Origin of the sequence: Dactylosporangium sucinum, from assembly GCF_014647515.1 — a bacterium.
Lineage (GTDB): Bacteria > Actinomycetota > Actinomycetes > Mycobacteriales > Micromonosporaceae > Dactylosporangium > Dactylosporangium sucinum.
The window spans coordinates 1-113,927 of sequence record NZ_BMPI01000014.1 but is presented as its reverse complement, the minus strand read 5'-3'; the positions used below and the strand labels follow the sequence as shown (position 1 = coordinate 113,927).

104 protein-coding genes and 4 pseudogenes (1 of these 108 running past the window's edge) are annotated in these 113,927 nt (G+C 73.3%); 50 read left to right on the top strand and 58 right to left on the bottom strand.

Features of this window, described 5'->3' with window-relative positions:
- From IEZ31_RS16595 to IEZ31_RS16585, 3 genes are all read right to left on the bottom strand, one after another.
- Positions 1–887, bottom strand: the 5' portion of a protein-coding gene (locus IEZ31_RS16595) for an AAA family ATPase (protein WP_190250757.1). It extends 184 nt beyond the left edge of the window; the window shows 887 of its 1,071 coding nt (coding positions 1–887); its start codon is at positions 885–887; its stop codon lies beyond the left edge, outside the window.
- 200 nt (positions 888–1,087) lie between these two features.
- Positions 1,088–1,648: a DinB family protein gene (locus IEZ31_RS16590; RefSeq protein ID WP_229835235.1), complete on the bottom strand. Its 561-nt coding sequence runs from the start codon at positions 1,646–1,648 to the stop codon at positions 1,088–1,090.
- Positions 1,645–2,082 carry a hemerythrin domain-containing protein gene (locus IEZ31_RS16585; RefSeq protein ID WP_190250755.1) on the bottom strand — a complete coding sequence of 146 codons (438 nt, stop codon included), beginning with the start codon at positions 2,080–2,082 and terminating at the stop codon, positions 1,645–1,647. The genes IEZ31_RS16590 and IEZ31_RS16585 overlap by 4 nt, the downstream gene beginning before the upstream one ends.
- Before the next feature lie 105 nt (positions 2,083–2,187).
- On the opposite strand from IEZ31_RS16585, the gene IEZ31_RS16580 reads away from it, so the two are divergent.
- Entirely contained in the window at positions 2,188–3,123 is a 936-nt protein-coding gene (locus IEZ31_RS16580) for a tetratricopeptide repeat protein (protein ID WP_190250754.1), read from the top strand.
- A 91-nt stretch (positions 3,124–3,214) separates the two neighbouring features.
- On the opposite strand, the gene IEZ31_RS16575 is transcribed toward IEZ31_RS16580, so the two are convergent.
- Positions 3,215–4,168 carry a hypothetical protein gene (locus IEZ31_RS16575; RefSeq protein WP_190250753.1) on the bottom strand — a complete coding sequence of 318 codons (954 nt, stop codon included), beginning with the start codon at positions 4,166–4,168 and terminating at the stop codon, positions 3,215–3,217.
- A 56-nt stretch (positions 4,169–4,224) separates the two neighbouring features.
- Here IEZ31_RS16575 and IEZ31_RS16570 point away from each other — a divergent pair, with 56 nt between their 5' ends.
- From IEZ31_RS16570 to IEZ31_RS16555, 4 genes are all read left to right on the top strand, one after another.
- Positions 4,225–5,076, top strand: a complete 852-nt coding sequence (locus tag IEZ31_RS16570; protein ID WP_229835233.1) for a class I SAM-dependent methyltransferase — start codon at positions 4,225–4,227, stop codon at positions 5,074–5,076.
- A 71-nt stretch (positions 5,077–5,147) separates the two neighbouring features.
- A complete protein-coding gene (locus IEZ31_RS16565) occupies positions 5,148–5,438 on the top strand; it encodes a peptidoglycan-binding protein (protein ID WP_190250752.1) in 291 nt (96 codons plus the stop codon).
- Positions 5,435–5,731: a hypothetical protein gene (locus IEZ31_RS16560; protein WP_190250751.1), complete on the top strand. Its 297-nt coding sequence runs from the start codon at positions 5,435–5,437 to the stop codon at positions 5,729–5,731. The genes IEZ31_RS16565 and IEZ31_RS16560 overlap by 4 nt, the downstream gene beginning before the upstream one ends.
- Before the next feature lie 157 nt (positions 5,732–5,888).
- A complete protein-coding gene (locus tag IEZ31_RS16555; protein ID WP_190250750.1) occupies positions 5,889–8,456 on the top strand; it encodes a transglycosylase domain-containing protein in 2,568 nt (855 codons plus the stop codon).
- 75 nt (positions 8,457–8,531) lie between these two features.
- Here IEZ31_RS16555 and IEZ31_RS16550 read toward each other — a convergent pair whose 3' ends face one another.
- On the bottom strand, positions 8,532–8,870 hold the full coding sequence (locus tag IEZ31_RS16550) for an Imm51 family immunity protein (RefSeq protein ID WP_190250749.1): 339 nt from the start codon (positions 8,868–8,870) through the stop codon (positions 8,532–8,534).
- Between the two features lie 156 nt (positions 8,871–9,026).
- Between IEZ31_RS16550 and IEZ31_RS16545 the strand changes: the two genes are divergently transcribed.
- From IEZ31_RS16545 to IEZ31_RS16535, 3 genes are all read left to right on the top strand, one after another.
- Entirely contained in the window at positions 9,027–10,229 is a 1,203-nt protein-coding gene (locus IEZ31_RS16545; protein WP_190250748.1) for an Nramp family divalent metal transporter, read from the top strand.
- Positions 10,226–10,537 carry a hypothetical protein gene (locus IEZ31_RS16540; protein ID WP_190250747.1) on the top strand — a complete coding sequence of 104 codons (312 nt, stop codon included), beginning with the start codon at positions 10,226–10,228 and terminating at the stop codon, positions 10,535–10,537. The genes IEZ31_RS16545 and IEZ31_RS16540 overlap by 4 nt, the downstream gene beginning before the upstream one ends.
- A gap of 223 nt (positions 10,538–10,760) precedes the next feature.
- Positions 10,761–13,877 carry a caspase, EACC1-associated type gene (locus tag IEZ31_RS16535; protein WP_190250746.1) on the top strand — a complete coding sequence of 1,039 codons (3,117 nt, stop codon included), beginning with the start codon at positions 10,761–10,763 and terminating at the stop codon, positions 13,875–13,877.
- On the opposite strand, the gene IEZ31_RS16530 is transcribed toward IEZ31_RS16535, so the two are convergent.
- On the bottom strand, positions 13,832–14,431 hold the full coding sequence (locus tag IEZ31_RS16530; RefSeq protein ID WP_229835232.1) for a GntR family transcriptional regulator: 600 nt from the start codon (positions 14,429–14,431) through the stop codon (positions 13,832–13,834). The genes IEZ31_RS16535 and IEZ31_RS16530 overlap by 46 nt on opposite strands.
- A gap of 83 nt (positions 14,432–14,514) precedes the next feature.
- Between IEZ31_RS16530 and IEZ31_RS16520 the strand changes: the two genes are divergently transcribed.
- From IEZ31_RS16520 to IEZ31_RS16500, 6 genes and pseudogenes are all read left to right on the top strand, one after another.
- A complete protein-coding gene (locus tag IEZ31_RS16520; RefSeq protein ID WP_190250743.1) occupies positions 14,515–15,198 on the top strand; it encodes an N-acetylmannosamine-6-phosphate 2-epimerase in 684 nt (227 codons plus the stop codon).
- Entirely contained in the window at positions 15,198–16,103 is a 906-nt protein-coding gene (locus IEZ31_RS16515) for an ROK family protein (RefSeq protein ID WP_190250742.1), read from the top strand. The genes IEZ31_RS16520 and IEZ31_RS16515 overlap by 1 nt, the downstream gene beginning before the upstream one ends.
- A gap of 355 nt (positions 16,104–16,458) precedes the next feature.
- Complete coding sequence (locus IEZ31_RS16510) at positions 16,459–17,211, top strand: GNAT family N-acetyltransferase (protein WP_190250741.1); 753 nt, start codon at positions 16,459–16,461, stop codon at positions 17,209–17,211.
- 109 nt (positions 17,212–17,320) lie between these two features.
- Positions 17,321–17,635, top strand: a pseudogene (locus IEZ31_RS59375) (transposase); the annotation flags it as partial.
- Positions 17,581–18,060, top strand: coding sequence for a transposase (locus IEZ31_RS16505; RefSeq protein ID WP_373294619.1), 480 nt, complete (start codon positions 17,581–17,583; stop codon positions 18,058–18,060). The pseudogene IEZ31_RS59375 and the gene IEZ31_RS16505, both read left to right, overlap by 55 nt.
- Positions 18,061–18,114: 54 nt before the next feature.
- The gene (locus IEZ31_RS16500; protein WP_190250740.1) at positions 18,115–18,267 is read left to right on the top strand and encodes a hypothetical protein; all 153 of its coding nucleotides are present in this window, start codon (positions 18,115–18,117) and stop codon (positions 18,265–18,267) included.
- A gap of 23 nt (positions 18,268–18,290) precedes the next feature.
- Here the strand turns inward: IEZ31_RS16500 and IEZ31_RS16495 are convergent, their stop codons facing one another.
- From IEZ31_RS16495 to IEZ31_RS16480, 4 genes are read right to left on the bottom strand one after another with little or no spacing between them, the layout of a single operon-like run.
- Positions 18,291–21,521, bottom strand: coding sequence for a caspase, EACC1-associated type (locus IEZ31_RS16495; protein ID WP_190250739.1), 3,231 nt, complete (start codon positions 21,519–21,521; stop codon positions 18,291–18,293).
- 35 nt (positions 21,522–21,556) lie between these two features.
- Positions 21,557–22,816 (bottom strand): MFS transporter, encoded by a 1,260-nt coding sequence (locus IEZ31_RS16490; protein ID WP_190250738.1) that lies wholly within the window; start codon positions 22,814–22,816, stop codon positions 21,557–21,559.
- Position 22,817: 1 nt separating this feature from the next.
- Complete coding sequence (locus IEZ31_RS16485) at positions 22,818–23,432, bottom strand: helix-turn-helix domain-containing protein (protein WP_190250737.1); 615 nt, start codon at positions 23,430–23,432, stop codon at positions 22,818–22,820.
- Between the two features lie 58 nt (positions 23,433–23,490).
- The gene (locus IEZ31_RS16480; protein WP_190250736.1) at positions 23,491–24,492 is read right to left on the bottom strand and encodes a LacI family DNA-binding transcriptional regulator; all 1,002 of its coding nucleotides are present in this window, start codon (positions 24,490–24,492) and stop codon (positions 23,491–23,493) included.
- Positions 24,493–24,698: 206 nt separating this feature from the next.
- Here IEZ31_RS16480 and IEZ31_RS16475 point away from each other — a divergent pair, with 206 nt between their 5' ends.
- Positions 24,699–26,615 (top strand): ricin-type beta-trefoil lectin domain protein, encoded by a 1,917-nt coding sequence (locus IEZ31_RS16475; RefSeq protein WP_190250735.1) that lies wholly within the window; start codon positions 24,699–24,701, stop codon positions 26,613–26,615.
- Between the two features lie 124 nt (positions 26,616–26,739).
- Positions 26,740–28,353, top strand: coding sequence for a KAP family P-loop NTPase fold protein (locus IEZ31_RS16470; protein ID WP_190250734.1), 1,614 nt, complete (start codon positions 26,740–26,742; stop codon positions 28,351–28,353).
- 6 nt (positions 28,354–28,359) lie between these two features.
- Here IEZ31_RS16470 and IEZ31_RS16465 read toward each other — a convergent pair whose 3' ends face one another.
- The 4 genes from IEZ31_RS16465 to IEZ31_RS16450 all read right to left on the bottom strand — a co-directional run bounded on the left by IEZ31_RS16465 (position 28,360) and on the right by IEZ31_RS16450 (position 31,754).
- Positions 28,360–29,460: a sensor histidine kinase gene (locus tag IEZ31_RS16465; protein ID WP_190250733.1), complete on the bottom strand. Its 1,101-nt coding sequence runs from the start codon at positions 29,458–29,460 to the stop codon at positions 28,360–28,362.
- Between the two features lie 17 nt (positions 29,461–29,477).
- The gene (locus tag IEZ31_RS16460; RefSeq protein ID WP_190250732.1) at positions 29,478–30,200 is read right to left on the bottom strand and encodes an ABC transporter permease; all 723 of its coding nucleotides are present in this window, start codon (positions 30,198–30,200) and stop codon (positions 29,478–29,480) included.
- The gene (locus IEZ31_RS16455; RefSeq protein WP_229835223.1) at positions 30,197–31,090 is read right to left on the bottom strand and encodes an ABC transporter ATP-binding protein; all 894 of its coding nucleotides are present in this window, start codon (positions 31,088–31,090) and stop codon (positions 30,197–30,199) included. The genes IEZ31_RS16460 and IEZ31_RS16455 overlap by 4 nt, the downstream gene beginning before the upstream one ends.
- 70 nt (positions 31,091–31,160) lie before the next feature.
- Positions 31,161–31,754: a TetR family transcriptional regulator gene (locus tag IEZ31_RS16450; RefSeq protein ID WP_229835210.1), complete on the bottom strand. Its 594-nt coding sequence runs from the start codon at positions 31,752–31,754 to the stop codon at positions 31,161–31,163.
- Positions 31,755–31,831: 77 nt separating this feature from the next.
- Here IEZ31_RS16450 and IEZ31_RS16445 point away from each other — a divergent pair, with 77 nt between their 5' ends.
- From IEZ31_RS16445 to IEZ31_RS16430, 4 genes are all read left to right on the top strand, one after another.
- Entirely contained in the window at positions 31,832–32,926 is a 1,095-nt protein-coding gene (locus tag IEZ31_RS16445) for an FAD-dependent monooxygenase (protein WP_190250729.1), read from the top strand.
- Between the two features lie 298 nt (positions 32,927–33,224).
- A complete protein-coding gene (selD, locus tag IEZ31_RS16440) occupies positions 33,225–34,217 on the top strand; it encodes a selenide, water dikinase SelD (RefSeq protein WP_190250728.1) in 993 nt (330 codons plus the stop codon).
- Between the two features lie 97 nt (positions 34,218–34,314).
- The gene (locus IEZ31_RS16435) at positions 34,315–34,722 is read left to right on the top strand and encodes a DUF2752 domain-containing protein (RefSeq protein ID WP_190250727.1); all 408 of its coding nucleotides are present in this window, start codon (positions 34,315–34,317) and stop codon (positions 34,720–34,722) included.
- Positions 34,723–34,759: 37 nt separating this feature from the next.
- Entirely contained in the window at positions 34,760–35,176 is a 417-nt protein-coding gene (locus IEZ31_RS16430) for an RDD family protein (RefSeq protein WP_190250726.1), read from the top strand.
- 6 nt (positions 35,177–35,182) lie between these two features.
- Here the strand turns inward: IEZ31_RS16430 and nrfD are convergent, their stop codons facing one another.
- The 3 genes and pseudogenes from nrfD to fdh all read right to left on the bottom strand — a co-directional run.
- Positions 35,183–36,055 carry an NrfD/PsrC family molybdoenzyme membrane anchor subunit gene (gene nrfD / locus IEZ31_RS16425; RefSeq protein WP_190250725.1) on the bottom strand — a complete coding sequence of 291 codons (873 nt, stop codon included), beginning with the start codon at positions 36,053–36,055 and terminating at the stop codon, positions 35,183–35,185.
- Positions 36,052–36,825, bottom strand: coding sequence for a 4Fe-4S dicluster domain-containing protein (locus IEZ31_RS16420; RefSeq protein WP_190250724.1), 774 nt, complete (start codon positions 36,823–36,825; stop codon positions 36,052–36,054). The genes nrfD and IEZ31_RS16420 overlap by 4 nt, the downstream gene beginning before the upstream one ends.
- A gap of 2 nt (positions 36,826–36,827) precedes the next feature.
- Positions 36,828–40,001 (bottom strand): annotated as a pseudogene (gene fdh / locus IEZ31_RS16415) (formate dehydrogenase); the annotation flags it as partial.
- Here fdh and IEZ31_RS16405 point away from each other — a divergent pair.
- Positions 40,000–40,185, top strand: coding sequence for a metallophosphoesterase family protein (locus tag IEZ31_RS16405; protein WP_190250722.1), 186 nt, complete (start codon positions 40,000–40,002; stop codon positions 40,183–40,185). The pseudogene fdh and the gene IEZ31_RS16405 sit on opposite strands and share 2 nt — an antisense overlap.
- A 114-nt stretch (positions 40,186–40,299) precedes the next feature.
- Here the strand turns inward: IEZ31_RS16405 and IEZ31_RS16400 are convergent, their stop codons facing one another.
- Complete coding sequence (locus IEZ31_RS16400; protein ID WP_229835207.1) at positions 40,300–41,148, bottom strand: polysaccharide deacetylase family protein; 849 nt, start codon at positions 41,146–41,148, stop codon at positions 40,300–40,302.
- Positions 41,149–41,246: 98 nt separating this feature from the next.
- Here IEZ31_RS16400 and IEZ31_RS16395 point away from each other — a divergent pair, with 98 nt between their 5' ends.
- Together IEZ31_RS16395 and IEZ31_RS16390 are read left to right on the top strand one after the other, a co-directional pair.
- The gene (locus IEZ31_RS16395; protein WP_229835201.1) at positions 41,247–41,708 is read left to right on the top strand and encodes a helix-turn-helix transcriptional regulator; all 462 of its coding nucleotides are present in this window, start codon (positions 41,247–41,249) and stop codon (positions 41,706–41,708) included.
- Entirely contained in the window at positions 41,705–42,133 is a 429-nt protein-coding gene (locus IEZ31_RS16390) for a VOC family protein (RefSeq protein ID WP_190250721.1), read from the top strand. The genes IEZ31_RS16395 and IEZ31_RS16390 overlap by 4 nt, the downstream gene beginning before the upstream one ends.
- On the opposite strand, the gene IEZ31_RS16385 is transcribed toward IEZ31_RS16390, so the two are convergent.
- On the bottom strand, positions 42,134–42,913 hold the full coding sequence (locus IEZ31_RS16385; protein WP_229835199.1) for a dioxygenase family protein: 780 nt from the start codon (positions 42,911–42,913) through the stop codon (positions 42,134–42,136).
- Positions 42,914–42,968: 55 nt separating this feature from the next.
- Positions 42,969–43,817: a helix-turn-helix domain-containing protein gene (locus IEZ31_RS16380; RefSeq protein ID WP_229835197.1), complete on the bottom strand. Its 849-nt coding sequence runs from the start codon at positions 43,815–43,817 to the stop codon at positions 42,969–42,971.
- A 169-nt stretch (positions 43,818–43,986) separates the two neighbouring features.
- On the opposite strand from IEZ31_RS16380, the gene IEZ31_RS16375 reads away from it, so the two are divergent.
- Entirely contained in the window at positions 43,987–44,463 is a 477-nt protein-coding gene (locus tag IEZ31_RS16375; RefSeq protein WP_229835195.1) for a Rieske (2Fe-2S) protein, read from the top strand.
- 75 nt (positions 44,464–44,538) lie between these two features.
- Here IEZ31_RS16375 and IEZ31_RS16370 read toward each other — a convergent pair whose 3' ends face one another.
- Complete coding sequence (locus IEZ31_RS16370) at positions 44,539–45,147, bottom strand: GrpB family protein (protein WP_190250719.1); 609 nt, start codon at positions 45,145–45,147, stop codon at positions 44,539–44,541.
- Positions 45,144–46,094, bottom strand: a complete 951-nt coding sequence (gene ligD, locus IEZ31_RS16365) for a non-homologous end-joining DNA ligase (RefSeq protein WP_190250718.1) — start codon at positions 46,092–46,094, stop codon at positions 45,144–45,146. The genes IEZ31_RS16370 and ligD overlap by 4 nt, the downstream gene beginning before the upstream one ends.
- Positions 46,095–46,113: 19 nt before the next feature.
- On the opposite strand from ligD, the gene IEZ31_RS16360 reads away from it, so the two are divergent.
- Positions 46,114–46,455: a hypothetical protein gene (locus IEZ31_RS16360; protein WP_190250717.1), complete on the top strand. Its 342-nt coding sequence runs from the start codon at positions 46,114–46,116 to the stop codon at positions 46,453–46,455.
- Here the strand turns inward: IEZ31_RS16360 and IEZ31_RS16355 are convergent.
- Positions 46,436–47,026, bottom strand: a complete 591-nt coding sequence (locus IEZ31_RS16355; protein WP_190250716.1) for a phosphatase PAP2 family protein — start codon at positions 47,024–47,026, stop codon at positions 46,436–46,438. The two genes, IEZ31_RS16360 and IEZ31_RS16355, sit on opposite strands and share 20 nt — an antisense overlap.
- Complete coding sequence (locus tag IEZ31_RS16350) at positions 47,023–47,181, bottom strand: hypothetical protein (RefSeq protein WP_190250715.1); 159 nt, start codon at positions 47,179–47,181, stop codon at positions 47,023–47,025. Before IEZ31_RS16350 ends, IEZ31_RS16355 begins: the two co-directional genes overlap by 4 nt.
- Positions 47,182–47,219: 38 nt before the next feature.
- On the opposite strand from IEZ31_RS16350, the gene IEZ31_RS16345 reads away from it, so the two are divergent.
- On the top strand, positions 47,220–47,798 hold the full coding sequence (locus IEZ31_RS16345; RefSeq protein WP_190250714.1) for a TetR/AcrR family transcriptional regulator: 579 nt from the start codon (positions 47,220–47,222) through the stop codon (positions 47,796–47,798).
- A gap of 362 nt (positions 47,799–48,160) precedes the next feature.
- On the opposite strand, the gene IEZ31_RS16335 is transcribed toward IEZ31_RS16345, so the two are convergent.
- The gene (locus IEZ31_RS16335) at positions 48,161–49,078 is read right to left on the bottom strand and encodes an NAD(P)/FAD-dependent oxidoreductase (protein ID WP_190250712.1); all 918 of its coding nucleotides are present in this window, start codon (positions 49,076–49,078) and stop codon (positions 48,161–48,163) included.
- Positions 49,079–49,136: 58 nt separating this feature from the next.
- On the opposite strand from IEZ31_RS16335, the gene IEZ31_RS16330 reads away from it, so the two are divergent.
- Positions 49,137–49,688 carry a helix-turn-helix domain-containing protein gene (locus IEZ31_RS16330; protein WP_229835192.1) on the top strand — a complete coding sequence of 184 codons (552 nt, stop codon included), beginning with the start codon at positions 49,137–49,139 and terminating at the stop codon, positions 49,686–49,688.
- A 3-nt stretch (positions 49,689–49,691) separates the two neighbouring features.
- Here the strand turns inward: IEZ31_RS16330 and IEZ31_RS16325 are convergent, their stop codons facing one another.
- Both IEZ31_RS16325 and IEZ31_RS56630 read right to left on the bottom strand, forming a co-directional pair.
- On the bottom strand, positions 49,692–50,735 hold the full coding sequence (locus tag IEZ31_RS16325) for a TetR/AcrR family transcriptional regulator (protein ID WP_190250710.1): 1,044 nt from the start codon (positions 50,733–50,735) through the stop codon (positions 49,692–49,694).
- Between the two features lie 19 nt (positions 50,736–50,754).
- Positions 50,755–51,285: pseudogene (locus IEZ31_RS56630) on the bottom strand (M20/M25/M40 family metallo-hydrolase); the annotation flags it as partial.
- Between IEZ31_RS56630 and IEZ31_RS16320 the strand changes: the two are divergent.
- The 3 genes and pseudogenes from IEZ31_RS16320 to IEZ31_RS16310 form a co-directional block, all read left to right on the top strand.
- Positions 51,190–51,720, top strand: a pseudogene (locus IEZ31_RS16320) (aldo/keto reductase); the annotation flags it as partial. The pseudogenes IEZ31_RS56630 and IEZ31_RS16320 sit on opposite strands and share 96 nt — an antisense overlap.
- 9 nt (positions 51,721–51,729) lie before the next feature.
- On the top strand, positions 51,730–53,250 hold the full coding sequence (locus IEZ31_RS16315) for an MDR family MFS transporter (protein WP_190250709.1): 1,521 nt from the start codon (positions 51,730–51,732) through the stop codon (positions 53,248–53,250).
- Complete coding sequence (locus IEZ31_RS16310) at positions 53,247–53,912, top strand: DUF4232 domain-containing protein (protein ID WP_190250708.1); 666 nt, start codon at positions 53,247–53,249, stop codon at positions 53,910–53,912. The genes IEZ31_RS16315 and IEZ31_RS16310 overlap by 4 nt, the downstream gene beginning before the upstream one ends.
- Here IEZ31_RS16310 and IEZ31_RS16305 read toward each other — a convergent pair.
- From IEZ31_RS16305 to IEZ31_RS16285, 5 genes are all read right to left on the bottom strand, one after another.
- On the bottom strand, positions 53,890–54,636 hold the full coding sequence (locus IEZ31_RS16305; RefSeq protein WP_190250707.1) for an amino acid ABC transporter ATP-binding protein: 747 nt from the start codon (positions 54,634–54,636) through the stop codon (positions 53,890–53,892). The two genes, IEZ31_RS16310 and IEZ31_RS16305, sit on opposite strands and share 23 nt — an antisense overlap.
- Positions 54,633–55,481 carry an amino acid ABC transporter permease gene (locus IEZ31_RS16300; protein ID WP_190250706.1) on the bottom strand — a complete coding sequence of 283 codons (849 nt, stop codon included), beginning with the start codon at positions 55,479–55,481 and terminating at the stop codon, positions 54,633–54,635. The genes IEZ31_RS16305 and IEZ31_RS16300 overlap by 4 nt, the downstream gene beginning before the upstream one ends.
- On the bottom strand, positions 55,478–56,356 hold the full coding sequence (locus tag IEZ31_RS16295; RefSeq protein ID WP_190250705.1) for an ABC transporter substrate-binding protein: 879 nt from the start codon (positions 56,354–56,356) through the stop codon (positions 55,478–55,480). Before IEZ31_RS16295 ends, IEZ31_RS16300 begins: the two co-directional genes overlap by 4 nt.
- A 140-nt stretch (positions 56,357–56,496) precedes the next feature.
- Positions 56,497–58,332 carry a glycosyltransferase family 39 protein gene (locus IEZ31_RS16290; RefSeq protein WP_190250704.1) on the bottom strand — a complete coding sequence of 612 codons (1,836 nt, stop codon included), beginning with the start codon at positions 58,330–58,332 and terminating at the stop codon, positions 56,497–56,499.
- A gap of 66 nt (positions 58,333–58,398) precedes the next feature.
- The gene (locus IEZ31_RS16285; protein ID WP_190250703.1) at positions 58,399–59,121 is read right to left on the bottom strand and encodes an SDR family oxidoreductase; all 723 of its coding nucleotides are present in this window, start codon (positions 59,119–59,121) and stop codon (positions 58,399–58,401) included.
- A gap of 264 nt (positions 59,122–59,385) precedes the next feature.
- Between IEZ31_RS16285 and erm the strand changes: the two genes are divergently transcribed.
- A complete protein-coding gene (gene erm / locus IEZ31_RS16280) occupies positions 59,386–60,171 on the top strand; it encodes a 23S ribosomal RNA methyltransferase Erm (protein WP_190250702.1) in 786 nt (261 codons plus the stop codon).
- Here erm and IEZ31_RS16275 read toward each other — a convergent pair.
- Entirely contained in the window at positions 60,137–60,433 is a 297-nt protein-coding gene (locus tag IEZ31_RS16275) for a hypothetical protein (protein WP_190250701.1), read from the bottom strand. The two genes, erm and IEZ31_RS16275, sit on opposite strands and share 35 nt — an antisense overlap.
- Positions 60,434–60,554: 121 nt before the next feature.
- Here IEZ31_RS16275 and IEZ31_RS16270 point away from each other — a divergent pair, with 121 nt between their 5' ends.
- From IEZ31_RS16270 to IEZ31_RS16260, 3 genes are read left to right on the top strand one after another with little or no spacing between them, the layout of a single operon-like run.
- A complete protein-coding gene (locus IEZ31_RS16270; protein WP_190250700.1) occupies positions 60,555–60,986 on the top strand; it encodes a hypothetical protein in 432 nt (143 codons plus the stop codon).
- Entirely contained in the window at positions 60,983–61,819 is an 837-nt protein-coding gene (locus IEZ31_RS16265) for an AAA family ATPase (RefSeq protein WP_190250699.1), read from the top strand. The genes IEZ31_RS16270 and IEZ31_RS16265 overlap by 4 nt, the downstream gene beginning before the upstream one ends.
- Before the next feature lie 17 nt (positions 61,820–61,836).
- The gene (locus IEZ31_RS16260) at positions 61,837–62,373 is read left to right on the top strand and encodes a hypothetical protein (RefSeq protein ID WP_190250698.1); all 537 of its coding nucleotides are present in this window, start codon (positions 61,837–61,839) and stop codon (positions 62,371–62,373) included.
- Positions 62,374–62,486: 113 nt separating this feature from the next.
- On the opposite strand, the gene IEZ31_RS16255 is transcribed toward IEZ31_RS16260, so the two are convergent.
- The 4 genes from IEZ31_RS16255 to IEZ31_RS16240 are packed head-to-tail and all read right to left on the bottom strand — an operon-like array spanning position 62,487 to position 68,575.
- Complete coding sequence (locus IEZ31_RS16255) at positions 62,487–64,103, bottom strand: hypothetical protein (RefSeq protein WP_190250697.1); 1,617 nt, start codon at positions 64,101–64,103, stop codon at positions 62,487–62,489.
- Between the two features lie 49 nt (positions 64,104–64,152).
- Positions 64,153–66,114: an ABC transporter ATP-binding protein gene (locus tag IEZ31_RS16250; RefSeq protein WP_190250696.1), complete on the bottom strand. Its 1,962-nt coding sequence runs from the start codon at positions 66,112–66,114 to the stop codon at positions 64,153–64,155.
- Positions 66,111–67,847 carry an ABC transporter ATP-binding protein gene (locus tag IEZ31_RS16245; protein ID WP_190250695.1) on the bottom strand — a complete coding sequence of 579 codons (1,737 nt, stop codon included), beginning with the start codon at positions 67,845–67,847 and terminating at the stop codon, positions 66,111–66,113. Before IEZ31_RS16245 ends, IEZ31_RS16250 begins: the two co-directional genes overlap by 4 nt.
- Positions 67,848–67,849: 2 nt before the next feature.
- A complete protein-coding gene (locus IEZ31_RS16240) occupies positions 67,850–68,575 on the bottom strand; it encodes a TetR/AcrR family transcriptional regulator (protein ID WP_190250845.1) in 726 nt (241 codons plus the stop codon).
- 199 nt (positions 68,576–68,774) lie between these two features.
- Here IEZ31_RS16240 and IEZ31_RS16235 point away from each other — a divergent pair, with 199 nt between their 5' ends.
- Together IEZ31_RS16235 and IEZ31_RS16230 are read left to right on the top strand one after the other, a co-directional pair.
- Complete coding sequence (locus tag IEZ31_RS16235) at positions 68,775–70,415, top strand: hypothetical protein (protein ID WP_190250694.1); 1,641 nt, start codon at positions 68,775–68,777, stop codon at positions 70,413–70,415.
- Positions 70,416–70,500: 85 nt separating this feature from the next.
- The gene (locus IEZ31_RS16230; RefSeq protein ID WP_190250693.1) at positions 70,501–71,688 is read left to right on the top strand and encodes a GAF domain-containing sensor histidine kinase; all 1,188 of its coding nucleotides are present in this window, start codon (positions 70,501–70,503) and stop codon (positions 71,686–71,688) included.
- A gap of 209 nt (positions 71,689–71,897) precedes the next feature.
- Here the strand turns inward: IEZ31_RS16230 and IEZ31_RS16225 are convergent, their stop codons facing one another.
- The 4 genes from IEZ31_RS16225 to IEZ31_RS16210 all read right to left on the bottom strand — a co-directional run bounded on the left by IEZ31_RS16225 (position 71,898) and on the right by IEZ31_RS16210 (position 77,891).
- A complete protein-coding gene (locus tag IEZ31_RS16225; protein WP_190250692.1) occupies positions 71,898–74,378 on the bottom strand; it encodes a DNA gyrase/topoisomerase IV subunit A in 2,481 nt (826 codons plus the stop codon).
- 23 nt (positions 74,379–74,401) lie between these two features.
- Positions 74,402–76,459 (bottom strand): DNA gyrase/topoisomerase IV subunit B, encoded by a 2,058-nt coding sequence (locus IEZ31_RS16220; protein ID WP_229835185.1) that lies wholly within the window; start codon positions 76,457–76,459, stop codon positions 74,402–74,404.
- A gap of 222 nt (positions 76,460–76,681) precedes the next feature.
- Positions 76,682–77,341: a hypothetical protein gene (locus tag IEZ31_RS16215; protein WP_190250690.1), complete on the bottom strand. Its 660-nt coding sequence runs from the start codon at positions 77,339–77,341 to the stop codon at positions 76,682–76,684.
- Positions 77,342–77,351: 10 nt separating this feature from the next.
- Entirely contained in the window at positions 77,352–77,891 is a 540-nt protein-coding gene (locus IEZ31_RS16210; RefSeq protein WP_190250689.1) for a hypothetical protein, read from the bottom strand.
- A gap of 94 nt (positions 77,892–77,985) precedes the next feature.
- On the opposite strand from IEZ31_RS16210, the gene IEZ31_RS16205 reads away from it, so the two are divergent.
- From IEZ31_RS16205 to IEZ31_RS16195, 3 genes are all read left to right on the top strand, one after another.
- The gene (locus IEZ31_RS16205) at positions 77,986–78,882 is read left to right on the top strand and encodes a sulfite exporter TauE/SafE family protein (RefSeq protein ID WP_190250688.1); all 897 of its coding nucleotides are present in this window, start codon (positions 77,986–77,988) and stop codon (positions 78,880–78,882) included.
- 183 nt (positions 78,883–79,065) lie between these two features.
- Positions 79,066–80,697, top strand: coding sequence for a glucose-6-phosphate isomerase (pgi, locus tag IEZ31_RS16200; RefSeq protein ID WP_190250687.1), 1,632 nt, complete (start codon positions 79,066–79,068; stop codon positions 80,695–80,697).
- Between the two features lie 51 nt (positions 80,698–80,748).
- Positions 80,749–81,225: a hypothetical protein gene (locus IEZ31_RS16195; protein ID WP_190250686.1), complete on the top strand. Its 477-nt coding sequence runs from the start codon at positions 80,749–80,751 to the stop codon at positions 81,223–81,225.
- Positions 81,226–81,227: 2 nt separating this feature from the next.
- Here IEZ31_RS16195 and IEZ31_RS16190 read toward each other — a convergent pair whose 3' ends face one another.
- The 7 genes from IEZ31_RS16190 to IEZ31_RS16160 all read right to left on the bottom strand — a co-directional run bounded on the left by IEZ31_RS16190 (position 81,228) and on the right by IEZ31_RS16160 (position 89,557).
- Complete coding sequence (locus IEZ31_RS16190; protein ID WP_190250685.1) at positions 81,228–81,920, bottom strand: hypothetical protein; 693 nt, start codon at positions 81,918–81,920, stop codon at positions 81,228–81,230.
- A 60-nt stretch (positions 81,921–81,980) separates the two neighbouring features.
- Positions 81,981–83,135: a lytic polysaccharide monooxygenase gene (locus tag IEZ31_RS16185; RefSeq protein WP_190250684.1), complete on the bottom strand. Its 1,155-nt coding sequence runs from the start codon at positions 83,133–83,135 to the stop codon at positions 81,981–81,983.
- 403 nt (positions 83,136–83,538) lie between these two features.
- Entirely contained in the window at positions 83,539–83,712 is a 174-nt protein-coding gene (locus IEZ31_RS56625; protein WP_229835176.1) for an SDR family NAD(P)-dependent oxidoreductase, read from the bottom strand.
- An 848-nt stretch (positions 83,713–84,560) separates the two neighbouring features.
- Positions 84,561–86,546: an amino acid transporter gene (locus tag IEZ31_RS16175; protein ID WP_190250683.1), complete on the bottom strand. Its 1,986-nt coding sequence runs from the start codon at positions 86,544–86,546 to the stop codon at positions 84,561–84,563.
- A 10-nt stretch (positions 86,547–86,556) separates the two neighbouring features.
- Complete coding sequence (locus IEZ31_RS16170; protein ID WP_190250844.1) at positions 86,557–87,612, bottom strand: magnesium and cobalt transport protein CorA; 1,056 nt, start codon at positions 87,610–87,612, stop codon at positions 86,557–86,559.
- Positions 87,613–87,727: 115 nt separating this feature from the next.
- The gene (locus tag IEZ31_RS16165; protein ID WP_190250682.1) at positions 87,728–88,120 is read right to left on the bottom strand and encodes a hypothetical protein; all 393 of its coding nucleotides are present in this window, start codon (positions 88,118–88,120) and stop codon (positions 87,728–87,730) included.
- Positions 88,121–88,129: 9 nt separating this feature from the next.
- Positions 88,130–89,557 carry an MFS transporter gene (locus IEZ31_RS16160; RefSeq protein ID WP_229835157.1) on the bottom strand — a complete coding sequence of 476 codons (1,428 nt, stop codon included), beginning with the start codon at positions 89,555–89,557 and terminating at the stop codon, positions 88,130–88,132.
- 260 nt (positions 89,558–89,817) lie between these two features.
- Here IEZ31_RS16160 and IEZ31_RS16155 point away from each other — a divergent pair, with 260 nt between their 5' ends.
- Complete coding sequence (locus IEZ31_RS16155; protein ID WP_190250680.1) at positions 89,818–90,573, top strand: esterase/lipase family protein; 756 nt, start codon at positions 89,818–89,820, stop codon at positions 90,571–90,573.
- Here the strand turns inward: IEZ31_RS16155 and IEZ31_RS16150 are convergent.
- From IEZ31_RS16150 to IEZ31_RS16135, 4 genes are all read right to left on the bottom strand, one after another.
- Positions 90,570–91,382: an ABC transporter permease gene (locus IEZ31_RS16150; protein ID WP_229835156.1), complete on the bottom strand. Its 813-nt coding sequence runs from the start codon at positions 91,380–91,382 to the stop codon at positions 90,570–90,572. The genes IEZ31_RS16155 and IEZ31_RS16150 overlap by 4 nt on opposite strands.
- Positions 91,382–92,326, bottom strand: coding sequence for an ABC transporter ATP-binding protein (locus IEZ31_RS16145; RefSeq protein WP_190250678.1), 945 nt, complete (start codon positions 92,324–92,326; stop codon positions 91,382–91,384). The genes IEZ31_RS16150 and IEZ31_RS16145 overlap by 1 nt, the downstream gene beginning before the upstream one ends.
- On the bottom strand, positions 92,323–93,357 hold the full coding sequence (locus IEZ31_RS16140) for a LolA-like protein (RefSeq protein WP_190250677.1): 1,035 nt from the start codon (positions 93,355–93,357) through the stop codon (positions 92,323–92,325). Before IEZ31_RS16140 ends, IEZ31_RS16145 begins: the two co-directional genes overlap by 4 nt.
- A 332-nt stretch (positions 93,358–93,689) precedes the next feature.
- Positions 93,690–97,319: a SpoIIE family protein phosphatase gene (locus IEZ31_RS16135; protein ID WP_190250676.1), complete on the bottom strand. Its 3,630-nt coding sequence runs from the start codon at positions 97,317–97,319 to the stop codon at positions 93,690–93,692.
- Positions 97,320–97,518: 199 nt separating this feature from the next.
- Between IEZ31_RS16135 and IEZ31_RS16130 the strand changes: the two genes are divergently transcribed.
- Together IEZ31_RS16130 and IEZ31_RS16125 are read left to right on the top strand one after the other, a co-directional pair.
- Positions 97,519–99,129, top strand: coding sequence for an AMP-binding protein (locus IEZ31_RS16130; RefSeq protein WP_190250675.1), 1,611 nt, complete (start codon positions 97,519–97,521; stop codon positions 99,127–99,129).
- 115 nt (positions 99,130–99,244) lie between these two features.
- A complete protein-coding gene (locus IEZ31_RS16125; protein WP_190250674.1) occupies positions 99,245–99,931 on the top strand; it encodes a GntR family transcriptional regulator in 687 nt (228 codons plus the stop codon).
- A 94-nt stretch (positions 99,932–100,025) separates the two neighbouring features.
- Here IEZ31_RS16125 and IEZ31_RS16120 read toward each other — a convergent pair whose 3' ends face one another.
- Positions 100,026–100,829 (bottom strand): DUF2127 domain-containing protein, encoded by an 804-nt coding sequence (locus IEZ31_RS16120; RefSeq protein WP_190250673.1) that lies wholly within the window; start codon positions 100,827–100,829, stop codon positions 100,026–100,028.
- Between the two features lie 38 nt (positions 100,830–100,867).
- A complete protein-coding gene (locus IEZ31_RS16115) occupies positions 100,868–101,656 on the bottom strand; it encodes a phosphatase PAP2 family protein (protein WP_229835154.1) in 789 nt (262 codons plus the stop codon).
- Between the two features lie 123 nt (positions 101,657–101,779).
- On the opposite strand from IEZ31_RS16115, the gene IEZ31_RS16110 reads away from it, so the two are divergent.
- Entirely contained in the window at positions 101,780–102,574 is a 795-nt protein-coding gene (locus tag IEZ31_RS16110; protein ID WP_190250672.1) for a maleylpyruvate isomerase family mycothiol-dependent enzyme, read from the top strand.
- Between the two features lie 117 nt (positions 102,575–102,691).
- On the opposite strand, the gene IEZ31_RS16105 is transcribed toward IEZ31_RS16110, so the two are convergent.
- On the bottom strand, positions 102,692–102,955 hold the full coding sequence (locus tag IEZ31_RS16105; RefSeq protein WP_190250671.1) for a hypothetical protein: 264 nt from the start codon (positions 102,953–102,955) through the stop codon (positions 102,692–102,694).
- Between the two features lie 83 nt (positions 102,956–103,038).
- On the opposite strand from IEZ31_RS16105, the gene IEZ31_RS16100 reads away from it, so the two are divergent.
- Positions 103,039–103,473 carry a DUF309 domain-containing protein gene (locus IEZ31_RS16100; RefSeq protein ID WP_190250670.1) on the top strand — a complete coding sequence of 145 codons (435 nt, stop codon included), beginning with the start codon at positions 103,039–103,041 and terminating at the stop codon, positions 103,471–103,473.
- Here IEZ31_RS16100 and paaK read toward each other — a convergent pair.
- The gene (paaK, locus tag IEZ31_RS16095) at positions 103,470–104,762 is read right to left on the bottom strand and encodes a phenylacetate--CoA ligase PaaK (protein ID WP_190250669.1); all 1,293 of its coding nucleotides are present in this window, start codon (positions 104,760–104,762) and stop codon (positions 103,470–103,472) included. The genes IEZ31_RS16100 and paaK overlap by 4 nt on opposite strands.
- A gap of 117 nt (positions 104,763–104,879) precedes the next feature.
- Between paaK and IEZ31_RS16090 the strand changes: the two genes are divergently transcribed.
- Positions 104,880–105,122, top strand: a complete 243-nt coding sequence (locus IEZ31_RS16090) for a hypothetical protein (protein ID WP_190250668.1) — start codon at positions 104,880–104,882, stop codon at positions 105,120–105,122.
- A 33-nt stretch (positions 105,123–105,155) separates the two neighbouring features.
- The gene (locus IEZ31_RS16085) at positions 105,156–105,386 is read left to right on the top strand and encodes a TetR/AcrR family transcriptional regulator (RefSeq protein ID WP_229835145.1); all 231 of its coding nucleotides are present in this window, start codon (positions 105,156–105,158) and stop codon (positions 105,384–105,386) included.
- A gap of 21 nt (positions 105,387–105,407) precedes the next feature.
- Here IEZ31_RS16085 and IEZ31_RS16080 read toward each other — a convergent pair whose 3' ends face one another.
- On the bottom strand, positions 105,408–105,743 hold the full coding sequence (locus tag IEZ31_RS16080) for an STAS domain-containing protein (RefSeq protein ID WP_190250667.1): 336 nt from the start codon (positions 105,741–105,743) through the stop codon (positions 105,408–105,410).
- A 127-nt stretch (positions 105,744–105,870) separates the two neighbouring features.
- On the opposite strand from IEZ31_RS16080, the gene IEZ31_RS16075 reads away from it, so the two are divergent.
- Positions 105,871–106,314, top strand: coding sequence for a response regulator (locus tag IEZ31_RS16075; RefSeq protein ID WP_190250666.1), 444 nt, complete (start codon positions 105,871–105,873; stop codon positions 106,312–106,314).
- A gap of 52 nt (positions 106,315–106,366) precedes the next feature.
- Here IEZ31_RS16075 and IEZ31_RS16070 read toward each other — a convergent pair whose 3' ends face one another.
- A complete protein-coding gene (locus tag IEZ31_RS16070; protein ID WP_229835143.1) occupies positions 106,367–107,767 on the bottom strand; it encodes a GH1 family beta-glucosidase in 1,401 nt (466 codons plus the stop codon).
- 375 nt (positions 107,768–108,142) lie between these two features.
- On the opposite strand from IEZ31_RS16070, the gene IEZ31_RS16065 reads away from it, so the two are divergent.
- From IEZ31_RS16065 to IEZ31_RS16055, 3 genes are all read left to right on the top strand, one after another.
- Positions 108,143–111,559: a galactose-binding domain-containing protein gene (locus IEZ31_RS16065; protein WP_380020209.1), complete on the top strand. Its 3,417-nt coding sequence runs from the start codon at positions 108,143–108,145 to the stop codon at positions 111,557–111,559.
- Between the two features lie 83 nt (positions 111,560–111,642).
- Positions 111,643–112,677 (top strand): LacI family DNA-binding transcriptional regulator, encoded by a 1,035-nt coding sequence (locus tag IEZ31_RS16060; protein ID WP_190250841.1) that lies wholly within the window; start codon positions 111,643–111,645, stop codon positions 112,675–112,677.
- A gap of 134 nt (positions 112,678–112,811) precedes the next feature.
- Positions 112,812–113,588 (top strand): aminoglycoside phosphotransferase family protein, encoded by a 777-nt coding sequence (locus IEZ31_RS16055; protein WP_229835134.1) that lies wholly within the window; start codon positions 112,812–112,814, stop codon positions 113,586–113,588.
- The last annotated feature ends 339 nt before the right edge of the window (positions 113,589–113,927 follow it).

The following is a 113,927-nucleotide window of genomic DNA, read 5'->3' as shown; positions in this document are numbered from 1 at the left end:
AACAGGTACAGGTCGGCGGTCTCCTGCTCGGCGGCCTCGCGCAGCCACTCGGGGGAGGCGCCGAAGAGCCGCTCGCTCCACAGCCGCACCGGCAGCAGGCCCGTGTCGCAGAACAGCACCCGGCTGGCCCGGCGCGCCAGCCGGTCCTCGGTGGTGCGCTGCAGGTGCGCGACCCGCGTCACCGCCGAGGCGGCCAGGTCGGGCCCGCCCGCGGTCCGGGCGGCCTCGGGGACCCACACCGTCGCGTAGTGCTCGGCGAGCCGCTTGGCGAGGGTCGTCTTGCCGGTGCACTCGGCGCCGACGATGCGCACGCGGCGCGCGTACCAGGCCCGCACCGGCGGCGGCAGGTACCGCTCCCAGCCCCACGGGTCGGCCCGCACCCGCGTGCCCGACACCGGGACCGCCTGCCGGTCGACGGTGACGAGCCGGGCGCCGAGCCGCTGCACGAAGCCGGGCTCGTAGGCCTCGCCGGCGACCAGGTAGTCGGGCCGCACGTGGGCGAGGATCCGCTCGGTCCACGGCGCGCCGTCCTCGATCGCGGCGACGGACACGCCCGGGAACAGCTCGGCGAGCCACTCCTGGCGGACCGCGAGCGGCACCGGGTCGTCGGCGCCGGCCCGCACGAAGACCCACACGTTCGCGGCGTGCGCCCGGGCGATCTCGATGAGGTACCGGTGGCCGTCGTGCACCGGCAGGAACCGCCCGAGGACCACGGCAGCGGCGTCCCCGCCGCCGGGCGGCGGCCCGAACTGCTCCGGGGAGAAGGCGGCCAGCCGGGACTCCTTGGCCTGGGCCGCGGCGGCGTCGAGCTCCTCGGCCGTGGGCGGGTCGTCATAATAGACGAAGCTCGACCCGTACCACGCCGTCGGCGGCTGCGCGATCGTCATCCCGGCAGGATAAGCCCGCCCTGCCACCCCGACCGGCGCTCCGCGACAAGATCGAGATGGCGTGGGCCCTGTCCGGCGCCGAGCGGTCCCGCCGGCGCGACGAGCTGCCGGACGAGCGCGGCCGGCCGTAGGGCCGGCCCAACCACGGCGGCCGGGCCGGGCTGCGGCTCCGACGCCGGCTGTGCGGCAGGCCCTGGCCGTCAGGAGCGCTCGGCGATCGCGCGCAGGCGGTCGACGTACGCGCGCCACCAGGCCTCGTCGACGTCGGGCAGGTTGGGGATCGCGGTGAGCAGCCCGCGTTGCCCGTCGGCCTGCTCGCGCAGGATGTCGAGGTGGCCGGCGTGGCGGGCGGTCTCGGCGGTCATGTGGACGAGCAGCCGGTGCAGCGTCGTCTCCGGCTCGCGCCACCACGGCACGTGGGCCGGGGCGTCCAGCTCCCGGCCGGCGATGCCCTCGTCCGCCCACGCGACGACCCGGCGGTACCGCTGGATGATCGCCTCGGGCGTCTCCTCCTCGGTCGCCCACATGTCGGCGTTGGGCTCGGCCGGCGCGGCGTCGTCCCACCACGGCTCGGGCCAGGTGCGGCCGAGGCCGGCCCCGAAGTACTCGACCTCGATCCCGGCCAGGTGCTTGACGATCCCGAGCAGGTTGGTGCCGGTGGGCGTGCGGGGCAGGCGCAGCTCGCGCTCCGGCAGCCCGTCGACCTTCCACAGCACCGCGTTGCGCTGCTCCCGCAGGTACTCGTGCAGCGTCTCCTTCACGTCCACTCCTTCGGCTCGAAGACGGCGGGGAACCATTCCGCGGGTTCGAGCGCTCCGCCCAGCGCCTCGCGGAGGGCCCGCTCCTCGAACGCGAAGTGCGACGCCATGATGGCGGCCAGCCCGTCGAGCTCGCGGGCCGCCGCGTCCGGGTCGGCGGCCGCCTCGACCCGGGCCAGGAGCATCGCGATGAGCTCGTGGTCCTCCATGAGCTTGCCGACGGCGGGCGCCAGGTCGGGCCGCACGCGCACCAGCTCGGCGAACAGCCCCTCGTCCTCGGCGCGGTGGTGGCTGGTCAGCGCCGCGCAGAAGGCCAGGCAGTGGGCGAGCAGCGGCCGCCCGCCGCGCAGCTCGTCGACCCGGTCCAGCAGCGATCGGTGCACCTCGGCAAGCTGCGCCCGCAGCGCGAGCGCGCGATCACCGTCCCCGTGGTTCATGCACCCATGATCGCATCCCGGCCGGGCGCGACCCGTGGACGCGGCCGGCACCGCGCCGGAACCGGGGTTGCGGGGCGCCGCCCGGATCCCCTTCAATGACCGTCTATGGGTCTGCTCGCGGTGGTCCGCGCACACCGGATCGGGGTCCGCGCCAAGAGGTACGCCGGCAGCGGCGACCTCGAAGCGGCGCAACGGGAGCTGGAGCGGGCGATCGCCGTCGCCGGTGACGACAACGCCCAGGCCATCGCGCTGCGGAGCAACCTGGTCGACGTCCGGCGGCGGCTCGGTGACATCGACGGCGCCCGGGAGCTCGGCGAGCACGTCGCCGAGCTCGCCGGGCGCGTCCTCGGCGAGGAGCACCCGCTCACCCTCATGGCCGTGAACAACCTGGCCCTCACCTGCCAGGCGGCCGGCGACCTCGAGGCGGCCCGGTCGCTGCACGAGCGGGAGCTCGACGCCTGCCGCCGGCTGCGCGGGCCGGAGCACCCCGAGACGCTCACCTCGATGAGCAACCTCGCGATCTGCCTGTACCACCTGGGCGACCTCGACGCCGCCACGGACCTCCTCGAACGGGTCGTGGCGGCGTCCCCGGCGGTCCGGGGCGCCGACGACCCGGCGACCGTCGTGGCCACCGACTCGCTCGGCGCCATGGTCGCCGCGCAGGGCGACCTCGACCGGGCGGCCCGGCTGCACCTGGAGGCGTACGAGACGGCCCGCCGCACCCTCGGCACGACCCACCCGATCACGCTCGACGCCGCCGTCAACCTTGCCACCACCCAGGGCGCGCAGGGCGACCTCGATGGCGCCTACGCCCGCCTGGCCGAGCTGCTCGACACCTCCCGCCGCACCCGCGGCCCGGCCCACCCGGACACCCTCCGCGTCCAGGAGTGCCTGGTCGAGGTGCTCCGGCGGCGCGGCGACCTCGGCGCCGCCCGCGACATGAGCGCCGAGCTGGTCGCCGCGTCGGCCGAGAGCCTCGGCTCCGACCACCCGTCGACCCGCGACCGCGCGGCCACGCACGGCACCCTCGGCGACGGCTGAGCATCCGCGTTCCGACGCCTTCCCGCGGACGGGCGCGCTTGCGCGACACGGTCACCCCGCGGCCACGCGGGCCTACCCGCACCGACCGGCGTCAGCCGAGGGCGCGGGCGGCGGCGGCGCGGTCGGGCGGCAGGCCCTCGCCGCCGGCGGCGCGACCGGCCAGCACCGCTCGGTACCACGGGTTCGGCATCAGCGGCGCGAGCTCGACGAACGCGTCGAGGTCGGCGATCGAGCCGGTCGACCGGGCCCGGTACGCGGCCGCGGCCGCCCGCACGGTCACCTCGGCCGGCGGCGCGAGTGCCTCGCCCCGCCCGGCGAACCCGGCCGCGGCGGCGAAGTCGCCCTCCTCGGCGGCCAGGTCGGCCAGGTCGAGCAGCACCGACCAGTTGCCCGGGTCCAGCCCGACCGCGCGCTCGAACGCCGCGGCGGCCGCGCGCCGGTCGCCGCGGGCGCGGTGGGTGCTGCCCCGGACCACCTCGGTGAGCGCCACGCGCCCGGCGGCGTCGGCCCGGTCGCACAGGGCGAGCGACGCGTCGGTCATCCCGCACGCGCGCAACAGGATCGCCATGCGGGCCATCGCCTCCGGCAGCGGATCGCGCGCCGTCACCGCGTCGATCGCGGTGAACCAGGGCGCCAGCCGCTCGCGCATGTCGTCGCTGTCGAGGTCGTGGCCGAAGTCGAGCAGGCACATCGTGGCATCGGCGAGGGCCGGGGCGCCCACGGTACCGAGGAATCGTCCGCTGCCGAACCAGGGTGCGCCCGCCCAGGACACCTGCGGGCTCTGCCCGGTCAGGGTGCCCATCGCGAGCGCGGCGCGGTCCATGTCGCCGTCGACGAAGCGCAGGTAGGCGTCGGCGAGCACGGTCGGCAGCGTGTCCGGCCGGGCCACGAGCCGGGCGACCTCGTCCGGGTGCTGGTCGCGCAGCTCGGCGATCTCCGCGTACGGCTCCGGGTCGTGCGGGGCCTGCGCGACGGCGGCGGCGAGGTGCCGCAGCGCCTCGGCCGGCGACCCGCCACAGTGCGCCATCACCTTCGCCAGCGACATATGTACATGATCGCGCAACCGTGCGGCCGGCAACAGTACGCGTTAGCGTGTTAACCGTGAGCCGAACCGCCGTGCTGGTCTGCCAGGGCCGCGCCGCGGCCGACGGGCGCCTCGCCCCCGGCCGCTTCGCCGATCCTACCGCGATGACCCTGCTCGACCCGGCCGACCGCGAGCCGGTCCGCCGGGTGCGCGACGAGGCCCCGCCGGGCGCGTGGAAGGAACGCGTCGACTACGAGACCGTGCGGGCGAGCGCCGAGCTGATCGTCCCGCGGACCGTCGCGATCGACGACGCCGTCCGCGCGCACCCGGCCCCGCAGCTGGTCATCCTCGGCGCCGGGCTGGACGGCCGGGCCTGGCGCATGCCGGAGCTGGCCGGCACCGCGGTCTTCGAGGTCGACCGGCCCGGCACCCAGCGCGAGAAGCGCGAGCGTGCCGCCGCACTGGAGGGCCCGCCGCCGGTGTACGTCCCGGTCGACTTCGGCCGCGACCGGTTGCGCGAGGCGCTGCCGGCCGCGGGTCACCGCCCCGGCACCCCCACGACCTGGGTCTGGGAGGGCGTCGTCGCGTACCTCACCGAGGCGCAGGTGCGCTCCACCCTCGCCGACGTGGCCGACCGGTCGGCGCCGGGCAGCCGGCTGATCGTGAACTACCAGGTGCCGGCGGTGTCGACCGGCCTGGGCCGGGCCGTGGCCCGGCTCATGGCGGCGTCGACCGGCCGCCGCAGCGTCTGGGCCCGCGAGCCGTGGCGCTCGACCTGGACCCCGGCGTCGATGGCCGCCCTGCTCACCGGGCACGGCTTCACCGTGGCCGCCGACGAGGACCACCTGACCGCGGCCCGCGCCCTCGGCACGCCGACCCGCCACGCCCGCTCCCTGCGCCACGGCCGCGTCGCGGTCGCCGACCGGTAGGGGCCGATCTCAGGGTCGGTTCCCAGGTTTCCCCCGACGCCGCCCGCGGCGTCGCCGCCCACACTGGGGGCATGACCGTCCACCGCATCTTCCGCGTCGTCGGGGCCGCCCTGGCGGGCGCCGTCAACGCCACCGACGAGGCCGTCCCGCCCGCCGACCCGCGCGAGGTGCGCGCACTGCTGGCCGAGGTGGGGCTGCTGCGCCCGGGGGCGTTCGACGCCCAGGTGAGCCAGGCGCTGCGCCGCTTCCAGGCCCGGGCCGGCCTGCCGGTCGACGGCGTGGCCGGGCCGCGCACCGTGCACGCGCTGACCCGCTACGCCCGCGAGGCCCGCCACCTGCGCTCGCTCGGCGTGGCGGCGTGACCGGGGACACCGGCCCGGTGAGCCCCGGCCCCGGGGCGCTGCTGGCCGTGCTCGCCGACGCCCGCGCGATGCTGGCCCGCCCGGGCAACGACTTCTCCTGGTCCTCCTTCGCCGACGCGCAGACGGCCCTGGCGGAGCTCGACGCGTTCGCCGCCGCCGTCCGCTCCGGCGTCGCGACCCCGGCGGGCCTGCCGGTCCTGTTCGCCCCGACCGGCCCGATCCAGGAGGTCGCCTTGTCCAGCGGCTGGGGCGACGAGTTCCTGGAGCTGGCCGGCCGTTTCGACGCCGCCTGACCGCGTCCGGTTTCGTGATCGCCGGTCCAGGCAATCACGGTCATGCGTTCGTTCGGCGCCCTGACTGCGCCGGCGGCGCACCGGCGGCCCGGCGCCGGGCCGAAGTCGCAGGTCGGGGACGTAAACCTGGCAGGGTCCCCACGTTGTTGTTAGGTTGATGAGCATCGACGATCCGAGAAGGCCCGTCGCGGGCCGCGCGCAGGTGCCTGGTCCACGACCAGGGGCCGGCGAGTCGTTTGAGCAGGGCGGTCCCGTCAGTGCGCGCCCGCCGGGCGGGCCGGTCGCGGCGCGGGCGTCGGTGCCGGTCTCGCCGCCGCCGGGCGCGGCCGGGCGGGCCAGTGTCGGGCCGCCGCCCGGTGCGGCCGGCCGGGCGAGCGTCGCGGCGGCCGACGATCCGCCCGCCGGCGGCAGTCCCACGGCCAAGGCGAAGCGGCGCCGCCGGCGCAACATCGTCATCGCCTCGATCGCGGCCTTCATCATGATCGCGGGCCTCGGGCTCGTCGCCGGGACGTACTACTTCGACACCGTCGCGCTGCCCGAGGACATCAGCATGGAGCAGTCGACGACGATCTACTACGCCGACGGCACCACGCCCATGGCCCGCATCGGCGACAAGAACCGCACGGTCGTCACCATCGACCAGATCCCCGACCACGTGCAGAAGGCGGTCGTCGCCGCCGAGGACAACACGTTCTACACCAACGACGGCGTCGACTACAAAGGCGTCCTGCGCGCGGCCTGGAACAACATCACCGGCGGTGACCGGCAGGGCGCGTCGACGATCAGCCAGCAGTATGCGCGGCAGTGGGCCGAGCTCGAAGGCGTCACCTACGCCCGCAAGCTGCGCGAGGCGGTCATCGCGCTCAAGCTGAACCAGCAGTACGAGAAACCCAAGATCCTCGAGATGTACCTCAACATCGTGTACTTCGGCCGCGGCGCCTACGGTATCCAGGCCGCCGCGCAGGCGTACTTCAGCAAGTCCGCGAAGGACCTGACGCCGGCCGAGGGCGTGGTCCTGGCCGGGATGATCAAGAGTCCCGACGGCACCGGCAAGGGCAGCCCGTTCGACCCGACCGTCGACGCGAAGCAGGCGCACGAGCGGTTCGACTACATCAAGCGCCAGATGATCGACCTGAAGTTCGTCTCCGCCGCCGACGCCGAGACGGTGCTCGCCTACCCGCAGAAGGTCAACACCGCCGCCGAGACGCGCCAGCAGGCGGCCTCGACCACCGGCAGCATGGACAAGCCCGAGGGGCTCATCGTGCACCACGTGCTCGGCGAGGTCGCGGCGCTCACCGACCCGAGGACGGGCAACCTGCTGTACGAGGGCGAGGACCCCGACGGCAAGAAGAACTTCGACAAGATCCGCAACGGCGGCCTGAAGATCGTGACGACCGTCGACCAGCGGATCCAGCAGATCGCGGTGCGCGAGGCCAGCCGCAACAAAGAGTCGAACATGAACGACCAGCCGCCCAACCTGCAGGCCGCGCTCGTCGCGGTCGAACCGGGCACGGGCGCCGTCAAGGCGTACTACGGCGGCGACAACGGCAGCGGCAACGACTACGCCGGCTACTACCGCGACCCGGTGCTCGGCAACGGCGACCCGTCGTGCTGCTTCGGTCACCCGCCGGGCTCGACGTTCAAGGTGTACACGCTGGCCGCCGGCCTCATTGAGGACTACAAGACCGACTCGTACTGGAACGGCGAGTCACCGCAGGAGTTCCCGAAGAGCGGCCGCGGCAAGGACAACCCGGTGCGCAACGCCGGCGAGGGCACCTCGCCCGACTGCAAGTCCGGCTCGGGCAAGTGGTGCACGCTCGAAGAGGTCACGGTGAAGTCGCTCAACGTGCCGTTCTTCGCGCTCTCCGAGCTGATCGGCCGGGACAAGGTGATCGACGTCGCGCGCGCGGCCGGCATCACCGAGATGTGGGCGACCGTCGACGGCAAGCCGAAGCGGGTCGACCTGACGAAGATCGACGGCGCGGCGGCCGCGAAGGACTTCTTCTCCAACGAGGTGGCGTTCGGGCAGTATCCGGTGACGGTCCTCGACCACGCCGGCGGCATCGCCACGTTCGCCGCCCGCGGCGCGGCCGCGAAGACCCACTTCCTCAAGGAGGTGTGGACGGGCGGGAAGAAGACGTACGCCGAGGTCATCAAGCCGGTCCGCATCCCCGGCTTCACGGTCGAGATGTCCGACGACCTCAACGCGGTCCTGCAGGGCGTTCCCGAGCACTACAAGCTGTCGATGTCGGGCAAGCGGCCGGTGGCCGGCAAGACCGGCACGTGGCAGCTGCGGGACAGCAAGGACAACGCGCACGCGTGGATGGTGGGCTACAGCGCGTACGATCCGGGCAAGAAGTCCGTCGGCCTGGCCGCCGCCGTCTGGGTCGGCAACCGGGGGGACGAGGAGAAGATCGTCAAGAAGGGCGGCACGCCCATCATCGGCGGCAACCTGCCCGGCCCGATCTGGCGCGACTTCCTGGACGCCGCCCTGACCGCGGTGAAGATGCCGATCGTCAGCTTCCCGCCCCGGCGCGGCACGGGCAACAAGGACGTCGGCACGGGCGTCTCGCCGCAGGGCAGCGCCCCGCCGACGGTGAACCCGTCGACCGACGCGAGCCAGCCGGGCCAGCCCGGCCCGAGCCGCAGCCCGGAGAAGCCCGGCCCGAGCAAGAGCCCGGCGAACAGCCCGAGCCCGAAACCATCGCAGAGCCGCAAGAACTGACACCACGTCGAGCGGGGACGCGGCGCCCACGACGGCCGCCGCGCCCCCCCGCCGCGATCCGGTCGTGCCGGCGCGTCAGTCGTCGAAGTCGAAGCCCTCCGCCTCGGCCGAGCGGACCAGGTCGCGCATCCGGGCGGCGTCGTTGGCGACGGCGGCGATGGCGGTGCCGAGCTCCTCGAGCGCGGCCCTGTCGGCGCCGTACGCGCAGAACATCCCGGCCTCGGGGTCGTACCCGAACCGCCCGTCGAGGCCCGGCTTGTCGTGGGCGACCAGGTAGCGGGCGACGCCCTCCCAGAAGTACCCGCCGGGCTCGTGCCCCAGCTCCTCGACGACGCCGTCGACGTCGGTCGTGCCCGCGGTGAGCAGCAGCGAGTACTTACCGGGGTCGGTCTCGATCAGCTTCAGTGGACGCATCGCCGTAGCGTACGACGGCCCGGCCGGTCCCCGCGCCCGCGTCCTCCGCACATTCAGGTGAGGTCGGGTGCCCGGCCTCCCGCCACGCTTGGTGCCGTGACGGCGATCATCCGCTCCCGGCCGGCGCCGGCGGGACGAGCCCGACCGAGATCCCGCATGGCGCCGCTGATGGGGCCGGCGATCGTCGCGTCCATCGCGTACGTCGACCCCGGCAACGTCGCCACGAACCTCGCCGCCGGCGCCACCTCCGGCTACCTGCTCGTCTGGGTCGTCGTCGCCGCCAGCGCCGTCGCCATGCTCGTGCAGTTCCAGGCCGCGAAGCTCGGCACCGCGACCGGGCGGAGCCTGCCTGAGCTGTGCCGCGAGCGCTTCCCCCGCTGGGGCAACCGGCTGCTGTGGCTGCAGGCCGAGCTGGTGGTGCTGGCGACCGACCTGGCCGAGTTCGTCGGCGCCGCGATCGGCCTGCAGCTGCTGTTCGGCATGCCGGTCGCGCTGTCGGCCCTCCTCACCGCCGGGCTGTCGCTGCTGCTGCTGGAGCTGCGCCGCCGCGGCCGCACCCGCCGGTTCGAGCTGGCCACCGCCGCCGCCCTGGTGCTCATCGGCGCCGGGATCGGTTACGACCTGGTCGCGGTCGGCCACCAGTCGGCCGCCGGTATGGCCGGCGGCCTGGTGCCCCGGCTCGGCGGTACCGAGTCGATCCTCATCGCCCTCGGGATCGTCGGGGCCACCGTCATGCCGCACGCCATCTACCTGCACTCGTCCCTCGCGCAGCAGCCGGGCCGCTCCGCCGCCGTCGCCCGCCGCCGGCCCGGCCTCGTGCGCAGCGCGCTGCGGCTGGACTGCGGGCTCGCCCTCGGTACCGCCGCCCTCATCAACGTCGCGATGATCGCCCTCGGCGCGGGCCTCGGCTCGCTCACCGGCGGCACGTGGACCGGCGACCTGCACGCCGCGCACGCCGAGCTGGCCGCGCGCGTGGGCGGTGCGGCGGCCCTCGCCTTCGCCGTCGCCCTGCTGACGTCGGGCGTGTCCTCGTCCGGGATCGGCACCCTCGCCGGCGACGTGATCATGCAGGGCTTCCTGGGGCGCGGGATCCCGGTGTACGGCCGCCGCCTGCTGACCATGGCCCCCGCCGTGCTCGCCCTGCTCCTCGGCGCGCCGCTGAGCACCCTCCTCGTCGTCAGCCAGATCGTGATCTCGCTCGGCATCCCCGTGGCGCTGTTCCTGCTGGTCCACTTCTGCCGCGACGGCGCCCTCATGGGACGCCTGGTCAACGCGGTCGCGACCACACGGATCGCGATGGGCGCCAGCCTCGTCGTGGCGGTCGTCGGCCTGTCCCTGCCACTGCTGTTCCTGGCATGAGCGACGTCCGCTCCGCGCGGCGCAAGCTCGGCGGGTTCGCCGCCGCCGCGGTGGTCGCGGCCGGGGCCGGCGCGCCGCCCGTGACCACCCTGTCGCTGCTGTTCGCCTGCGCCGCCATCCCCGTCGCCGTCGGCCTCCGGGGCGGCCGCACCCAGCTGCGAGCCCTGCTCCCGCCGGTCCGAACGGCCCGCCGCGGCCGGACCCGGGAGGTCGCCGGGCGGCCCGAAAACGCGTTGCCGGGCCCGCTTCCCGGGCCTACGTTGGCGGACACCGGCAACGACGAGCGGAACGAAGGAGGGCGGCCATGACCCGGCAGCGGCGAATGCCCAGCGGCGCGTCCGCCCTGACCTGGGCCGGCCCGACCGCCCGCGGCTGAGGCACGGCTCGGCCGCCCCCGCAGGCTGAGCGTTCGGCTGCTCGGTCGCCCCTCATAAGGGCGAAGTGCCCGGTTCGACACCGGGGCCTGCGACTCGTCCGGAAAGCTGCACCGGTCCGGATCGCCGGGTGCTTCAATGGTGCTTCAATGTCCCGGTGACGCTGCCCGACCCCGAACGCTCGCGGGCGGTGCTGGTCGGCGCGGCGGCGTACGAGCATCTGGAGCAGCTGCCGGCCGTCCCGGCCAACCTGCGGGCGCTGCATGAGCTGCTCACCGACCCTGCCGTGTGGGGACTGCCGCCGGAGCACTGCGTCGTGGTCGAGGATCCGGCGTCGACGGACGCGATCCGCGACGCCCTGCACGAGGCGGGCCGGGACGCGTCCGACGCGCTGGTGTTCTACTACGCCGGCCACGGCGTGGTGGACCCGGACGGGCTGGACCTCTACCTCACCACCCCGCGGACCAGCCTGGAGCCGATGCACGCGGCGGTGCGCTACGACGACGTGCGCCGGCTGGTCGCGTCGGCGCGGTGCGGCGCGAAGGTGGTGCTGCTGGACTGCTGCTACAGCGGTCTGGCCCTGGCCGGTGCGATGGGCGACGCGACGCAGGTCGTCGACCGGGTCAGCATCGACGCGAGCTACGTCATGACCGCCACCGCGGAGACCCGGCTGGCGCTCGCCCCGCCCGGCGAGCCGTACACCGCCTTCACCGGCGAGCTGGTCGGCGTGCTGCGCAACGGCCTGCCCAACGCGGCCGAGCTGCTGGAGATGGGCGGCATCTACTGGCAGCTGGTCCGCAACCTCACCGACAAACAGCGTCCCACGCCGCAGGCGCGGGCCCGCAACCTCGGCCACACGATCGCCATCGCGCGCAACCGCGGCCGCGTCGCCGACGGCACGATGCCGCCGGCAGCCGTCGAAGCGCCCGTCCCGGCGCCGCCGGTGCCGCCGCGCCCCGCCGACGAGGCCCTGCGGATGGCCCCGGCCCGGCTCCTGGAGACGACCGGCCGGGTGCTGCGGGACGTCGGGGCGGAGACGGCGAACCGGCTGCTCGCCGCGCACGCCGCCCACCGCCAGGTCCAGGAGGTGGCCGCGCTGCTCGCGCTGATGCAGCCTTCCGAGGGCCGGCCCGGTGACGGCCCGGGCGTCGAGGCGGTGCTCGCGGCAGCGGCGCGGCGGACGCCCGCCGAGGTGGCCGAGCTGGTCGCCGACCTCGCGGAGCTCGGCGTCGAGGGCTTCGCCGGGCGGCTGGTCGCGCTCGCCGGCGGCAACGACGCCACCTCGGTCGTGGCCCTGGCCACGCTGCTGCACGACCCGGCCAGGGCCGGGCTGCTCGACGCGGCGGCCCGGGCCCGCGCGGGCCGGCCGGCCGAGCTGATCGCGTTCATCGCGGCGCTGCAGACCTCCGACCTGGCGCCCGCCGTCGACGGGTTCGTCACCGGCCTCGCCGGCGTGATGCCCGCCGCCGACGTGCTCGCGCTCGCCGACGCGCTGCGCGACGCCAACCACGACGACGCCGCGTTCCGGCTCTACTCGGCCGCCGCAGACGCGCTCGTCGAGCGCCCCGCCCCGGCCGTGGCCGGGATCGCCGCCGCGATGCTCCGCGCGGGCCGGTCGGGCGCGGCCCGGGCGCTGCTGGACCGGCTCGCGGACCGGGCCTCGGACGCCGATCGGGCTCATCCGGTACTGCTGGCGCTGTGGGCGGAGGGCCTGACCGCGCAGGCCGCCCGGCTGCTGACGCATGTCGCCGGGCGGCTCGCGGCGGACGAGCTGCCGCGGCTGGCGGACGAGCTGCGCTTCGCCGGCCGCCCGGCCGACGGGCTGCGCCTGCTGCTGGAGGCCGCGACGTCGGGCGAGCGGCTGGTCCGGTTCGCGGCGCACCTGCACGCGGCGGGCCGCCCGATCGACGGCAACCGCCTCCTGGACGGCCGGTTCGACACCCTGCCGGCCCCCGACCTCGCCACCGTCGTCCTCGCCGTGGCCCGCGAGGTGAACGAGACCGCGGCCCGCCGCCTGCTCGACCGCGCGCCCGGCCTGGACGGCCCGCACCTGGCCGGGCTGCTCCACGGCCTCGCCCGCGCTGGGGAGCAGCACGGGCTGCTGGAGCGCCTCGACCGCCTCGTCGTCGACCGGGTGACCGTCGCGGGCGCCGCCCCGGCGCTGGTCGAGCTGCTGCGGCTCGGCGACCGCGCCGGCGTCGAGCGGCTGCTGCGCCGGGCCCGGGAGGAATGGTTCGCCGATCCGGAGGCGGCCCGGCGGGCGTTCGCGGCCGGGGGAGCCCAGCGGGCCGGGGTCGCGGCGGCGAACGCCCAGCTGCTCATCGCGTTCGCGGCCGTCGCGGCCGAGCCGTCCCCGGACCGCCTGCTGGAGGCGTTCGTGGCGGGCGACGAGCGGCGGATCGGCGTGCTGGCCCGGCGGCTGGTCGAGGCCGGACCGGTGGTGGCCGTGGAGTTCCTGGACCGGCTCGACCCGCCGACGGCCGACGCCCTCGCGACGCCGCTGGTCCGGTCCGCGCTGTCGCTGCGGGCGCCGGGCCTCGTCGCCGCGTACGAGATCGTCGAGCTGCGGTGGCGGGGCGGGCGGGGCCCCGAGTTCGCCATCGTCGTGGCCCACGGTGTCCGCCCGCCCGACGTCCCGCCGCTGCTGGCGGAGCTCGCCGGCCGGCCCGGCGGCGAGCGGTCGGCCCGGTCGATCGCCCGGCACGTGCTGGACCGGGGGAACGGGCCGGACCGGATTCCCCGCGACGTGACGCACGCCGCACGGCTGGTGCGGGTCGCAGCCTGGGCGGCGCAGTCCGCGCCGGACCTGCTCGACCTGATGCCCTGGCTGGTGGGCCGCCCGGCGTCGGCCGCCGCCGTCGCCTTCCAGGTCGCCCTGGCCCGCCGGCCGGAGACGGGCGTGGCGGCGACCGACGCCGTGCGGGCCCGGCTGGGGATCCCGCCCGGCGAGGCGGTGCTGCGCGCCTGGCCGCTCGGTGACCGGGGCTTTCTCGCGTTCACCGATCAGGCGGTCAGATACGCCTGGCTCGACGAGCCCGTCGGCGAGCTGCGCTACCCGGCGATCGCCGGCGGTACCTTCGAGCGGCCCGACGGCGTGACCCTGACCGGCGAGCTCGCGGACGGCCGGGCGCTGGCCTGGCGGCTGGGGACCTCGCCGGCCAGGGTGCCGATCGACCTCGAGGAGTTGCTGGGGGAGGTCGCCGAGCTGATCGTGGCGGGCGAGCCGGATCAGTCCTCGGTGGACGGGCGGACGACCTCGATCTCGAAGGCGTAGCGGTCGCCGCGGTACGTGGAGATGGCCCGCTCCACCGGGCGGTCGCGCTGATCGTAGGTCGTGCGCTCGACCAGCAGGGCCGGGCTGAACGGCGGGACCTCCAGCAGCGCCGCGGTCTCCTGGTCCAGGACCGTGGCGCGGATGGACTGCTCCGCCCGGACCAGGCGGATGTGGTAGCGGTCGCGCAGCAGGTCGTAGAGGGAACCGTCCAGTGGCTGGTCCAGCAGGCCCGGGACGGACAGGTAGGAGTGCTCGACGCACATCGGGACGCCGTCGGCCGTCCGGACCCGCTCCAGGTGGACCACCTCCTGCGCCGGGCTCAGCCCCAGCGCGAAGCCGACCGCGGCGCCGGCCGGGAGTGACTCCGCCGTGCGCAGGTGCGAGCCCGGCTGCAGGCCGCGGCGGCGCATGTCGTCGCTGAAGCTGGTCAGCTCGATGCTCTTGGTGATCGGCGGGCGGGCCACGAACGTGCCGGCGCCGCGGACGCGGTAGACCAGGCGCTCGTTCTCCAGGCGCTCCAGGGCCTGAAGGTCATCACGTTCGAGTTCTCCCACTTCCTCAGCCCCAACTCGGTCTGGCCGGCGGCCCGCAACCTCTACGACCGCTACACCGAGTACGTGTCGACCCGGACCGCCCAGTGACCCCGGTGCTGGACGCGATCGCCGGCGGTCTGGTGGTCTCCTGCCAGGCCCCGCTCGGCCATCCGCTGCGGGAGCCGTCGGTCATCGCCCGGCTCGCCGAGTGCGCCGCCCTCGGCGGCGCCGCCGCGGTGCGGGTGAACGACCCCGACGACGTCCGCGCCGTGAAGGCCGCCGTCGGCCTGCCGGTCATCGCCCTGCACAAGGTGCGGGCGGACGACCGCGACCTCATCACCCCGCGCTGGGACCTGGCCGCGGCCCTCGCCACCGCCGGGGCGGACGTGATCGCGGTCGAGGCGACCGGCCGGGCCGAGCTGCCGGTGGCCGCGTTCGTCGCCCGGATCCAGGCCGAGCTGGGCCTGCCGGTGATGGCCGACGTGGCCACGTTCGAGCAGGGCGCCGCGGCCTGGTCGGCGGGGGCGGAGCTGGTGGCCTCGACGCTCTCGGGGTACACGATGGACAGTCCACAGCAGACGGAGCCGGACCTGGACCTGGTCGCGGCGCTCGCCGCGGCCGGCGTCCGCACGGTCGCCGAGGGCCGGCTCGCCACCCCGGACCACGTGCGGACCGCGTTCGCCTCGGGGGCGTACGCGGTCGTCGTCGGCACCGCGGTCACCGACCCGGTCGCGCTCACCCGGGGCCTGGCCGCCGCGACCCCGGCCGGGCTGCGGGTGAGCCGCTGATGGACGTGATCGGCGTCGACATCGGGGGCACGAAGATCGCCGCCGCGCTCGTCTCGGCCGACGGGACGGCCGCGACGGTGGCCGGCCCGGTGCATCGCGTGCCGACGCCGGCCGCCGAGGGGCCGGCCGCGGTGCTCGCCGCGGCCGCGGGCCTCGCCCGCCGGGTCTGGCAGGAGGCCGGCGGGTCACCGGTCGCCTGCGGCGTCGGCACCGCCGGCGCCGTCGACCCGGCGGGCGTGGTCACCCACGCCACCGGCACCCTGCCGGGGTGGCGGGGGACCGACGTACGGTCCGCCCTCGCGGCCGCGCTCGGCCTGCCCGTCGTCGTGCACAACGACGTGCACGCGATGGCGGCCGGCGAGGCCCGGCTCGGGGCCGCCGCCGGTGCCCGCGACGCGCTCGTCGTCGCCGCGGGCACCGGCATCGGCGGCGCGATCGTCGTCGCGGGTGCGGTGGTGGCCGGCCGGCACGGCTTCGCCGGCAGCGTCGGCCACCTGCCCGCGGGCCGGTCCGACGGGCGGCGCTGCGGGTGCGGCGCGCTCGACCACGTCGAGGCGTACGCGGCCGGGCCCGCCATCGCCGCCGACTACGCCGCCCGCGCCGGCCGCACCGTCGTGCCCACCCTGGAGGCGGTCGCCGCGTCGGCGGACCCGGCCGCCCGCGCCGCGATCGACCTCGGCGCCGCCGTGCTCGGGGCCGGGATCGCGGCCGCGGCCAACCTGCTCGACCCCGACGTCGTCGTGCTCGGCGGCGGCGTCCTCAGTCTCGGTGACCGGTTCCTCCCGGGCGTTGACGCCGCTCTGCGCGCGGCGGCGTTGCCCGGGATCGACCGGGTGCCGTTGCGGCCCGCGGCGCTCGGCAGCGCCGCCGTGCTCGCCGGGGCCGCGCTGCTCGCAGTTGTCTAGCGCACGTCGGATCGGAGGCACAACGCACATGCCAGACGGGTCATCGGCGGGATCATCGCGATCTTGATGAGGCTTCGACAGATATGGCGGGCGTGCGCTCGGGGGCGTATGAACGGTTGACAGCCTGAGGGACTTACTGAGAGCGTTCACCGGCAACCTCGCGCTTGGCGTGGGCACCGTGTGTGAAGGACTGACGCCTGTGATCATGGCGACCATGAGTGGCCGCCCGTGTGCTACGAAGCGCGATTGACTGATCGGTACGCGCTGAGTACCTCGTTGTTCTGCGGCGGCCTCATGCCTTTGTTCCTGCATAGTCCGCAGACGTCTTCTCACACGACATGAGGTCAATTTGATCATGGATGTTCGCGTCCAGCGCTCCGTCATCGCTAACCTGTCCTTGCGGCCCAAGGCCATTGAGGTCGGGCCGTTTGTCATCGGGTGGGATCCGACCACCGATAGCCGCTTCATCAACTACGCGACGCCGCAACTCGACGCTGTCGTCACGACGGCCGACGTGACCGCACTGGTGGCGGCGTTCCGGGACATCGGCCGGGTGCCCCGGTTGGAGTACGTCGCCAGCTGCGCGCCCGACCTTGAACAGCAACTGATCGATGCCGGCTTCTCAGTGGAGGCGCGACACGACTACCTGGTCTGCTTCCCCGATTCGCTATCCGCACCAGCCACACCTGATGGGTTCGAATTCGCGGAACCGGCAACGGACGAGCAACGCGCCAGCGCCGTGACAGTGCAGAATGAAGCCTTCGGCGCAGACCCGGTCGCGACCCTGGCGGACGTCGCTCGTGTGCGGCGCATGCAAGACAACGGCGGGGTGGTGATGCTGGTCCGCAGCAACGACGGTGTCTGCGTCGCCACTGGGCAGGCGACTGCGCCACGTGCGGGGGTCAGCGAGGTGGCTGGTATCGCGGTCGGCAAGGCGTTTCGTCGGCGCGGTGTCGCTGGGGCGCTCACCGCAGCGATCACCGGGCAGTTGTTCACAACCGGTGTGGACCTTGCCTGGTTGGAGGCTTCCGGCAAGGAATCCTGGCGCGTCTACGAGCGGGTTGGCTATGTGCCAACGGGCAAGCGCCTCTACATCGCCCACGACTGACTGACCGCCGAGGCTGTCAGTTCTGCAAGCCCTGTCTACCTCAAAGCAATAAGGGAAAAGGGCGTGTCAGTGGGCTAGAAAAGGGTCTCCCCGCCAAGGGCGGACGGCCGTTGAAACACAGCCACCGGCGGTCATCGACACGATCCTGTACGTGCTGGTCTCCGGCTGTGCCTGGCGGCTCGTGCCCCACGACTTGGCCCCATGGCATACCACCTACCGGTGGTTTCGGTACTGGAGCGCGCAGAGGGTGTGGGACGACATCCACGACGCGTTACGCGACCGTGTCCGCCAGGCCGAGGGCCGCGACCCACAGCCGAGCGCCGCGGTGCTGGACTCCCAGTCGGCAAGTCCGCGTGCGGCGGCGCGCAGATCGGATTCGACGCCGGCAAGAAAGCGCGCGGCCGCAAGCGACATCTGCTGGTAGACACGTGCGGACTGCTGCTGGTCTGCGTGGTGCACTCCGCCTCGATACAAGACCGTGCCGGGGCCAGGCTGGTACTGCACTCCATCGACGAGTGCCACCCCACGATCGGGCTGATCTGGCTCGACGGCGGGTACGCCAACAGCGTCGACGCCAGCCTGATCGACTGGGCCAAACAGGAGTTGGACGTCCGGCTGGAAGTCGTCAAACGCAACGACGACGCCAAAGGCTCCCAACTGCTACCCCGCCGGTGGGTCGTCGAGCGCACGTTGGGCTGGTTGACCCGCTGCCGCAGACTGTGCCGCGACTACGAACGGACAACCGCTCACGCCGAGGACTTCATCAAGATCGCGATGGTCCGACTGATGGCCGCCCGGCTGGCAGGCCAGCAGACCCGCTACCGCGGGATTCGTACAGCAGCGGCGTAACCGTACGTCGTTCCTCAGTTACACAACACTCTCTCAGGCGCGGCGATCGCCACGGTGGCCCTCACCGCGATCGCCGTCCCGCAACCCGCACACGCCGCGACCTGCACCACCAACCCCCGCATCAGCGGCTCGTTCATCCAGCCCGTCACGGTCAACGGCGGCAGTGCCTGGTCCATGCTGGACGAGGTCGAGGTCCGCAAGTCCTGAGCACAACGGCCCGGCCGGCGGCGTCATCCCGGCCGGGCCCCGTTCGGCCGGGCCGGGTAGTGCTCGACGTCCGGCGGGCCGGGCGCCTCGAGCACGGCCTCCGCGGCGAGCAGCGCGATGTCGCGCAGGAGCCGGGCGAGGTCGACCGCCTCCAGGTATGAGCGCTGTCGCCCGCGCGTCGCCGATCGAACGGCGGCCTGGGTCCGCCAGCGCAGCTGCGTGCCGTCCGGCCGGTTGACGATCAGCTGGTCCCCGCCCGGCGAGTCGAACGAGCACCGGGCGACCTCGTCGTACGTCAGGTGGGTGGGCTGCGCCTCGCTCCTGCCGTGCCGCCAGGCGTGCCGGACCGCACGGTCGGTGAACGCGAGCAGCCCCGGCCCGTCGAGCCAGAACGCCCCCACGACGTGCTCGTCGGGCGCGATCCGCAGCCGCTGCCGGACCTCGTCGCCGGAGGGAGGGTCGGGCGACTCCCAATGCCACCTGTGGCTGCGCGCCAGGACCAGCCCGGCGGCGACGCCGGCCACCGTCGACGGCGAACCGGTCAGCCAGGGCAGCACGTTGCGGTGGTGGCGCACGTTGCGCAGCAGCCAGGCCGCGACCTGCACCAGGCGCGCGGCGGAGCGCTCGTCGTAGGGCAGTTCGTGACCGGCCGGGAGCACCGAGCGCACCATCAGCACGGCGTCGTCGTGCCGGACCGCGTCCAGCATGGCACGAAGGCCGGCCGGGGCGGCCCGGCCGGCCACGAGCTCGGCGTACTCGGCGCGCCGGTCGGGCAGGCCGCGGTCGAGGATCTGGTAGAACGCCAGCAGCCCGGCGGTCGGCAGCATCGGAATGGCGACGAAGACGGCGGCGACCAGCCCGTCGGCCGTCGACCCGGCCAGCCGGGCCAGCAGGTTCCCGGCCACGGCCGGGCCGGCGGTGAGCAGCTCGGCGACGAGCGCGGCGCGGGCGGCGTCACCGCCGGCGCCGCGGCCGGCGGCGCCGCGGGACCGGCCGCCGGTCTCGCGGCCGGTCTCGCCGCCGGACAGGAAGGCGTTCGTCAGCTCGTCCGCCGTCGGCGCGGCGCTGACGGCGGTGAACGCGATGAGCAGCTGGGCGTGCGGGGCCACCTGCTCCGGCTGCCGGCCGGCCACCGCGAACGCCTGCGCGGCGGCGCCCGGGTCGGCGAACCACCGCGGACGGGCGGCCCGCAGCAGCCGCTCGGCGAGGCCCGCGTGGCGGCGCCGGACGAGCGCGACCAGCGTCGCCGCCTCGACGGGCAGCGGAAGCCCGTCGTGCGCCAGCCGTTCGAGGTGGGCGAGGAGCCGGTCGCCCACGGGGTCCGGATCGTCGGTCCGCCCGTCTCGCCCGTCTCGCCTGTCTCGCCGGTCGAGGCCCTCGAGCAGCGCGACGAGGCGCGCGGGGCCGAAGGTGCCGGCGCGGTCCAGCAGGCGGCGGGCGGCGACCTCGTCCACGCGCCGGGCGACCGCCAGGACGACGCCGGCGAGGTCGCGGTCCGACACGCCGTCGATGCGGCCGGCCAGCAGGTGGTTGCCGTCGATCGGACGGCCGGCGGCGTGCAGGTGGACCGCGAACTCGACGAGCCGGTCCGCCGACCCGGCGGCCTCGTGCAGCAGGCGCAGCCCGTCCGCGGCCCGGCCGGTGAACCGCAGGTGGTCGGCCAGGCCGAGCAGCTCGGCGGCGGGCAGTCGGGCGGCGAGGCCGGACAGCGCCCGCCCGGCGTCGCCGGCCAGGCCCTCGGCCCACAACGCGTCCAGGACCCGGCCGGCCGCCGCGGCATCGGCGCAGGTCGCGGCGAGGCGTTCGAGCAGCCGGTCGGCGGGCTCGTTGCGGCCCGTCCGGCGCAGCCCCGCCGCGATCTCCGCGACGGCGGCGGGCGGTCGATCCAGCAGCGCGTCGGCGGCCGCGGCGTACAGCGCGAACGCGGGCTCGTCGTGGTTCGCGTCGCGCAGCGCGTCGGCGAGCGCGATCGCGTCCGGCGCCGGCATCGCCGTGACCAGGCCGGCGATGAAGTCGTCCACCTCCGGGCGGAGGTCCGAGGTCTGCAGCGCGGCGATGAGGCCGATCATGGCGGCGGGCCGGCCGATGCAGGCCTGCGCCGCCGCGTCGAGCAGCACCGCGCGGGTGGCGGCCGGCAGCTGGACCGCGAGGGCGACCACCCGGCTCGCGTCGCGGGCGGCGGCGCGGCCGAGGAGGTGGCCGCGGGCGTCCTCGGCGCCGATCTCGTCGAGGTCGGACAGCAGCCCGGCGACCTCGGCCGGCGGCCGGCGGAGTGCGGCCCCCGCCACCAGGGCGCCGAGCGCGGACGGCCACAGCCGGCCGAGCATCGCCGCCACCTCCTGCGTCGGGCGGTACGTGGCGTGGGCGGCGACGATCGGGCCGGCGTCCTCGTCCGGGTGCTCCAGGGCGAGGGCCAGCAGCGACGCCGGCGCCATCCGGAGCTGTTCGGCGGGCGGGCGCCCCGGATCCGGAGGTTCGTGGACGGGCGGTCCGGCGCCCGGTGCCGCGGCGTCCGCCGTGAGCCGGCCGCGGTTGCGGGCGATGGCGATGGTGTGGCCGCGGTTGCGGGCCCGGGCCTGCGGGGTGGGCCGCTGCTTGCCGGTGAGGTTGTGCAGCACCTGCCAGTAGATGCCGTCCATGTCGAGCAGCTCGGCCGTGTTCGGCAGGCCGTTGCGCAGCACGTCGATCAGCTCGCCGGTGAAGGCGGTGTACCGCTCCCCGGGCGGGGCGAGGGCGAGGCGGGTCTCGGCGGTGGCCGTCATGACGTAGCTGGCGTCGATGCTCACCCGGTCCGCGATGCGGGTCGCGTCGCCCATCGCGCCGGCCAGGGCGAGGCCGCTGTAGCAGCAGTCCAGCAGCACCACCTTCGACGGGCAGCGGGCCGCGGCGATCAGCCCGCGCACGTCCTCGTACCGCACCGCCGCGTGCATCGGGTCCAGCGTCGTGCGCGGCGTCGTCAGGTAGAGGTCGTCCACCCCGGCGGGATCCACCACCCCGTGGCCGGCGTAGTAGAAGACCAGCGCGTCCGTCGCGGTGCGGCACGCCTCGAACAGGGCGTCGCGGATCGCGTCCGTCGACCGGGGGTCCTGCACCACGCGGCAGTGCGACGGTGGCAGGCCCCACACCAGCGGGTCGGTGAGCAGCGCCTGCAGGTCGCGCAGGTTGGCCGGCACGGCCGGCAACGGCTCCAGCTCGGTATACGCTCCCGCGCCGACCAGGACCGCGCGGGAGCGCCGTGGGTCGGGCAGCGCCACCGGGACATTGAAGCATCCCGGCACCGCGGAACCGCTCAGCTCATCGGCCGAACGTGCGGCCGGGTGTCCACGGTGGAGGTCACGCCGGCGGCCGGTTCCTTCCCGGGGCGCAGCAGCACCAGCACGATCGCGCCGGCGAGGCAGTAGCCGGCGCCCTGCACGGCGATCACCGGGACGATGCCGAGGCGGTCGCCGAGCAGCCCCGCACCGGTCGCGCCGGCGAGCATGGCGCCCGCCTGCAGGGCGTTGGCGGCGCCGAAGACCCGGCCGCGGTACGCGTCGGTGGTATGGCGCTGGAAGACGGTGAGCAGCCCGGCGATCGCGAGCGCCCCCGGCAGGCCGGCGAGCAGGATGATCACCGCCGCGGGCCACCACGCGTCGACGACGAGCGGGTAGAGGAAGAGCGCCAGGTCGACCACCCCGAAGGCGACCGCGCCCCAGCCGGCGATCCGCCGCGGTGGCCACCGGTGCCCGACCGCGGCGGCGACGAGTCCACCGGCGATCCCCCCGCCCGCCTGCACCGCCACGATGATGCCGTAGCGGGTGGCGTCGGCGTGCAGCACGTCGCGCACGAACGGGGCCATGAGGCTGCCCATCACCGCCTCGCCGACGCCGGTGATGACGACGAAGAGCAGGACGACCCGCAGCGCCGGGCTGGCCGCGGCGACCCGTGCGCCGTCGGCCCAGTCGCGCAGCACGTGCGGCCTGGTGCCGCGCTCGTGGTCGCGGGCGGGCGTCCGGAGGCGCAGCAGCAGGGCGGCGGCGAGCGTGAAGCTGGCGATGTCGACGACGGCGAGGAGGGGCAGGCCGCCGAGCGCGGCGGTGAGTCCGCCCAGGGCGGCGCCGGCGAGCCGGGCGACGTCGCGGGCCTGGCCGTTGAGGGCGTTCGCGGCGACGAGGCTCTCGGCCGGCACCAGCTGCGGGATGACGGCGGCCTCGGCGGCGATGAAGAACTGGCTGAGCGCGCTCTGCGCGGCGGTGACCAGGTAGACGATCCACACCTGGTGCCGGTCGTGGACGGCGAGCAGGGGCAGCAGCCCGGCGGCGAGCAGCAGGTTGGTGACGACCATCGTGCGGCGGCGGTCCCACCGGTCGGCGTACACCCCGGCCAGCGACCCGAAGACCAGCTGCGGCACGAGCGAGGCCATGAGCGCGGTCGCGGAGGCGAGGGTGGACCCGGTCAGCTCGTAGACGACGTAGGTCAGCCCGACCCGCATGACCCAGTCGCCGGTGAGCGAGACCAGCCCGGCCGCCAGTAGCCACCCGAACCCGGTCCGCGCGACGAGGAGCCGCACGTCACCCTCCGGACGTGGTCGGCACGAGCGGCGTGCAGACGATCGTCAGGTCCACGGGCCGCGCGCCGGCCGGCAGTGCCGCGGGATCCCCGATCGGCCGCCGCGCGACGAGCGGCTCGATGAGCGCGTCGAGCCCCCGCCGCAGCTCGACCATCTCGTCGGCGGTGAGGTACAGCAGGCTCTGCCCGAGCCCGGTGTTGTCCCGCCACACGGCGTCGTCGTCGGCCCGGCGCCGCTGCCAGTCGGCGAGCTGGTCGAGCGCCCGCTGCGCGACGAGCTGCTCCAGCAGGTCGGCGGCGGTGCTCGTGGCGACGGTGGGCTCCCAGGAGTACGACGTGAAGGTGATCCGCCACGGCCGCTCCCGGTTGTCGGCCGCCGGTGCCTGCTCCACGAACCCGTACTTGGCCAGCTGCCGCAGGTGGTGCGACGCGAGCGCCTGGCTGACCCCCAGCTCCCGGGCCGCCTGAGCGGCGGTGACCGACCCCTCCCGCCCGACGAGCTCCCGCAGCTTGAGCCGCAACGGATGCGCCATGGCCCGGATGGCCACGGGGTCGTCGATGACCCGCTGGTTCGGCACTCCGGCCGCAGATTCGGACGATCCGGATTCCAAAGACATGCTTGGAGTCTGCGCCCGACGCCGGAAACATGTCAAGCAGTTGCTTGGAATGCCGGCGTCAGCGGCGAACGGGGCCCGTGGAGTCGCGGACGACCAGCTCCGTGGCCAGCTCGACGTGCAGCGCGTCGTGCTCGTGGCGGTCCAGCAGGCGGGTCAGCAGGGTCACCGCCATGCGGCCCAGCTCCGCCAGGGGCTGGCGGACCGTGGTCAGGGTCGGGTGGGTGGCGCGGCTGACGTCGATGTCGTCGAAGCCCGCGATCGACAGGTCCTCCGGGACCCGCAGGCCGCGTTCGGTGGCCGCCCGCAGCGCGCCCACCGCCATCTTGTCGTTGAAGCCCACCAGCGCCGTCGGGCGGTCCGCGCCGTCCAGCAGGGTACAGGCGGCGCGGTAGCCGTGCTCCGTCGCCGGCTCGGTCACGAAGCGCATCAGCGACGGGCCCGGCAGGACGCCCACGTCCGCCAGCGCCGCCAGGTAGCCCGCCGTGCGGGCGTCCGTCACCAGCCACTCGCGCGGGCCGCCGATGATGCCGACCCGGCGGTGGCCGAGGCCGACCAGGTGGGCCATCAGGGCGCGGGCGCCGGTGAAGTGGGCCGCCGAGACGGCCATGATGTCGCGCGGGGGAGCGGTCCGCGGATCGACGACCACGAACGGTACCCCCTGATCCCGCAACCGGACGAGGTCCTCGCCCGGCTCGGGCGGCAGGATCAGGATGGCCCCGTCGACGTCGGAGCGGCCCGGCAGCCGGGACAGCGCGTCGCTGCCCTGGGCCGCCTCGCCGGCGTTGAGCACCACCTCGATGCCGTGCAGGTCGGCGGCCTCGGCGATCGCCGAGACGATGATGCCGAAGTAGTCGGTCAGCAGGTACGGGCAGCGCACGTACACCGTGGTGCGGCCGGTCCGGCGGCGGGGTGCGCGGTGGCCGAGCCGGCCGACGGCCTGCAGGACCAGCTCGCGGGTGTGCGGGGCGACGTTGTCCTGGCCGTTCAGGGCGCGGGAGACGGTGGTGACCGAGAGGCCGGTCTCCGCCGCGAGCTGCCGGACGGTCGCACGGGTACGCACAGGCGCACCTTAGCAGCGCCGACTTCCAGGACTTTGATTAAGTGCGGATAAAAGTTGACGTGTTTGATTGACACGTTGACTGCTTCGGTGTTTCCTTCCTGTACCACCGCAGACCTATCGAGGACCGTCGACCCGCTCACCGCCAGTGCGGGCGACGGGGTCTATCCGGCGGGCGAGACCCTTTTGTCGAGCAAGGGAGTTCCGTCATGCCCTCAACCAAGCGGCGCCTGGTCGTCGCCGCGGCCGCAGTCGGTGCGACCGTCGCCGCCACGGTCGCCACCGTCGTGCTGGCCCCCAGTGCGTTCGCCGCCGGCGAGACCGTCAACGTGTACCTCACCACCACCTCCGACGGCGGCGGCCGCACCGTCACCCGGGGCCTGCAGCAGCAGGCGTCGATCGCGTTCGGCCCGGCCGGCGGCTCCGCCAACCAGACCATCAACGTCAACGAAGGCGTCACCTACCAGACCTTCGAGGGCGCCGGCGCGTCGATCACCGACACCACCGCGTACCTGCTGCGCGGCGGCCCGATCAGCGCGGCCACCCGCGACCAGGTCATGCAGAAGCTGTTCAGCCCGACGGCCGGCATCGGCCTGTCGTTCGTGCGCAACCCGATCGGCGCCTCCGACCTGTCGCGGCCCGGCAACGTGTCGCTCGACGACACCTGCTGCGACCTCAACGACTTCGGCAGCAACGGCTACGACACCAACGTGCGGCTGCTCACCCAGCAGGCCAGGCAGATCAACCCGGCGCTGACGGTCAAGGGCGTGCCGTGGAGCTCGCCCGGCTGGATGAAGGACAACGGCCGGATGGACCAGATGGGCTGGCTCAAGTGGGAGTACTACCCCATGTACGCCCAGTACCTGGTGAAGTACATCCAGTCCTACCAGGCGGCCGGCGTGCCGGTGAAGTACATCTCGGTGCAGAACGAGCCGAACTGCTGCCAGTCCGGCAACCCGACCGCGATGGACTACCCGGGCATGAGCTGGAACCCGTCCGGGCTCGTCGAGTTCACCAAGAACCACGTGTACCCGGCGTTCCGCGCGGCCGGCATCACCACCAAGGTGCTCATCCACGACTGGAACTACGGCGACTACGCGAACTTCGGCGCCGCCATCCTGGCCGACGCGGGCGTGCGCAACGATCCGCTGTTCGGCGGCATCGCGTGGCACGGGTACTTCGGTGACCCGGCGGTCGGCACCCAGGTGCACAACCAGTATCCGTCGGTCAAGCAGTTCAGCACCGAGCACTCCGGCGGCACCTGGATCTCCAACCAGCACAACGAGGACATGGCCGACATCGTCAACTACGCCCGGAACTGGAGCGGCAGCCTGGTCAAGTGGAGCCTGGCGCTCAACCAGAACATGGGCCCGCACAACGGCGGCTGCGGCACCTGCACCGGCCTGATCACGGTCCAGGAGGGCGGCTCGCGCGCGGGCCAGGTCGACTACACCATCGAGTACTACACGACCGGCCACCTGACCAAGTTCGTCCGCCCGGGCGCGGTGCGCATCGACTCCAACAACACCGCCGTGCAGAACGTGGCCTGGCGCAACACCGACGGCTCCAAGGCGCTCATCGCGCACAACCCCGGCACCGGCTCCCAGTCGATCCGGGTGAACTGGAACGGCCAGTCCTTCGTGTACACCCTGCCCGCCCGCACCACCGCCACCTTCACCTGGCAGGACAACGTGTCGAACCCGACGCCGACCGCCACCACCAGCCAGCCGCCGACCGGCGGCACCGGCCAGATCACGGGCATCGGCGGCAAGTGCGTCGACGTGGCCGGCGCGGCGACCGCCAACGGCACCGCGGTGCAGCTCTACACCTGCAACGGCACCGGCGCCCAGCAGTGGACCCGGGCGAGCGACGGCACGCTGCGCGCGCTGGGCAAGTGCCTGGACGTCAGCGGCCCCAGCTCGGCCGACGGCACCGTGACCCACCTGTGGGACTGCCACACCGGCAGCAGCCAGAAGTGGACGTACAACGCGAGCACCCAACAGCTCGTGAACCAGTACTCCGGCAAGTGCCTCGACGCCACGGGCAACAGCTCGGCCGACGGCACCCGCCTGCAGATCTGGACCTGCACCACCGGCGCCAACCAGAAGTGGTCCGTGCCCGCGTAGGCGCGGCCCCGGGGCCGCCGCCGTTTCCTCGACGGCGGCGGCCCCGCCCCGGACCGTTCCGGCGACGACCCGCCGGCCTTGCTGCGCTGACGTTGCGTGGACGGCGCCCCGTACGGTGGTGCGCATGGCGCGCATCCTGCTGGACACCCCCGCCGTCACGCCGGCACTCGGTTACGACCGCATCGCGATCGCCCTGTCGACGCTGATCCAGGAGAGCGAGCCGCGGTTCGCCGTGGGCGTCTTCGGCGGCTGGGGGTCGGGCAAGACGACCCTGATGGACACCATCCGCGCGGAGCTGCGCAACCCGAGCACGCTCAAGGTGGTGTTCAACGGGTGGCGGTACGAGCGGGAACCCCACCTCATCGTCCCGCTGCTGGACACCATCCGCGGCGCGGTGGTCGCCCACGCCGACTCGCCGGAGGGGCGGCCGGTCCGGGAGAAGCTGCTGGCGATCGCGTCCCGGATCGGTCAGGTCGTGCGGGCGCTGGTGAGCGGCCTGTCGGGCAAGATGACGGTCGGCGTGGCCGAGGTGACCTTCGACGCCGCCAAGTCGGTCGAGGCCCTCGGCAACGGGCACCAGCGGCCGGCGCAGGAGGCGCAGTCGCTGTACTTCGCCTGCTTCGAGCAGCTCGCCGGCGCCTTCGCCGACCTGCGGGAGGACGGTGGCGTCGACCGGGTCGTGGTGTTCGTCGACGACCTGGACCGCTGCCTGCCGCAGAACGCGCTGAGCGTCATCGAGTCGATGAAGCTGTTCTTCGACCTCACCGGCTTCGTGTTCGTCGTCGGCATCGACCAGCGGGTCCTGGAGCAGGCGATCCGCGAGCGGCTCACCGGGTTCCAGGCCGCCGCGGCCGACGACCGCAGCCTCCGGCTGGCCGAGCGCGAGTACGTGAAGAAGATCTTCCAGGTGCCGTACGAGCTGCCGCCGATGGACGCCCAGCAGCTCGACGACCTGCTCACGGCGGTCTACGAGACCGCGAAGATCGACGGCGAGCAGCTCGACGACCTGCAGCAGACGGTCCGCCCGTACCTGGCCCACCTCGCCATCGAGGGCCAGGTCAACCCGCGCGAGGTCAAGCGGTTCATCAACGCCTACACGCTGCAGATGCTCATCCGGCCGCAGCTCGACCGGGCGGCCGTGCTCGCCGTGCAGACCGTGGTCTTCCGCTACGACTGGGCGCTGTACGACATCCTGCGGGCCGAGACCGAGGCCCTGCCGCAGGCGATCAAGCAGTACCGCGACGGCGAGGACTCCGCCCTGACCGACCTGTGGCCCGAGCAGATCGGCGCGTTGCCCACCGACCTGGCGCAGTTCCTGCGCTCGGCCGAGGCCGCGCCGCTGACCCGGCAGGACCTGCGCACCTACCTGACGAGCGTCGAGGCGACGGCCCCGACCGAGGGCTGGGTCGGCCGCGCGTACATCCTCATCGGCCGGCTGCGCCGCATCGCCCGCCAGGGCACGGCGAGCCTCGAACAGGACGCCCCCGGCACCCAGCTCGACCGGATCAGCCGCGAGCTCGCCTCGGCCGCGGCGGACCTGCGCTCGGCCGTCGTCGACGAGCAGCGCGGCAGCGAGCGCTTCGCCGAGCACCTCGACGGCCTCCTCGACCTGGGCCGCGCGATCAGCAGCCAGCAGGCGGCGAGCTGGTCGCAGGCCGTGGAGCGGTGCATCGGCAACCTCCAGCGCGAGCTGCGCCTGCTGCGCGCCACGCCGGCCCGCCCGCTGCCCGCCGACTGAGCGACGTCAGGTCGCGGCGGCTCTGAGGGTGAAGCCGCCGCCCTCGCGGCGGCCCACGCTCAGCGAGCAGCCGGCCGCGTCCAGGCGCTCGTGGAGGCCCTTCAGGCCGTGGCCCACGCCCGCCGCGGCCGCCGGGCCGCGGCCGTCGTCGGTGATCTCGACCCAGTCGCGGCCGACGGTGATCCAGCAGTGCTTGGCCTCGCTGTGGCGGACCACGTTCGTCACGCCCTCGCGGACGACCCAGGCGAACAGCTCCTGGCGGCCCGGGTCGGCGGCGTCGCCGGTGAGGGGCACCTCGGCCTCGATGCCGGCCGCGTCGAGGGCGCTGCGGGCCGACACCAGCTCCGTGGCCAGGGACATCTCGCGGTAGCCCGAGACGGCGGCCCGCACGTCGGCCAGCGCCTCCCGGACGAGCCGCTGGATGTCCTCCAGCTCCGCCTCGGCGCGCTCCGGGGCCAGGCGGACCAGGCGGCCGGCCAGCTCGCTCTTCACCGACACGACGGTGAGGGAGTGGCCGAGCAGGTCGTGCAGGTCGCGGGCGAACCGGTTGCGCTCCGCGGCGACGGCCAGCTCGGTGATCTCCTCGCGGGCCTCGGCGAGCTGGGCGTTGCGCTGCACGACCCGGGTCACGCCCCACACCGCCAGGGCGGCGACCATGACCGCGAACGTCAGGTCGATCCCGCCGTCCCAGCCGGGCACGACGCGGGGCAGCACGAACGCCGTCAGCGCGGCGGCGCCGACGACCGACCAGGCATACCCGGGAGGCAGCGTGAACACCGCGATCACGCCCACGTAGACGAGGGCGGTGAGGCCCGACTCGCCGGCCACGAGCGTCAGGGCGACGGTGAGGGCGACCATGACGCCGAGCCGGACGAGCGCCTCGGGCATCCGCAGGTAGGTGCCGGTGCGCTTGGTGGCGGACCGCGCGGCGAGGAACGAGCGCAGGTAGACCACGCAGAACGCGAGCGCGGCGGCCAGGCCGGCGATCCGCTCCCAGAGGACCGGCCGCTGCCAGGCGTCGGCGACCGGGCCGGCCATGTAGAACAGCCACACCGCCGCCCACAGCCAGAAGAACCTGGCCATGCGGCGGCGGGTCGGCTCGGTCATGACGACCATCTTGTCGGTCAGGCCCGCGCGGTGTCGACCCGGAAGCGGCGCAGGGCGACCAGGCCGAGCACCACCGTCCAGCCGAGCAGGACCAGGACCGCCTGGCCGTCGACGTGGCCGCCGTCGAGCGGGCTGCGGGCCACCTCGCCGGTCCAGTACGACGGGGTGAACCGGGCGATCTCCCGCAGGACGCGGGGCATCAGGTCGACCGGCACCCACAGGCCGCCGAACGCGGCGAGCACCAGGTTGATGAGCGCGCCGACCTGCTGGACGCTGTCGGGCTTGGCGATGTAGCCGAGGACCACGCCGAGCGCGGCGAACGGCAGCGACGACAGCCAGGCGCCGGCGAAGCACAGCAGCCACTCGGCCGCGGTGAGCCGCACGTGCAGGGCGGCGGCGCCGATGATGAACGTGACGACGACCGGCGGGACGGCCACGAACAGGGCCAGCACGACCTTGTTCAGCACGTAGGCGCCCGGGGAGAGCGGGGTCAGCCGCAGCGTGCGGTTCCAGCCGAGGCCGCGCTCGACGGCGATCGTGCCGCCGCTGGACAGGGCGGCGGACATGGCGCCGAAGAGGGCCATGCTCACCATGACGTACTTCCTGGCGTCGGGGTCGTTGCCGACCGACACGCCGCCGATGATGAGCACGAGCAGGGCCGGCAGCAGGGTGGAGAAGATGACGACGCGCTTGTTGCGGAAGAGGCGGACGGCCTCCAGGCGCAGGTAGGTGAGGTTCACTGGGCGCTCCCGGCGGCGGTGAGGGCGATGAAGGCGTCTTCGAGGTTGCGGCTGGTGACCTCGACGTCGTAGGCCGCGGTGGTGGTGAGCAGGCCGCGCAGGGCGGCGTCGGAGTCGTTGCAGTGCAGCAGCACCACGTCGCCGCGGGTCTCGACCCGGTCGACGCCGGGCAGCGCGGCCAGGGCGGCCAGGTCGGCCCCGGGGACCGTGGCCCGGATGACGCGGCCGGTGACGGCGGCCTTGATCTGCGCCGCGGTACCGTCGGCGATGAGCTTTCCGGAGCGCAGCAGGACGATGCGGTCGGCGTAGGCGTCGGCCTCGTCGAGGTAGTGCGTGGCGAAGAGCACCGTGCGGCCGCCGGCGGTCTGCTCGCGCATGGTGGTCCAGAACGCGCGGCGGGACTCGACGTCGAGGCCGGTCGTGGGCTCGTCGAGGACGAGCAGCTCGGGGTCGGCGACGAGGGCCATCGCGAAGCGGACCCGCTGCTGCTGGCCCCCGGAGAGGCCGCCGACCTTCTGGCCGGCGAACGGCTCGACGCCGGCCTCGCGCAGCACCTCGCCGACCGGGCGGGCCTTGCGCTGCAGCCCCGCGGCCAGCCGCACGGTCTCGGCGGCGGTGAGGTCGGGCAGCAGCCCGCCGGTCTGCAGCAGCGCGCCGACGGCGCCGCGGGCGACGGCGCGGGCCGGCGGCTGCCCGTCGAGCAGCACGGTGCCGCTGTCCGGCCGCAGCAGGCCGAGGATCATGTCGATCGTCGTGGACTTGCCGGCGCCGTTGGGCCCGAGGAGCGCGACGACCTCGCCCCGGCGGATCGTGAGGTCGACCCCGCCGACGGCGGTGACCGCGCCGAAGGCCTTGGTGAGGCCGGTCAGCTGGACTGCTGGGTTCGTCATGGCAATGAGCATCGCGGGGACCGGGGCCGCGCACGGCTGTGTCGCGTCACCCGCACCCCCATGACGGATGTCATGACCTCCAGGGGGCCAGCGCGACCTCGGTCGCGCGTTCGACGGTCCGCTGCAGCTCGGCCGGGTCCCCGGGGTGACCGTCCTTGAGCAGCATCTGCAGCGCCGCGGTGACCGCCCCGACGAACGCGCCGGTGAGCGCGGCGGCCGTCACCGGGTCGAGCCGGTCGGGGAACGCCGCCGCCAGGTGCGTCGCGATCTGCAACTGGGCGTCCGCCTGCACCTGCAGCGCATGCCCGCGTACCGAGGGCACCTCCATGATGAACCTGAGTCGCAGGGCGGCGAGCCGGCTGGTCAGGTCGTCGCTGTCCGCCCCGACGATCCGCAGCGCCCGCAGCAGCACCTCGGCCGGCCCCTCGTGCGGCGCCCGGGTGGCGATCGCGTGCACGGCCGCGGCGATGCGGGCGTCGCCCTCCGGGAAGAGCACGTCCTCCTTCGTCGGGAAGTAGCTGAAGAAGGTCCGCGTGCCGATCTCGGCCGCCGCGGCGATGTCGGCGACGGTCGTCCGCTCGTAGCCGTCCCGCTCGAACAGCTCGACCGCGGCGTCGACGACCGCCTGCCGGGTCCGCTCCCGCTTGCGTTCGCGCAGTGTCACGGTACCGAATGATAACCGCATTCGGTGTGAGCCTGCACTCGTTGCAATTCTGCACTGAGTGCAGCTATCGTCGGGACATGACCCAGACGGTGCTCATCTCCGGGGCCGGCGTGGCCGGTCCGACCCTCGCCTACTGGCTGGCCCGCCACGGCTTGCGCCCGACGGTCGTCGAGCGCGCGCAGGGCACCCGCTCCAGCGGCAACCCGGTCGACGTGCGCGGCCCCGCGCAGCCGGTGGCCACGGCGATGGGCGTGCTGCCGCAGTTGCGCTCGCTGGCGACGCGGGCCACCGCGATGCGGGCCGTCGACGCCGCCGGCCGCACGCTCGCCCGCCTCCCCATGAGCCGCAATCCGGACGACGTGGAGATCCCGCGGGCGGACCTGGCCCGGGTGCTGTACGAGGCGGCGCGCGACCACGCCGAGTTCCGCTTCGACGACACCGTCACGTCCCTCACGCAGGACGCGGGCGGCGTGGACGTGACCTTCGACCGCGCCCCGGCCCGGCGCTTCGACCTGGTGGTCGGCGCGGACGGCCTGCACTCGCAGGTCCGCCGCCTGGCGTTCCCGGCGTCGGCGGTGCGCGTCGAGCACCTGGGCGTCTACGTGGGCACCCTGCCGGTCGTCGGCGACGAGGACCCGGACGTGCTGCTCTACAACGAGCCGGGCCGGCTGGCCTCGCTGCACCCGTCCCGCGAGCGCTCCCTGGCCGCGTTCATCTACCGCGCCCCGGAGGTGCCGGACTTCGACCACCGCGACGCCGCCCAGCACCGCATGCTGCTGCGGAAGGCCTACGCGGGCGCCGGCTGGCGCGTCCCGGCGCTGCTGGAGCAGGTTTCGGCGACGGACGAGCTGTACTTCGACGCCGTGAGCCGGGTGCGCATGCCGACCTGGTCCTCGGGCCGGGTCACGCTGCTCGGCGACGCCGCCTCCTGCGTCTCGCTGTTCGGCGAGGGTTCGAGCCTGGCGATGGCGGGCGCGTTCGCGCTGGCGTCGGCGCTGGCCTCGTCGTCGTCCGTCGAGACGGCCCTGCGCCGGTACGAGGCGACGCACCGCGCGCTGACCGGCCCGCGCCAGCGGCACGCGGGCCGGGCGGCGACGCTGCTCATCCCGAAGACGCGGCTGGGCATCGCGGCCCGCAACGCGGCCGCCCGCACGCTGCTGCGCGCCGCCTGACCGCCCGGCCGCGCCGCGGCGCTGGCGGCCCGGGTTTTCCACAGACGTTGGTCGATCTACCCTCAGTTCGATCTCGCGATGCGAGGGTAGATCGACCAACGTATGTGGGTGTGTGGGTGGGGCGGCCGCCCAGGGTCGTCGGCGGCGCTGTCTGGCGGGTCGGTGCGGTGTCCGCGCTCGTCTTCTGTAGACGTTGGTCTATCTACCCTCGGGATTCGAGATCGACATGAGGGTAGATCGACCGACGCCTGTGCGGACGCGGCTGGGTGCGGTGCCGGGGTGTGGGTAGGCTGAGGGCGTGATCGGGCGGCTGACCGGATACGCGCACGGGGGCGGGTGTGCCTGCAAGATCCCGCCCGGGGAGCTCGAGGCCGTCGTCGGCGGGCTCGTCGGCGGCGCGGCGCCGGTCGGGCCGGGGGAGCTGCTCGTCGGGCTCGACGACGGGGACGACGCCGCCGTGGTGCGGATCGAGGGCGGCACCGCCGTCGTGGCCACCGCCGACTTCTTCACGCCCGTCGTCGACGACCCCTACGACTGGGGGCGGATCGCGGCCGCCAACGCGCTGTCCGATGTGTACGCGATGGGCGGGCGGCCCGTCGTGGCCGTCAACCTGCTGGCCTGGCCGCGGGACGTGCTGCCGATGGAGCTGGCCGCCACCGTGCTGGCGGGCGGCCTCGACGTCGCCCGGGAGGCGGGCTGTCACGTCGCGGGCGGGCACTCCGTCGACGACCCCGAGCCGAAGTACGGCATGGCGGTCACCGGGCTCGCCGACCCCGACCGGCTGCTGCGCAACGACCGCGGGGTGGCCGGGGTGCCGCTCACCCTCACCAAGCCGCTCGGCATCGGCGTGCTCAACAGCCGGCACAAGGCCACCGGCGAGGTCTTCCCGCAGGCCGTCGCCGCCATGACGCGGCTGAACCGGGCCGCGTCGGAGCAAGCGCTCGCCGAGGGCGTCGTCTGCGCCACCGACGTCACCGGGTTCGGGCTGCTCGGGCACCTGCACAAGCTGGCCCGGGCCAGCGGGGTGACCGCGGTGGTCGACCACGCGGCCGTGCCGTATCTCGACGGCGCCCGCGAGGCCCTGCGCGACGGGTTCGTCAGCGGCGGCACCCGCCGCAACCTCGACTGGGTCCGCCCGCACCTCGACGGCGGGGCGGTCGGCGAGGACGAGCTGCTGCTGCTCGCCGACGCGCAGACGTCGGGCGGGCTGCTGGTCGCCGGCGAGCTGCCCGGCCACCCGGTCATCGGCGAGCTCGTGCCCGGCGACGGGGTGACCCTCCGGGTCCGCTGACCCGTCCGGGCGTCATCGATATCGATCTGATCGGACGATCCGCGCCGCCCTTCTCCGGCCCATATGATCACCAATCCGTCCGGCTGATCAACTGGGGATGCGGGTGGGCAGGGAGTACTCCGTTCCGGAGCGCCTCGGTGGCTTCGGGGCCGGCGTCGCGGCCGCGGCCGCGCTCTGGCCCGGGTTCACCGCGCACACCGGGCTCGGGGTGCCGTGCCCGCTGCGGTGGCTGACCGGCGTGCCGTGTCCGGGCTGCGGGCTGACGACCGCGGCCGTGGACCTCGTGCACGGCCGCGTCGGTGACTCGCTCGCCGCCAACCCGGCGATCGTCGGCCTCGCCGTGCTCACCGTGGTGACGGTGCCACTCGCCGTCCTGCGGCGGGCCGGCGTGCTCGCCCCGCCGGTGCCCTGGTCCCCCCGGGCCCGGCGGCGGACGGAACTGGCCATGCTCGCGGCCGCCGCCGCGAGCTGGGTTTTCCAGCTGCACCGCTTCGGCTTCGTGTAACGCGCACGGAGCAATCACCCCCTTCGCAAGGAGCAGCATGAACTACGCCAACTGGGGACAGCGTGTCGGCGCGTACATCGTCGACATCATCCCCGCCGCGATTCTCAGCGGCATCGGCTACGCCATCGACGGGCCCAAGGTGAACGCCGACGCCACGATGGAGGGCATGGGCGCGATCTACTGGATCTGCGTCCTGCTCGCCTTCGCCTGGACGGTCTACAACCGCTGGATCCTCGGCGGCCAGGGCGCCAGCATCGGCAAGAAGGCGCTCGGCCTGCGGCTGAGCAAGGAGCAGACCGGCCAGCCGCTCGGCGCCGGCGGCGCCTTCGTGCGCGACCTCGCGCACATCGTCGACAGCATCATCTGCCTCATCGGCTACCTGTTCCCGCTGTGGGACCAGAAGCGGCAGACCATCGCCGACAAGATCGTCGGCTCGCTGGTCGTCAAGGCCTGACGCCGGTCACGTGGTGGGGTCGCGCTGCGGCTCCACCACGTACCGCGGGTCCTTCGTGGACTCGACCCCGGCCTCGAAGATGCCGAAGCGGGTGGCGAGCGAGCCGGCCAGCAGCGCCGCCCCCGACAGCGCCGACAGCACCCGGCTGCGCCGGCCGAGCAGCGCCCCCGCCGCCCCGGCCAGGTTCAGGGCCCGGGCCGCCCGCAGCAGCCGGCCCGCCCGGCCGGTGCGGAACGGCTCGCTGAGCAGGCCGTGCCCGGTCTCGATCCGGTGCGTGACGGCGACCTCCAGGGCCGCGCCGGCCACGGCCATCGCCCGGGCCGGGCCGCCCTCCCGCACCGGGGCGGCGATAAGGCCGACGGCGGCCCCGCTGGCGAGGGCGCTGCCGGCGAACGCGAACGGCAGCTCGCGGTAGGGCTCGTGCCACGACGGCACCGCCGTGTCGGCGACCAGGACCGCCGTGTAGGTGGCCAGGCCCGGCGCGAGCGCGGCGGCGCCGAGCCCGGCGGCCCGGCCGGCGCCGCGCACGAACCGGCTGCGCGGGCGCAGCTCGGCGGTCGCGGCCAGGCCGGCGGCGCCGCCGAACGCGCTGAGCAGCCAGGTGCCGACCGACATCGGCGAGGTCGGCTTGGCCACCCGCAGCATGTGGTGGAACCGCTCGGGGCGGCCCAGGTCGTTGATGAGGAAGTACGTGCTGGCGCCGAGCGCGGCGACGGCGGCCGCCCGCGCCGCGCGCCGGGTCACCGGGCGGCCGGTCAGGTCGGCGCCGGCCGCGAGCAGGGCGCTGCCGGCCGCCAGCCCGCCGGTGAAGAGGTACGCCGGGATGTCGTGCTTCCAGACGGGCGCCTTGAGGATCGGCCTTCCGTAGTACGAGGTCATCGGCGCCTTCCCAGGAACGACACCACGACGGCCGCCGCCATGGTGAGCGCGGCCAGGCCCGCGTGCTTCCACATGTCCGGCAGGTCGCGCGTGGTGGCGACCGGGGCGGGCGGCAGGCCGTACACCTCGGGCTCGTCGAGCAGCAGGAAGAACGCGCCCTGCCCGCCCACGCCGTCGTCGGGGTCGTGGCCGTAGAGGCGGGCCCGCGGGTCATCGAGCGCCTCGAGCCGGGCCGCGGCCCGCTCGCGCAGCTCGTCGAGCGGCCCGAACTGGATCGACTCGGTCGGGCACGCGGTCGCGCAGGCCGGGCGCAGGTCCGCGCCGAGCCGGTCGTAGCACATCGTGCACTTCCAGACGCGGCCGTCGCCCTCGCGGCGGGCGATCACACCGTACGGGCAGGCGCTCACGCAGTAGCCGCAGCCGTTGCAGATGTCGGCCTGCACGACGACGGTGTCGAACTCGGTGCGCAGCAGCGAACCGGTCGGGCACACGTCGAGGCAGGCCGCGTGCGTGCAGTGCTTGCACACGTCGGAGGCCATCAGCCAGCGCATCCCGCCGTCCGGCGCGGAGGTCGGCTGCTCGATGAACGCGACGTGCCGCCACGAGTTGGCGTCGAGCTGGCCGGTGTTGTCGAACGACATGCCGAGCAGGTCGAGGCCGTCGGCCGGGATCGCGTTCCACTCCTTGCAGGCGACCTCGCACGCCTTGCAGCCGATGCAGACGCTGGTGTCGGTGAAGAAGCCGACGCGCTCCACGGGTTGTGAGGTCATTGCCCGGCCCGCCGCACGTAGTCCTCGACCAGGGCCCGCACGGCCGCGCCGCGGGGGCGCCGGCCCGGCCGGATGTCGCAGGTGCCCACCTTGCTCTCCTGGATCAGCACGTTGGGGTCGAGGGTGACGCCGATGAGGTCGTTCGCCGAGTCGCCGGTGGTCAGGCCGGAGCCGCCCCAGTGGTACGGCAGCCACACCTGGTGCACCGGGCGGCCCTCGACCCGCAGGGGGCGCAGCCGCTCGGTGACCAGCACCCGGGCCTCGACGCAGGCCCGGCCGGTGACGACGTGGGCCCAGCCGAGGTGCTCCAGGCCCCGCTCGGCGGCCAGCGCCGGGGACACCTCGACGAACATCGCCGGCTGCAGCTCGGCCAGGTAGTCGAGGGTGCGGCTCATCCCGCCGGCGGTGTGGTGCTCGGTGAGGCGGCTGGTGGTGAAGACGTACGGGAAGACGCCGCTCCCGACCGGGTGCACCGGGTTGTCGGGCCGCCGGTACTGCTTGCGGGCCGGGTTCGCCTGCTGCCGGTACAGCGGGTTGGCGACCGGCGACTCGGCCGGCTCATAGTGGGCCGGCAGCGGCCCGTCGACCAGCCCGCTCGGCACGAACAGCCACCCCTTCCCGTCGCCCTGCATGATGAACGGGTCGTCCCCGGCGATCGCGGCCGGGCCGCTGGCGCCGTCCGGCGGCCGGTACGACGGCGGCTTCGTCCGCTCGAAGTCCGGCACGTCCGGGCCGGTCCACTCGCCCCGCTCCGGGTCCCAGTAGACGTACCGCTTGCGTTCGCTCCAGGGGCGGCCCTCGGGGTCGGCCGAGGCGCGGTTGTACAGCATCCGGCGGTTCGCCGGCCAGGCCCAGCCCCACTCGGGCGCGACGCTGCTCTGCTCCGTGCGGGGCTTGCGGCGGGCCGCCTGGTTCACCCCGTCGGCGTACACCCCGGAGTAGATCCAGCAGCCGCAGGCGGTGGACCCGTCGTCCTTGAGGGCGGTGAAGCCGGGCATCGGGTCGCCGGTGGCCACGTCGAAGCCGTTGATCTCCCGCAGTACCGCCGATGCGGAAGGCTCGTCGTGGGCGCCTTCGACAGGATAGTCCCAGGCCAGGTCGTGCACGGCCTGGTGCTTCGGATCGGTCGACCCGGCGAGGCGCTGCTTGACGAGGCGGCCGAGGTGGTAGAAGAACCACAGCTCGGAGCGGCAGTCACCCGGCGGGTCGACGGCCTTCTCCCGCCACTGCAGCAGCCGCTGGGTCTGCGTGAACGTGCCCTCCTTCTCCACGTGGGAGGCGGCGGGCAGGAAGAACACCTCGGTCGCGCACTCCTCGGGCACGATCTCGCCGGACTCGACCTCGGGGGAGTCCTTCCAGAACGTCGCCGACTCGATCATGTAGAGGTCGCGGACGACGAGCCAGTCGAGCTTGGCCATGCCGAGCCGCTGCGCCCGGCCGTGCGCCGAGCCGACGGCCGGGTTCTGCCCGAGCAGGAAGTAGCCCTTGACCTTCCCGTCGATCATGTCCAGCACGGTCCGGTAGGTGCCGTGGTCGCCGGTCAGCCGGGGCAGGTGGCCGTAGCACCAGTCGTTGTCCGCGGTCGCGGCGTCCCCGAAGTACGCCTTGAGCAGGCTCACCGCGAACGCCTTCGCGCCGCCCCAGAAGCCCTTCTGCCCGGGGTGGCGGATCGCGTCGACCCACTGGCCGAACGTCTCGTGCTGCTCGTGGTGCGGCATCGGCAGGTACCCCGGCAGCAGGTTGAACAGCGTCGGGATGTCGGTCGAGCCCTGGATGCTGGCGTGGCCGCGCAGGGCCATGATGCCGCCCCCGGGCCGGCCCATGTTGCCGAGCAGGAGCTGGATGATCGCGCCGGTCCGGATGTACTGCACCCCGACCGAGTGCTGCGTCCAGCCCACCGAGTACACCAGCGCGGTCGTGCGCTCGCGGCCCGAGTTGCGCGTCCACGCCTCGCACACCCGGGCGAACTGCTCCTGCGGGACGCCGCAGGTCGCTTCGACCATTTCCGGGGTGTACCGCGCGAAGTGCCGCCTCAGGATCTGGTACACGCACCGGGGGTGCCGCAGGGTCTCGTCCCGCTCGGTCCGCGCCGGGATCGGCGGGCCGTGCGACTCGTGCTGCATCGCCGCCGCGGTCTCCCGGTGCGCGTGCGTGTGCTCGCCGCTGTCGTGCCCCGCGTACTGCCAGCTCGTCGAGTCGTAGGCGCCCGTCTGCGGGTCGAAGCCGGAGAACAGCCCGTCGAGGTCCTCGGTGTCGCGGAAGTCCTCGCCCACGATCGTGGCCGCGTTCGTGTACGCGACGACGTACTCGCGGAAGTCGAGCTCGTTGCTCAGGATGTGGTTGACCACACCGCCGAGGAACGCGATGTCCGACCCGGCCCGGATCGGCACGAACATGTCGGCGGCGGCGCTGGTGCGGGTGAACCGGGGGTCGACGTGAATGACCGTCGCACCCCGCTGCTTGGCCTCCATCACCCACTGGAAGCCGACCGGGTGCGCCTCGGCCATGTTCGAGCCCTGGATCACGATGCAGTCAGCGTTCGCCAGGTCCTGCTGGAACCCCGTGGCGCCGCCGCGACCGAAGCTGGTCCCCAGACCGGGGACGGTGGCGGAGTGTCAAATGCGCGCCTGGTTCTCGATCTGCAGGGCGCCGACCGCCGTGAACAGCTTCTTGATGAGGTAGTTTTCCTCGTTGTCGAGGGTCGCCCCACCCAGGCTGGCGATGCCGAGCGTGCGGTTGAGCGGCCGCCCCTCGTCGTCGCGCTGCTCCCAGGTCTCCTCCCGGGCCTCGACCACCCGATCGGCGATCATGTCGAGGGCGACGTCGAGGTCCAGGTCCTCCCACTCGGTGGCATACGGTCGCCGATACCGCACTTTCGTCTGCCGCAGCGGGCTGGTCACCAGGCTCTTGCTGGCCGAGCCCTTGGGGCACAGCCGCCCGCGCGAGATCGGGCTGTCGGGGTCTCCCTCGATCTGGGTGACCTTGCCATCCTTGACGAAGACCTGCTGCCCGCACCCGACGGCGCAGTAGGGGCACACCGACCGGGCCACGGAGTCGGCCTGCACCGTGCGCGCGACCAGCGCGTCGGTCCGCGCCGACCGCACCGCCTCGCCGCGCCCGGTCGGGTCGGCGCCGGTCAGCTGCCGGTAGACCGGCCAGCGCCGCAGCCACTCCATGGCCCAGACTCTACTAGGCTGGTTCGCCGCGCGCCTGGTGCTGCTGTCGGACACCCACGCCCCGCGCTCCACGTTCCCGCCGGTGCTGTGGCCGCTGGTGTCGGCCGCCGACCTCGTGGTGCACGCCGGCGACTGGATGACGGCGTCGCTGCTCGACGAGCTGCCGGCAACACCGCGGCGTTGAGCCCGGATTCATGATCCATGGAGAGTTCTGGTCGCCATGGCAGCCAGAAGTCTCCATGGATCATGGGCGGCCGGGTGCGGCGCCGGCCAGCAGAGCGCGGGCGTAGACGAGGGACTAGGTCGCGCAGGGGAGCGGCTCCAGGGCGAAGCGCTGGGTCAGCCACGGCAGCAGGCGCTGGTAGACGACGATCGTGTCGGGCTGGCCGTTGTCGTGCGACAGCACGATCGAGCCCGGGCGGACGTGGCGCTGGACGTCGCGCACGACCCGGGCGATGTGCGCCTGGGCGTTGGCGTCCGGCTTGTGGTTCCAGTCCTGCGGGTCGACGTCCCAGTAGATCGACTCCATGCCGAGCGACTTCGCCTTGGCGACCAGCTCCGGCGTGAAGTTGCCGCCCGGGGCCCGGAAGTACCGCACCGGCACGTCCGGGCCGACCGCCGCGTGGATCATGTCGTTGGTGTGCCTGAGGTCCCAGTCGATGTACCCGGGCTCCCGCTTGGCCAGGTTCAGCAGGTGCTGCCACGAGTGGTTGCACAGCGTGTGACCGTCGGCGGCGATCTGGCGCACCAGCTCCGGGTGGTCGCGGACGCGGAAGCCGACCATGCAGAACGTCGCCTTCACGTGGTGCTCCCGCAGCACCTGCAGGATCCGCGGGGTGTTCACCGGGTCGGGGCCGTCGTCGAAGGTCAGCGCCACCGCCTGGGTGCCCGTGTGGGTGAGCGAGCCGGCCACGCCCTTGCCGGGGCCGGGCGCGACCCCGCCCGCCGTCGACGGCGGCGCCGCCACGGTCGGTGACGGGCTCGGCGGCGCGGCGGACGGCTCCGGCGACGGCTGCGCGGCCGCCGACGGCATCGCCGACCGGCTGGTGGCAGGCCCACCGTCGTGGCGGCCGGACGCACCGAGCAGTACCAGCACGGCCACGACCAGCAGCCCGGCCGCGGTCTGGCGGGTCTGGCGTCGGGTCACTGGGCAACACCCTTTCGTCGATCCGCCGGGCCACGCTAGCGGAGGTCCACCCGGAAGTGAAACTCCGCGACGGTCCGTGGCGGTCGTAGAGTGGCGGGGTGACCAGGCAGGTGCCCGTGGCGCTGCTCGCGCACCTGCGGCGGGCCCGCGACCACATCGACCGCAACTACCAGACGCAACTGGACCTCGACCAGGTTGCCGCGGTGGCGGCGGTTTCGAAGTACCACTTCGTGCGCTGCTTCGAGGCGACCTACGGCGAGACGCCGATGCGCTATCTGACCCGCCGCCGGATCGAGCGGGCGCAGGACCTGCTGCGCTCGGCCAACCTGACGGTCACCGAGATCTGCATGCTGGTCGGCTTCACCAGCCTCGGGTCGTTCTCGACCCGGTTCACCCGGCTGGTGGGGGAGAGCCCGGTGGCGTATCGCGACCGCTGGGCCCAGAAGGGCACCGCGCACGTCCCGGGCTGCTGGCTGTTCATGTGCGGGGTGCTGCGAACACCGGAAAGCAATTCTGGAGAAGCGCCGAGCGGAACACGGACCGTAACCTCAGGCCCGTGATTACCAACATCTCGCTCGTCACCGTGTACTGCCTCGACCAGGACGCCACCCGCGACTTCTACGTCGACGTGCTCGGCTTCGCCCCCGGCACCGACGTCACCATGGGTGAGGGCTTCCGCTGGGTGACCCTGCGTCACCCCAGCCAGCCCGAGCTGGAGGTGACCCTCATGACGCCCGGCCCGCCGCTCGACGAGGACGCGGCCGCGTTCGTGCGCCGCCAGCTGGAGAAGGGGTCGATGGGCGGCCTCGGCCTGAGCGTCGACGACTGCCGCAAGACCTTCGAGGAGCTCAGCGCCAAGGGCGTGACGTTCCTGCAGGAGCCGGCCGAGCGGCCGTACGGGGTGGAGGCCGTGATGCGCGACAACACCGGCAACTGGCTGGTGCTCGTCGAGCCCCGTGACTTCACCCCGGACGACTTCAAGTAGTCAGCTCCGCTGCCAGAGCGCGGGGACGTTCGGCGGCTCCCAGCCGGTCATCGACGTGTGGGCCTGCAGGCACCGGTAGGCGACCCCGCCGTAGGTGACCTGCGCGCCCACCGCATACGCGACCCCGGGCGCCCAGGTACCCCCGGGCGTCGACGGCGGTGTCGACGGGGGCGTCGTCGGCGGTACGCCCGGCACGTCCAGGACGAAGTCGAACGACGCCTGGCCCGGGCGGACGGTCATGAGCAGCCGCGGGTCGTACAGCGTGTCGGTCGAGTTGCGCGGCTCGCCCGGGAAGTACAGCTGCGTGGTCAGGATCGGCCGGTTCGGCGCCTGGACCTTCACGTGGATGTGCCGCGTGCGCCCGGGGTACAGGCCCGGGACGATCGTCGTGAGCCGGTAGGCGCCGGTCGCGTCGGTGAACTGGTGGCCGCGCAGCCGGAAGCCCACGTTGTCGTAGGCGCCGTTGGTGTCGGCCTGCCAGAAGTCCAGCAGGGCGCCGGCGATGGGCTGGCACGCGGTACCGAAGACGTAACCGCTGACCGTGAGGGCCGTGCCCGGCAGGCCGGTCGCGATCGCCGTGCGCAGCGGGGAGTTGGGCTTGAAGTACGGGCCCTCGATCTGGGGTGGCGTCTCGTCGTCGCCATCGTCGCACATCGGCGTCGGATGCAGCGGTACCGACGACGCGGCGGGAACGGCGGCGAGCAGCAGCGGCGCCGGTGCCGCGACGAGCGCGGCGCGGAGCAGTTGCTTGCGGGTGAAGCCGTGCGGCTGCGGGGTCATGCGGCCTCCAATAGGACTGCGGGGGTCTCCCGGACGCCGACCGTACGGCCCGTCATCAGTCCCGGTCGATGGACGCAACGCCGCCGTCATGGTGTTTTCCGCGGTACCGGCCCGGCGTCACGCCCACCTCGCGGCGGAAGAAGCGGCAGAAGTACGCCGGATCCGCGAAGCCGACCGCGCGGGCCACCTGCGCGACGGTCAGCGAGGTGCGGGCGAGCAGCCGCCGGGCCTCCAGGGCCTGCGCGCGGCGGATCAGCCGGCCGGGCGGCTCGCCGGTCGACGCCTTCACGGCCTCGGTGAGGTGGCTGGTCGACACCCCCAGGCGGGCGGCGAACGCCTGGACGGTTGCGTCGGCGAGGACGGGACGGGCCAGCAGCCGGCCGAAGTCCTCGGCGATCCTTGCCGCCGCGGTGGTACCCCTGGAGCCCGCATCGGCGCCGTCGAGCCGGCGGGCCTGCAGGACGAGCACGTGCAGCAGGGCGGGGAGCACCTCGGCGAACCCGGCCGGGCGCAGGTGGTACTCCTCGGTCATCGTGGCGAGCAGCGCCTCGAACCGGCGGGCCTGCGCGGGGCCGGGCCGCAGGACGGCCGGCCCGGGCAGCGTGCGGGCGGCGTCGGGGTAGGCGTCGTCGGTGAACACGAGCACCCACCCGTCCACGCCGCCGGCGTCCTGCCAGTGGTGCACCTGCCCGGGCCGCACGACGAACAGCTGCGGCGGGCGCAGCGGGTGCGCCTCGAGGTCGACCACGTGCACGCCGGTGCCGCGGGTGAGGTACACGATCTCGTGGAACGCGTGCCGGTGCGGGAACGCGGCGCGCGCCATCGGCCCGAACCAGTCGAACGACCCGATCGCGAACGGCAGCGGCGCGGGGTCGGGCACCTCCAACTCGTGGCGGGGGAACACTGGACACCTTCCGTTAAGTTTCCTTACAGTATGGCGGACATGCACGCCGGTCAATGCGGAACTTTCACCGGCGGCACGCGGCCGGGCCCGGTTACCGGCCGGTTTCGTTGCGGCGGCGGCGCGGCCGTCCGCATGCTCGGTTCCCCCGACTTCGGCAACGGAGGACACTGTGGACGATCGACCGATGTGGTGCCCGAGCCGCCGCGCGCTGCTCGCCGGCCTCGGCGCGACCGGATTCCTGACGGCGTGTTCGTCGGCCCCGGCGGCCACCCCGCCATCGTCGCCCCCTGCTTCGGACGCTCCCGCGGGCGCCGCTTCGGGCGCCGCTTCGGGCGCTGCTTCGGGCGCTTCGACGGCGCCCGCGGCGGCGGCGCTCGCCGACGTCTCGGCCGTGCCCGTCGGCGGCGGCACCGTCGTCGACGGCGTGCTCGTGGTGCAGCCGGAGACGGGCGTCTTCAAGGCGTACGACGCGGCCTGCCCGCACAAGGGCGTCAAGGTCACGGCGCCGGAGCAGGGCGTGGCGACCTGCCCGGCGCACAACTCGACGTTCGCGATCAAGGACGGCGCCCGGCTGAGCGGCCCGGCCACCCGCGGACTGACCGAGATCCCCGTGCAGGTGCGCGACGGGCGGATCCTGCGCGCCTGACGGTGCCGATCGGCGGGTGGCGGGCATTGACCGACGGCCACGGCGCCCCGCCGCCGGGGCGCGGCGACCGCCGGGTCAGGCCGGTGACGCCGGCGCCGGTCTCGCTGGCGCCGGGCTCGCTGGTGACGCTGACCAGCCGGTGGTGGACGCCCACTCCTCGGCGGCGACGACGACGAGGTCGACGACCGGGTCCTTGACGTCGGTGTAGGTGTCGGCGTCGTCCACGGCGTCGGCGAGCGCGGTCTTGAACGCGCCGTACGCGGGCACCGCCGCCGGGTGCGCGCGGAACCAGTCGCGGAACAGCAGGGCCAGCCGCTCGTTCGGCGAGCCGGCCAGCCGGACGTGCAGGTTGACCGGCTCGGCGCCGCCGCGGTTCCAGTACCGCTTGCGCCACGCGTCGGGAAAGTCGGTCCGCCCGGCCGGCACGTGGTCGTGCTCGTACGGCCGGCGCGTGAAGCCCAGCCGGGCCAGGGGCGGGTCGAACGCGGCGGCGGCCGCGTCCAGGTCCGCCACGCTGACCTGCAGGTCGTACACCGGCTTCGCGGCCATCCCGGGGATCGCCGTGCTGCCGATGTGCTCGACGCGCAGGGCGAGCGGGCCGAGCGCCGCGCGCAGCCCGGCGGCGACCTCGGCGGCCCGGCGCGGCCAGGAGTCCTCGGGGGCGGCGAGGACGACCGGGGTCACGACTGCGCCGCCCGCTTGCGCCGCCGGCCCTCGTGCATCGCCTGGACGCGGGGGATCGGGATGGTGCGGCCCTCGGCGACGAGGTCGTCGGGGAGGCGCTGCGGCGCCGGCATCCGCTCGTCCCACGGGTCGGCCGCGCCGAGCAGCGCCGGCGCGGTGTGGACGGTGAAGTCGGCCGGCCGCACGTCGTCGAGCGCGTCCCAGGCCAGCGGGAACGAGACGGGGACGCCGGGGCGCAGGCGCGGGCTGTACGCGGCGACGACCGTCGCCCCGCCGGCCCGCGTCGGGTCGAGGAACACCTTGCCGTGCCGGTCCTCGCGGATGAACGCGGTCGTGGCCAGCGCCGGGTCGAGCCGCTCGGCCCGCGCCGCGACCGCCCGGGTCGCCGCGGCCACGTCGTCGACCGCCCAGTGGCCGTCGATCGGCACGAACACGTGCAGGCCCTTGGCGCCGCTGGTCTTCACCGCGCCCTCCAGGCCGGCCTCGGTGAGCACGGCGCGCACCAGCCGCGCGGCGGCGACGGCGGTGCCGAAGGAGTCCCCCTCCGGCGGGTCCAGGTCGAGCACGAGGTGCGTGGTGTGCGTCCAGTCCGGGGTGCGCACCAGGGTCGGGTGGTACTCCACCGACCGCTGGTTGCCGAACCAGAGCAGTGTCCGGCGGTCGTTGCACAGCGCGTAGGCCACCTCGCGCTGGGAGGACTCGGCCCACATCCGCACGGTGCGCACCCAGTCCGGCGTGTACTTCGGGACATTCTTCTGCATGAATGCGTCCTGCCCCCGCATGATCCGCACGACCGACAGCGGCCGGTCGTGCAGCACCCGGATCAGGCGCTCGTGGACCGCGTCGAGGTAGTCGACCAGGTCGCGCTTCGTCGCACCGGCCCCCTCGAACAGCGGCTGGTCCAGGTTGGTGAGGGCGACCCCGTCGCGCTCCTCGGACGTGCTCACCGTGCCACCGTACCGCCGCGTGATCGGACTCTCTACGATCGTGGAGCCCGGCCACCCCCGTGAGGAGCGAACCACCATGCCCGCTGGCGTCACCATCACCACGCACGACGTCGCACACCTCTCCGGCTGCGACCCGCGGACCGCGCTGGTGGTGAAGGACGGCTCGAAGTACTGGCGGACCGAGGCCGACGGCGTCGCGGCCGGCACCGTGCTCGCCGACGGCGCGGTGGTCCTGCTCAGCCACGCCGAGCTGGTCGACGGCACCGCCGACGCGGACTGGACCGGCGAGGGGTGGTCGCGGGAGCTGCGCCCGGAGGCCGCGGCGCAGGTCGCCGAGCGGCTCAACGCGCCAGCGGCATGAACACCGCCGCCGCGATCGCCGCGCCGAGCACGGCCCCGGCGACCGTCTGAGCGGCCGTGTGGTCGCCGAGCCGCACCCGGGACCAGCCGATGACGGCGACGAGGAGCGCGCCCGCGGCGAGCAACGGTCCGAAGAGGACGGTCAGCGCGGTCACCGCGCCCGCCGAGACGGCGGTGTGCGCCGACAGCTTCCACCGCAGGTTGACCAGCGTCGTGCCGAGCAGCACCAGCAGCATCACGACGACCATCGCGACGAGCTCGCCGGGCGCGTCCGCGACGACGAGCAGGCCGAGGCCGGCGAGCACGGACGCGAGCCCGATCGCGAGCGGCGCCCGGCGCTGCTCGCGCTTGCCGATGTGGTGGTCGGTCAGCCGGCCGCGCCGGACGCCGAGCCAGATCACGCCGTACGGCACGGCGGCCGTGAACAGCACCGTGACGAGGCCCCACCAGGGCGCGCCGGCGTGCAGGCCGACGACGACCGGCATGGCGGCGGCCCACACCGCGGGTGCGAACGCCTCGGTGACGGCCCGCGCGACGCGGTGCTCCGCCGGCTTCCCCGTGTCGACGATCATCGACGGATGGTACCGAGCGCCCGGTCGAGGAACGCCGCCACCGTGCGGATGAGCGCGACCCGCCGGCCCGAGAGCGCGTGGTCGGCGTCGAGCGTGACGTGCTCCAGCCGCGGGTTGCCGCCGTACGCCGCCACCGACCGGTTCGATCGCGTCACGGTAGCAGGTGATCGAACCGTTCGGTACTATATGGGCCATGCCGGTGGCGAAGGGCGCAGCGCTCGATCCCGAGCGGACCAGGGCCGACATCCTGACCAAGGCGACCGGGCTGTTCTACGAGCGGGGCCTCGACGGCATCGGCGTGGCCGAGCTGTGCCAGGCGGTGGGGGCGTCGAAGGAGACGCTGTACCGGCACTTCGGCTCGAAGGAGGGCCTGGTCCGGGCGGTGCTGGAGCGGCGCAGCGACCGGGTGACGGCCTGGCTGCGCGCCGCGGCCGAGGCGGCCGGCGACGACCCGTTCGAGCAGCTCGACGCGGTGTTCGACGCGCTGGGTGGCTGGCATGCGGAGCCGGGCTTCCGGGGCTGCGCGATCCTGAACGCGGCCGCCCAGCACCACGAGGACCCGCCGCGAGCGGTCGCGGCCCGCCACCTGGACCGCCGCCTGGAGCTGCTGACCGGCATCGCCGCGCGGGCCGGGGTGGCGGACCCGGCGGAGACGGGCCGCCAGCTGCTGATGCTGGTCGCGGGCGCGACGACGGTGGCCGACCACCACGGGGACCGGACCGCGGCGGCGTCCGCGAAGCGCGCCGCACACGTCCTGCTGCGGGCCGGCTGACGGTCTCGCCGCGCCGCGCACTCGCGCATTCGTTGTTGCCGTTTCTGAGCGTTTGCTGCACGAGCGATGGCCCCCGTGCGGCGTTGTCCGTGCGGCGTTGTTCCTGCCGAGGGCGATGACCTAGTTTCCTAGGATGCCGAACGCGGTGCGGCGGGCGCCACTGGCCAGCCGGGCGCCGACAGCAGCACAGCCGGCGTCGAGGTCGAAGACGTGAGCGAACAAAGCGGCGTCAGCGTCGGCGACGTAAGTGAACAAGGCGGCATGAACGTCGGAGACGTGAGCGAACAAAGCCGCGTTGACGTCCGGGATCGGCAGGGCCTTCCCGCGCCGAACGTTGCGGCGCGGGAAGCCAACCGTGCGGTCTAGGAAGCCGGCGCCGACTCGGACTGGACCAGGTCGGCGTTGATGGCGGCGGCCGCCTTCAAGCCGGCGCCCGCAGCCACGATCACCTGCGCCATCAGGTCGGACACGTTGCCGGCCGCCCAGACGCCGGGCACGTCGGTGGCGCCCATCGGGTCGGCGGCGATGTACGTGCCGATCACCTCGCCCCCGAGCTCCATCGGCGTCGGCTTCAGGCCCAGCGACTCCAGGAACGCGGCCCGGGCCGTCATCCGGGACTGGACGACCACCGCGGCGCGGGGGACCAGCTCGCCCGAGGCCAGGCGCACGCCCTCGTCCTCCACCGCGGCGACCCGGCCCTCGACGATCCGGACACGGCGCGCGTCCAGTTGTGCCAGCTCGGACGGCTCCGGGAGCGGGCGCTCGTGCAGGAACAGCGTCACGTCCGGGGTCCACTGGCGCCACATGAGCGCGCCGTGGACGGCCAGCGGGCTGCTGGCGACGACGCCGATCGGCTGGTCGCGGACCTCCCAGCCGTGGCAGTACGGGCAGTGCAGCACCGTGCGGCCCCACCGTTCGGCGACGCCGGGGATGGCGGGCATCTCGTCGACCAGGCCGGTCGTCACCAGCAGGCGGCGCGCCTCCACCGCGTGCCCGTCGTCCAGCGTGAGGCGGAAGGCGCCGTCGTCCAGCCGGTGCGCGTCGGTGACGGTGCCGGACAGGAAGCTCCCGCCGTACCGTTGGATCTCGGAACGGCCGATCGACAGCAGCTCGCCGGGCGGGGTGCCCTCGCGGCCCAGGTAATTGTGCACACCGCCCGCGGGGGCGTTGCGCGGCTGGCCGGCGTCGATGACCAGAGGGTTGCGGCGGGCGCGGGCCAGGGTCAGCGCCCCGCTGAGGCCGGCCGCGCCGGCGCCGATGATGACCACGTCATGTCTCATACGCCGACTGTGCGCACGTGGGTGGCCGAGCGGCAAAGGTTCTTGCCAGAATGGCGAAATGGACCAGGTGGGGGCGCGGCTGCGGGCGCTGCGCGGGGAGGCGACGCTCGCGGAGCTGTCGGCGGAGACGGGGATCTCGGTGAGCACGCTGTCGCGGCTGGAGCTGGGGCAGCGCAAGCCGACGCTGGAGCTGCTGCTGCCGCTGGCGCGGGTGCACCGGGTGACGCTGGACGACCTGGTCGGGGCGCCGCCGACGGGGGATCCGCGGGTGCATGCGCGGCCGATGGTGCGGGGCGGGGTGACGTATGTGCCGCTGAGCCGGCGTCCGGGCGGGGTGCAGGCGTTCAAGCTGGTGTATCCGCCGGGGACGCCGGGCTGCGATCCGGCGCCGAAGGTGCACGAGGGGTACGAGTGGCTGTACGTGCTGGCCGGGCGGCTGCGGCTGGTGCTCGGGCAGCACGACGTCGTGCTGGGGGAGGGCGAGGTGGCGGAGTTCGACACGCAGGTGCCGCACTGGTTCGGCAATCCGGGGCCGGGGACGACGGAGGTGCTGAGCCTGTTCGGGCCGCAGGGGGAGCGGATGCACGTGCGGGCGCGCCCGAAGCGCTGAGCGTCAGCCGGCGATCGATCCGCAGGCGCCCCAGCCGTCGGCCCGGGCGACGATCCGGCCGTCCCGCACGCGCAGGGCCGTCTCGGTGACGTCGGTGACCGTGTCGATGCCGGCGCCGCGGGCGAGGACGCCCTTGTCGTCGACGACGACGTGCAGGGCGGGCCAGTGGTCCGGCGGTACCGCGGCGCGCAGGTGGTTGCGCAGCTCGGCCAGCGACAGCCGGGCGAGCGGTGCCAGCTCGGCGGGCTGGTCGGTGACCACGGCGAGGGTCGTCTCGTGGCCGGCGCGCAGCGCGTCCTCGATGTTGGCGAGGCGGTGCAGGCCGAGGACGGCGACGATGCCGTCGTGCGGGGCGAGCGGCCCGGTGCCGAGGTGGTCGTCGGCGGCGGGCAGCCACCAGCGGGGTGCCGGGTCGGGCCGGTGGGCGGGCGCGGGGTCGAGGTGCACGCGGCGGCGGTTGGCGTGGTCGAGGTCGAGGTCGGCGAGGGCCTGGCAGGCGCGGACGGTGTCGAAGGGGTCGCCGAAGCCGGGTGCGGCGGCGGCGAGCTGTGCGGTGCCGTGCAGCAGGGTCAGGGCGGCCTGGGCGAGGCGGACCCGGCTGACGGGGAGGTCTTCGAGGTGTTCGAGGGCGAGCCCGAGCACGATCGCGTCGAGGAGCTTGAGCTGCGCGAACGGCAGGCGGGTCAGCTGGTCGGCGGCGACCTCGGCCATGAGTTCGAGGCCGAGCAGGGAGGCGTCGGTGCGGGTGGCCATGGGCAGGCGGGCGGCCCACTCGCGGGCCAGGTTGCCGAGGGCGTCGCGGACCGTGGCCGCGCTCGTGCGGTCGGGGGGCGCGACGGTGGCGGCGTCGACGGCGAGGACCTCGAAGTACAGGGCGCGCTTGCCGGGGAAGTTGGAGTAGACCGCGCCGCGGGTGAGCTCGGCGCGGTCGGCGATGGCGTCGATGCGGGCCTCGCGGTAGCCGCGTTCGGCGAACTCGAGGCGGGCGGCGTCGACGATCCGGGCGCGGTTGCGTTCCTGCATGTCGGTGCGGCTGAGACGGGGCACGCCGGGCAGGATACCGCCATCATCCAGATGATGTGAACATTCGGATGGTGTCGGTCAGGATCGCGGTCACCCGGTGCAGCGAGTCGAGGGTCACCCACTCGGTGGCGGCGTGGGCGCCGCCGCCGTCGACGCCGAACAGCACCGCGGGGACGCCGGTCGCCTCGAGCAGCGCGCAGTCGGTCCAGAACGGCTCGCCGCGCTCGGTCGGCGGCCGGCCGAGGTGGTCGGTGGCCGCGGCCCGCAGGGCGGCCCGGGTCGCCGAGTCGCCGGCCCGGAACGGCTGCCGTTCGAAGGTGATCGCCAGGTCGTAGCCGTGCTCGGTGGTCGCGTCGAGGACGGCCCGCAGCTCCCGCTCGACGGTGGCGGCGTCCTCGCCGGGGATCGTGCGGCGCTCCAGGCCGAGGAGTTGCTCGCCGAGGCGCTGCACCCGTACCCGGACGATCTCGTCGTCGCCACCAAGGGCGGCCGGATCTGCGTCGGGGGCGAGTGGTTCGACCTGGGCCGGCCCGAGTACCTGCGCCAGCAGGCCGAGCTGAGCCTGCGCCGCCTGCGGGTCGAGACGATCGAGCTGTACCAGCTGCACCGCGTCGACGCGACGGTGCCGCTCGAGGACCAGGTCGGGGCGCTGCGCCGGCTGCGGGACGAGGGCAAGGTCCGGCGGGTCGGGCTGTCCGAGGTCACCGTCGAGCAACTGCGCGCCGCGCAGGCGATCGTGCCGATCGCGAGCGTGCAGAACCGGTACAACATGAGCGACCGCGCCTCCGAGGACGTCCTGGAGTACTGCGAGCGCCACGGCATCGCGTTCATCCCGTGGCGCCCGGTCGCGCCGGCGGGGGACAAGGCGGCCGCGCTGGCCTGGCTGCTCGACCGCTCGCCGGTGATGCTGCCCATCCCCGGCACGTCGTCGATGCGGCACCTGGAGGAGAACCTGGCGGTCCGGCCCGCGGCAGGACACGGACCCCGCGGACGGAAACCTCAGACGTAAGGTGTCAGCATGACCCAAGCCCCTGTCGCGGCGGAGCGGCGCGTCGGTCTGCGGTCGGAGCGCGGGCCGGTCCTGGCCTCGGTGATGCTGACGACCGGGCTCGTCGCGCTCGACAGCACGATCATCGCGACCGCCGTGCCGTCGGTCGTGCGGGACCTCGGCGGCTTCGCGCACTTTCCCTGGCTCTTCTCCGTCTACCTGCTCACGGCGGCGGTGACGACGCCGCTGTACGGCAAGCTGGCCGACATGCTCGGCCGGCGGCCGGTGATGTTCTTCGGCATCGCCGTGTTCCTCGCCGGCTCGGTCCTGTGCGGCGCGGCCTGGAGCATGCTGACGCTGATCATCGCGCGGGCCGTGCAGGGCATCGGCGCGGGCGCGATCCAGCCGATGAGCATGACGATCATCGGCGACCTGTACACCGTGGAGGAGCGGGCCCGGGTGCAGGGCTACGTCGCCGGGGTGTGGGGCGTGTCGTCGGTCATCGGGCCGACCCTCGGCGGCGTCTTCTCGGAGTACCTCTCCTGGCGCTGGATCTTCTTCGTCAACCTCCCGCTCGGGCTCGCCGCCGCCTGGATGCTGGCCCGGCACCTCAAGGAGCGGGTCGAGCGGCGCCGCCACCGCGTCGACTACCTCGGCGCGGGCCTGCTGGTCAGCGGGTGCAGCCTGCTCATCCTCGGCACCCTGGAGGGTGGCGTCACCTGGGCCTGGGCGTCGGCGCCGAGCATCGCGGTGTTCGCCGCCGGCGCGCTGCTCATCGCCGCGTTCGTGCTCGTCGAGCGGCGGGTCGCCGAGCCGGTGCTGCCGCTGTGGGTGTTCCGGCACCGCACCCTCGTCGGTGGCAACCTCGCCTCCGTCATCGTCGGCGGGCTGCTCATCGGGCTCAGCTCGTACGTGCCGAACTTCGCCCAGGGGGTGCTCGGCGCCAGCGCCGTCGTCGCCGGGTTCGTCCTGGCGGCGATGACGCTCGGCTGGCCGATCGCGGCCACCCTGTCCGGGCACATCTACCTGCGCATCGGCTTCCGCAACACGGCGCTGCTCGGGTCCGTGGTCATCGTGGCCGGCACCGTCATGTGCGCGCTGCTGGGGCGGCACACCTCGATCGGCATGGTCGCCGTCGCGTGCTTCGTCATCGGCGTCGGGCTCGGGTTCACCTCCAGCCCGACGCTGGTCGCGGTGCAGTCCGTGGTCGGCTGGGAGCGCCGCGGCGTGGTCACCGCCACCAACATGTTCAGCCGGTCGATCGGCAGCGCGGTCGGGGCGGCCGTGTTCGGCGCGATCGCGAACACCACCCTGGAGCGGCGCTTCGCCGACGCGCCGCCGGACATCCGGCCGGAGCTCACCGGGGGCAGCGACGCGACGAGCCTGGTGCTGCGGGCCGGGCACGCGACCGGCGCCGTCGCCGACTACGTGCGCTCCAGCCTGTACGCGGCGACCCACCACGTGTTCATCGGGCTGGCCGTCGTCGGCGTGTTCGCCGTCGCCGCGCTGCTGCTCATGCCCCGCCGCACCGAACAGCTGCCGGCCGAGTGAGCGCGCCACACGGCACGGCTGCCGGCCGGATGCGGCGCGCCCTGGCGTTGGCGCTGGCCCTGCTCGTGCTCGCCGGGTGCGGCACCCGCCGCGAGGGCGACGAGGAGTCCGGCAGCGGCATCACCGCCCCGGAGGACGGCCGGCTCCCGCCGGCGCCGCACGCCACGGTCCTGTCGCACCCGGCCCCGTCGCGGTCGCCGTCGGTCTTCCCGGGCACGCCCCAGCCGACGTGCGTGGCCGGGCTGTCGGTCACCGTCGGCGGGTTCGACGCGGCGATGGGTCTCCGCGCGCTCGGCATCCGGCTGACGAACTGCGGCTCCAGCCAGTACCGTGTGCGCGGCGAACCGGCGGTCCGGCTCCTCGACGCCGAGCGCAAGCCGTTCGACATCACCGTCAACGCCGATGGCGCGCCGGCGCTGCCCGACCAGTATCAGGGGCCCGCGCCCGAGATCGTCCTGGCGCCGGGCGAGTCGGCGGCCGCGATGGTGCTGTGGCGCAACACCCTCACCGACTACACGACCGCCACCATGGGCACCTACCTGGAGGTCGTGCCCGGCCCGGGCCGGGCGCCGCAGCTGCTCACCGAGCACGGCCCCTACGACACCGGCAACACGGCCCGGCTGCGGGTGAGCCACTGGATCAGAGCCGGCCAGCCTCGATGATGCGCTGCAGGAACTGCCGGGTGCGGGGCTCGCGCGGCTCGCCGAGCACCTGCGCCGGCGGGCCCTGCTCGACCAGCACGCCGCCGTCGAGGAACGCGACCCGGTCGGCGACCTGCCGGGCGAAGCCCATCTCGTGCGTCGCGAGCAGCATCGTCATGCCGTCGGCCTTGAGGTCGCGGATCAGCGACAGGACCTCGCCGACCAGCTCCGGGTCCAGGGCCGAGGTCACCTCGTCGAGCAGCAGCAGCCGCGGTGCGTTGACCAGCGCGCGGACGATCGCGACCCGCTGCTGTTGGCCGCCGGAGAGCCGGTCCGGGTAGTCCCCGGCCCGCGACGCCAGCCCGACCCGGTCCAGCAGCGCCATCGCCTTGTCGCGGGCCTCGGCCGCCGGCAGGCCGTGCACGCGGCGCGGCGCCAGCGTCACGTTGTCCAGCACCGACATGTGCGGGAACAGGTTGAACGCCTGGAACACGATGCCGATGCGCTGGCGGACCTTGTCCGGGTTGACCCGCGGGTCGGTGATGTCCTCGCCGTCGAGGTGGATCGTGCCGTCGTCGAGCGGTTCGAGGAGGTTGACGCAGCGCAGCAGCGTCGACTTGCCCGAGCCGCTGGAGCCGATGAGCGCGACCACCTCGTGCTCGGCCACGTCGAGCGAGACCCCGCGCAGCACCGGCCGGGCGCCGAACACCTTGTGCAGGTCCGTGATCGACAGGACGGTGCTCACAGTCCCAGGTCTCCCGACTGGCGGCGGGCCGCCCGGAGCGTGACCCAGTCGGTCACGGCGATGACGGGGATCGCCAGCAGCACGAACAGCACGCCGGCGACCACGTACGGGGTGTAGTTGTAGGAGATCGACGTCTCGATCTGGGCGGCGCGGATCGCGTCGATCGGCCCGGCCAGCGAGATCAGGCCCACGTCCTTCTGCATCGCGACCAGGTCGTTGAGCAGCGGCGGAGCGACCCGGCGCACCGCCTGCGGGAGCACGACGTGGCGCATCGTCTGGCGGTACGTGAGCCCCAGCGACCGCGCGGCGGCCCGCTGCGACGGGTGGACCGACTCGATCCCGGCCCGGAACACCTCGGCGATGTAGGCGCCGTAGGTCAGCACCAGGGCGATCCCGCCGAGGACCAGCACCGACGGCGTGCCGGACAGCCGCAGCCCCGGCACCCCGAACGCGAACAGGTAGATGGTGATGACGAGCGGCAGGCCGCGGAAGGTGTAGGTGTACCCGCTCGCGAACGCCCGCAGCGGAAAGAACACCGGGGCGCGCAGCGTGCGCATGGTCGCGATGGCGAGCCCCAGCAGCACGGCCCCGGCGGCGCAGGCGAGCAGCAGCTGCACGTTGAGCCACAGGCCGCGCACGACCGCCGGGAACGCCTCCCGGGCCGAGCCGACGTCGAAGAAGCTGTCCCGGACCCGGTCCCAGCCCGGGGCGCCGGTGATCACGAAGTACAGCAGGACACCCGCGACGGCCGTGGACACGGCGGCGACCGCCACCGACAGATAGGTCTGCCGGCGGCGGTACGCCTCACGCTCGAGTTGTAACGGCGATGCTGTCCGGAGGCTCACGAGAGGGTCGGGGCGCCCTGGGTCGCCGAGAGCCACTGCTGCTCCAGCTTCTTGAGCGTGCCGTCGGCGCGCAGCGCGTCGACGGCCTGGCTGACGCAGCCGGTCAGCGGCGAGCCCTTGTCGAGGACCAGGCCGAACTGCTCCGGGGTGCCCGACGGCTGCGGCAGCTGCCCGACGATCACCGCGTCGGTGATCTCGGCGCCGGTGATGTAGAACGCCGTGGGCAGGTCGACGACGAGCCCGTCGATCTGGCCGTTCTGCAGCGCCTTCTTGGCGTCGTCGTTGTTGTTGAACACCGCCGGCTGGGCGTCGGGCTTCACGACCTCGGTGATCGACCGGTAGCTCGTGGTGCCGACCTGCGCGCCCAGCTTGGCCCCCTTGAGGTCGGCCAGCGTCTTCGCGCCGGCGATCTTGGAGGACTTCAGCGCGATGACGGTCTGCGTGACGTCATAGTACGGCGAGGAGAAGTCGACGGCCTTCTTGCGCTCGTCGGTGATGGAGAACTCGTTGATGTCGATGTCGTACGACTTCTTGCCCGGCGCGATCGCGTTGTTGAACGTGACGCGGGTCCAGACCACCTGGTCCTTGGTGTAGCCGAGCTGCTCGGCCACCGCGTAGGCGACGGCCGACTCGAACCCCTTGCCGTTGTCGGGCTTGTTGTCGTCGAACCACGGCGGGTACACGGGGTCGTCGGTGCCGACCGTCAGCTTGCCCGCGGCGAGGGTCTTGAGCTGCGCGGGCGAGCAGGAGCTCGCACCGCCGGAGGCGGCCGAACTGCCGGCGGCCGCCGGTTCGTCATCGGCCGGCGCGCAGCCGGCCACGGCGGCCAGGACGGAGGTGAGTCCGGCCGCGAGAAGGAGGGACGCGGGACGCATGGCGGCGATCGTACCCACCTGGCCGGTAGGGAATAGTCCTCACGTGCCGCGCATCACGCGCCGATCTTGCAGTTGTGGTGCCCGGACCCGCCGAGGTTGTCCGGGTTTGTGAGGCACCACAACTGCAAGATCGGCGCGGCTCAGGGGCGCAGGTCGTAGACCGTGCTGGCGCCCACCGTGGTTGCCGTGTAGTTGGCGGCCACCCAGGAGGCGATCTCGTTGCCGCCGCCGCGGCCGCCGGCGATGTAGTAGGCGATCTCGCCCCCGGCGACCAGCTGCTGGAACTCGGCGAGGGTCGGGGCCGGGTCGCTGCCGTCCCAGCCGCCGATCGCGATCACCGACGTGCCGGTGGCCAGCTCCAGGGAGGCCGCCGAGGTGGCGCCGGAGACGGCGGCCGCCCACCTCGTCGTGGTCGCCGAAAGGAGGGCCGCGAGGTCGGGGTCGGCGCTGCCCTCGCCGCCCATGCCGCCACCGCCGGGGAAACCGCCGCGGCCGAAGCCGCCCGCCGACGACGGGCCCGAGGTGGGGATCGAGCCGGCGTGCGGCTGGGACGCCGTCGACAGGGACCACGCCGCCGTGCCGGCGAAGCCGGACAGCAGGGCCGCGACCAGGCCCACCACGGCCAGCCGGCCGGCGACCTCAACGGCCGCGACGAGCAGCGCGGCCAGGCCGCCCACGACCAGGACCGTCCAGCGCAGCCAAGGATGCCAGTCCGGCGTGCCGGCCAGCAGGGTGAAGTCCCACGCCGCCGTGACGAAGATCATCGCGGCCAGGGCCAGGCGGGCCGGCAGGGCCGCGCGGGCCCGCCACAGCTCCCGCCCGCCGATCGCGACCAGCGCGGCGACGGCCGGGGCGAGGGCGACGGTGTAGTACGGGTGCGTGATGCCCGACATGTAGCTGAACGTCAGGCCGGTGACGAGCAGCCAGCCGCCCCACAGGATCAGCGCGGCCCGGCCGCGGTCGGTGCGCGGCGCCCGGCGGGTGAACCACAGCCCGGCCACGAGGGCGACCAGCGCCGCCGGCAGCAGCCAGGAGATCTCGGCGCCCATGCTGGCGCCGAACAGCCGGGTGACGCCGGTCGCCCCGCCGAACGCGGTGTTGCCGCCGCCGTTGAAGCCGCCGCCGCCCGGGTTGCCGGTGCCGCCGAAGACGCGGCCCAGGCCGTTGTACCCCAGGGCCAGTTCGAGCAGGCTGTCGTTCGTGGAGCCGCCGATGTAGGGGCGGGACCCGGCGGGCCACAGCGCGACCAGCGCCACGAACCAGCCGGCGCTCACCACCAGCGCGGCCCCCGCCGTGAGCAGGTGCAGCAGCCGGCGGGCGAGGCCGGTCGGCGCGGCCACGAGGTACGCCAGCGCGAACCCCGGCAGCACGAGCAGCCCTTGCAGCATCTTGGTCAGGAACGCGAAGCCGAGCGCCGTCGCGGCCAGGCTCAGCCAGACCGGCCCGGCCCGCTCGACGGCGCGGGTCGTGCAGTAGGCGCCGGCCACGAGCAGCAGGGTCAGCAGCGCGTCCGGGTTGTCGAACCGGAACATGAGCACGGCCACCGGGGTCAGCGCGAGCGCCGCGCCGGCGACCAGCCCGGCCGCGGCGCCGAAGTGGCGGCGGACGGTCGCGAACAGCAGCCAGACGGCGAGCACCCCTTCGAGGGCCTGCGGGGCGAGCAGGCTCCAGCTGTTGAAGCCGAAGATGCGCCCCGACAGGCCCATCACCCACAGCGCGGCGGGCGGCTTGTCGACGGTGATGACGTTGCCCGGGTCGAGCGAGCCGAACAGCAGCGCCTTCCAGCTCTGCGTGCCGGCCTGCACGGCGGCGGCGTAGAAGCTGTTGGCGTAGCCGCTGGCGGACAGGCCCCAGAGGTACAGCAGCGCGGTGCCGAGCAGGAGCGCGCCGAGCCCCCAGGGCTCCCACCGCGGGCGGCGGGCCGCGTGGGCCGGGGTCGAGGCGGCCGGCGCGGGCCGGGTCAGCGTCGTCGTCATGGCAGCGACTCTCGGCGACGAGGCTGGGCGCCGGTTGCCGGGAACCTGCGACCCGGCTGTGAACCCCTACGCCAGCACGGCGCCGCCGTCCACGCGCAGGATCGAGCCGGTCGCGAAGTCCTGGGTCATGCTGTACACGTAGGCCCGCGCGACGTCGTCGACCTCACCCACGCGGCCCAGTGGCGCCGCCGCGGCCTGCTCCTCGTACAGCGCCTTGCGCTGCGGCTCGGGCAGCGCCGACCACAGCGGGCTGCGGGTCACGCCCGGCGACACGGCGTTGACCCGGATCCGCGGGGCCAGCTCCACCGCCAGGGCCCGGGTCAGGGCGTCGATCGCGCCGCAGATGCTCGCCGCCACCGACCAGCCGGGTCCGGGCTTTTCGCCGGCGGTACCGGTGGTGAGGGTGATCGACCCGCCGTCGCGCAGGTGCGGGCGGGCGGAGTGCGCGGCCGCCAGCGCCCCGAAGTACCGCACCATGAACAGCTGCCGGGCGGTCTCGATCTCCACCTCGTCCAGCGGCGTCAGCACGAGCGGCTCCCCGGCCGTGTACACGAGGTGATCCAGCTCACCGAGGTCGGTGAACAGCTTCGCGACCGTCTCCGGATCGGCCAGGTCGGCGACGCGACCCTCGGCGGTCGACGGCAGGACCACGAGCGCCCGCTCGACGCCCTGCGGGCGGTGGCCGACGACGACCACGTCCGCTCCCGCCACGCCGGCCGCGACCGCGGTCGCCAGCCCGATCCCGGAGGTGCCGCCGAGCACGGCGACGCGCTGGTGCTGCAGGGTCATGCCGCGTCTCTTCCCGCTCCGGCGACGGTAATTCGCGTGCGGGCCGTCCACGCCGTGTTTTACCGTGCCGGGATGACCACGACGCACGCCCTCGTCGCGGCGGCCTGGACGCCGGCGGTGCGCATCCGCACCCGGCGTCGCGCCCTGGCCGACTGACAGCATCCCAGCGCCAGGGCCATCCGAGTCCTCTGACGGAACCGGACGGGCCGCGATGCCGCCTGTCCGTGCTTCGCCGCCTCCGCGGCGGCAGACAGGACCCAGGTCATGGCGCACCGAACCCAGCACACGCGCGCCCGTCGCGTCTACGGGCAGAACTTCCTCACCACCGCCGCCGCGGTCCGGCAGGTCGTGGCCGCCGCCGCGCCGGCGCCCGACGACCTCGTCGTCGAGGTCGGCGCCGGGCGGGGGAGCCTCACCACCGAGCTGCTCCGCCACGCCCGCCGCGTCATCGCCTACGAGGTCGACCCGGCGATGGCGGCGGCGCTGCCGGCCAGGCCGGGCCTGACCGTGCGGGCCGCCGACTTCCTGGCCGCCGAGCCGCCGCCGGGGCCGTTCGCCGTCGTCGGCAACATCCCCTACGCGCTCACGTCGGCCGTCGTCGACTGGTGCCTGGCGGCCGAGCGGCTCACCGCGGCGACGCTGCTCACCCAGCTGGAGTACGCCCGCAAACGCACCGGCGACTACGGGCGGTGGACGCGGCTGACGATCGCGACCTGGCCGCGGTACGACTGGATCCTGGCCGGCCGGATCCCGCGCTCGGCGTTCCGTCCGGTGCCCGCGGTCGACGGCGGCCTGCTGCGGATCGTCCGCCGGCCCGTCCCGCTGGTCGAGCCGCACGCTCAAGGGGCCTATGCGCGCTTTGTCGAGCTGGGCTTCTCCGGCGTCGGGGGATCGCTGTCCGCGTCGCTGTCGCGGCGCTACGACGTCGGGGGCGCGTTCCGGGCGCTGCGGCTGTCGCCGTCGACGCCGGTCGGGCTGGTGTGGCCGGAGCAGTGGCTGTCGCTCTTCCGGCTGCTCAATCGCCGAGCAGGCCGCGCGGGTCGAAGGTGACCCGCACGCGGGTGATGCGGCCGTCCTCGACGTGGCTCCAGTTCACCGTCTGGCACGGGTCGGACAGCCTGGTGTGCAGCTCGAACCAGGTGGCCACGTCGGGGCCGTCGGCCCACGTGCGCACCACGACGAGGTCGGTCACCACCTCGGACAGCCCCTTGATGCCGTACAGGAACGAGTCGGCGTTGTCGGCCGTGCCCCGTCCCGGGCCGGTGCCGCCCTTCCTCCAGCGGCCGGAACGCCATAGGGCTGCCGACCGCACCGCCGAACGGCCGGACCGGCTCGATAGAACGCACACAGACATCACCCGTGCGGCCATCACACTCCGGTGAGGCCGCTGTTACGGTGCGACGGAGATCGACAATGGCCATGGAGGAGCGCAGTTGATCGAGTACCTCAGCCCGGTCCTGCAGGGGCTCGCCTCGGCGGTGGCGGCCCGGTTGATGGAGAGCCAGTCCAACCAGGTGCCGACGGACACCATCATGGCCGAGATCGAGCGGCTGCGTCTCGACCAGCAGCGCACCGCGTTGGAGGTGCGCCAGATCTTCGTGCTGTTCGAGCAGGTGGTCCAGCGCGTGGACGGTCTCCGGCTCACCAGTTCGGCGGTGGTGTTCGAGCCGGCCGGGGAGGTGCGTAACCTCGGGCAGGCGCTCATGCGCCTCGACGCCGAGGTCGACGCCGTGACGCTGCAGGAGCAGCCTGGCCCGGCGCTGCCGGCCCAGGCCCTACCCGCCGAGTCGCACTCGTCGATCTTCGACGACGTCGAGCGGGACATCCTGCAGCTGCGGCAGCGGGCCGAAGGCGGCGGACAGTGACCCAGCAGCCTTCGGTCCCCGGGCGCTTCCTGTCCGAGGTTTCCCGCCACCTGACGCTGAGCTTCACCGATATCCCCGACCACCCACTGATCCTCGGCATCTTCGGACCGCCGGGGGAGGGGAAGACGTTCCAGCTCCGCGCTGTCCTCGCCGAGCTGCGCGTGCACTCGACCACGATCAATGCGGCCGACCTGGAGAGCGACCGGGCTGGCCAGCCCGGCAAGATGCTGCTGGAGCAGTACGTCGTCGCCGCCCGGGACATCGAGCGCGGTGTGCCGACCGTCATGGTGATCAACGACATCGACACCACGGTCGGCGAGTGGGAGAAGCACACCGGGACCATCAACCACCAGCAGCTGCTGGCGCAGCTCATGCACCTGGCCGACAGCCCGGCCCACATCCCGCGGATTGGCCCGGTCCGGCGGGTGCCGGTGATCGTAACTGGCAACGACTTCACCAAGCTCTACGCGCCGCTGCGCCGGCCCGGCCGGATGAAGGCGATGGCCTGGCTCCCGACGATCGACGAGAAGCACGCCGTGCTGGGAGCGATGTTCGCCGGCATCGCCTCGGAGCAGACCATCAAGGAGTTGGCCGAGCAGTACCACCGGATGCCCGTCGCGTTCTTCGCCCAGCTGAAGGTCGAGGCGCTGGGTCTGATGGCGACGACAGTGCTGCGCGACCTCACCGACTACGAGGAGGTCGTGCGTCACCCGGCGCGTTACGCCCGGTACATCATGGCCGCGTCCGCCGCCGACAGCATCGACATGCTTGCGCTCGCCGCCGATCTGGTCCGCAACGGCGACGCTGTGCACCGCCAGTACCTCGAACCGTAACCGTCCGGAGGGAAGCCGTGGCGAACGCATTCACCTACACCTACTCCGAGACGCGGACCAGGACCGAGGCGGTCCACGACCAGTTCGCCATGTTCCTGCTGTACTCGGGCCTGCCGTCGTACAAGCACGACAACATCCTGAAGGGCATCGACAACCACTGGCTGGACGCCGTCGGCGTCTACCTCGTGGACGGCGGCAAGCGGATCCTCGAGGCCGAGGTCAAGGTCGACTGGAAGCTGCACACCGACCTCGTCGTCATCTCGCCGACCGTCCGCGGCAACCTGCCCGGCTGGACCGAGGGTGCGGCGCCGGAGATCAAGGCGATCGGCCACCGGTTCGGCTTGCGTGCCCAGGAGCTGGGCCTCGTTCCGCGGTACTGGGTCCGGTTCACCACGCAGATCCACGCGGACCCGGCACTGTATCGGCAGCGCAGCGCCGACGTCGGCGTCACCGCGGGCGGCGCGGTGCCGCCCTGGCGGTCGGAGCCGACTACCCGGTCCTACCGCATCGAGGATCTCCAGGAGATCGGCATCGACCTGCGTGAAGCGCAGTGACGCACCCAATCCGAACTTGGCGCTGACCTCGCGGCGGTGCGCGCAGCCCCGGACCCGCGCCGTCGAGGTCGTCCTCCTCGACGGTGCGGGCCGCACGTGGCCCCGCCGGCGGGTCAGGTCGGCGGCGCCGTGTGGACGATCGTGAAGCCGCCCGCCGGGACCAGGGCGCGGATGCGGCCGGCCGTGGTCGTGTAGTGCTCCAGCTCCTCGCCCGACGGGTCGTTGACGCTCACCGTGGCCGGCACGTCGCCCGGCATGAGCACGTCGGTCGCCCGGGTGCTCGTCGCCATGCTGCGCAGCAGCGTCAGCTGGGCGCCGCGCAGCGGGTCGCTCAGGGCCAGGCAGCGCAGGTCGGCGCCGGCCGCGGCGGTCTCCCGGCAGGCCTCCGGCTCGCCGGTCGCGATCCGCGCGATCGCCGCCGCGTGCGGGTCGGCGTCGAGGGCCAGCATCGCGAGCAGGCCGTGGATCGTGGACTCGGCGCCCGCGTCGCGGTGGATCACCCCGCGGTGCGGCGCGCCCGGCGTCGGCTCGTCCGGGATGTCCACGCCGTCGTAGGTGCGGCCCGTCGCCGGGTCGTACATCGGGGCGCCCGCCGGGTTGTTGCCGAAGAACCACGAGCCGGCGATCCCGGCCAGGGTCGACAGCGACGACCGGCCGGTGGCGTGGGCCGTGGCCAGCAGCGACTCCACCCGCGACTGGGCGCCGTAGGCCAGCTGCACGCCGTCGATGGTCAGCGACTCGGTCGCGCCGGGCGGGGCGATGCGCAGGTTGTCCGGGCCGCCGGCCACCAGCAGGTGCGGGGTGAACGACGCCGCGTCGGCCAGGGCCGCGTCCCGTGCCGCCAGGTCCCCGGCGACCTCGTAGACGCGGGCCAGCCCGGCGGGCGCCAGCCCGGCCCAGCCGTGCCACACGGTGCGCGACAGCCCGTAGGGCAGCACCGCCCCGAACGGCCAGGTCCACGGCGTGCCCGTCCGCATCGCGGTCACGCCCTCGGCCAACTGCTCCAGGATCTTGCGCACGTCGTCGTCCTGGCTCGCCTCCACGTAGGCAGCCAGGCCCAGCAGCGCCTCGCCGGTGAGGTCGGCGCCGTCGGCGATCAGCCACGCCGGCGTCGCATGTTCGTCGACCACCCGCCACTGCCCGTACCGTGGCACCACCTGACGGCGCAACGCGGCGATCGCGAGCCGGATCCGGGCCTGCAGGAACCGCGCGAAGTCCGGCGTGTCGTCGCGGAACGCGGCGTAGCCCTCGCCGAGCGCCCAGATCGTGCGGGCCAGCCAGGCCGACTCGGCGCTGTCGGACGGGTCCGGCGGCTCCGGCGGCTCGCCGCTCGGGTTGAGGATCCCGTCCGGCTGCTGCCACAGCACCACGTTGCCGGTGCGCGGGTCGTCGAGGGAGTCGGTGACCGTCTGCAGGAAGCACAGGCCGCGCAGCAGCTGCCGGGCCGCCGAACGGGACGTCCCGGCGCCGGTCGAGCGCCAGTGCCGCAGGTACACCACCGCGGCGCGGGCGATGTCGTCCGCGTTGAACGCCCCCTGCGCGTAACGGTCCGGCCCCACCAGGGGGCCGCCACCGCAGGGCAGGTACGCACCGTCCGGCAGGCGTTCGGCGTAGGTCCACACCACCTCGACGGAGGGCTCCTCCGCGAGGCGGAACGTCGTGTGCCCCGGCTGGAGCGGCGGGGTCAGGCGAACCCGCATCGCGTCCAGGTGGGCGAGATTGGTCAGCACGGCGCGCGACATACCCGCGCGCGCCGTGCTGACACCGGTTTTAGTCCACTTACTCCACTTCGACAGCAGCTGCGGCGAATTGAGCGGAATAGAGGCGCGCGTACGCGCCGTCCGCCGCGAGCAGCGAGTCGTGCGTGCCCTGCTCGACGATGCTGCCGTGCTCCATCACCAGGATGAGGTCGGCGTCGCGGATCGTGGAGAGCCGGTGCGCGATGACGAAGCTCGTCCGGCCCGCCCGCAGCGTGCTCATCGCGCGCTGGATGAGCACCTCGGTCCGGGTGTCGACGGAGCTCGTCGCCTCGTCGAGGATGAGGATCGTCGGCTCGGCGAGGAACGCCCGGGCGATGGTGATGAGCTGCTTCTCACCCGCGCTCACCCCCGCGCCCTCCTCGTCGATCACCGTCTCGTACCCCTCGGGAAGGGTGCGCACGAACCGGTCCGCGTGCGCCGCCTCGGCCGCCGCGACGATCTTCTCCATCGTCGGGTGGTCGGCGCCGTACGCCAGGTTCTCCGCGATCGTGCCCTGGAACAACCAGGTGTCCTGGAGCACCATGCCGATCTGTTCGCGCAGGTCGTCGCGCGACATCGTGGCGATGTCGACGTCGTCGAGCAGGATCCGGCCGCCGGAGAGGTCGTAGAAGCGCATGACGAGGTTCACGAGCGTCGTCTTGCCCGCGCCGGTGGGTCCGACGATGGCGACGGTCTGGCCGGGCTCGACGGTCAGCGTCAGGTCCTCGATGAGCGGTTCGTCGCTCTTGTACCGGAAGGAGACGTGCTCGAAGGTCACCTTGCCCAGCACCCGGTCCGGCCGCGCCGGCGACGCCGGGTCCGGGCTCTGCTCCTCGGCGTCGAGCAACTGGAACACCCGCTCGGCCGAGGCGACGCCCGACTGCACCAGGTTGGCCATGCTGGCGACCTGGGTGAGCGGCTGGGAGAACTGCCTGGAGTACTGGATGAACGCCTGCACGTCGCCCAGCGACATCGTGCCGGAGGCGACCCGCAGCGCGCCGACGACCGCGACCAGCACGTAGTTGAGGTTGCCGATGAACATCATCGCCGGCTGGATGAGGCCGGAGATGAACTGCGCCTTGAACGACGCCGTGTAGAGCGACTCGTTGTGCTCGGCGAACGTGCTCGCCGACTCCTGCTGCCGCCCGAAGATCTTCACCACCGAGTGGCCGGTGAACATCTCCTCGATGTGGCCGTTGAGCTTGCCGGTGCTCGCCCACTGCTGCACGAACTGCGGCTGCGACCGCTTGCCGATGCGGGCCGCGACCAGCACCGACACCGGCACCGTGACCAGCGCGATCACCGCCAGCAGCGGCGAGATCCAGAACATCACGACGAGCACGCCGACGATGGTGAGCAGCGACGTCATGAGCATGCTGAGCGACTGCTGCAGCGTCATCGCGATGTTGTCGGTGTCGTTCGTCGCCCGGCTCAGCACCTCGCCGCGGGGCTGGCCGTCGAAGTAGGACAGCGGCAGCCGGGACAGCTTCGCCGACACCTGCTCGCGCAGGCGGTACACCGTGCGCTGCACGATGACCGTGGTCAGCCGCGCCTGCAGCAGGCCGAAGATCCAGGCCCCGATGTAGACCAGCGCCACCATGAACAGCACCCGCCGCAGGTGGTCGAAGTCGATGCCCCGGCCGGGCACCACGTCCTTCACCGACTGCAGCAGGTCGGCGAACGTGTCGTTGCCCTGCCGGCGCAGCTGCTCGACGGCCTGCTCCTTGGTGGTGCCGGCCGGGATCCGCTGCCCGACGATGCCGGCGAAGATCACGTCGGTCGCCTTGCCGAGCAGCCACGGGCCGGTCACCGACAGCCCGACGCTCACCACGCCGAACAGCATGACCAGCCAGACCAGTGCCCGGTCGGGCGCCAGCATGCCCAGCAGCCGCTTCGCCGAGCCCTTGAAGTCCTCCAGCTTGACGGGCGGGCCGCCGCCCATCATCGCCCGGCCCGGGCCGAACCCGGGACCGCCGCCCGCCGGCCGCCTCGGTGCCGTCATGCCGCCGCCTCCTGCTCCGTGAGCTGGGAAAGGACGATTTCGCGGTAGGTGGCGTTGTCGTCCATGAGTTCGTGGTGGGTTCCGGTGCCGACGACCCGGCCCTCGTCGAGGACCACGATCCGGTCGGCGTCGCGGATCGTGCTGACCCGCTGCGCGACGATGACGACCGTCGCGTCGGCGATCTCGGTGCGCAGCGCCTCCCGCAGGGCCGCGTCGGTGGCGTAGTCCAGCGCCGAGAACGAGTCGTCGAACAGGTAGATCTCCGGGCGGGCGACGAGCGTGCGGGCGATCGCCAGGCGCTGGCGCTGCCCGCCGGAGACGTTCGTGCCGCCCTGCGCGATCGGCGCCTCCAGCTCGCCGGGCATGGCCCGCACGAAGCCGGCCGCCTGGGCCACCTCCAGGGCGCGCCACAGCTCGGCGTCGGTCGCATCCGGCCGCCCGTACCGCAGGTTCGACGCCACCGTGCCCGAGAACAGGTACGGCTTCTGCGGCACCATGCTCACCGTCCTGGCCAGCAGCGGCTCGTCGATGCGCCGCACGTCGACGCCGTCGACGAGCACCGTGCCGCCGGTGGCGTCGAACAGCCGCGGCACGAGGTTGAGCAGCGTCGTCTTGCCCGCGCCGGTACTGCCGATGATCGCCGTCGTCTGCCCCGGGTGCGCTGTCACGGTGATGCCGGCCAGCACCGGCACCTCGGCGCCCGGGTACGCGAACGTGACGTCGCGCAGCTCCAGCTCGCCGTGTTGTTCCAGTTGCGTGACCGGCGTTTCGGGCCTGCTGACGCTGGACTCGGTGCCCAGCACCTCCTCGATGCGCTCGGCGCACACCTCGGCGCGCGGGATCATGACGAACATGAACGTCGCCATCATCACCGCCATGAGGATCTGCATCAGGTAGCTGAGGAACGCCGTCAGCGCCCCGACCTGCATGTCGCCGCTGTCGATGCGGTGCGCGCCGAACCAGAGCACGAGGATGCTGGAGGCGTTGACGATGAGCATCACCGTCGGGAACATCAGCGACATCAGCCGGCCCACGGCGAGCGACACGTCGCGCAGGTCGCCGTTGGTCCGCTCGAAGCGGACCCGCTCGTGCTCGTCGCGCACGAACGCGCGGATCACCCGGATGCCCGTGATCTGCTCGCGGATCACCCGGTTGATCAGGTCGATGCGCTCCTGCATGGTGCGGAACAGCGGCCGCATCCGCACCACGATGATCGCGATGACGCCGATGAGGATCGGGGCCACGACCAGCAGCAGCGTCGAGAGCGGCACGTCCTGGTGCAGCGCGAGCACGACGCCGCCGAAGCACATGATCGGCGCCGACACCATGAGCGTGAACGTCATCAGGACCAGCATCTGGACCTGCTGGATGTCGTTCGTCGTGCGCGTGATGAGCGACGGCGCGCCGAAGTGCCCGACCTCCCGCGCGGACAGCGACTGGACCTTGGCGAAGATCGCGGCGCGCACGTCGCGGCCGAGCGCCATCGCGGTCCGGGCGCCGAAGTACACCGCCGCGGCCGAGCAGACGATCTGCACGAGCGTGACGCCGAGCATCCATCCGCCGATGCGGAAGATGTACCCCGTGTCGCCCTTCACGACGCCGTTGTCGATGATGTCGGCGTTGAGGGTCGGCAGGTACAGCGTGGCCAGGGTCTGCACCAGCTGCAGTACCACGACCAGGGTGATCGGCCCGCGGTAGGGCCGCAGATGGGTCTTGAGCAGTCGCACCAGCATCGTCAGGCGTCTCCAGTCGGGCTTCCGGTCTGGCTTCCGGGTTCGCTTCCGGTTCGGCTCCCGGTTCGGCTTCCGGTTCGGCTTCCGGTGTCGCTTCCGGTGTTGCTTTCGGTGTTGCTTTCGGTGTCGCTTTCGGTCTCGCGGATGAGCAGCCCGTCGAGCAGCACGCCGACGATGTCGTCGGGCGCGAGTGCCTCGGGCTCGGTGGCTTCCATGTGGGCGGTCGTCATCACGACGATGAACAGCAGTCGGGCGACGGTCCGCGGGCTGCGCCGCAGCAGCGCGCGGTCCGGCTCGATGACGGCGGCGAGCGCGTCGGTGAGCCGCTTGCGGCTCTCGACGAGGTGCTCCATGAGGGGTTGCGCGGTGTCCGGCGGCAGGGTCCGGGCCACCATCATGAGGTTGGCGTTGGCCTCGAAGCGGCGCAGCAGGACGGCCACGGCGTCGCCGAGCCGCCGCCGCAGCGGGGCCTCGGGGTCGATGGCGGACAGCGCCCTGACGATCGGATGCTCGTCGAACGCGCTGGCGAGCGCGGCGACGATGAGTGAGGCCTTGTCGGGGAAGACCCCGAAGATGGTGCCCTCGGCCACCCCGGCGGCCTCGGCGATCTGCCGCGTGGTGACGGCGGCGCCGTGTGCCCTGAGCAGCGGCAGCGTGGCCGCCACGAGGGCGGCCCGCCGGTCCTCGGGCGCGAGCGCGGGCACGCGCCGCCGGCGTTCGGTCTGCATCACCGCGACAGCGTAATGAGCGAGCACTCACTCGGACAACCGAATTTCACCGTGGGCGAAGTGCCGCGCTGGCTTACCCTGTCCGGGACGGTTCTGATCTTGGGGAGCGCATACCGTGCCAAACGGGTTATACGCGCCATTTCTGCTGCTTGTCCAGGCACTGTGGTTGCTGGCGCCGGGGCTCCTCCTCGGTGCGGAGGTGGCTCGCCGCGAGCTGATACCGCGGTACCTGGTGGTCCCCGTGGCCGGCGTGGCGGGCTGCGCGGCCGGCTACCTCGCGGTCTGGGTGTACCTGGCCCACCCGATCGCCGGGCGGGTCTACAGCTGGCTGACCGCCGCCGGGGCCCTGGCCGCGATCGTCGTGCTGGCCCGCCGCCCCGGCTACCGGGCGATCATGCGTGCCGTCGACGTGGCCGCGCCGCTGATCCTGCTGTTCGTCGTGACGCTGTTCCTGGTCACGGCCGTGTTCAGCTGCACCAAGAACCCGGTGATGACCAGCCTCAACAACGCCTGCCACCTCAGTGGCCTCACCGGCGACAACCGGGTGCCGCAGATCTTCGCCCACAACCTGCTGAACCGGCAGCCCCGCGCGATCATCTGGGACTGGCAGGGCAGCGCCCGCCCGCCGCTGCAGTCCGGCGCCGTGCTCATGCAGCTGCCCCTCGCCGGCGCCGGCGACTGGCGCCGGCTGAGCTACGAGAGCCTCGGCGTGCTGCTGCAGGTCATGGTGCTCCCGGCGATGTGGGGCGTGCTGCGGTTCCTGCGCCTGTCCGGATGGCGCATCGCGGTCGTGCTCACGATGTTCGTGTTCACCGGCTTCTTCGTGTTCCAGAGCGTCTTCGTCTGGCCGAAGCTCATCGCCGCCGCCCTCGTGCTCACCGCCCTCATGCTGCTGTTCTTCAACCGGCCCAACCCGTGGCTGTGGCTGCTCGGCGGGGCCGCCGCGGGCCTGGGGATGCTCGGGCACACCGGGGTGGCCTTCACGCTGCTGCCGATGGGCCTGCTGCTGGTGCTGCTCAAGCGCTACCGCCGGTCGTGGGGCCACATCCTGCGTGCCGCGCTCGGCGCCGCCGCGGTGTTCCTGCCCTGGATGGCCTACCAGCGGCTGTTCGACCCGCCGGGCGACCAGCTGCTGAAGTGGCACTTCGCGGGCATCTGGCAGCCCAGCCCGACGCCGGCCGACCCGTCGTTCGGCGAGCTGTTCGAGCAGTCGTACGGCGGGCTGACGCTCGGGCAGATCGTCGACTTCAAGATCTACAATTTCGCCTACCTGATCGGTCACGGGTACGGCGGCGGCGAACTGGCCGGCCGGGGCGCGCCGGCGGAGCTGCGCTCGGCCGAGATGTTCGTCGTCCTCTACGGCCTCGCCCTGTTCAACCTGGCCTTCGTGCTGCTCCTGGTGCCGATGCTCCGGCGCCGGCTGGCCGGGATCGCCGACGTGTCCAGGCTCAAGCTCATGGCCGTCATCTCCGCGATCACGCTGGTCGTCTGGCCGATCGCGCTGTACGGCCCCGGCGGCATCGGCACCACCGCGGCGACCTTCCAGGGGTCGTACGCGATGATGGCCATGCTCTACGCCGTCCTCGGCACGATCCTCACCGTCCTGCCGCGGCGCGTCCTCGTGCCGCTCGCGCTGCTCCAGGTCGCCTACACCGTGGTCGTCTGGTTCCTCCTGGTCTGGTGGAGACACAACCTGCACTGGTCATATGTGCCGTTCGCCCTGCTGGGCGGCGCCGCCACCCTCGCCGGGTTCTGGTACGCGGGCCGCCGCCTCGACGCCTCGCCGGACGGCGCTGAGGGGGCCCCGGACGGCGCCGCGCTGCCCGCCCGGACCGGCTGAGCGCGCACCCGACTCGCACCGTCCCGGCCCGCGGCCCCGCTCCCCGGCGGGGCCAACCTGGGCTGGCGATCGAGGAGGGGACACGATGACGAGCGGAGCCGAGGAGGCAGCCAGGCTGGCCGCCCTGCACAGCTACCGGGTGCTGGACGGACCGCGGCCGCCGGCGCTCGACGAGCTGGCGCGGCTCGCCGCCCGCATCTTCGACACCCCCATGGCCTCGGTGTCGCTCATCGACCGGGACCGCCAGTGGCTGGCCGGCAACGCCGGCATGCCCGACGGCGACACGCCCCGCGAGATCTCGTTCTGCGCGCGGACGGTACCGACCCGCGCGCCGCTCGCCGTGCCCGACGCGCGGTCCGACGACCGCTTCCGCGCCTGGGCCAACGTCACCGGCGCCCCGCACATCCGCCTGTACGACGGCTCACCGCTCATCGACGACGACGGCCACGCCCTCGGCGCCTTCTGCGTCCTCGACGACCGCCCCGGCGACGTCAGCGACCGCCGCCGGGAGGCCCTCGACACGTTCGCCCGCCAGGCCGTCGCCCAGCTCTCGCTGCTGCGCGGCCGCCTGCTGCTCGCCGAGCTCGGCGACGAACTGGCCCGCGCCACCCAGCGCGAGGAGGACCTCATCGCCACGGTGTCGCATGAGCTGCGCACGCCGGTGACGAACATCCGCGGGTACCTCGAGCTGCTCGCCGACGACGACCGCCTGTCCGACCTGAGCCGCCTGGTGGAGCCGATCCACCGCAACGGCGAGCGGCTCGTCGGCATGGTCGAGCACCTGCTCGACGGCACCCGCCCGGCCGACGCCCCGCTCAGCCTGCAGCGCGTCCCCGCCGAGCTGCACCTCGTCACGACCGCGGCCGCCCAGGCCGCCCGCACGACGGCCGAGCAGCGGGGTGTCGAACTGGTCGTCGAGGCGCCGCTGCAGCCGGTCGTCGTGCACGCCGACGTCGCCCGCCTCACCCAGGCCGCGCTGCAGCTGATCCGCAACGCGGTCCTGTTCACCCCGGCGGGTGGCCGCGTCGCGGTGCGCACGACGGTGGACCTGGTCGCGGCGATCGAGGTCGCGGACACGGGCGTCGGCGTACCCCCCGACGAGCTCCCGTACGTCTTCCAGCGCTTCTTCCGCGGCCGCCACGCCCGCCGGCAGGCCGTACCGGGCGTCGGCCTCGGCCTCCACATCGCCCAGCAGGCAGCGGCGGCCCACGGCGGCCGCATCACGCTGACGTCGTCGCCGTCCGGGACGATCGCCCGCCTGACCGTGTCCTGACACCGAGCGGCCCGACGCCCCGCCGGGCCCACAACCATGATCCCGAGCCGGCCGACCGAGCGGCCCCGCCGCAGACAAGCCCGGCGGCCTCGGCTCGGCCGAGGCCCACCCCACATCGCGCGGCCCAGGCACGGCGCGGCGCAGGCACGGCGCAGGCGACGGCCAAGTCACGGCCGCGCCACCCTCGGCCGCGACCCCGACAGACCCGGTCAGCCGCGCTCGACCAGGTGGCCGACCAGGTCCGGGGCCCGCAGCTGCGCGCCCGAGCCGTCGCGGCGGGCGTCCGCCGCCGGCAGGTCGCGCGGGTCGCCCTTCGTGCTCGCGGCCACCGGGCGCGGGCCGACCCACGCCAGGACCAGGCGCGTCTCGCCCTTCAGGAAGCGTTGGGCGCGGACGCCGCCCGTAGCGCGGCCCTTCGCCGGATACAGGCGGAAGGGGGAGAGCTTCGCGTTGCCCATCGTGGCCGTGACGACCATCGGCTCGCCGTGCTCGGTGTCCGTGGTGGTGACCGCGCCGAAGAACAGGACCTGTGCGCCGTCGGTCAGGGCGATGCCCGCCATGCCGCCGCCCTTGAGGCCCTGCGGGCGGACCAGCGAGGCCGGGAAGCGCAGGAGGGACGCGTCGGTGCTCACGAACGTCAGCGTCTCGGCGCCGTCGGTGAGCCAGGTCGCGCCGACCACCTCGTCGCCCTCGCGCAGGCCGATGACCTCGAACTCGTCGGCGCGCACCGGCCACTCGGGCGCGCAGATCTTCACCACGCCCAGGCGGGTGCCCAGCGCCAGGCCGGGGGACTCGCCCGGCGTGAGCGGGGCCAGGCCGACCACCGTCTCGCCCGCCTGCAGCGGGATCAGCTCGGAGGCCGACATGCCGCCGCGCAGCGAGACCGTGCCCGGATGCTCGGGCAGCACCGGCAGCGGCAGGACGTCGACCTTGAACGCCCGGCCGGTGCTGGTGACCAGCAGGACCTGGCCGCGGGCGGTGGTGTGGACGACGGCCCGCACCGCGTCGTGCTTGTCGCGGCCGGCCTTGCGGCTGCCCTCCGGCGCCTCCTCCGACTCGGCGGCGGTGCGCGCGACGAGCCCGGTCGCCGACAGCAGCACCTGGCACGGGTCGTCGCTGACCTCGAGCGGGCCGGCCGGCACCGACGCGGCCAGGACCTCTTTGAGGTCACCGTCGATCAGGGTCGTGCGGCGCGGCTGGCCGTGCTCCTTGACGACCGCGGCGAGCTCGTCGGAGACGACCTTCTTGAGCACCTTCTCGTCGTCGAGGATCTGGCTCAGGGCGGCGATCTCCTCGTTGAGCCGCTGCTGCTCGGCCTCCAGCTCGATCCGGTCGTACCGGGTGAGCCGCCGCAACGGCGTGTCCAGGATGTAGGTGGCCTGGATGTCGGTCAGCCCGAACTCGCTCATCAGCCCGGCCTTCGCGGCCGCCGCGTTCTCGCTGGCGCGGATCAGCGCGACCACCCTGTCGATGTCGAGCAGGGCGATCAGCAGGCCGTCGACGAGGTGCAGCCGGTCCTGCCGCTTCTTGCGCCGGAACTCGGTGCGCCGCGTCACCACCTCGTAGCGGTGGGCGAGGAACACCTCCAGCAGCGGCTTCAGGCCCAGGGTGCGCGGCTGCCCGTCGACCAGGACCAGGTTGTTGACGCCGAACGACTGCTCCAGCGGCGTCAGCCGGTAGAGGTCGGCGAGCAGCGCCTGCGGGTTGACGCCGACCTTGCACTCGATGACCAGGCGCGTGCCGTTCTCCCGGTCGGTGAGGTCCTTGACGTCGGCGATGCCCTGCAGCCGCTTGGTCTTGTTCACCTCGTCGGTGATCTTCTCGATGACCTTCTCGGCGCCGATGCCGTAGGGCAGCTCGGTGACGGTGATCGCCTGCCGGCCCCGGCTTCCCTCCAGCGGGCCGATCTCGACGCGGCCGCGCATCCGGACCACGCCGCGGCCGGTCTCGTAGGCCCGGCGGACCTCGTCGAGCCCGAGCAGCAGCCCGCCGGTGGGCAGGTCGGGGCCGGGGACGAACTCCATGAGCTTGTCGAGGGTCGCCGTGGGGTGGTTGATCAGCCAGCGGGCCGCGGCGACGACCTCGCCGAGGTTGTGCGGGATCATGTTCGTCGCCATCCCGACGGCGATGCCGGACGAGCCGTTGACCAGCAGGTTGGGGAACGCGGCCGGGAGCACCGACGGCTCGTCGAGGGAGCCGTCGTAGTTGGGCCGGAAGTCGACGGTGCCCTCGTCGAGCTCGCCGACGAGCAGCATCGCCTCGCGCGACATGCGGGCCTCGGTATACCGCGAGGCGGCCGGCCCGTCGTCGGGTGAGCCGAAGTTGCCGTGGCCGTCGATGAGCGGGACGTTGAGCGAGAAGTCCTGCGCCATGCGGACCATCGCGTCGTAGATCGCGGCGTCGCCGTGCGGGTGGTACTTACCCATGACGTCACCGACGACGCGGGACGACTTGACGTGGCCGCGGTCGGGGCGGTGGCCCTGCTCGCTCATCGAGAAGAGGATGCGGCGGTGCACCGGCTTGAGGCCGTCGCGCGCGTCGGGCAGGGCCCGCGAGTGGATGACCGAGTACGCGTACTCGAGGTACGAGTCCTCGACCTCGGTGACGAGCGGGTTGTTCAGGACCCGCGCGCCGGCCTGATCGAAAGCGGACAGGTCGGCCTTGACGGCCTTGGTGGTCTTGCGTGCCATCTGGGGTTGGTGACCTTCCGGGCTCAGGCGTCGATGGTGTCTTGGTCGACCCGGGCGGCGGAGTCGATGAGCCAGTTGCGCCGGGGCTCGACCCGCTCACCCATGAGCAGCTCGAGCACCTCCTCGGCGGCCTCGGCGTCGTCGAGCGTGATGCGGCGCACGGCGCGGGTCGCCGGGTTCATCGTGGTGTCCCACAGCTCGTCGGCGTCCATCTCGCCCAGACCCTTGAACCGGGGGATCGGCGTCACGACCTGTTTGCCGGACTTCTCCAGCTTGGTCACGGTGCTCGACATCTCGGCCTGGGTGTACGTGTAGATCGTCTCGGAGTTGCGCCCCTTGGTGACGATCTTGTGCAGCGGCGGGACGGCGGCGTAGAGCCGGCCGTCGGCGATGACCGGGCGCATGTACTTCGCGAAGAGCGTGATGAGCAGCGTGCGGATGTGCGAGCCGTCGACGTCGGCGTCGGCCATGATCAGAATCCGCCCGTAGCGCATCGCCTCGAGGTCGAACGTGCGGCCCGAGCCGGCCCCGAGGACCTGGACGATCGCCGAGCACTCGGCGTTGTCGAGGACCTGCTGGATGTTGGCCTTCTGCACGTTGAGGATCTTGCCGCGGATCGGCAGCAGCGCCTGATACTCCGAGGAGCGGGCCATGCGGGCCGTGCCGAGCGCGCTGTCGCCCTCGACGATGAACAGCTCGCTGCGCTTGACGCCGGTGGAGCGGCAGTCGACCAGCTTCGCCGGCATCGACGCGCCCTCCAGGGCCGTCTTGCGCCGGGCCGCGTCCTTCTGCTGCTTCTGGGTGAGCCGCACCCGGGCCGCGTCGACGATCTTCTGCAGGACCGTGCGGGCCTCGACCTTGGTCTTGCGGGCCTCGACCCAGGCCTTGAGGTGCTGCTCGACGACCTGCTGCACGACCCGCGTCACCGGGGCGGTGGACAGCTCGTCCTTGGTCTGGGAGGTGAACTGCGGCTCGGGGATGCGCACGTGGATGACCGCGGTCATGCCCTCCAGCACGTCCTCGATCGTCGGCAGGTCCTCCTTGGGCCGCAGCAGGCCGCGCGTGTTGCGGATCGCGTCGGCGAGGGCCCGCAGCGCGCCACGCTCGAAGCCGCGCCGGTGCGTGCCGCCGTGCATGTTGCGGATCGTGTTGGTGAAGCACTCGACGACGCGCTCGTAGCCGGTGCCCCAGCGCAGGGCGATCTCGACCTCGGCCCGCCGCTCGACGTTGGCCTTCATCACGCCGTTCTCGTCGGCGGCGTTCTCCTTGTACTGCCCCTCGCCGTTGATGAGCAGCGTGCCGCAGACCGGCTTGTCGCCGCTCGGGGCCAGGAACTCCACCATGTCGGACAGGCCGTGGGGGTAGTGGAACGTCTCGGTCGTGATCGCGCCCTGGGTGGCGTCCTTCAGCACATAGGTCACGCCGGGCACGAGGAACGCCGTGTTGCGCAGCTTGGCCCGCACGACCTCGGTGTCCAGCGCCGCCCCGGTCTCGAAGTAGCGCGGGTCGTGCCAGTAACGGGTCGAGGTGCCGGTGGACGAGCCGCGCTTCATCCGGCCCTGCACCGTCAGCCCGCCGTGGCGGCTGAACTTCGCGTTGGCGCCCTGGCCGTCGAACTCGCCCGGCACGCCGTGCTGGAACGACATGTGGTGGATCTTGCCGTCGCGCCGGACGGTGACGTCGTAGCGCGTGGACAGCGCGTTGACCGCGGACGCGCCGACACCGTGCAGGCCGCCGGAGGTCTTGTAGCCGGAGCCGCCGAACTTGCCGCCGGCGTGCAGCCGGGTCAGCACCAGCTCGACGCCGGACATCCCGGACTTGGCGTGCACGTCGGTCGGGATGCCGCGGCCGTCGTCGTCCACCTGGACCGAGCCGTCGGCGTGCAGCGTCACCTCGACCCTGGTGGCGTGCCCGGCGATGCCCTCGTCGGTGCAGTTGTCGACGATCTCGGTGAACAGGTGGGCGACGCCCCGGCTGTCGGTCGAGCCGATGTACATGCCCGGGCGCTTGCGGACGGCGTCGAGCCCCTCGAGGAGCGTGAGGTCGTCTGCCCCGTACAAGGTCTCGGGTTGTGCGGTCAACTCGATGCTCTCCCATGTCTGGACGCTGTGCTGCCGCGAGCGTAGCGGGACCCACCGACAATTCCGTGGGACCCTCGCCCGATGTGGTGCCCGCCGCGCCCGCTTCCCGAACGCCACCCCGCCGCCACGAACCGCCGCGACGACGTCACTACGGCCGGAACACCGTCCGGAAATGTACGCCCGTCGTCGGGCTTGCGGGTGTCGGCGCGCGCACCCGCGGTACTACGCGATCGAAATCCGGCCGGAGCTCAGCTGTGTGAGCGCGGTCATGATTTCGGTCTCACGGCGGTCGGCGAAGGTCAGCGGGGCGGTGAAGCCGGAGCCGTAGAACAGCTTCAGCAGGCTCGCGTCGACGGCCGTGAACACGCCCAGGCTACCCTCGGCCCGCGGGTCGCGCGGCGTGACCACCAGCAGCTTCTCCAGCCCCCACCGGCGCCGGGAGATCCGCTCGACGCTCTCCCAGGGCAGCCAGATGGCCTGGCCGCGGGTCGGCCGGGTTTTGATCCACAGCCCGGCCGGGCTCGCCGCGAGCACCGGCCCGCCCGAGGTGACCAGCGCGATCTGCAGCGTGACGGCCGCGCCGAAGACCAGCAGCATGCACACCGTGAAGAACGCCACGGCGACCGCGTCGCCGCTGGTGCTGTCGGCGTCGTCGGGCAGCGCCAGGCGCGCGACCGCGCAGGCGAGCACCAGCACCAGGAGCAGGAGGATCGGGACCATGACCGCCGCCCGCTTGAGCTTGCTGTGGCGCACCACGAAGGGCAGGTCCTCCGGGATCCGCTTGGCCACCGGCCCCGGGGGCACCTGGTAGCCGCCCGGCGGCACCTGCGGACGCTGCCACTCGGGCGGGCGCGGACCGGGGGGCGTCGGCGGTTGCGTCACGGGCGACACTCTAGGCGCGGTCGACCCAGGAGCGGTACCGCGTCCCGTCCACGTTGTCCAGATAGTACTCGCGCATGTCGCCGCGGGTGACGAACACGGCGACGAAGATCAGCAACGCGGCGGCGAGCAGCCCGGTGATCCCGTGGAACGTGACATACCAGCCCGGGACCGCCTGCGCGTACTCGTCGCGCACCTGCTGCGGCTCCTCGCCGGTCGGCGCGACCGCCCACTCCGGCCCGCCGACGATCCCGCAGAGCAGGGCCAGCGCGAGCAACGGCCCGAGGGTCCACAGGGCCACCCGCACCTTGTTCGACGGGATGCGCACGACCAGCACGAGCACCCCGACGATGACCGCGCCGACGGCGGCCACGACCAGGTTGTTGGTCATGTCGATGCGCACCTGGTGCAGCTGCTGCTGCGAGACCATCCGCAGCTTGAGGCCGGAAAGGTGGATCAGCGCAGCCGCCGACAACGCGACATCGACGGCGAGCAGCAGCGCCGTCGTCGCGACGGCTGCAAACGCCAGCCGAACCTGCCCCCGCACGGTCATGCCGACACCGTAGTGGGAGACACCGCCGTGCTCATACCCACTTTCTCACTCGGGATAATGGACAGGAGGCCGACCGGTCGGCAGACTTCTCCGGATGGACCCCGTGATGGCCCTGGCCGGGCTCGGCGTCGGCGTGATCGTCGGCCTCACCGGCATGGGCGGTGGTGCGCTGATGACGCCGATCCTCGTGCTGTTCTTCGGCGTGCCCCCGCTCGCGGCCGTCTCCAGCGACCTCGCCGCGAGCGCGGTGATGAAGCCGTTCGGCGGCTGGGTGCACGCTCGCCGCGGCACCGTCAACTGGGCGCTGGTGCGCTGGCTGTGCCTGGGCAGCGTGCCGAGTGCGTTCGCCGGCGTGCTGCTCATGCGCGCGATCGGCGGCGGCGACGGGGTGCAGGGAGTCGTCCGGAACGCCCTCGGGGTGGCGCTGCTGCTCGCGGTGGGCGGCCTGCTCTACAAGACGTACAGCCGCCGCTCGACGCAGGCCACCGGCGCGATCGCCGACGTCAAGGTGCGGCCGGTGCCCACGGTGCTGCTCGGCGCGCTCGGCGGCCTCGTCGTGGGCATGACGTCCGTCGGCTCCGGATCGCTGATCATCGTCATTCTGCTCGCGTTGTACCCCATGCTGCGCGCGAACGACCTCGTCGGCACCGACCTCGTGCAGGCCATCCCGCTCGTCGCGGCGGCGGCCCTGGGCCACGCGATCTTCGGTGACCTGAAGCTGGACCTCGCCGGGGCCGTGCTCATCGGCTCGGTGCCGGGCGTGCTGATCGGTGCCCGGCTGTCGTCGCGGGCCCCGGCCGGCGTGGTCCGGGCGGCGCTGATCATCGTGCTGCTCGCGAGCGCGCTGAAGCTGTTCGACGTCCCGACCGTGCCGGTGCTGTCGATCGTCGGCGTCGCGGTGGCCGTCGCCGTGTTCGAGGGCTGGCGCCGCCGGCGCATGTCGTCCGAGCTGTCCGGGTCGTCGGAGCCGGCGCCCGCCGTCCGCCGCTAGGCAGGCGGTAGGAAAACTGGGCCTGGAGCACCAGTTTCGCTACCACGAAACGAACTCGCCCGGACACGCCGCTAATGCCCGGTTTGTCCCGCGACATCCCTGCAAGATCGCGACATCAGGGACGAGACGGCCGCGAAACAGGCAGAATCACGGGGACAGTGCTGACTGAGCTAGGAGTTCCTGATGTCTCGGCTCAACCATCTGCCCGAGTGGGCGGCGCTCGCCAAGCACCGCGCCGAGCTCGGAGAGGTGCACCTGCGTGACCTCTTCGCCGCCGACGCGGACCGCGGCCGGCGCTACTCGCTGCAGGTCGGCGACCTCTACCTCGACTACGCCAAGCACCTCGTCACCGACGAGACCCTCGCGCTGCTGCGCGAGCTGGCCGCCGCCCGGCGGGTGGCCGAGCTGCGCGACGCCATGTTCCACGGCGATAAGATCAACTTCACCGAGCACCGCGCCGTGCTCCACGTCGCCCTCCGCGCGCCCCGCGACGCCGTGATCGAGGTCGACGGCGAGAACGTCGTGCCGAAGGTCCACGCGGTGCTCGACCGCATGGCGGCGTTCGCCGACCGCATCCGCACGGGTGAGTGGAAGGGCCACACCGGCGAGCGGATCACCACGATCGTCAACATCGGCATCGGCGGCTCCGACCTCGGCCCGGCGATGGCCTACGAGGCCCTGCGCGCCTTCACCGACCGCGGCCTGACCTTCCACTTCGTCTCCAACGTCGACGGCGCCGACCTGCACGAGGCCGTGCGCGCCGCCGACCCGGCCAAGACGCTGTTCATCATCTCGTCGAAGACCTTCACCACGATCGAGACGATCACCAACGCGACCGCGGCCCGCCGCTGGCTCGTCGCGCAGCTCGGCGACGAGAGCGCGGTGGCCAAGCACTTCGTCGCGGTGTCCACGAACGCCGGCGAGGTCGCCAAGTTCGGCATCGACACGGCGAACATGTTCGAGTTCTGGGACTGGGTCGGCGGCCGCTACTCGTACGACTCGGCCATCGGCCTGTCGCTCATGATCGCCCTCGGGCCGGACGGCTTCCGCCAGATGCTCGACGGCTTCCACCGCATGGACGAGCACTTCCGCACCGCCCCGCCCGAGCAGAACGCGCCGCTCCTGCTGGGCCTGCTCGGCATCTGGTACCGCGACTTCCACGACGCACAGACGCACGCCGTCCTGCCGTACAGCCACTATCTCTCGCGGTTCACCGCGTACCTCCAGCAGCTCGACATGGAGTCGAACGGCAAGTCCGTCGCCCGCGACGGCAAGCCGGTCGAGTGGGAGACCGGGCCGATCGTCTGGGGCACGCCCGGCACCAACGGGCAGCACGCCTACTACCAGCTCATCCACCAGGGCACCGCGCTCATCCCGGCCGACCTCATCGGGTTCGCCCGCCCGGTCGCCGAGCTCGCCGATCTGGCCGGCCAGCACGACCTGCTGATGGCGAACATGTTCGCGCAGGGCCAGGCGCTCGCGTTCGGCAAGCCGGCCGAGCAGGTGGCGGCCGAGGGTGTGGCCGAGAAGGAGGTGCCCCACCGCACGTTCCGTGGCGACCGCCCGACCACGACGATCCTGGCCGGCGAGCTGAACCCGTCGGTGCTCGGCCAGCTCATCGCGCTGTACGAGCACAAGGTCTTCGTCCAGGGCGCGATCTGGGACATCGACTCCTTCGACCAGTGGGGCGTCGAGCTCGGCAAGGTCCTCGCCAAGCGGATCGAGCCGGCCCTCACCGAGGGCGCGCAGATCCCCGGACTCGACTCGTCGACGTCCACGCTCGTGGCCAAGTACCGGGCCGACCGGGGCCGCTGACCTGCGGCGCGGCGCCGCCTGGCCGGCGGCGCCGCGCTATCGTGGGGAAACGTGATCACCGACCGCGACCTCAGCGAGCTGGGCGCGGCCGAACGTGCCGAGCTTGCCCGCCGGCTCGCGGACATGGCGCCGCCCGCGCGGACGCTCGCGCAGGAGCGCGCCCGGATCCGCTTCGTCGTCGTCGCCGCGATCGCCAGCGCGATCATGATCCCGTGGATCGTGATCCTCGCCGCGACGCTGCCCCCTCGGTACCTCGCCGGGCACTGGCGGGCCACGTGGGTCGGCTTCGACGTCGTGCTCGGCGCCGCCCTCGCCGTGACCGCGTGGGCCGCCCTGCGCCGCCGGCGGATCGTGATCCTGGCCGCCGCGGTGAGCGGCTCGCTGCTGCTGTGCGACGCCTGGTTCGACATCATGACCGCGTCCGGCCCCGAGCGCTGGGTGAGCATCGCGACCGGGGTCCTCGTGGAGCTGCCGCTGGCGGCCTGGCTGTTCTTCGTGGCCCACCACCTGGTGCGACGGCGGGCGTAAGCTCACGGGCCGGGGCGGCGATCCAGCTGTACCGTGGCGGCGCCCCCGTCGACCTGCAGCGCGTACCGGTCGGTAGCGCTCGCCCAGCCCGCCCCGGCGACGACCGCGCCGGACGTGAGGTTCTGCTTCGCCTGGTCGTCGAGGCGGGCCTCGCCGACCGTGCAGCCCGCGCCGAGGGTGAGCTGCGCCGGCGGCCCGGTCGGGGCGTGCACCGCCAGACGGCCGACGCCGCCGACGCGGATCGGCATGGTGCCCTCCGGCTTCGGCACGGTGACCTCCAGCTCCTGCACGCCGGCGACCACGTCGATGCCGGCCAGCCGGCCGGTGGCGAAGTCGACGACCTGGCGCAGGCCGCCGCCGGCCAGCTTGAGCTGCCAGCGGACGGTGTTGTTGAGGTACACGTGGACGGTCGCCTGCCCGGCGATCTCGGTGCCGGTGAGGCTGAGCTTGATCGTCTGGCCGGTGTCCTCGACGACCGGCTCGACCCGGCTGCCCGGCAGGGTGGAGGCGCGGTACAGGTACCCCTCCATCGCCTCGCTGTGGATGACCACCGACTCGGCGCCGCTGACCACCTCCAGCTGGACCTCCTGCCGGGCGCCCAACGTCCCGGTGACCGAGTGCACGACATCCTTCTGCGGCGCCGGCTCGCCCGGCGTGCGCGTCACGATGACGAGCACCGCCAGTACAGCTGCCACAGAGATCAGACCGAGAGCGAAACGGAGACGCAGGGACATCGGGCGCCCTTCAGAGACGGGTCAGGGACTGGTGCAGGTGAGGGCCGGCGCGGTCGCGGGGGCCGTGCCGGTGGCGTTGAACCCGAACGAGGTGCTCGCGCCGGGCCCGAGGACGCGGTTCCAGTCGACGTTCTTCACCGCCACGTTCGGCGGCTGGCTGACGACGGTGCCGTTCCACGGTGAGCCTTCGAAGCCCTGTCCGTTCTGGTACGTCCAGCGGACCGTCCACCCGTTGAGGGTGCCCGTGCCGTTGTTCTTCACGGTGACCTCGGCCTGGAAGTGCCCGGCCCAGCTGGACGGGACGATGTTCCAGGTCGCGGTGCAGCCACCGGTGCCGGTGCCGCCGGACGGCGACGCGGACGCCGAGGGCGACCTGGACGGCGACGGCGACGTGGAGACCGAGGGCCGCGGCGACGGCGACGACGAGACGGACGCCGAGGGTGAGGGGTTTCCGGTACCGCCGATGCCCGTCACCTCGCCGTTGCCGCCGTCGAAGACGACGTCGGAGCAGCTGAAGAAGTTCTCCTGGCTGTCCGAGCGGACCCACTGGACGTACAGGATGTGCCGGCCGGATTTGCCCGCCGGCAGCGTGGTGTTGAAGTAGTAGTAGTTGAGGCCGCCGGCCGGGCCGGACTGCGGCGGGTCGGTCGAGCTCCAGAACGACTCCAGGTCACCCCAGGCGAGCGGGGTGGTCGGGTTCCAGCCGTTCTTGGTGATGTACACGTGGAACGTGCCGGGGTGCGCGGCCCAGTTGCTGTAGCGCAGCTGGATCGTCGATCCGGCGGTCAGGTGGGTGGTGGGCCAGTCGGTGCGGGCGGCGTTGTACGCGGCGTACTTCGTGGTGCCGGCGCCGCAGATCTGGCCGTCCGGGATGAACCCGGTGGTACGGCCGTTGGCGTCGGAGCGCAGTACACCGAACCAGTCGTAGAGCGGCTGCTGGCCGCCCTGGGCGACGGCGTCGGCACACGCCGGGTTGGTCGGGATGATCTGGCCGTTTGAGCGCAGACCGTCCACATAGCACAGATAGGTGCGGCTGCCTGGGGCCATCGCGACCCCGTGCGCCTGGGCCGGCGTCGGCGCGACGAGCAGCGCCGCCACCAGTCCGAGCACCAGCACCGCCGCGCGTCGCGCAGTGGTGGGCAAGGCGGGCTCCTTCCTCGAACAGGTACGCGCCATGTTCGGGACCGAAGCCCGTCAATGCCAAAGATGATGTTCAAACGCCGGGTAAAACCGTGAAAGTTCCACCCGGGGGCCGGCACTGGCGGCCATTTCCCGCCCTCGTCCCGCCCTCGTCCCACGTTCGTTCCGCCCTCGTCCCGTGCTCGTCCCGCCCTCGCGCCGCGCTCGCTTCATGATCGCGGCGCTGCTGGCCGCTGCTGCAGGTGGCCGGCACCGCCGGTCGGCTGGGCGTCGCGGGCCGCGCCTCGCCGGGCCCGCCGGGTGCCGCGGCTCTGGCGCGGATCGCGGCCGAGATCGCGTTGTTCACCAGGATGTCGAGCCGCCCCAGCTCTCCGGCGGCCCGCTCCGCGGAGGCGACGACGCCCGCGGGATCGGCAATGTCGGCCCGGACCGCGACGGCTCACCGCTCTTGCGCGCGAATCCCGTCGGCAACGGCCTCGGCCCGTTCCCGGCTCTCCCGACAGGTGATCGCGAGGTCGGCCTTGCCCCCGGCAAGCCGCTCAGCAATCGCTTTCCCGATCCCGCGGCTGCCACCCGTCACAAGCGTCACCTTGCCGCCAAGTGCGTTGTTCACAATCTGAAGCCTGTGCCGTTTTCCCAGCTCCGTCTGGCGTCGATCGGACGCAGCGTTTCCGGCGGGCCTAGGATGTCGGCTCGGGAGGTGGGCACTGATGCTCGTCGAGGTGCAGGTCAAGATCCCGGGCCGCGGACGGAACGAGCTCCCGGTGGCCCGGATCGCGGTCGACGGCCCGATCACGACCGGCGACCTGATCGACCTGGCGGTGGGCGAACAGATCCGCCTGCTGGGCGCGGACGCGGCCCGCTGCCGGGCGGCCCTGGACCGCCAGTACCTCTCCCCGGAGGACGTCGCCGCCCAGGCCCCGACCGGCGTGGTCCGCCTGTCGCGGCCACGCGACGCCGACGCTCCGTCCGCTCCGTCCGCTCCGTCTGCTCCGTCTGCTCCGTCTGCTCCGTCTGCTCCGTCCGCTCCGTCTGCTCCGTCTGCTCCGTCCGGTCCATACGGCGCACCGGGCCGGTCCGACCCGTCCGACCCATCCGGCTTGCCTGACTTGCCTGACTTGCCTGACTTACTTGACTTGCCTGGCTCATCCGGCTTACGTGGTCCGTCCGGTCCGTCCGGTCCGTCCGGTGCACCGGGCCCGTCCAGTCCAGCTCCATCCGGCCCATCCGGCCCCGACCCGGCCGTTGAGGCGGCCCGGGCCCGGCGCGCGTTCGAACGCGGCGTCTTCGTCGTCCTCGCCGGCGGCCACCGGCTCGAACGCCTCGACGAACCCGTCACCCTCCGCCCCGACGAGCCGGTCCTGTTCCTACGCCTGACCCCGCTGGCCGGCGGATGACCACGCCGCTCGACGGCGCACCGGAGGCACACCGCCAGGCGTTCGCCCGCGAGCGGGCCCAGGATCAGCCGCCGACGTGGATGCCGGGGCGCCTGGCCGGGTCCGGCTCCGCCGACCGGATGATCTCGCGCACCACGGGAGCCGTGTCGCCACGGCCCAGGATGAGGTAGCGGAACAGGTGGCCCAGCGGGTTGCCCTCGGCCCACTCGAAGTACGCGTGCGGCCGCACCCCCGTCGCGTTGCGCAGGGCGAGCAGGATCGCGGCGATGGCGTTCGGCGCCGCCGGGCTCTCGGTGCGCAGCACGCGGTAGCCGCCGACGTCGACCCCGCGGACGGTCAGCGTGCCGCTGAATGTCGACGGATCGACCACCGCCACCTCCAGGAAGAGCACGTCGGCGCGGCCGGGGACCGGGTTGATGCCGCGCTGCTCGGCCTCCTTCGCCTCGTACTCGGCCGCGTCGCCCGACTGCCGGCGGTTCGCGACGATGTTCAGCTCGCCGTCGTGCCGGATCGACTCCGTGACGAAGCGGCGCGCCTCGTCGTCGAACTCGATGCCGTCGGCGCGCAGCTCGGTCGTGCGCGTGACCCGGGAGACGAGCGAGACGATCACGATGCCGGCGATGAATACCGCCGAGATCGCGATGCCGTCGGGCTTCTCGACGACGTTGGCGCCCAGCGCGTACAGCAAAATCAATGTCAGCACAGTGAACATCACCGTTGCCAGGCGCTGGCGAGCGCGAGCGGCCGAGATGGTGACCGCGACCGCGCCGGACACCATCATGGCGAGGATGCCGGTGGCGTAGGCGCCCGCCTGGGCGTTGACGTCGGCGCCGAACGCGATCGTGATGCCGACGCTGATCGCCGTGTACACCAGCACGATCGGGCGGACCGCGCGGCCCCACTCCGGCGCCATGCCATAGCTCGGGAGGTACCGCGGAATGATGTTGATCAGTCCGGCCATCGCCGACGCGCCGGCGAACCAGAGGATGAGCACGCTGCTGATGTCGTAAACGGTGCCGAAGGCCTCGCCGAGCTTCTCGTGCGCCAGGTATGCCAGCGCCCGCCCGTTCGCCTCGCCGCCCGCCTCGAACTTCTCGTGCGGGATGAGCACGGTCGTGATGAAGCTGGTCGCCACGAGGTAGACGGACATGATCGCGGCGGCCACCGTGAGCAGCTTCTTCGTGTTGCGCAGCCGCGACGCGCGGCGCTCCTCGTCGGTCTTGCCGTCGGCGGCGACGAGCGGCATCATGCTGACCCCGGTCTCGAACCCGGACAGGCCCAGCACCAGCGACGGGAACGCGATGAGCGCGGGCAGGACCAGCCCGCCGGCCCCGCTGCCGTGCTCGGTGGTGAGCGCGTGCCGCCAGTCGGACAGCGCACCGGCGGTGGTGAACACGTCGACCAACCCGACGACCACGATGACCGCGTTGAGCAGCAGGAACACCGCCACGAGCGGGATCGCGACGGCGACCGCCTCGCTGAAGCCGAGCAGGAACACGAAGCCGAGGACGAGCAGCAGCACGACCGTGACGAGCACCTCGTGGCCGTGCATGAAGTGCGGGAACACCGGGTTCTCGATCATGTGGACCGACGCGTCGGCGGCCGACAGCGTGATCGTGATGATCCACGAGGTGGCGACGAAGCCCAGCAGCACCAGCACGAACAGCTTGCCGCGCCAGAACGGCAGCAGGTGCTCCAGCATCGCGACCGAGCCCTGGCCGTGCGGGCTCTCCTTGGCGACGCGCCGGTACATCGGCAGCATGCCGAGCAGGGTCAGCGCGACGATGAGCAGGGTGGCGAGCGGCGACAGGGCGCCGGCGGCCAGCGCGGCGATCGCCGGCAGGTAGGACAGGGTGGAGAAGTAGTCGACGCCGGTCAGCGACATGACCTTCCACCAGGCCTGCGGCTTGGCGTGCGACTCGTCGCTCTCCGGGCCGACCGGCGCCACGCGGTTCGCCAGGAGCCACCGGCTGACCGGGCCGCCGGGCCGCTCGCGGGGTGCGGGGCTCGGCAGCTTCGCCGGCAGCAGGTACTCGGGCGTGGTCGTCATCTGGGAGTCCTCATAGCCAGCCGGACCGGCGGAACAGCCGGTGGAGCACGAGCGCGCCGGTGAGCATCACCAGCAGTACCACGGCGAACCCCCATTGCCAGTGCAGCCCCGGGATGTTGCCGAAGTTCATGCCGTAGATGCCGGCGATGGCGGTCTGCATGGCGGCGATCGCGGCCCACGCCGCGATCTTGCGCATGTCGTTGTTCTGGTCGAGGCCGACCTGGGCCAGGCGGGCCTGCAGGATCGAGTCGAGCAGCTCGTTGTACGACCCGACGCGCTCCACGACCTGGTGCAGCCGCCCGTGGACGTCCTGGAAGTACTGCTTGAGCGCGGGCGGCAGGTCCACGGACGTCTCCGTGGTGCGCCGCAGCGGCGGTTGCAGCGGCAGCACCGCGCGCTTGAACTCGACCAGCTCGCGCTTGAGCTGGTAGATCTGCTGGACGTCGCAGCCGCCGACACGCAGGAACGCGGTCTCCTCGAGCTTCTCGACGTCGCGCTCGACCCGCGTGGAGACGTCGTGGTACAGCTCGACCATGCGCTCGATCACCGCGTAGCCGACCGCCCACGGCCCGTGCACGAGCAGCGTCGGCCGCTCCTGCAGCTGCCCGCGCACGTCGGCGAGCGCGCCGGCCGCGCCGTGCCGCACGCTGACGACGAAGTGCCGGCCGATGAGCAGCGTCACCGCGCCGGTGTCGACGACCTCGGAGGTGGCCGTGAGCTCGGCGTGCTCGACGTACCGCGCCGTGCGCACGGTCAGCACGGTCACGTCGCCGCGCTGCTCCAGGCCGGGCCGGCGGTCGGCCGCGAGGGTCTGCTCGACGGTCAGCTCGTCGATGCCGAGCAGGTCGGCGACCCCGGCGAACTGCGCCCAGGTCGGCTCGAACAGGCCCAGCCACACGAAGCCGTTGCGCCGGCGCCGGGCCGCCTCGACCGCCTCCGTGAACGCGGGCCGGCCGGGCTGCCGGGCGCCGCGCACGTAGAGCGCGCAGTCGACGATCGCCCCGTCGCGGTCGGGATTGGGCAGCAGCTGCGGCAGGTGCTCGGGCGGCTGGAACGGCCGCAGCATGCGGCCGAGTGCCCGCCCGACCCGTCGCCCGACCCTGACCTGCTCCACGCCGGATCCCCTCTCGCGATCGCGTTCCGCGACACGCTACCGCGTCGGTTCGCGGCGGGGAGGTGCTCTATCGGCCTTCCGCTTCGAGCGGCTGTTCATCCAGTTGTACCCAGAGCAGGAACCCGAGCACGAGGAGCGCGCCGAGGAACACGGCCCAGCCCAGCGCGACGCCCGCGACGGCGACCACGACGCACTGCACGACCAGCGCGGCCATCGTCAGCCGCCGCGCCGGCCGGTGGCGCAGCGCGGCGCGCCCGAGGCCGGCGCCGAGGGCGGCGAGGGCCAGACCGAGGACGACGGCCGCGACCCGGATCGCGACCTGGGCGTCGCCGGGATCGGCGCCGTTGAGCGACATGGAGTAGGCGTCGACGACCCCGCCGAGCACGAAGAGCAGACCGCCGACGACCAGGCCCTCCGCGAGGATCCCGGCGGCCGCGAGGAGCTGGGCGACCAAGCGCATCCGGTCAAGTTACTCCCGAGTAGCTGCGTCTTCAAGCCCTTCGATGGGTCGCTGAGTTCTGTCGTACCCCTCGTGCAGGATGGTGGCCACGAGGGCGAGGGCGGCGGCTGCCGCACCGGCGGCCACGAGCAGTGCCGCGCCCGCCCCCCACCACTGCCAGGCGATGCCGAAGAGGACCGAGGAGGCCAGATATGCCAGCGCCTGCCCGCTCTGCACGAGCGCGATGCCCGTCGTGCGCAGCCGCTCCGGGAGCAGCGGCCCGGCGAGCGCCATCAGCACGCCGTCGGTGGCCGCGTAGAACGCGCCGTAGAGGGCCACCGTGACCACGAGCGCGGCCCAGCCGCCGGGCCGCACGGCCAGCAGCAGGTAGACGGCGGCGAGGGCGGCGAAGCCGCCCAGCCACACCCGGCGCCGGCCGATCCGGTCGGCGAGCGCGCCCAGCGGGAGGGCGAGGAGGAGATAGACGAGGTTGGTGCCGACGGCGAGGAGTGGGAACCAGCCGGTGGCCAGGTCGTGCCGCTGCTGCAGGACGAGGTAGACGAAGCCGTCGCCGATCGTCGCCAGGCCCATGACGACGGCCGCCGCGACGACCAGGCGCACCTCGCGGCGGCGCAGCAGGCCGGCCGCGGCCCGCAGGGACACGGCCGGCCGGTCCGGCGTCGCCGTGGTCGCCTCCGGCGTCGCCGTGGTCGCCTCCGGCGTCGCCGTGGTCGCCTCCGGCGTCGCCGTGGTCGCCTCCGGCGTCGGAGGCGGAGGCGGCGCGGCGGCGGCCGCGGCTGTCGTGGTGCCCGCCGGCTCCGGGGCCGCGCCGGGTGGCGTGCTGCGGGGCTCGTGGACGAACAGGACCAGGACGACGACGCCGAGGAGGGCGACGCAGAAGCTGGTGACGAAGACCGCGTCGAAGGCCTGGCCGGCCGCGGCCAGGACGGCGATCACGACCAGCGGGCCGGCGAACGCGCCGACGCTGTCCATCATGCGGTGCACGCCGAACGCGCGGCCCAGCCGGTCCGGCGGGGTCGACAGGGTGATCAGGGCGTCCCGCGGCGCGGTGCGCAGGCCCTTGCCGGCCCGGTCGGCGACGATCGCCGCGCCGATGCCGGCCACGGACGAGCCGGCGGCGAGCAGGCCGAGCTTGGCCACCGCCGACAGGGCGTAGCCGGTGCCGGCGACCGTCTTGCGGCGGCCGGCCCGGTCGGCGACGTAGCCGCCGGCGAGGCGCAGCAGGGCCGTCGCGCCGGTGTACAGGCCGTCGACGACGCCGAACGCGGCCGGGCCCAGGTGGAGGCCGAGCACGAGGTAAAGGGGGAGGATCGCAGTGACCATCTCGGACGACACGTCGGTGATCAGGCTGACCGTGCCGAGCGCGACGACCGTGCCGGCGACCCGGCCGCGGCGGGCGGCGGACCCGGCGGGTTTGTCCACCGTGGACAGGTACACGCGGTGCCTCGTCTCGGAGCGCGGGGAGCGGGTCCCACATCGTCGGCAGCGGCTGTGAGGCCGGGTTGACACCCACACGTGCGCGCGGTGAACAGTTCGGTACACATCGATACGGGCCGCCCGGCCCGTCGCCGGGAGGCGGCTCGACCGCTGCCTCCGCGACATCCGGCAAAGGCCGGCCTGGTGACGGGCTCGTGCGACCGGCGCCTCCGGGTGCCGCCGGTGGGGGAGCTGCGGTGATCCCGGGGTACTGAGGCGGCATGAGCCCCCGCCGGCGCGCGATGTTCGTCGTCCTCGCGGCGATCGTGGCGCTCGTCGCCGGGGCGGCCGGGCTGCGGTGGCTGGTCCGGCACGAGCCGCGCGGCGTGCCCGCGCAGGACGATCCGGGTGCGGTGCTGCTGGTGCCCGGCTACGGCGGCAACGCCGCCGCCCTCGACACGCTCGCCGTGGAGCTGCGCACCGGCGGGCGGGCGGTGCGCGTGGTGGCCCTGCCCGACGGCGGCACCGGGGACCTCAACGGCCAGGCCGACGCCCTCGACGACGCCGTCACCGACGCGCTGCGGCAGGCCCCGTCGGTGGACCTCGTCGGCTACTCGGCCGGCGGCGTGGTGGCCCGGCTGTGGTTCGAGCGGTTCGACGGCCGCCACAAGGCCCGCCGGATCGTCACCCTCGGCTCACCCCACCACGGCGCCCGGCTCGCGGCGACGGGTGCCGCGACGCTGCCGGGCGCCTGCCCGACCGCCTGCCAGCAGCTCGCCCCGGGCAGCGCGCTGCTCGGGGCGCTGCCCGAGCCGGTGCCGCGGCCGCCGCAGTGGCTGAGCGTCTGGTCGCAGCAGGACCAGACGGTCGTCCCGCCCGACTCGGCCCGCCTCGCCGGCGCGGTCGACGTCGACCTCCAGCGGTACTGCCCGGGCCTGCGGGTCAGCCACGCCGAGCTGCCGGTGGACCCGTACGTGACCACCCTGGTCGCCGACGCCCTGGGCAGGGCGGCGATCCGGCCTCCGGAGCCGTGTTAGCTGGTCACGTCCTTGGTCGCGAAGTTCGCCCAGGCCAGGGCGAGGAACACGGCGACGTACACGGCCTGGATGCCGAGGCCCCGCTCGATGTCGCGCCACAGGACCGGCTCGCGGAAGAGGTCGATCCAGGCGAGCCAGTACCGGGTCGGCAGGTACGGCCGGATCGCCGAGGCCGCGTCGAGCCCCACGAACAGCTGGCTCGCCACCAGCACGGCGATCGCGCCGAGAGTCGCCCCGAGCGCCGAGTCGGTGACCGTCGACAGGAACAGCGCGATCGTCCCGACCCCGAGCATGGACAGCCCGACGTACGCCATCGCCGCCGCGATCCGCAGCGCCACCTGGCCGCTGCTGAGCGCCGGGCCGGACACCGACGTGACGGCGTCGCCGCCGCCCCCGCTCGGGAACAGCAGCACGCCGACGAGGAACCCGCTCACCGCGACGGCGACGACCGCTCCCGCGACGAACACGGTGAGCGCGACGAGCTTGGCGACGAGCAGCCGGGTCCGGCCGACGGGGCGCGCCACGAGGTACCGCAGCATGCCCGCGCTCGCCTCGCCGGCCACCGCGTCGCCGCCCACGATCGCGACCGCCACCGGCAGGAACAGCGGCAGGACGATGGCGAGCGCCGCCGCCGGGAACAGCGACCCGTTGGCCAGCACGGCGGACAGGAACGCGGGGCCCTGCCCGGCGGCCGTCCCGATCCGCGTCGTGGCGAGCAGCACGGCCACCGCCACGGGCAGCGCGCACAGCAGCCCGACGCTGACCCAGGTCCGCGGCCGCCGGGCGAGCTTCTCCAACTCGACGAGCATCACGGCAGATCCGTCCCTTCCCCGTCCGTGGCGCGCACGGTGACGGCGTCGATGCGGTCCGACCCGGCGCCGGTCGCGGCCAGCATCACCTGCTCGAGCGTCCGCCGCTCGGGGGCCAGCTCGGTCACCCGCAGCCCCTCGCCCACCAGGTGCGCGTTCAGCGCGGCGGCGTCGGCGTGCCGGACCGCGAGCCGGTCCCCGGCGCGGTGCTCGACCCGGCCGTCGAGGAGGGCGGCGACCCGGTCGGCGTCCGGGGTCCGCACGACGACCCGGCCCGTCGGGGCGCGCAGCGCGGCCAGCTCGTCCTGGCGGACCAGCCGGCCGTGGTCCATGATCCCGACCCACGTGCACAGCTGCTCGACCTCGGCCAGCAGGTGGCTGGAGACCAGCAGCGTGGTCCCGGCCGCGTTCAGCTCGCGCAGCAGCTCGCGGATCTCGTGGATGCCCTGCGGGTCGAGGCCGTTCGTCGGCTCGTCCAGCACCAGCAGCCGCGGCGCGCGCAGGAGGGCCGCGGCCAGGCCGAGGCGCTGCCGCATGCCGAGCGAGTACGCGCGGACCGGCCGGTGGTCGACGCCGCCGAGCCCGACCCGGTCGAGCGCCTCGTCGACGCGGCGGCGCCGGGTCGCCCGCGACGAGCGGCCGGCGGCGTCGAGCAGGCGCAGGTTGGCCCGGCCGGAGAGGTGCCCGTAGGCGGCCGGGCCCTCGACGAGCGCCCCGACGTCGGGCAGCACCTCGCACAGCCGGCGGGGGACCGGCCGGCCGAGCAGGGTGATCTCGCCGCTGGTCGCGAACACGAGCCCGAGCAGCATCCGGATGAGCGTCGTCTTGCCGGAGCCGTTCGGCCCGAGCAGCCCGAAGCGCGACCCGTCGGGCACCGCGAGGCCGACGCCGTCGACCGCGGTGAGCCGCCCGTACCGCTTCGTGAGCCCGCGGGTCTCGATCACGGCAGGTCCGCCTGGGCGCGGCCGAGCAGCGCCGGGGTGACGAAGCCGGCGAGCAGGTAGGTCCGCCGGGACGGGCGGGCCACCAGCACCGTGAGCGTCCCCGACTGCACGACCTCCCGCACGGCGGCGAGGGTCCGCTCGCCGAGCCGCCCCGGCACCGCCACGACGACGAACCGGGACAGCCCTGTGCCGTACACGGCGATCGCCTCGACCGGCCCCGGCACGCGGGCGCGCCCGGCCAGGCTGCCGGGCAGGCCCACCCCGGCGACCGAGTTCAGCGCGGCGACGACGTCCGGCTGGGCGGTCGTGACGAACCCGGAGTGGCTGGAGCCGCGCGGCCGGACGACGTCGGCGGACGGCGGCGTGCGGCTGAGGTCGAGGAACCGCGAGCTGAACGCCGAGCCCACGTCGACCCGCAGCGGCAGCCCGGTCCCCGGGTCGGCCCACACGTCGACCCGCCGGATCGTGGTGTCCGGGTCGGCGGGCGACAGGCGCAGCCCGGCGGCCGCGATCCCGGCGATCCGCTGCCCCGGCAGCGACCGCATCGGCACGCCCGCCCCGGCGTCGAGCAGGAGCCGCCGCGCGAGGTCGGGCGGCAGCAGGTCGGCGGCGCGGGGCAGCCGCACGGCGGGATCGCCGGTGAGCTCGGTCCACAGGTTCCGGCTGAAGTCCCAGGTGTACGTCGCGTCCCCGGTCCGGTACGTGTCCCGCTCCCCGACGGGGTCGAGGACGGCGACCCGCCAGGCGCGCGGCCCGGCGTGCCAGACCCGCATGCTGGTGGTGCCGCCGAGCAGCCCGGCGAGGTCGTTGAGCTGTGGCAGGTCGGGCAGCACGACGGTGCCGCGGGTCTCCACGTACCCCTGGAACGCCGTGCCCGCCGAGCCGAGGATGCGCTGCCGCAGCACCGGGGCCGGGACCTGTTCCGCGCCGGCGGGTGCGGTGGCGATCCCGACCGGGACGGCCACGAGCACGGCCAGCGCCGCGCCGACGATGATCCACCGCCGCCGCGCCTCGCGCCGGACCACGCTCACCGCTCCAACGGTAGGACGGCGGCCCGCCGCGAACGCCGTGCCGGGCGTCGCGCTCACCCGCGAGCCCCCGCCACCCCTCACCCCGCGGCGCGCCCGTCGGCATCGCGACACAAGCGAGCCCCGGGGCGGGTGCAGGCGCTACGCCTACCCGGTATGGCCTGGTCACGGTTGGCGAACCAGACGGCCGGGAGCACGGCCGCGAGGAAGAGAGCACGGTCAGCGTCACGACCGTCTGCAACCAGTGGCCCGACACCGCCGCCACCTACCGGCAGGGTGAGCAGGGCAAGAAGGGCGACGGGCTCTGCCTCGGGGCGAACAAGTAGCCGCCTCGCTCAGATCGAGCGCATGCACCAGACGGCCTTGCCGTCGGCCGTGGGGCGGGTGCCCCACCGGTCGCACAGCGACGCCACCAGCTGCAGGCCCCGGCCGTGCTCGTCGTCCGGGGTCGGCCGCTGCTTGCGCGGCAGGTACGGCGCCGTGTCGTGCAGCTCCAGCACCACGTGCGTCGCCGTGCGGCGCAGCCGCAGCTGGATCGGTGGGCGGCCGTGCAGGACCGCGTTCGCGGCCAGCTCGCTCACGACCAGGGTCATGTCGTCGACCACCCGCGGCGGCGCCGACCAGCGGCGCAGGGTCGTGCCGACCAGGCGGCGGGCGTCGCGGACCGCGCGCTCCTCGGCCGGGATGTGCCGGATGACCGACTGCTCGTCGCCCGGCTCGCCGACGACCCGGGTGAGCAGCAGCGTGATGTCGTCGTCGGGGCCGTCGGGCAGCAGCCGGGACACCAGCCGGTCGGGCACGTCGCCGAGCGGCCCCGCGATGTCGCCGACGAGCGCGGCCAGGGCGAAGATGCCGCTGTCCAGGTCCCGGTCCCGGTGTTCGACCAGGCCGTCGGTGTACAGCGTGAGCAGCGACCCGACGGGCAGCTCGATCCGCTCCTCCGCCAGGGTGATCGGCCCGGTGCCCAGCGGCGGGCCGGACGACGTGAGGGGCCGCGGCGCCGCCCCCGGCAGGAGCAGCAGCGGCGGCAGGTGCCCGGCGTTGGCGTACGTCAGGCTCCGCTCGCCCGGGTCGTAGACGGCGTAGACGCAGGTGACGATCTGGTCCTCGCGCAGGTCGCGGACGACCCCGTCGAGGTACTCGAGCACGTCGGCCGGCGGCAGGTCGAGCCGGGCGTAGGCGCGCACCGCCGCCCGCAGTTGGCCCATCACCGCGGCGGCCGGCACGCCGCGGCCCATCACGTCGCCCATCACCAGGGCGGTGCGGTCGGCGCCGAGCTCGATGACGTCGTACCAGTCGCCGCCGACCTGCGTGCCCGCCACACCCGGCCGGTAGTAGGCGGCGACCTCCAGGTGCTCCGGGTCGAGCCGGACCGGCGGCATGAGGCTGCGCTGCAGCTCGTCGGCGATGCGGTGCTCGCGGGCCGCGGCCTCCTGCGCCGCCGCGCCGGCGGCGATCGCCTGCTGGGCCCGCCGCTGCTCGGTGATGTCCTGGTTGGAGCCGCGCAGCATGACCGGGGTGCCGGTCGCGTCGCGCTCCAGCTCGCCGAGCGTGCGGAACACCCGGACGGAGCCGTCGTCCAGCCGGACCCGGGCTTCGTAGTCGAGCGGCTCGCCGGCGACCGCGGCGGTGAGGGCCGCCTCGACGTGGGCCCGGTCGTCGGGGTGCAGGTGGGTGACGAAGAAGTCCGGTTCGAGCGTGCCGGTCGAGCCGAACTGGCGCAGGAACTCGTCGGAGCCGTGCACGGCGCCGGTGCGCAGGTCGAGCTCCCAGCTGCCGACCGAGGCCAGCCGCTGCGCCTGGTCGAGCAGCTCGCGGCTGCGCTGCAGCTCGTCGCGGGTGCGCCGGAGCCGGTCGAACTCCAGGTTGGAGCGCACCCGGGCGCGCAGCTCGCGCGGCGAGAACGGCTTGACGAGGTAGTCGTCGGCGCCGGCCTCGAGCCCCTCGACAGTCGCCTCGTCGCCGGCGCGGGCCGACAGCATGATCACCGGCACGTGTGCGGCCCCCGACTCGCGCAGCGCGGCGAGCAGGCCGAACCCGTCGAGGTTGGGCATCATCACGTCGGTGAGGACCAGGTCGGGCGGGTCGGCCCGGACCAGGGCCAGGGCCTGCAGCCCGTCGCCGGCCTCCACGATCCGGTAGTCGATCTCCAGGATGCGCCGGATGTAGTCGCGCATGTCGGCGTTGTCGTCGACGACCAGCACCCGCGGCCCGGTCGCCCCCGACATCGGCACCGGCAGGGGCGTGCCCACCCACCGGTCGACCTCGGCGACGTAGCCGCGCAGATCCCGGGAGAGCGCCGAGCCGTCGCCGGGCGGCGACGCCGGACCGAACGGGATCCGGACGGTGAACGTGCTGCCCTCGCCGACGGCCGAGCGCACCCCGACCGTGCCGCCGTGCAGCGCGGTCAGCTCGGCGACCAGCGCGAGGCCGATGCCGGAGCCCTCGTGGGTGCGCGAGCGGGCGCCGGTCACCCGGTGGAACCGGTCGAACAGCGCGCCCTGGTCGGCCGGGTCGATGCCGACGCCGGTGTCGGTGACGCGCAGCTGCGCGAACCCGTCGCCGCCGTCGGCCAGCCGCACCGCGATCGTGCCGGAGAACGTGAACTTCAGCGCGTTCGACAGCAGGTTGAGCGTGATCTTCGACCACATCTCCCGGTCCGCGGCGACCGGCCGGGGCAGCGGCGGGCAGTCCACGACGAGCGACAGCCCGGCCCGGTCGGCCGCCGGGCGGAACATCGCGGCCAGCTCGGCGGTGAGCCCGGCCAGGTCGAGCGCCTCCAGGCGGGGCTCCAGCCGGCCCGACTCCAGCTGCGAGAAGTCCAGCAGGGTGTTCACGAGCTTCAGCAGGCGCTCGGCGTTGCGGTGCACGACCTCGATCCGGTCGCGCTGGTCCGGGGTGAGCGGGGTGGCCAGCACGTCCTCGGCCGGCCCGAGCAGCAGCGTCAGCGGGGTGCGGAACTCGTGGCTCACGTTGGTGAAGAAGGCCGTCTTGGCCTGGTCGAGCTCGGCGAGCTGCTCGGCGCGCTGCCGCTCGGCGTCGTAGGCGCGCTCGGCGGCGATCCGGGCGGCGACCTGCCCCGCGAGCAGGTCGAGGAAGCCGCTGTACCCCTGGTCGAACGGCCGATACCGGTTGAGCCCGACGACGAGGAAGCCGTACGGCTGCCCGCCGCCCTCCCGGGCCAGCGGCACCAGCCGGACCTCGGTCGGCGGCTCCGGCCACGCCCCGGCCGGCAGCCAGGTAAACCCGCCGAGGGTCAGCGGGACCCCGCGCTCCAGCTCGGCCAGCGGCCACGCCGCCGACGTGCGCAGCGGGTGCCCGTCGGGCACGCCGGTGCTGCAGGCCAGCCGCGCACCGCCGTCGTCGTCGAACAGATAGGCGAGCGTGAACGGCAGGTCGTCGTCGCGGGCGGCGAGGTGCCGCTCGGCGACCGCGAACACGCCGCCCTCGCCGGCGTCGGAGCCCAGGTCGCGCAGCGTGGCCATGCGCCGCTCGGCGATGACCCGTTCGGTCTCCTCGCTGACGACGCACAGCATGCCGGTGATCGTGCCGTCGTCGTCCGTGAGCGGGCTGTAGGAGAACGTGTGGTACGACTCCTCCGTGAAGCCGCTGCGGTTGACGAACAGCCGCAGGGCCTCGTCCCAGGTCGCGACGCCGGTGTCGATGACCGTGCGGATGCGGGGGCCGATCTCGGGCCAGATCTCGGCCCAGACCTCGCTGGCCGGGCGGCCGAGCGCCCAGGGGTACTTCTTGCCGAGCGTGTCGCGCCGGTAGGCGTCGTTGCAGAAGAACGTGAGCTCGGGCCCCCAGGCCATCCACATCGAGAACCGCGAGCCGAGCAGGATGCGCACCACCGAGCGCAGGCTCTGCGGCCAGTCGTCGGGCGGACCGAGCGGGGTCGCGGCCCAGTCGACGGCCGCCAGGTCACGGCTGACCTCGGTGTCGGCGAAGAAGGGGCCGGCCATGACGCCAAGGTTACGGGCAACCGCGCGGTTCCACCGATCTCCGCGGGGTCGGCCGGTCCGCCCGGCCGGCACCGCGCCGACGACGGACCCGGGCCGGGGTGCCCACGATCGTCCCGGCGCCGCCGAGGTCGACGCCGCCACCGGCACCGGGAGCCGCCGAGCACTGGAGGAGTGCGGGCCGCGGTGGCATCGTGAATGCATGTCGCTGTCGTACAGCGTCGGCCTCGCCGGCGTGCCCCTGCTCGGCGAGACCATCGGCGCGAACCTCGACCGCACCGCCGCCCGGGTGCCCGGCGCCGAGGCGCTCGTGGACGTGCCGAGCGGCCGCCGGTGGACCTACGCCGAGCTGCACGCCGACGTGGAGGCCGCGGCCCGGGGGCTGATCGCCCGCGGGATCGCGAAGGGCGACCGCGTCGGCATCTGGGCGCCGAACTGTCCGGAGTGGACGATCCTGCAGTACGCCACCGCGAAGACCGGCGCCATCCTGGTCAACATCAACCCGGCGTACCGCACGCACGAGCTGCGCTACGTGCTGGAGCAGTCCGGCGTCGGGCTGCTCGTGGCGGCGCAGCGGCTGAAGACCTCGGACTACCGGGCCATGGTCACCGAGGTCCGCCCGTCGCTCGACGACGTGGTCTTCATCGGTGACGGGCCGTTGTTCGACCGCGAAGCGACCGCCGAGGCGCTCCGCGAGCGCGAGGCCACGCTCACCTTCGACGACCCGATCAACATCCAGTACACGTCGGGCACGACCGGGTTCCCCAAAGGGGCGACGCTCTCGCATCACAATATATTGAATAACGGCTATTTCGTCGCCGAGGCGCAGGGCTGGACGGAGGCCGACCGGGTCTGCCTGCCGGTGCCGTTCTACCACTGCTTCGGCATGGTGATGGGCAACCTCGGCGCGACCACGCACGGTGCCTGCATGGTGATCCCGGAGCGCTCGTTCGACCCGGCCGCCACGCTGCGCGCGGTCCACCGGGAGCGCTGCACCGTCCTCTACGGCGTGCCCACCATGTTCATCGCCGAGCTGGCCCTGCCGGACTTCGCCGGCTACGACCTGTCGAGCCTGCGGACCGGCGTGATGGCCGGCTCGCCGTGCCCCGTGCACGTGATGCGGCGCGTCATCGCCGACATGGGCATGGCCGAGGTGACGATCTGCTACGGGATGACCGAGACGTCACCGGTCTCCACCCAGACCGCCCGCGACGACGGCCTCGACCGGCGGGTGTCCACCGTCGGCCGGGTCGGGCCGCACCTCGAGGTGAAGGTGGTCGACCCGCACAGCGGCCTGGTCGTCCCGCGTGGCACCCCGGGGGAGCTGTGCACCCGCGGTTACAGCGTGATGCTGGGGTACTGGCGGCAGCCCGCCGAGACGGCCGAGGCGATCGACAGCGCCCGCTGGATGCACACCGGCGACCTGGCGACCATGGACGACGCGGGCTACGTGAACATCGTCGGCCGGATCAAGGACCTCGTCATCCGCGGCGGCGAGAACGTCTACCCGCGCGAGGTCGAGGAGTTCCTGTACACCCACCCGGACATCGTCGACGTCCAGGTGATCGGCGTGCCGGACCAGCGCTACGGCGAGGAGCTGATGGCCTGGGTGCGGCTGCGGGAGGGCGCGGCACCGCTCACCGCCGAGGCCGTGCGCGAGTTCTGCGCCGGGCGCCTGGCACACTACAAGATCCCACGGCACGTGAAGATCGTGGACGGCTTCCCGATGACCGTGACGGGCAAGGTCCGGAAGGTGGAGATGCGCGAGACGTCGATGCGCGAGCTGGGCCTGAGCGCCGAACGGACCGCCTGACTTTCGCCATCCGCGGCGCGGTTGCCCCCGTCGACCAGCCGCACCACGGATGGCGAACGTCCGATCGTATATGATTGTGGGGTGCCTCCGCCGATGTCAAGAGCGGAATCCGCACGTGCAACTTGAGTCTTCCCGGGCGCCCGGGCCTGCCGAGCCCTCCAAGCACGAGCTGGCCTACCGGGAGATCCGCGAGCGGATCCTCGACGGCCGCTACGGGCCGGGTCACCGGCTGGTCCTCAGCGCCCTCGCCCGCGAGCTCGACGTCAGCCCGGTGCCGGTCCGTGAGGCGATCCGCCGCCTGGAGGCCGAGGGGCTGGTCAGCTTCGCCCGCAACGTCGGGGCCCGGGTCGCCACCCTGCGGGACGAGCAGTGGGAGCGGCTGGTCGAGATGCTCGCGCTGCTCGACGGCTACGCGTTCGCGGCGGCGGCCCGGCACGTGACCGCCGAGCAGATCGCCGAGGCCCGCCGGCTCAACGCCGCCCTGCGCACCGGCGCCGCGGCGCGCCGGCTCGACCACGGCGAGATCATGGCCCTGCACCGGCGGTTCCACCGCACCCTGTACTGCTGCTGCGGCAACCAGTACATGATCGACGCCCTCGACGGGATCTGGGACCGCATCGACGCGTCGCGCGTGCTCGCCGCGCTCTACCCCCAGGTGCGGCTGAGCGGCGCCGTCGACGAGCACGACCGCCTGCTGGACCTGCTGGAGGCGGGGGAGGACCACCCTGCGGTGCTGGAGACCGCGGCGCGGGAGCACAACCTCAATGCGATCCGCACGATCCGGGGCAGCGTCCGACAGTAAGAAGACCGGCATCCACGGGGGAAGATGCCGGTCTCGCGTTCAACTATACGACGCCAATCCGTTTCCCGCCAGAGGCAGTTGCGCGATCAGCCGGTCACCGAGCGCCTACCGGGAGTTTGGGATCCCGTAGCCCGCGGGGCAGGGTCGGCTCGTGCGCGGCGATCTCGACCTCGAGCAGGCTCGTCTCGTGCCGCTCGGCGGCGTACGCGGCGTGGCCGCCCCGCAGCCCGAACAGCCGCTTCGACAACAGGATGTACAGCACGGCGGCGACGTTCACCACGAGCGCGCCGATGCGCAGCCAGGTCACCTTCTCGGTGAGCTCGTAGATCTCGACCGGCAGGCCGAGCGAGGTGGCGACCACCGCGAAGTACTCGCCCCAGCGCTTGAGCAGCCACAGGCCGATGCCCTCGACGAGCTGCAGCACCCCGTAGAGCGCGAGGCCGGCGGCGACCCACAGCAGGGTGCGCGACTCGGCCTCGATGACGGTCCGGATCGTGTGGATCATCGCGGAGTCCTCGAACCGCCAGCCGATCTTGTCGGCGAACGGCCGCAGCAGCGGCAGGTCCTCGTTGAACGCCCGCTCGACGCCGTCGCGGTGGCTGCGGAAGTGGAACACGCCGTAGGCGGCGGCGAGCACGAGCAGGCCCTTGACGAACCGCTCGACGGACAGCAGGCGCAGGATGAGCGCGTCGCGCAGGGCCCGGCCGCGCAGCACGATCGGCGCGTCCTCGGCCGGACCGCGCGCGTGCGGCTCGCCGATGACGAAGTCGCCGCAGCGCAGGCACCGCCAGGCCGGGCCGACCGGGGTCGTCGCCTCCAGGCGCTCGCGGTAGGCGTCCTCGGCGGGCGCGTACGTCACGTGGCCGCGCCGGGCGCAGGTGCGAAGGTTCCAGTCCACGGGACCTTGATAGCGCAACCGCGCTCGTCTCGCGCCGGTCAGGTCGGCTTTCCGGCGATGTGCGCGGTCTCGGCGCGTTGCAGCGGCAGCGGTACCGCCGGAACCTCCAGCTCACGCTTGGCGGTCGCCGCCAGCAGGCCGGCGACCAGGCCCCCGGCGACGGCTCCGTCCAGCCAGTAGTGGTTGGCGGTGCCCACGACGACGATCATGGTCAGCACCGGGTGCGCGATCCACAGCCAGCGCCACTTCGTCCGGGTCGCCACGATCAGCCCGGCCGCGACGACGATGGCCCACCCGACGTGCAGCGACGGCATCGCCGCATACTGGTTGCTGAGCGTGTCGGTCTCCGGCGGCCCGTACACCGAGGGTCCGTAGACGGCGGCGGTGTCGACCAGCCCGAGCGCGCCGAGCATCCGCGGCGGTGCGAGGGGGAACGCGAAGTGGATCAGCAGCCCCATGGCGGTGAGCCAGGCGAGCATCCGCCGGAAGCGCACGTAGTGTTCGGGCCGGAAGAAGTACATGAAGAGCAGGAACGCGATCGTCGCCGGGAAGTGGACGACGGCGTAGTAGATGTTGGCGCCGCGCACCAGCGCCTCGGCGCTGAGCAGCACCTGCTGCAGGTCGGCCTCGCTGGGCAGGCGGAGGGCCCGCTCGACGTGCCAGACCAGGTTGGCGTCGGCGTACGCGGCGCTCACCCGTCCGTCGACGACGAGGCGTCCCATCTTGTACGCCAGGAAAAGCCCGACGACCAGCAGTAACTCGGTCCACGCACGTGGTCGTAGCCTCGTGGTGCTCTGGCGTTCACCGGATACGACCCCCGTGTTCACGATCAGAAAGTACCTGATGTTGCCAAGCAGGCAATATTGCTGATCGGGCAGTCTCCGCGAGTCGTGCGTCACAGGATTGTTTATGCTTCAAGTTGTTTCCCCGTCCCGAGCCTGAGGAGTGTCATGACCACCCGAGCCGATCAAGCGATCGCCGCTCTCCGCACGGGCCACGACGAGCTGACGGCGCTGGTGCGCGGGCTCACGCCGGAGCAGCTGCGCGGCCCGTCCGCCGCCGGCGAGTGGGACGTCTCCCAGGTGATCAGCCACCTGGGCAGCGGCGCCGAGATCAACCTGGAGGCCGTCCGGCGGTCGCTGTCCGGCGAGCCGGCGCCCGACTTCGAGTTCAACAAGGGCGTGTGGGCCCGCTGGGACGCGATGACCCCCGACGAGCGGCAGGCCGCGTTTCCGGCGGCGAACGAGCGCCTGGTCGAGGCGTACGAGGCGTTCACGCCCGAGCAGCGCGCGTCGCACCGCGTCGACGTGGGCTGGATGCCGGCGCCGATCGACGTGGCCACGTCGGCGGTGCTGCGCCTCACCGAGTTCGGCTACCACGACTGGGACGTCCGCGTGGCGTTCGACCCGGCGGCGACCCTCGACCCGGCGGCGGCCGAGCTGATGAACGCCCGCATCGAGGGCATGTTCAACTGGATCGCCAAGCCCGACCGCCTGGACGGGCGCACCGGCACCCTGCTCGTGACGCTGACCGACCGCGACGAGCGGTTCGCGGTGCGGGTCGACGCCGACCAGGTCTCGCTCGTCGAGCCCCCGGCCGACCCCGACGCGGAGCTGTCGCTGCCGCTGGAGGCGTGGCTGCGGCTGGCCGCGGGCCGCCTGGGCGAGCGGTACACGCCGTCGTCGGTGAAGGCGACGGGCGCGTTCTCCCTGGACGACCTGCGGGCGCTGTTCCCCGGCTACTGACCCGGTGCCGCGGCGGCGCCGTGGCGGCCGGTCGTTGCCGGCCGGCCGCCACGGGGCACCACGCCCGGCCGCGGTTCGCCGTCGTGCGCCCGCGCCCTCACCGGCGTGACGGCGCGGTCAGCGGTCCACGGGGCGGCGGAGGGAGTACGTGACCGCGTGCAGGCGGTGCGGCTGGCCGATGAGCATCGCGGCCCGGTCGTAGGCCTGCCAGCCCTCGGCGCCGGCCCGGTTGAGGTGGCGGAGGTCGTTGAAGCGCTCGTCCGTGCCCCAGCGCTGCACACCGCCCGGGTGGTGGAAGACGGCATCCCAGTCCTCGAACTTGTCCATGCCGAGCGTTCCCGCCGCACGGTACTCCAGTCGCGCGTACTCCCATTGCGTCACGCACACCATCATGCCGGACATCGAGCCTCGCCACCGTACGGGGGCCGGTCGATGTGAGGGGGCCGTGACGTAGCGTGGAGGCCGTGGAACGTGACCGGGACGAGGACGGGCGGGCGCGCAACGCCCGGCCCCGCGACGGGCTCGGGCGCCCGCTGCCCCGCGGCGCCACCGGGGTGCCCACCATGCCCGACGACCTCACCGTCACCCCCGCCGAGGCCCTTGAACAGGCCCAGCGACTGCTCGACGCCGATCGGCCGTTCCATGCGCACGAGGTGCTGGAGGCGGCCTGGAAAGCGGCGCCGGCACCCGAGCGGGAGCTCTGGCGCGGCCTGGCCCAGCTCGCCGTCGGGGTCACCCACGCCCGCCGCGGCAACCCGGCCGGGGCCGGGCGGCTGCTCGGGCGGGCGGCGGACCGGCTGGGCGCGTACGCCGCCGATCCGCCCCACGGCATCGACGTCGCCGGGCTGATCCGCTTCTGCGCGACGGGTGACGGCACCCCCCGCCTGCGCGCCGGCTAGCGTTCGTCGACCACGCGGCGCATCTTGCCCGCCGAGCGTTCCACGCCGCCCGCGGGGAGCACCCGGACCTCCACCGAGACGCCGATCGTGTTCTTCACCAGCGACGCGAGGCGCTCGCCGGACGCCGCCGCCGTCTCGGCCGCGGTGGCGGGGCGGCGCTCCGCCAGTACCGTCAGGACGTCCAGGTGGTCCCGGCGGGACAGCACGCACTGGAAGTGCGGGGCCAGGGCCGGCTCGCGCAGCAGCAGCTCCTCGATCTGGGTCGGGAAGACGTTCACGCCGCGCACGATCATCATGTCGTCGCTGCGGCCGGTGACCTTCTCCATGCGGCGCATGGTGCGGGCGGTGCCGGGCAGCAGGCGGGTCAGGTCGCGGGTGCGGTACCGGATCACCGGCATCGCCTCCTTGGTCAGCGACGTGAAGACCAGCTCGCCGACCGAGCCGTCCGGCAGCGGCGCGCCGGTGACCGGGTCGACGATCTCCGGGAAGAAGTGGTCCTCCCACACGTGCAGGCCGTCCTTCGTCTCCACACACTCGTTGGCCACGCCCGGGCCCATCACCTCCGACAGGCCGTAGATGTCGACGGCGTGCAGGTCGAGCCGCGCCTCGATCTCGGTGCGCATGTCGTTGGTCCACGGCTCGGCACCGAGGATCCCGATCTGCAGCGCGCTTTCCCGCGGGTCGAGGCCCTGCCGCTCCATCTCGTCGACGATCGCCAGGAGGTACGACGGCGTCACCATGATGACGTCCGGCCGGAAGTCCTGGATCAGCATGACCTGCCGCTGCGTCATGCCGCCCGACACCGGCACGACCGTGCAGCCCAGGCGCTCGGCGCCGTAGTGGGCGCCGAGGCCGCCGGTGAACAGGCCGTACCCGTAGGCGACGTGCACCACGTCGCCGGGCCGGCCGCCGGACGCGCGGATCGAGCGGGCCATGAGGTCGGACCAGGTGTCGACGTCGCCGCGGGTGTACCCGACGACGGTCGGTTTCCCGGTCGTTCCCGACGAGGCGTGGATGCGGACCACGTCGGTGCGGGGGACCGCGAACATGCCGAACGGGTACCGACGGCGCAGGTCGTCCTTGGTCGTCAACGGGAACCGCGCCAGGTCGGACAGGTCGCGGCAGTCGTCGGGGTGCACCCCGGCGGCGTCGAACGCCTCCCGGTAGTGCGGCACGTTGCGGTACGCGTGCTGCAGGGTCTGCTGGAGGCGGGCGAGCTGCAGGGCGGTCAGCTCGTCGCGGGAGGCGGTCTCGATCGGCTCCAGGCCGGCGGGGGTGACGTCGCGCACCTTTGCATCCTGCACCCGCAGCTCACGACCCGCGTGCCCCGCGTCACGGCGGCACCAGCGCTGTGGATCTTTCTGAATCGATACAGTATTGCTGTCGGAACGACTGAAGGAGTAGCCATGGAAACCGTTTCCCGCCGGGTGCGCGACGCCCTGACCAGCCGTGGTGAGGCCCGCCGGGCCCGCCGTCGGCTGGCCCGGGAGATCGCCGCGTACCGCACGCCGGCCGAGCGCCTGGAGCTGGACATGATCCTGTCGCGGCACACCGCCGAGCAGGTCGCCGAGATCGACGAGATCCTCCGCGAGCAGTCGGCCGCCGAGCGCTCGACCCGCCACCACGCCCTGCTGGTCGACCAGACCTAACGCGGCGGCTCCGTACCTACTAGTGCGTACGGCATGGACGCCGTCGACCGGTTGGTCACGAGCACGCAGGCGCTGCTGTGGGAGCGCGGCTACACCGGCACCAGCCCGCGGGCGATCCAGGAGCGGGCCGGCGCCGGCCAGGGCAGCATGTATCACCACTTTCGCGGCAAGCCCGACCTGGCGGCCGCCGCGATCCGGCGCACCGCGCGGTACGAGGTGCTGCACCTCTCGGCGCCGGAGCTGTCCGCGCTGCCGACGGGCTGAGCGCCGGCCGCGGCCGGCGGCCTAGCCGGCGAGCGCGGCCCGGGCCGCCTCGACCGTGTCGAACAGGCGGAACACCTGGTCGAGGCCGGTGATCCGGAACACCCGCCGGATGCGGTCCGGGCACACCACGGCCAGCGCACCGCCCCCGTCGCGGACCCGGTTGTAGGCGCCGATGAGCACGCCGAGCGTGGTGGAGTCCATGAACGTCACCGCCGAGAGGTCGATGACGAGCGTGCCGCCGCCCTCGTCGAGCGCGGCGTTGACGGTGCGGCGGAACTCCGCCGACGTGCTCACGTCGAGCTCACCGTCGGCCGTCACGAGGCCGTGACCGCCGACGGTCGAGATCGAGAACGCCATGACCGCTCCGCTCCTCGAAAGCCTGTAGCACCGTAGCGTCCCGGCGCGCCGCGGCTGGGAGCGGGTGGCCCGGACACGTTACTGTGGGCGCTGAGCTGGTTGCGCAGGATGGTGCGGGAGGGTCTGGATGGTCGACGATCCGGCGATACCGATCGAGATCCTGCTCGTCGAGGACGACCCCGGCGACGTGCTCATCACCCGCGAGGCGTTCGCCGACCACAAGGTCCGCAACCGGATCGCGGTGTGCGCCGACGGCGCCGACGCGCTGCGCTACCTGCGCCGCGAACCGCCCTACGCCGACGCGCCCCGGCCCGACATCCTGCTGCTCGACCTCAACCTGCCCGGCGTCGACGGCCGGGCCGTGCTGGCTGCGGTGCACGCCGACCCGCGGCTCAACGACATCCCGGTCGTGGTGCTGACCAGCTCCACCGCCGAGGAGGACGTCCTGCGCAGCCAGGAGCTGCGGGTCGACACGTACATCCGCAAGCCCGTCGACTTCGCGAGCCTGATGCACGTGGTGCGCCGGATCGAGACGTTCTACATCAGCGTCCGGCGCAGCCTCAGCGCCTGAGGCCTGTTCATCACTGGGCCCGCCGCAGCCCGGCCCAGTGATGAAACAGGCCTCAAGCCTCGATGGCGCCGCGGGCGATCGCCGCGCGGTACCAGTGCCCGCTCGCCTTCACGGTCCGCGCGAGGGTGTCGTAGTCGACGTGGATCAGCCCGAACCGGCGGCTGAACCCGAACGCCCACTCGAAGTTGTCGAGCAGCGACCACACGAAGTACCCCCGCAGATCCACACCGGCCGAGATGGCCTCGTGCACGGCGGCGAGGTGACCGCGCAGGTAGGCGATGCGCTCCGGGTCGTCGATGCCGCCGTCGGGGCCGATCCGGTCCTCGTAGGCGGCGCCGTTCTCGGTGACGTAGAGCGGCCGGTCGCCGTAGTCGCGCCGGATGCGCAGCAGCAGGTCGCGCAGCCCGGTCGGGTCGACCGACCAGCCCATGTGCGTCACCGGCCCCGGCGTCGGGTGGAACCGCACGCCCTGCGCGGTCGGGTACGGGGTGCCGTGGTCGAGTTCGCCGTCGGGGGCCGCGCTCACCAGGTCGGGCTGGTAGTAGTTCACGCAGATCGCGTCGACCGGCGCCGAGATCGTGGCCAGGTCGCCCGGCCGGACGAAGTGCCAGTCGGTGAGCTGTTCGGTGTCGCGCAGGACGTCGGCCGGGTACGCGCCGCGCAGGATCGGGTCGAAGAAGATCCGGTTCAGCAGGCCGTCGATGCGGCGGGCGGCGTCGGCGTCGGCCGGGTCGTCGGTGAGGGGACGTACCGCGCCCGCGTTCAGGGCCGTCGAGACCTGGCCGGTCACGCCCGCGGCACGCAGCGCGGCGACGGCCAGGCCGTGGCCGAGCAGCAGGTGGTGGGTGGCGGTGAGCGCGCCGACGTGGCCGCGCCGGCCGGGCGCGTGCCCGCCCGTGCCGTAGCCGAGGAACGCCGAGCACCACGGCTCGTTCAGCGTGTTCCACATCGCCACCCGGTCGCCGAGCCGCTGCGCGACGACGGCCGCGTAGTCGGCGAACCGCAGCGCGGTGTCCCGGTTCGTCCAGCCGCCGGCGTCCTCGAGCTCCTGGGGCAGGTCCCAGTGGTACAGCGTCGCGACCGGCCGGATGCCCGCGCCGAGCAGCTCGTCGACGAGCCGGTCGTAGAAGCCGAGGCCGGCCTCGTTGACGCCGTGCCCGCCGGTCGGGCGGATCCGCGGCCACGCGATCGAGAAGCGGTACGCCGACAGGCCGATCGACGACATCAGCCCGACGTCCTCGCGGTAGCGCGTGTAGTGGCCGGTCGTGTGGGCGCCGGTGTCGCCGTTGTCGATGCGGCCGGGCTGGGCCGAGAACGTGTCCCAGATCGACGGGGTGCGCCCGTCGGCCTCCACGGAGCCCTCGATCTGGTACGCCGCCGTCGCCGCGCCCCACCAGAACGTCGACGGGAAGGCCAGGAGGCCCTCCGTGGTCCGCACCGCCGTCGTGCTCACAACCACCACTCCCCGTGCCGCGCACTCGGCGCGACGTCGCAACGGATAACAAGAACGGCTGGAGAGCGCTCTCCGAGCCGTGTGACCAGACTGCGACGTCGCGGGCCGGGGTGTCAAGGTCCGCGGACGCGAGGATCCCCCGGAACTACCGCAAACTCGGTCAAAAGATCTTGCCAAAGACATCGGCACTCTTGACATGCGGGAAACGGCAGGGCAAGACTGCGACCAATTGGAGAGCGCTCTCCAGCCCCGCCGGCCCGCGCTCTCCCACACCCCTCAGCTAGGAGCCCCCGAGTGCAACCGGCCCTTCATCTCCGCGGGCGGCCCGCCGCCTGGCGCGGACCGACCAAGTGGCGGATCCTCCTGCTCTCCGCCATCGCCCTCGCCGTCGTCGCCGCCGTGGCCGTCGTGGTCGCGCCGCTCGCCCGCGCCGCCGACAGCCTGATCTCGCAAGGCAAGCCCGTCACCGCCTCCTCGACCCAGGCCGACGACGTCGCCGCCAGCTTCGTCAACGACGGCAACGCCGGCACCCGCTGGGGCAGCCAGTGGAGCGACCCGCAGTGGATCCGCATCGACCTCGGCGCGCCCGCCACCATCAGCCAGGTCGTGCTGCAGTGGGAGGGCGCCTACGGCAAGGCGTTCCAGATCCAGACGTCCGCCGATGACCAGAACTGGACGAACGTCTACGCCACGACCACCGGCACCGGTGGCACGCAGACGATCAACGTGACCGGCAGCGGCCGCTACGTGCGCATGTACGGCACGGTCCGCGGGTCCGGCTACGGCTACTCCCTCTACGAGTTCAAGGTCTACGGCTCGTTCGACGGCGGCACCGGGAACCCGGGCACCTGCGGTACCACCAATGCCGCACAGGGCAAGCCGGCCAGCGCGTCGTCGGTGGAGGGCGCGGACGTCGCCGCCGCCAACGCCTTCGACGGCAACGCGGGCACCCGCTGGGGCAGCCAGTTCTCCGACCCGCAATGGATCCAGGTCGACCTCGGCACCACGCAGTCGATCTGCCAGGTCGTGCTGCAGTGGGAGGCCGCCTACGGCAAGGCGTTCCAGATCCAGACGTCGACCAACGGCACGTCATGGACGGACATCTACTCCACCAGCACCGGCACCGGCGGCACGCAGACGCTGAACATCACCGGCTCCGGCCGCTACGTGCGCATGTACGGCACCGCGCGGCCCGGCGGGTACGGGTACTCGCTGTGGGAGTTCCAGGTCTTCACCGGCAGCGGCCCGACCTCGTCGCCGACCACCAGCCCGACGCCGTCGACGTCACCGTCGACGTCACCGTCGCCGTCGCAGGAGCCCGGCTGGACCACGGTCTGGAGCGACAACTTCGACGGCGCCGCGAACACGTCTCCGGCCGCCGCCAACTGGATCATGCGCACGGGAACGCAGTTCCCGGGCGGCGCCGCGAACTGGGGGACCGGCGAGGTCGAGACCGCCAGCAACTCGACCGCCAACGTGTACCTCGACGGCGCCGGCAAGCTGAACATCAAGGCGATCCGCGACGGCGCCGGCAACTGGACCTCCGGTCGCCTGGAGACCCAGCGCACCGACTTCCAGGCGCAGCCGGGCGAGCAGGTGAAGTTCACCGCGCTCATCAAGCAGCCCGACGTCGCCAACGGCGACGGCTACTGGCCGGCGTTCCGGGCCACCGGCGCCGCCTACCGCAACAACTGGAACAACTGGCCGGGCGTCGGCGAGACCGACATCATGATGGACGTCAACGGCCGCAGCCAGCTGTCGCAGACCCTGCACTGCGGCACCGCGCCCGACGGGCCGTGCGGCGAGTACAACGGCCGCACCTCCGGCCTCGCGTCGTGCGTCGGCTGCCAGACCGGCTACCACGAGTACACCCAGGTCATCGACCGCACCAAGACCGACGAGGAGATCCGCTTCTACCTCGACGGCAAGCAGTCGTGGGTCGTGCGGGAGAGCCAGGTCGGCGTCACCGCCTGGCAGGCGGCCGTCCAGCACGGCTTCTACCTGCGCTTCGACCTGTCGATGGGCGGCTCGCTGCCCAACGCCATCGCCGGCTACACCACCCCGACGCCGGACACCACGTCGGGCGGCGTGCTCTCGATCGACTCCGTCTCCGTTTCCAAGGCCACGGGAACCGTTCCCGCCGCGATGACCGACCCGGCGACGCCCACGGGCCCGAGCGTGGTGCGCGTGACCGGCTCGCAGGGCAACTGGCAGCTGCAGGTCAACGGGGCCAACTGGGAGGTGCGCGGGTTGACCTACGGCCCGCCCCAGGCGGCCGCCGACGGCTACATGCGTGACCTGAAGAACATGGGCGTCAACACGATCCGGACGTGGGGCGTCGACGACGCCAACACGCCGACGCTGCTCAACCGGGCCGCGCAGCAGGGCCTGAAGGTGATCGTCGGGCACTGGCTGAACCAGGGCGCCGACTACGTCAACGACACGGCCTACAAGAACAACACCAAGACCGAGATCGTGAACCGGGTCAACGCCCTGAAGAACCACCCGGGCGTGCTCATGTGGGACGTCGGCAACGAGGTCATCCTCACGATGCAGGACCACGGCCTGTCCGCGGCCGACGTCGAGGCGCGGCGCGTCGCGTACGCCAAGTACGTCAACGAGCTGGCCATCGCGATCCACGCCGCCGACCCGAACCACCCGGTGACGTCGACCGACGCCTACACCGGCGCCTGGCCGTACTACAAGAACAACGCCCCGGCGCTGGACCTGCTCGCCGTGAACTCCTACGGCGCGATCGGCAACATCAAGCAGGACTGGATCAACGGCGGGTACACCAAGCCGTACGTGGTCACCGAGGGCGGCCCGTCCGGCGAGTGGGAGGTCCCCAACGACGTCAACGGCGTGCCGAACGAGCCGACCGACCTGCAGAAGCGCGACGGCTACACGGCCAGCTGGAACGCCATCAAGTCGCACCCGGGCGTGGCGCTCGGCGCGACCGAGTTCCACTACGGCCTGGAGAACGACTTCGGCGGCGTGTGGCTCAACACGTACCCCGGCGGCTGGCGCCGGCTCGGTTACGGAGCGCTCAAGCAGGCGTACACCGGAACCCCGCTCGCCAACACCGCACCACAGATCACCGGCATGACGGTCAGTAACCAGACGGCGGTGCCGGCCGGCAGCACGTTCACCGTGAACGTCGCCGCCACCGACCCGAACGGCGACGCGATCCGCTACAACCTGATGTACAGCGACAAGTACATCACCGGCGGCACCGGCTTCCGCAACGTCGTCTTCACCCAGAACGGCAGCACGTTCACGGCTCGGGCCCCCGAGACGCTCGGCGTGTGGAAGGTCTACGTCTACGCGTTCGACGGCCAGGGCAACGTCGGCATCGAGACCCGCTCGTTCCGGGTCGTCCCGCCGTCGATCCCGGGCACGAACATCGCGCTCAACAAGACGGCGACGGCCTCGACGTACCAGCCGACCGGCACCAACGGCCCGCAGCTGCCCGCGTACGCCGTCGACGGCAACTACGGCACCCGGTGGGCCAGCGAGTGGCTGGCGACGGCGTGGATCCAGGTCGACCTCGGTTCGAAGCAGACGTTCAACAAGGTGTTCCTGGCCTGGGAGGCGGCGTACGCGACCGGCTACCAGATCCAGACCTCGGACGACGGCAGCAACTGGACCACGATCTGGTCGACGACGACCGGCAACGGCGGCTTCGATGACATATCCGTCAACGGAAATGCACGCTACGTGAGGGTCAACGGAACGGCCCGCGCGACCACGTATGGTTACTCGCTGTGGGAATTCGGGGTGTACCGCGCGTAGGTCGTCGCTCTTCGATGGACGGCGCTCTCCAGGGTCTTGACCTTGGAGAGCGCTTTCCGCGCTCGTGCTATAAACGGCGCGTGATGAACGACAAACGCCGCCCAACCCTCGAAGACGTCGCGGCCGCCGCCGGGGTGTCCCGGGCGACCGTGTCGCGCGTCATCAACGGGGTGCGCAACGTCGACCCCGGCCTGCACGAGATCGTGTGGGCGGCCGTCGACCAGACCGGCTACGTGCCCAACCGCGCCGCCCGGTCGCTGGTGACCCGCCGCAGCGGCACCATCGCCCTGGTCGTCTCCGACTCGGTGACCCACGACGACGACCCGTTCATGGGCCGGTTCTTCGCCGACCCGTACTTCGGCCGCGTGGTCGGCGGCATGATGAGCGTCCTGCGGCCCAAGGGCATCCAACTCGCGCTGCAGATCGTCGGCACCGACGAGGCCCGCAACCGGCTCGTCGGCGACCTCGGCCAGGGCCAGGCCGACGGCGCCGTGGTGCTGTCGCTGCACCCCGACGACGTGCTGCCGGGCTACATGTTCGAGGCGGGGGTCGCCGCGGCCCTGATCGGCCGGCCCGCCCACCCGCTGCCGATCTGCTACGTCGACGTCGCCAACGACGCCGGCGGCGCGCTCGCCGCCGAGCGCCTCGTCGCCCAGCGCTGCCGCCGCCCGGCCATGATCACCGGCCCGGACCACGTGCCCGCCAGCCAGGACCGCCTCACCGGCTTCCGCCAGGCCCTCGCCCGCCACGGCCACGCGTACTTCCCGACGATCGAGGGCGGGTTCACGTACCGCTCGGGCGAGCAGGCCGCCCGCGAACTGCTCGACCTGCACCCCGAGACCGACGGGGTGTTCGTGGCCAACGACCTCATGGCACAGGGTGTACTGGCGATCCTGCAGCACGACGGCCGCCGCGTGCCCGAGGACGTGCGGGTGGTCGGCTTCGACGACAGCAGCGCGGCGCTCGACTCCCGCCCGGCCCTGACCACCGTCCGCCACCCGCTGGAGGACATGGCGGCGAGGGCGGCAACGATGGTCCTGGACCGCGTGGACAACCCGTCGCTGCGCGTCGAGTCGGTCATCTTCGACCCCGAACTGGTAGTCCGCGAGTCCGCATGACGCCGCCGTCGTCGTTCTCGTCGCCTTCGTCCTCGCCTCCTCCTCCGTCGTCCTCTTCTTCAGCTCCGTCTTCGTCGTCTCCGGGGCTGGTCCGTCGCCTGCTGGCCGCGCAGCACCCGGACCTGGACGGCCCGGTGCGGCTGGTGGCGTCGGGCTGGGACAACGACATCTACCGCCTGGGCCCGTCGCTGAGCGTCCGCCTCCCACGCCGCGCCGAGGCGGTCCCGCTGATGCACAACGAGCAGCGCTGGCTCCCTGTGCTGCGCCCGGTGCTGCCGGTGGCGATCCCGGACATCCTCCGGCAGGGCGCACCGGACGCGCTGTATCCGTGGCCGTGGAGCATCAACACCTGGCTCCCGGGCACGCCGGCGACCGGGGTTCCGGTGCCCGGGCGGTTGTCGTTCGCCGCGGACCTGGCGGCCTTCATGTCCGCCCTGCACGTGCCGGCACCCGCGGACGCACCGTCGAACCCGGTCCGCGGCGTCGCGCTGTCGACCCGCTCGGAGGCGATGGACCGCCGCTTCGCGACGGGCCGCGTGCCGCCGGCACTGCGTCCACTGTGGAACGAACTGGTGCGGATCCCGGCGTGGACGGGCCCGAGGCTGTGGCTCCACGGCGACCCGCATCCGGCCAACATGCTGGTGGGCGAGGACGGCCGCCTGTCGGGCATCGTAGACTTCGGCGACCTCACGGCGGGCGACCCGGCAACGGACCTGGCCGCGGCGTGGCTGGCCTTCGACGCTCCGGCACGCTCGGTGTTCCGGGCCGCGCTGGACGTGGACGATGCCACGTGGGAGCGAGCGAGGGGCTGGGCGCTGAACATCGGCGCGGCGATAGCGGCGGACGTCGACCCGACCCCGGAGATGGCGGCGATCGCCGAACACGCGCTGCGAGAGGTCCAACTCCCGTAGCGCTGAGCGCAGGTCCCTTGGCCGAAAGCTGGCAGTCTTCTCCGGCCTCTCCGGCCAGCGACGCGCTCCGGTTCCCCTGCGCTCTTGTCCCCGTGCTCTTGTCCCCGTGCTCTCTCGTTCCCAGCGCCGTTCCCGCCTCGCGCTGCCTCCCCAGCCCTGCGCCGCTCTCGTTCCCTGCGCCGTTCCCGTTCCCGTTCCCGCCCCGCGTCGCCGTGCCCCGGCCCCGCGCCGCTCTCGTTCCCTGCGGGGGTCCCAGATTCCCGCGCCGTTCCCGTTCCCGTTCCGCGCCGCCGCCTCGGCCGTGCGCCGTTCCCGTTCCCGTTCCGCGCCGCCGCCTCG

Bases quoted from the DNA above. Each gene is read 5' to 3' on its own strand.
- IEZ31_RS16585 (WP_190250755.1), bottom strand. From the start codon at position 2,082: ATGAACCACGGGGACGGTGATCGCGCGCTCGCGCTGCGGGCGCAGCTT.
- IEZ31_RS16580 (WP_190250754.1), top strand. From the start codon at position 2,188: ATGGGTCTGCTCGCGGTGGTCCGCGCACACCGGATCGGGGTCCGCGCC.
- IEZ31_RS16575 (WP_190250753.1), bottom strand. From the start codon at position 4,168: ATGTCGCTGGCGAAGGTGATGGCGCACTGTGGCGGGTCGCCGGCCGAG.
- IEZ31_RS16565 (WP_190250752.1), top strand. From the start codon at position 5,148: ATGACCGTCCACCGCATCTTCCGCGTCGTCGGGGCCGCCCTGGCGGGC.
- IEZ31_RS16555 (WP_190250750.1), top strand. From the start codon at position 5,889: ATGAGCATCGACGATCCGAGAAGGCCCGTCGCGGGCCGCGCGCAGGTG.
- IEZ31_RS16550 (WP_190250749.1), bottom strand. From the start codon at position 8,870: ATGCGTCCACTGAAGCTGATCGAGACCGACCCCGGTAAGTACTCGCTG.
- IEZ31_RS16545 (WP_190250748.1), top strand. From the start codon at position 9,027: ATGGCGCCGCTGATGGGGCCGGCGATCGTCGCGTCCATCGCGTACGTC.
- IEZ31_RS16540 (WP_190250747.1), top strand. From the start codon at position 10,226: ATGAGCGACGTCCGCTCCGCGCGGCGCAAGCTCGGCGGGTTCGCCGCC.
- IEZ31_RS16515 (WP_190250742.1), top strand. From the start codon at position 15,198: ATGGACGTGATCGGCGTCGACATCGGGGGCACGAAGATCGCCGCCGCG.
- IEZ31_RS16510 (WP_190250741.1), top strand. From the start codon at position 16,459: ATGGATGTTCGCGTCCAGCGCTCCGTCATCGCTAACCTGTCCTTGCGG.
- IEZ31_RS16485 (WP_190250737.1), bottom strand. From the start codon at position 23,432: ATGTCTTTGGAATCCGGATCGTCCGAATCTGCGGCCGGAGTGCCGAAC.
- IEZ31_RS16475 (WP_190250735.1), top strand. From the start codon at position 24,699: ATGCCCTCAACCAAGCGGCGCCTGGTCGTCGCCGCGGCCGCAGTCGGT.
- IEZ31_RS16470 (WP_190250734.1), top strand. From the start codon at position 26,740: ATGGCGCGCATCCTGCTGGACACCCCCGCCGTCACGCCGGCACTCGGT.
- IEZ31_RS16465 (WP_190250733.1), bottom strand. From the start codon at position 29,460: ATGACCGAGCCGACCCGCCGCCGCATGGCCAGGTTCTTCTGGCTGTGG.
- IEZ31_RS16455 (WP_229835223.1), bottom strand. From the start codon at position 31,090: ATGACGAACCCAGCAGTCCAGCTGACCGGCCTCACCAAGGCCTTCGGC.
- IEZ31_RS16445 (WP_190250729.1), top strand. From the start codon at position 31,832: ATGACCCAGACGGTGCTCATCTCCGGGGCCGGCGTGGCCGGTCCGACC.
- IEZ31_RS16435 (WP_190250727.1), top strand. From the start codon at position 34,315: ATGCGGGTGGGCAGGGAGTACTCCGTTCCGGAGCGCCTCGGTGGCTTC.
- IEZ31_RS16430 (WP_190250726.1), top strand. From the start codon at position 34,760: ATGAACTACGCCAACTGGGGACAGCGTGTCGGCGCGTACATCGTCGAC.
- nrfD (WP_190250725.1), bottom strand. From the start codon at position 36,055: ATGACCTCGTACTACGGAAGGCCGATCCTCAAGGCGCCCGTCTGGAAG.
- IEZ31_RS16420 (WP_190250724.1), bottom strand. From the start codon at position 36,825: ATGACCTCACAACCCGTGGAGCGCGTCGGCTTCTTCACCGACACCAGC.
- IEZ31_RS16405 (WP_190250722.1), top strand. From the start codon at position 40,000: ATGGCCCAGACTCTACTAGGCTGGTTCGCCGCGCGCCTGGTGCTGCTG.
- IEZ31_RS16385 (WP_229835199.1), bottom strand. From the start codon at position 42,913: ATGACCCCGCAGCCGCACGGCTTCACCCGCAAGCAACTGCTCCGCGCC.
- IEZ31_RS16355 (WP_190250716.1), bottom strand. From the start codon at position 47,026: ATGATCGTCGACACGGGGAAGCCGGCGGAGCACCGCGTCGCGCGGGCC.
- IEZ31_RS16345 (WP_190250714.1), top strand. From the start codon at position 47,220: ATGCCGGTGGCGAAGGGCGCAGCGCTCGATCCCGAGCGGACCAGGGCC.
- IEZ31_RS16335 (WP_190250712.1), bottom strand. From the start codon at position 49,078: ATGAGACATGACGTGGTCATCATCGGCGCCGGCGCGGCCGGCCTCAGC.
- IEZ31_RS16330 (WP_229835192.1), top strand. From the start codon at position 49,137: ATGGACCAGGTGGGGGCGCGGCTGCGGGCGCTGCGCGGGGAGGCGACG.
- IEZ31_RS16315 (WP_190250709.1), top strand. From the start codon at position 51,730: ATGACCCAAGCCCCTGTCGCGGCGGAGCGGCGCGTCGGTCTGCGGTCG.
- IEZ31_RS16295 (WP_190250705.1), bottom strand. From the start codon at position 56,356: ATGCGTCCCGCGTCCCTCCTTCTCGCGGCCGGACTCACCTCCGTCCTG.
- IEZ31_RS16290 (WP_190250704.1), bottom strand. From the start codon at position 58,332: ATGACGACGACGCTGACCCGGCCCGCGCCGGCCGCCTCGACCCCGGCC.
- IEZ31_RS16285 (WP_190250703.1), bottom strand. From the start codon at position 59,121: ATGACCCTGCAGCACCAGCGCGTCGCCGTGCTCGGCGGCACCTCCGGG.
- erm (WP_190250702.1), top strand. From the start codon at position 59,386: ATGGCGCACCGAACCCAGCACACGCGCGCCCGTCGCGTCTACGGGCAG.
- IEZ31_RS16250 (WP_190250696.1), bottom strand. From the start codon at position 66,114: ATGACGGCACCGAGGCGGCCGGCGGGCGGCGGTCCCGGGTTCGGCCCG.
- IEZ31_RS16245 (WP_190250695.1), bottom strand. From the start codon at position 67,847: ATGCTGGTGCGACTGCTCAAGACCCATCTGCGGCCCTACCGCGGGCCG.
- IEZ31_RS16240 (WP_190250845.1), bottom strand. From the start codon at position 68,575: ATGCAGACCGAACGCCGGCGGCGCGTGCCCGCGCTCGCGCCCGAGGAC.
- IEZ31_RS16230 (WP_190250693.1), top strand. From the start codon at position 70,501: ATGACGAGCGGAGCCGAGGAGGCAGCCAGGCTGGCCGCCCTGCACAGC.
- IEZ31_RS16225 (WP_190250692.1), bottom strand. From the start codon at position 74,378: ATGGCACGCAAGACCACCAAGGCCGTCAAGGCCGACCTGTCCGCTTTC.
- IEZ31_RS16210 (WP_190250689.1), bottom strand. From the start codon at position 77,891: ATGACCGTGCGGGGGCAGGTTCGGCTGGCGTTTGCAGCCGTCGCGACG.
- IEZ31_RS16205 (WP_190250688.1), top strand. From the start codon at position 77,986: ATGGACCCCGTGATGGCCCTGGCCGGGCTCGGCGTCGGCGTGATCGTC.
- pgi (WP_190250687.1), top strand. From the start codon at position 79,066: ATGTCTCGGCTCAACCATCTGCCCGAGTGGGCGGCGCTCGCCAAGCAC.
- IEZ31_RS16185 (WP_190250684.1), bottom strand. From the start codon at position 83,135: ATGGCGCGTACCTGTTCGAGGAAGGAGCCCGCCTTGCCCACCACTGCG.
- IEZ31_RS16175 (WP_190250683.1), bottom strand. From the start codon at position 86,546: ATGACGACCACGCCCGAGTACCTGCTGCCGGCGAAGCTGCCGAGCCCC.
- IEZ31_RS16170 (WP_190250844.1), bottom strand. From the start codon at position 87,612: ATGCTGCGGCCGTTCCAGCCGCCCGAGCACCTGCCGCAGCTGCTGCCC.
- IEZ31_RS16165 (WP_190250682.1), bottom strand. From the start codon at position 88,120: ATGCGCTTGGTCGCCCAGCTCCTCGCGGCCGCCGGGATCCTCGCGGAG.
- IEZ31_RS16155 (WP_190250680.1), top strand. From the start codon at position 89,818: ATGAGCCCCCGCCGGCGCGCGATGTTCGTCGTCCTCGCGGCGATCGTG.
- IEZ31_RS16150 (WP_229835156.1), bottom strand. From the start codon at position 91,382: ATGCTCGTCGAGTTGGAGAAGCTCGCCCGGCGGCCGCGGACCTGGGTC.
- IEZ31_RS16135 (WP_190250676.1), bottom strand. From the start codon at position 97,319: ATGGCCGGCCCCTTCTTCGCCGACACCGAGGTCAGCCGTGACCTGGCG.
- IEZ31_RS16130 (WP_190250675.1), top strand. From the start codon at position 97,519: ATGTCGCTGTCGTACAGCGTCGGCCTCGCCGGCGTGCCCCTGCTCGGC.
- IEZ31_RS16110 (WP_190250672.1), top strand. From the start codon at position 101,780: ATGACCACCCGAGCCGATCAAGCGATCGCCGCTCTCCGCACGGGCCAC.
- IEZ31_RS16090 (WP_190250668.1), top strand. From the start codon at position 104,880: ATGGAAACCGTTTCCCGCCGGGTGCGCGACGCCCTGACCAGCCGTGGT.
- IEZ31_RS16085 (WP_229835145.1), top strand. From the start codon at position 105,156: ATGGACGCCGTCGACCGGTTGGTCACGAGCACGCAGGCGCTGCTGTGG.
- IEZ31_RS16080 (WP_190250667.1), bottom strand. From the start codon at position 105,743: ATGGCGTTCTCGATCTCGACCGTCGGCGGTCACGGCCTCGTGACGGCC.
- IEZ31_RS16075 (WP_190250666.1), top strand. From the start codon at position 105,871: ATGGTCGACGATCCGGCGATACCGATCGAGATCCTGCTCGTCGAGGAC.
- IEZ31_RS16060 (WP_190250841.1), top strand. From the start codon at position 111,643: ATGAACGACAAACGCCGCCCAACCCTCGAAGACGTCGCGGCCGCCGCC.